100 protein-coding genes and 1 riboswitch are annotated in these 115,343 nt (G+C 61.9%); of the genes, 53 read left to right on the forward strand and 47 right to left on the reverse strand.

Going from position 1 to position 115,343, the window contains the following annotated elements:
* The first annotated feature begins 498 nt into the window (after positions 1–498).
* From mdcA to madM, 9 genes are all read left to right on the forward strand, one after another.
* Complete coding sequence (mdcA, locus tag F7R20_RS24500) at positions 499–2,169, forward strand: malonate decarboxylase subunit alpha (RefSeq protein ID WP_003206457.1); 1,671 nt, start codon at positions 499–501, stop codon at positions 2,167–2,169.
* Positions 2,170–3,045, forward strand: a complete 876-nt coding sequence (locus tag F7R20_RS24505; RefSeq protein ID WP_003206455.1) for a triphosphoribosyl-dephospho-CoA synthase — start codon at positions 2,170–2,172, stop codon at positions 3,043–3,045. It begins immediately after the preceding gene.
* Entirely contained in the window at positions 3,045–3,344 is a 300-nt protein-coding gene (locus F7R20_RS24510) for a malonate decarboxylase subunit delta (RefSeq protein ID WP_003206454.1), read from the forward strand. Before F7R20_RS24505 ends, F7R20_RS24510 begins: the two co-directional genes overlap by 1 nt.
* The gene (locus tag F7R20_RS24515) at positions 3,337–4,188 is read left to right on the forward strand and encodes a biotin-independent malonate decarboxylase subunit beta (RefSeq protein WP_003206452.1); all 852 of its coding nucleotides are present in this window, start codon (positions 3,337–3,339) and stop codon (positions 4,186–4,188) included. The genes F7R20_RS24510 and F7R20_RS24515 overlap by 8 nt, the downstream gene beginning before the upstream one ends.
* Entirely contained in the window at positions 4,185–4,988 is an 804-nt protein-coding gene (mdcE, locus tag F7R20_RS24520) for a biotin-independent malonate decarboxylase subunit gamma (protein ID WP_003206451.1), read from the forward strand. The genes F7R20_RS24515 and mdcE overlap by 4 nt, the downstream gene beginning before the upstream one ends.
* Positions 4,982–5,605 (forward strand): malonate decarboxylase holo-ACP synthase, encoded by a 624-nt coding sequence (locus F7R20_RS24525; protein ID WP_027912922.1) that lies wholly within the window; start codon positions 4,982–4,984, stop codon positions 5,603–5,605. The genes mdcE and F7R20_RS24525 overlap by 7 nt, the downstream gene beginning before the upstream one ends.
* A complete protein-coding gene (mdcH, locus tag F7R20_RS24530; RefSeq protein WP_003206448.1) occupies positions 5,602–6,522 on the forward strand; it encodes a malonate decarboxylase subunit epsilon in 921 nt (306 codons plus the stop codon). Before F7R20_RS24525 ends, mdcH begins: the two co-directional genes overlap by 4 nt.
* Positions 6,523–6,589: 67 nt before the next feature.
* Positions 6,590–6,982 carry a malonate transporter subunit MadL gene (gene madL, locus F7R20_RS24535; RefSeq protein ID WP_013694456.1) on the forward strand — a complete coding sequence of 131 codons (393 nt, stop codon included), beginning with the start codon at positions 6,590–6,592 and terminating at the stop codon, positions 6,980–6,982.
* Between the two features lie 5 nt (positions 6,983–6,987).
* Positions 6,988–7,752, forward strand: coding sequence for a malonate transporter subunit MadM (gene madM / locus F7R20_RS24540; RefSeq protein ID WP_003206444.1), 765 nt, complete (start codon positions 6,988–6,990; stop codon positions 7,750–7,752).
* A 119-nt stretch (positions 7,753–7,871) separates the two neighbouring features.
* On the opposite strand, the gene F7R20_RS24545 is transcribed toward madM, so the two are convergent.
* Complete coding sequence (locus tag F7R20_RS24545) at positions 7,872–8,786, reverse strand: LysR family transcriptional regulator (RefSeq protein WP_003206443.1); 915 nt, start codon at positions 8,784–8,786, stop codon at positions 7,872–7,874.
* 254 nt (positions 8,787–9,040) lie between these two features.
* On the opposite strand from F7R20_RS24545, the gene trhA reads away from it, so the two are divergent.
* On the forward strand, positions 9,041–9,658 hold the full coding sequence (trhA, locus tag F7R20_RS24550) for a PAQR family membrane homeostasis protein TrhA (protein ID WP_003206441.1): 618 nt from the start codon (positions 9,041–9,043) through the stop codon (positions 9,656–9,658).
* On the opposite strand, the gene F7R20_RS24555 is transcribed toward trhA, so the two are convergent.
* A complete protein-coding gene (locus tag F7R20_RS24555; RefSeq protein ID WP_003206440.1) occupies positions 9,655–10,578 on the reverse strand; it encodes a LysR family transcriptional regulator in 924 nt (307 codons plus the stop codon). The genes trhA and F7R20_RS24555 overlap by 4 nt on opposite strands.
* A gap of 105 nt (positions 10,579–10,683) precedes the next feature.
* Between F7R20_RS24555 and F7R20_RS24560 the strand changes: the two genes are divergently transcribed.
* Positions 10,684–11,925 carry a D-amino acid dehydrogenase gene (locus F7R20_RS24560; RefSeq protein ID WP_003206438.1) on the forward strand — a complete coding sequence of 414 codons (1,242 nt, stop codon included), beginning with the start codon at positions 10,684–10,686 and terminating at the stop codon, positions 11,923–11,925.
* 21 nt (positions 11,926–11,946) lie between these two features.
* Positions 11,947–12,849, forward strand: coding sequence for a transporter substrate-binding domain-containing protein (locus F7R20_RS24565; RefSeq protein ID WP_003206437.1), 903 nt, complete (start codon positions 11,947–11,949; stop codon positions 12,847–12,849).
* 111 nt (positions 12,850–12,960) lie between these two features.
* Here the strand turns inward: F7R20_RS24565 and F7R20_RS24570 are convergent, their stop codons facing one another.
* Positions 12,961–13,680, reverse strand: a complete 720-nt coding sequence (locus F7R20_RS24570; protein WP_003206435.1) for a 16S rRNA (uracil(1498)-N(3))-methyltransferase — start codon at positions 13,678–13,680, stop codon at positions 12,961–12,963.
* A 133-nt stretch (positions 13,681–13,813) separates the two neighbouring features.
* The gene (locus F7R20_RS24575) at positions 13,814–15,220 is read right to left on the reverse strand and encodes an adenosylmethionine--8-amino-7-oxononanoate transaminase (RefSeq protein WP_003206433.1); all 1,407 of its coding nucleotides are present in this window, start codon (positions 15,218–15,220) and stop codon (positions 13,814–13,816) included.
* Positions 15,221–15,467: 247 nt separating this feature from the next.
* On the opposite strand from F7R20_RS24575, the gene F7R20_RS24580 reads away from it, so the two are divergent.
* The 3 genes from F7R20_RS24580 (at position 15,468) to F7R20_RS24590 (ending at position 18,697) form a co-directional block, all read left to right on the forward strand.
* The gene (locus F7R20_RS24580; RefSeq protein ID WP_081352592.1) at positions 15,468–17,225 is read left to right on the forward strand and encodes a flavin monoamine oxidase family protein; all 1,758 of its coding nucleotides are present in this window, start codon (positions 15,468–15,470) and stop codon (positions 17,223–17,225) included.
* A 291-nt stretch (positions 17,226–17,516) separates the two neighbouring features.
* The gene (locus tag F7R20_RS24585; RefSeq protein ID WP_003206429.1) at positions 17,517–18,068 is read left to right on the forward strand and encodes a cytochrome b; all 552 of its coding nucleotides are present in this window, start codon (positions 17,517–17,519) and stop codon (positions 18,066–18,068) included.
* Positions 18,069–18,100: 32 nt separating this feature from the next.
* Positions 18,101–18,697: a YceI family protein gene (locus F7R20_RS24590; RefSeq protein ID WP_003206427.1), complete on the forward strand. Its 597-nt coding sequence runs from the start codon at positions 18,101–18,103 to the stop codon at positions 18,695–18,697.
* A 245-nt stretch (positions 18,698–18,942) separates the two neighbouring features.
* On the opposite strand, the gene F7R20_RS24595 is transcribed toward F7R20_RS24590, so the two are convergent.
* The 4 genes from F7R20_RS24595 to ahcY form a co-directional block, all read right to left on the reverse strand.
* Positions 18,943–20,811, reverse strand: a complete 1,869-nt coding sequence (locus tag F7R20_RS24595; RefSeq protein ID WP_003206426.1) for a DEAD/DEAH box helicase — start codon at positions 20,809–20,811, stop codon at positions 18,943–18,945.
* A 266-nt stretch (positions 20,812–21,077) separates the two neighbouring features.
* Positions 21,078–21,854, reverse strand: coding sequence for a substrate-binding periplasmic protein (locus F7R20_RS24600; protein ID WP_003206424.1), 777 nt, complete (start codon positions 21,852–21,854; stop codon positions 21,078–21,080).
* A 198-nt stretch (positions 21,855–22,052) separates the two neighbouring features.
* On the reverse strand, positions 22,053–22,898 hold the full coding sequence (gene metF / locus F7R20_RS24605) for a methylenetetrahydrofolate reductase [NAD(P)H] (RefSeq protein ID WP_003206422.1): 846 nt from the start codon (positions 22,896–22,898) through the stop codon (positions 22,053–22,055).
* Positions 22,899–23,078: 180 nt separating this feature from the next.
* Positions 23,079–24,488 carry an adenosylhomocysteinase gene (ahcY, locus tag F7R20_RS24610; RefSeq protein WP_003206421.1) on the reverse strand — a complete coding sequence of 470 codons (1,410 nt, stop codon included), beginning with the start codon at positions 24,486–24,488 and terminating at the stop codon, positions 23,079–23,081.
* 23 nt (positions 24,489–24,511) lie between these two features.
* Positions 24,512–24,619: riboswitch (S-adenosyl-L-homocysteine riboswitch) on the reverse strand.
* A gap of 192 nt (positions 24,620–24,811) precedes the next feature.
* On the opposite strand from ahcY, the gene F7R20_RS24615 reads away from it, so the two are divergent.
* Both F7R20_RS24615 and F7R20_RS24620 read left to right on the forward strand, forming a co-directional pair.
* Positions 24,812–25,213 carry an acyl-CoA thioesterase gene (locus F7R20_RS24615; RefSeq protein WP_003206420.1) on the forward strand — a complete coding sequence of 134 codons (402 nt, stop codon included), beginning with the start codon at positions 24,812–24,814 and terminating at the stop codon, positions 25,211–25,213.
* A gap of 189 nt (positions 25,214–25,402) precedes the next feature.
* Positions 25,403–26,287, forward strand: a complete 885-nt coding sequence (locus F7R20_RS24620; protein ID WP_003206418.1) for a formate/nitrite transporter family protein — start codon at positions 25,403–25,405, stop codon at positions 26,285–26,287.
* Here F7R20_RS24620 and F7R20_RS24625 read toward each other — a convergent pair.
* Complete coding sequence (locus tag F7R20_RS24625) at positions 26,238–27,407, reverse strand: MFS transporter (RefSeq protein WP_003206416.1); 1,170 nt, start codon at positions 27,405–27,407, stop codon at positions 26,238–26,240. The genes F7R20_RS24620 and F7R20_RS24625 overlap by 50 nt on opposite strands.
* A 301-nt stretch (positions 27,408–27,708) precedes the next feature.
* On the opposite strand from F7R20_RS24625, the gene F7R20_RS24630 reads away from it, so the two are divergent.
* Together F7R20_RS24630 and F7R20_RS24635 are read left to right on the forward strand one after the other, a co-directional pair.
* Entirely contained in the window at positions 27,709–28,542 is an 834-nt protein-coding gene (locus tag F7R20_RS24630) for an EamA family transporter (protein ID WP_003206414.1), read from the forward strand.
* Between the two features lie 51 nt (positions 28,543–28,593).
* The gene (locus F7R20_RS24635; RefSeq protein WP_003206412.1) at positions 28,594–28,977 is read left to right on the forward strand and encodes an MAPEG family protein; all 384 of its coding nucleotides are present in this window, start codon (positions 28,594–28,596) and stop codon (positions 28,975–28,977) included.
* Between the two features lie 135 nt (positions 28,978–29,112).
* Here F7R20_RS24635 and mltA read toward each other — a convergent pair whose 3' ends face one another.
* The gene (gene mltA, locus F7R20_RS24640) at positions 29,113–30,300 is read right to left on the reverse strand and encodes a murein transglycosylase A (RefSeq protein ID WP_003206411.1); all 1,188 of its coding nucleotides are present in this window, start codon (positions 30,298–30,300) and stop codon (positions 29,113–29,115) included.
* A 125-nt stretch (positions 30,301–30,425) separates the two neighbouring features.
* Here mltA and F7R20_RS24645 point away from each other — a divergent pair, with 125 nt between their 5' ends.
* A complete protein-coding gene (locus tag F7R20_RS24645; RefSeq protein ID WP_003206409.1) occupies positions 30,426–30,875 on the forward strand; it encodes a c-type cytochrome in 450 nt (149 codons plus the stop codon).
* A gap of 73 nt (positions 30,876–30,948) precedes the next feature.
* Here F7R20_RS24645 and F7R20_RS24650 read toward each other — a convergent pair whose 3' ends face one another.
* Both F7R20_RS24650 and ligB read right to left on the reverse strand, forming a co-directional pair.
* Positions 30,949–31,344, reverse strand: coding sequence for a DUF1090 domain-containing protein (locus tag F7R20_RS24650; RefSeq protein ID WP_003206407.1), 396 nt, complete (start codon positions 31,342–31,344; stop codon positions 30,949–30,951).
* A gap of 90 nt (positions 31,345–31,434) precedes the next feature.
* Positions 31,435–33,108, reverse strand: a complete 1,674-nt coding sequence (ligB, locus tag F7R20_RS24655; protein WP_003206405.1) for an NAD-dependent DNA ligase LigB — start codon at positions 33,106–33,108, stop codon at positions 31,435–31,437.
* Between the two features lie 206 nt (positions 33,109–33,314).
* Here ligB and F7R20_RS24660 point away from each other — a divergent pair, with 206 nt between their 5' ends.
* Positions 33,315–33,935 carry a LysE family translocator gene (locus tag F7R20_RS24660; RefSeq protein WP_003206403.1) on the forward strand — a complete coding sequence of 207 codons (621 nt, stop codon included), beginning with the start codon at positions 33,315–33,317 and terminating at the stop codon, positions 33,933–33,935.
* Between the two features lie 190 nt (positions 33,936–34,125).
* Here F7R20_RS24660 and metK read toward each other — a convergent pair whose 3' ends face one another.
* The 3 genes from metK to F7R20_RS24675 are packed head-to-tail and all read right to left on the reverse strand — an operon-like array spanning position 34,126 to position 36,564.
* Positions 34,126–35,316: a methionine adenosyltransferase gene (metK, locus tag F7R20_RS24665; RefSeq protein ID WP_003206401.1), complete on the reverse strand. Its 1,191-nt coding sequence runs from the start codon at positions 35,314–35,316 to the stop codon at positions 34,126–34,128.
* Between the two features lie 19 nt (positions 35,317–35,335).
* Positions 35,336–36,331, reverse strand: coding sequence for an ArsR/SmtB family transcription factor (locus F7R20_RS24670; RefSeq protein ID WP_003206398.1), 996 nt, complete (start codon positions 36,329–36,331; stop codon positions 35,336–35,338).
* A gap of 11 nt (positions 36,332–36,342) precedes the next feature.
* Entirely contained in the window at positions 36,343–36,564 is a 222-nt protein-coding gene (locus F7R20_RS24675) for a hypothetical protein (protein WP_013694442.1), read from the reverse strand.
* Positions 36,565–36,604: 40 nt separating this feature from the next.
* Here F7R20_RS24675 and tkt point away from each other — a divergent pair, with 40 nt between their 5' ends.
* From tkt to fba, 6 genes are all read left to right on the forward strand, one after another.
* A complete protein-coding gene (gene tkt, locus F7R20_RS24680) occupies positions 36,605–38,602 on the forward strand; it encodes a transketolase (RefSeq protein ID WP_013694441.1) in 1,998 nt (665 codons plus the stop codon).
* A gap of 171 nt (positions 38,603–38,773) precedes the next feature.
* Positions 38,774–39,829: an erythrose-4-phosphate dehydrogenase gene (gene epd / locus F7R20_RS24685; RefSeq protein WP_003206392.1), complete on the forward strand. Its 1,056-nt coding sequence runs from the start codon at positions 38,774–38,776 to the stop codon at positions 39,827–39,829.
* A gap of 24 nt (positions 39,830–39,853) precedes the next feature.
* Positions 39,854–41,017, forward strand: a complete 1,164-nt coding sequence (locus tag F7R20_RS24690; RefSeq protein ID WP_003206391.1) for a phosphoglycerate kinase — start codon at positions 39,854–39,856, stop codon at positions 41,015–41,017.
* Between the two features lie 31 nt (positions 41,018–41,048).
* Positions 41,049–41,273, forward strand: a complete 225-nt coding sequence (locus F7R20_RS24695; protein WP_003206389.1) for a flagellar basal body L-ring protein FlgH — start codon at positions 41,049–41,051, stop codon at positions 41,271–41,273.
* Between the two features lie 56 nt (positions 41,274–41,329).
* The gene (locus F7R20_RS24700) at positions 41,330–41,662 is read left to right on the forward strand and encodes an MliC family protein (protein ID WP_003206388.1); all 333 of its coding nucleotides are present in this window, start codon (positions 41,330–41,332) and stop codon (positions 41,660–41,662) included.
* Between the two features lie 269 nt (positions 41,663–41,931).
* Entirely contained in the window at positions 41,932–42,996 is a 1,065-nt protein-coding gene (fba, locus tag F7R20_RS24710) for a class II fructose-bisphosphate aldolase (RefSeq protein ID WP_003177554.1), read from the forward strand.
* 965 nt (positions 42,997–43,961) lie between these two features.
* On the opposite strand, the gene F7R20_RS24725 is transcribed toward fba, so the two are convergent.
* From F7R20_RS24725 to F7R20_RS24740, 4 genes are all read right to left on the reverse strand, one after another.
* Positions 43,962–44,246 carry a hypothetical protein gene (locus F7R20_RS24725; protein ID WP_003206386.1) on the reverse strand — a complete coding sequence of 95 codons (285 nt, stop codon included), beginning with the start codon at positions 44,244–44,246 and terminating at the stop codon, positions 43,962–43,964.
* 459 nt (positions 44,247–44,705) lie between these two features.
* Positions 44,706–45,374: a polysaccharide lyase family 7 protein gene (locus F7R20_RS24730; protein ID WP_003206385.1), complete on the reverse strand. Its 669-nt coding sequence runs from the start codon at positions 45,372–45,374 to the stop codon at positions 44,706–44,708.
* Positions 45,375–45,703: 329 nt separating this feature from the next.
* On the reverse strand, positions 45,704–46,375 hold the full coding sequence (locus tag F7R20_RS24735; protein ID WP_033028157.1) for a polysaccharide lyase family 7 protein: 672 nt from the start codon (positions 46,373–46,375) through the stop codon (positions 45,704–45,706).
* 282 nt (positions 46,376–46,657) lie between these two features.
* The gene (locus F7R20_RS24740) at positions 46,658–47,323 is read right to left on the reverse strand and encodes a polysaccharide lyase family 7 protein (RefSeq protein ID WP_003206381.1); all 666 of its coding nucleotides are present in this window, start codon (positions 47,321–47,323) and stop codon (positions 46,658–46,660) included.
* 324 nt (positions 47,324–47,647) lie between these two features.
* On the opposite strand from F7R20_RS24740, the gene F7R20_RS24745 reads away from it, so the two are divergent.
* From F7R20_RS24745 to F7R20_RS24755, 3 genes are read left to right on the forward strand one after another with little or no spacing between them, the layout of a single operon-like run.
* Positions 47,648–49,771: a putative bifunctional diguanylate cyclase/phosphodiesterase gene (locus F7R20_RS24745; RefSeq protein WP_003206379.1), complete on the forward strand. Its 2,124-nt coding sequence runs from the start codon at positions 47,648–47,650 to the stop codon at positions 49,769–49,771.
* Positions 49,772–49,813: 42 nt separating this feature from the next.
* Positions 49,814–50,317: a M48 metallopeptidase family protein gene (locus F7R20_RS24750; RefSeq protein WP_003206376.1), complete on the forward strand. Its 504-nt coding sequence runs from the start codon at positions 49,814–49,816 to the stop codon at positions 50,315–50,317.
* A gap of 4 nt (positions 50,318–50,321) precedes the next feature.
* Positions 50,322–50,618 carry a winged helix-turn-helix domain-containing protein gene (locus F7R20_RS24755; RefSeq protein ID WP_003206375.1) on the forward strand — a complete coding sequence of 99 codons (297 nt, stop codon included), beginning with the start codon at positions 50,322–50,324 and terminating at the stop codon, positions 50,616–50,618.
* 107 nt (positions 50,619–50,725) lie between these two features.
* Here F7R20_RS24755 and F7R20_RS24760 read toward each other — a convergent pair whose 3' ends face one another.
* Complete coding sequence (locus tag F7R20_RS24760) at positions 50,726–51,178, reverse strand: GNAT family N-acetyltransferase (RefSeq protein WP_003206373.1); 453 nt, start codon at positions 51,176–51,178, stop codon at positions 50,726–50,728.
* A gap of 261 nt (positions 51,179–51,439) precedes the next feature.
* Between F7R20_RS24760 and F7R20_RS24765 the strand changes: the two genes are divergently transcribed.
* Positions 51,440–52,177 carry a substrate-binding periplasmic protein gene (locus F7R20_RS24765; RefSeq protein ID WP_003206372.1) on the forward strand — a complete coding sequence of 246 codons (738 nt, stop codon included), beginning with the start codon at positions 51,440–51,442 and terminating at the stop codon, positions 52,175–52,177.
* 63 nt (positions 52,178–52,240) lie between these two features.
* Here F7R20_RS24765 and yccS read toward each other — a convergent pair whose 3' ends face one another.
* From yccS to F7R20_RS24830, 12 genes are all read right to left on the reverse strand, one after another.
* Entirely contained in the window at positions 52,241–54,424 is a 2,184-nt protein-coding gene (gene yccS, locus F7R20_RS24770; protein WP_003206370.1) for a YccS family putative transporter, read from the reverse strand.
* A 234-nt stretch (positions 54,425–54,658) separates the two neighbouring features.
* Positions 54,659–55,837, reverse strand: a complete 1,179-nt coding sequence (locus tag F7R20_RS24775; protein ID WP_003206369.1) for a BaiN/RdsA family NAD(P)/FAD-dependent oxidoreductase — start codon at positions 55,835–55,837, stop codon at positions 54,659–54,661.
* 179 nt (positions 55,838–56,016) lie between these two features.
* Positions 56,017–57,354: an ATP-dependent RNA helicase DbpA gene (gene dbpA, locus F7R20_RS24785; RefSeq protein ID WP_230494465.1), complete on the reverse strand. Its 1,338-nt coding sequence runs from the start codon at positions 57,352–57,354 to the stop codon at positions 56,017–56,019.
* Positions 57,355–57,691: 337 nt separating this feature from the next.
* Positions 57,692–59,158: a multidrug transporter subunit MdtD gene (mdtD, locus tag F7R20_RS24790; RefSeq protein ID WP_114731509.1), complete on the reverse strand. Its 1,467-nt coding sequence runs from the start codon at positions 59,156–59,158 to the stop codon at positions 57,692–57,694.
* Between the two features lie 70 nt (positions 59,159–59,228).
* Complete coding sequence (locus tag F7R20_RS24795) at positions 59,229–60,566, reverse strand: TldD/PmbA family protein (protein ID WP_003206366.1); 1,338 nt, start codon at positions 60,564–60,566, stop codon at positions 59,229–59,231.
* Position 60,567: 1 nt separating this feature from the next.
* Positions 60,568–62,010 carry a TldD/PmbA family protein gene (locus F7R20_RS24800; protein ID WP_003206365.1) on the reverse strand — a complete coding sequence of 481 codons (1,443 nt, stop codon included), beginning with the start codon at positions 62,008–62,010 and terminating at the stop codon, positions 60,568–60,570.
* A 231-nt stretch (positions 62,011–62,241) separates the two neighbouring features.
* A complete protein-coding gene (gene betA, locus F7R20_RS24805) occupies positions 62,242–63,945 on the reverse strand; it encodes a choline dehydrogenase (RefSeq protein ID WP_003206363.1) in 1,704 nt (567 codons plus the stop codon).
* Positions 63,946–64,092: 147 nt separating this feature from the next.
* Positions 64,093–65,565 (reverse strand): betaine-aldehyde dehydrogenase, encoded by a 1,473-nt coding sequence (betB, locus tag F7R20_RS24810; protein ID WP_003206360.1) that lies wholly within the window; start codon positions 65,563–65,565, stop codon positions 64,093–64,095.
* A gap of 79 nt (positions 65,566–65,644) precedes the next feature.
* On the reverse strand, positions 65,645–66,265 hold the full coding sequence (gene betI, locus F7R20_RS24815) for a transcriptional regulator BetI (RefSeq protein ID WP_003206359.1): 621 nt from the start codon (positions 66,263–66,265) through the stop codon (positions 65,645–65,647).
* Between the two features lie 328 nt (positions 66,266–66,593).
* The gene (gene choV / locus F7R20_RS24820; protein ID WP_003206357.1) at positions 66,594–67,772 is read right to left on the reverse strand and encodes a choline ABC transporter ATP-binding protein; all 1,179 of its coding nucleotides are present in this window, start codon (positions 67,770–67,772) and stop codon (positions 66,594–66,596) included.
* On the reverse strand, positions 67,769–68,614 hold the full coding sequence (gene choW / locus F7R20_RS24825; protein WP_003206355.1) for a choline ABC transporter permease subunit: 846 nt from the start codon (positions 68,612–68,614) through the stop codon (positions 67,769–67,771). The genes choV and choW overlap by 4 nt, the downstream gene beginning before the upstream one ends.
* A 71-nt stretch (positions 68,615–68,685) precedes the next feature.
* Entirely contained in the window at positions 68,686–69,633 is a 948-nt protein-coding gene (locus F7R20_RS24830; RefSeq protein ID WP_003206353.1) for a choline ABC transporter substrate-binding protein, read from the reverse strand.
* A gap of 424 nt (positions 69,634–70,057) precedes the next feature.
* Here F7R20_RS24830 and F7R20_RS24835 point away from each other — a divergent pair, with 424 nt between their 5' ends.
* Both F7R20_RS24835 and gbdR read left to right on the forward strand, forming a co-directional pair.
* Complete coding sequence (locus tag F7R20_RS24835) at positions 70,058–71,434, forward strand: L-serine ammonia-lyase (RefSeq protein WP_003206352.1); 1,377 nt, start codon at positions 70,058–70,060, stop codon at positions 71,432–71,434.
* A gap of 581 nt (positions 71,435–72,015) precedes the next feature.
* Complete coding sequence (gbdR, locus tag F7R20_RS24840) at positions 72,016–73,119, forward strand: choline metabolism transcriptional regulator GbdR (protein WP_003177576.1); 1,104 nt, start codon at positions 72,016–72,018, stop codon at positions 73,117–73,119.
* A 348-nt stretch (positions 73,120–73,467) separates the two neighbouring features.
* On the opposite strand, the gene F7R20_RS24845 is transcribed toward gbdR, so the two are convergent.
* The 6 genes from F7R20_RS24845 to F7R20_RS24875 form a co-directional block, all read right to left on the reverse strand.
* Positions 73,468–73,731 (reverse strand): hypothetical protein, encoded by a 264-nt coding sequence (locus F7R20_RS24845; protein WP_003206350.1) that lies wholly within the window; start codon positions 73,729–73,731, stop codon positions 73,468–73,470.
* Positions 73,732–74,110: 379 nt separating this feature from the next.
* The gene (locus F7R20_RS24855; protein ID WP_003206347.1) at positions 74,111–75,274 is read right to left on the reverse strand and encodes a gamma-butyrobetaine dioxygenase; all 1,164 of its coding nucleotides are present in this window, start codon (positions 75,272–75,274) and stop codon (positions 74,111–74,113) included.
* A 20-nt stretch (positions 75,275–75,294) separates the two neighbouring features.
* Entirely contained in the window at positions 75,295–75,771 is a 477-nt protein-coding gene (locus F7R20_RS24860) for a thioesterase family protein (RefSeq protein ID WP_003206346.1), read from the reverse strand.
* A 129-nt stretch (positions 75,772–75,900) separates the two neighbouring features.
* Positions 75,901–76,866: an L-carnitine dehydrogenase gene (locus F7R20_RS24865; RefSeq protein ID WP_003206344.1), complete on the reverse strand. Its 966-nt coding sequence runs from the start codon at positions 76,864–76,866 to the stop codon at positions 75,901–75,903.
* A gap of 158 nt (positions 76,867–77,024) precedes the next feature.
* Entirely contained in the window at positions 77,025–77,912 is an 888-nt protein-coding gene (locus F7R20_RS24870; RefSeq protein WP_003206342.1) for a BKACE family enzyme, read from the reverse strand.
* A gap of 71 nt (positions 77,913–77,983) precedes the next feature.
* On the reverse strand, positions 77,984–78,928 hold the full coding sequence (locus tag F7R20_RS24875; protein ID WP_003206341.1) for a choline ABC transporter substrate-binding protein: 945 nt from the start codon (positions 78,926–78,928) through the stop codon (positions 77,984–77,986).
* A 186-nt stretch (positions 78,929–79,114) separates the two neighbouring features.
* Here F7R20_RS24875 and F7R20_RS24880 point away from each other — a divergent pair, with 186 nt between their 5' ends.
* Both F7R20_RS24880 and F7R20_RS24885 read left to right on the forward strand, forming a co-directional pair.
* Complete coding sequence (locus F7R20_RS24880; RefSeq protein WP_003206339.1) at positions 79,115–80,074, forward strand: GlxA family transcriptional regulator; 960 nt, start codon at positions 79,115–79,117, stop codon at positions 80,072–80,074.
* A gap of 68 nt (positions 80,075–80,142) precedes the next feature.
* Positions 80,143–81,327, forward strand: a complete 1,185-nt coding sequence (locus F7R20_RS24885) for an ATP-binding protein (RefSeq protein WP_003206338.1) — start codon at positions 80,143–80,145, stop codon at positions 81,325–81,327.
* A 175-nt stretch (positions 81,328–81,502) separates the two neighbouring features.
* Here the strand turns inward: F7R20_RS24885 and F7R20_RS24890 are convergent, their stop codons facing one another.
* The 4 genes from F7R20_RS24890 to F7R20_RS24905 form a co-directional block, all read right to left on the reverse strand.
* Positions 81,503–81,919 carry a DUF3010 family protein gene (locus tag F7R20_RS24890; protein ID WP_003206337.1) on the reverse strand — a complete coding sequence of 139 codons (417 nt, stop codon included), beginning with the start codon at positions 81,917–81,919 and terminating at the stop codon, positions 81,503–81,505.
* 32 nt (positions 81,920–81,951) lie between these two features.
* Positions 81,952–82,275, reverse strand: a complete 324-nt coding sequence (locus F7R20_RS24895; RefSeq protein WP_003206335.1) for a helix-turn-helix domain-containing protein — start codon at positions 82,273–82,275, stop codon at positions 81,952–81,954.
* Entirely contained in the window at positions 82,259–82,513 is a 255-nt protein-coding gene (locus tag F7R20_RS24900; RefSeq protein WP_003206334.1) for a type II toxin-antitoxin system RelE family toxin, read from the reverse strand. The genes F7R20_RS24895 and F7R20_RS24900 overlap by 17 nt, the downstream gene beginning before the upstream one ends.
* Positions 82,514–82,601: 88 nt before the next feature.
* Positions 82,602–83,003, reverse strand: coding sequence for a lysozyme inhibitor LprI family protein (locus F7R20_RS24905; RefSeq protein WP_003206332.1), 402 nt, complete (start codon positions 83,001–83,003; stop codon positions 82,602–82,604).
* Positions 83,004–83,238: 235 nt separating this feature from the next.
* On the opposite strand from F7R20_RS24905, the gene F7R20_RS24910 reads away from it, so the two are divergent.
* The 9 genes from F7R20_RS24910 to F7R20_RS24950 all read left to right on the forward strand — a co-directional run bounded on the left by F7R20_RS24910 (position 83,239) and on the right by F7R20_RS24950 (position 98,888).
* Positions 83,239–84,216: a dipeptidase gene (locus tag F7R20_RS24910; RefSeq protein WP_003206328.1), complete on the forward strand. Its 978-nt coding sequence runs from the start codon at positions 83,239–83,241 to the stop codon at positions 84,214–84,216.
* Between the two features lie 80 nt (positions 84,217–84,296).
* Positions 84,297–84,827, forward strand: a complete 531-nt coding sequence (locus tag F7R20_RS24915; RefSeq protein ID WP_003177589.1) for a 4-vinyl reductase — start codon at positions 84,297–84,299, stop codon at positions 84,825–84,827.
* Between the two features lie 15 nt (positions 84,828–84,842).
* The gene (dgcA, locus tag F7R20_RS24920) at positions 84,843–86,903 is read left to right on the forward strand and encodes a dimethylglycine demethylation protein DgcA (RefSeq protein ID WP_003206325.1); all 2,061 of its coding nucleotides are present in this window, start codon (positions 84,843–84,845) and stop codon (positions 86,901–86,903) included.
* A gap of 170 nt (positions 86,904–87,073) precedes the next feature.
* Positions 87,074–89,023, forward strand: a complete 1,950-nt coding sequence (gene dgcB / locus F7R20_RS24925; RefSeq protein ID WP_003206324.1) for a dimethylglycine demethylation protein DgcB — start codon at positions 87,074–87,076, stop codon at positions 89,021–89,023.
* The gene (gene etfA, locus F7R20_RS24930; RefSeq protein WP_003206323.1) at positions 89,023–90,243 is read left to right on the forward strand and encodes an electron transfer flavoprotein subunit alpha; all 1,221 of its coding nucleotides are present in this window, start codon (positions 89,023–89,025) and stop codon (positions 90,241–90,243) included. The genes dgcB and etfA overlap by 1 nt, the downstream gene beginning before the upstream one ends.
* A gap of 13 nt (positions 90,244–90,256) precedes the next feature.
* Positions 90,257–91,027 (forward strand): electron transfer flavoprotein subunit beta, encoded by a 771-nt coding sequence (etfB, locus tag F7R20_RS24935; RefSeq protein WP_003206321.1) that lies wholly within the window; start codon positions 90,257–90,259, stop codon positions 91,025–91,027.
* 1,121 nt (positions 91,028–92,148) lie between these two features.
* Complete coding sequence (locus F7R20_RS24940) at positions 92,149–95,601, forward strand: GMC oxidoreductase (protein WP_003206320.1); 3,453 nt, start codon at positions 92,149–92,151, stop codon at positions 95,599–95,601.
* Positions 95,602–95,747: 146 nt separating this feature from the next.
* Entirely contained in the window at positions 95,748–97,616 is a 1,869-nt protein-coding gene (locus F7R20_RS24945) for a c-type cytochrome (protein ID WP_003206319.1), read from the forward strand.
* A 27-nt stretch (positions 97,617–97,643) separates the two neighbouring features.
* Complete coding sequence (locus F7R20_RS24950; RefSeq protein ID WP_003206318.1) at positions 97,644–98,888, forward strand: metallophosphoesterase; 1,245 nt, start codon at positions 97,644–97,646, stop codon at positions 98,886–98,888.
* 128 nt (positions 98,889–99,016) lie between these two features.
* On the opposite strand, the gene gbcA is transcribed toward F7R20_RS24950, so the two are convergent.
* Complete coding sequence (gbcA, locus tag F7R20_RS24960) at positions 99,017–100,312, reverse strand: glycine-betaine demethylase subunit GbcA (RefSeq protein ID WP_003206316.1); 1,296 nt, start codon at positions 100,310–100,312, stop codon at positions 99,017–99,019.
* 283 nt (positions 100,313–100,595) lie between these two features.
* Here gbcA and gbcB point away from each other — a divergent pair, with 283 nt between their 5' ends.
* On the forward strand, positions 100,596–101,696 hold the full coding sequence (gbcB, locus tag F7R20_RS24970; protein ID WP_003206314.1) for a glycine-betaine demethylase subunit GbcB: 1,101 nt from the start codon (positions 100,596–100,598) through the stop codon (positions 101,694–101,696).
* A gap of 214 nt (positions 101,697–101,910) precedes the next feature.
* Here the strand turns inward: gbcB and F7R20_RS24975 are convergent, their stop codons facing one another.
* Entirely contained in the window at positions 101,911–102,951 is a 1,041-nt protein-coding gene (locus tag F7R20_RS24975) for a threonine aldolase family protein (RefSeq protein ID WP_003206313.1), read from the reverse strand.
* A 234-nt stretch (positions 102,952–103,185) separates the two neighbouring features.
* Here F7R20_RS24975 and F7R20_RS24980 point away from each other — a divergent pair, with 234 nt between their 5' ends.
* From F7R20_RS24980 to fdhA, 8 genes are all read left to right on the forward strand, one after another.
* Entirely contained in the window at positions 103,186–103,890 is a 705-nt protein-coding gene (locus F7R20_RS24980; RefSeq protein ID WP_003206311.1) for a TraX family protein, read from the forward strand.
* A gap of 315 nt (positions 103,891–104,205) precedes the next feature.
* Complete coding sequence (glyA, locus tag F7R20_RS24990; RefSeq protein ID WP_003206308.1) at positions 104,206–105,459, forward strand: serine hydroxymethyltransferase; 1,254 nt, start codon at positions 104,206–104,208, stop codon at positions 105,457–105,459.
* Between the two features lie 21 nt (positions 105,460–105,480).
* Positions 105,481–106,731, forward strand: coding sequence for a sarcosine oxidase subunit beta (locus tag F7R20_RS24995; protein WP_003206307.1), 1,251 nt, complete (start codon positions 105,481–105,483; stop codon positions 106,729–106,731).
* Between the two features lie 14 nt (positions 106,732–106,745).
* Positions 106,746–107,075, forward strand: coding sequence for a sarcosine oxidase subunit delta (locus F7R20_RS25000; protein ID WP_003206305.1), 330 nt, complete (start codon positions 106,746–106,748; stop codon positions 107,073–107,075).
* Entirely contained in the window at positions 107,072–110,089 is a 3,018-nt protein-coding gene (locus F7R20_RS25005) for a sarcosine oxidase subunit alpha (protein ID WP_081352591.1), read from the forward strand. Before F7R20_RS25000 ends, F7R20_RS25005 begins: the two co-directional genes overlap by 4 nt.
* A gap of 160 nt (positions 110,090–110,249) precedes the next feature.
* A complete protein-coding gene (locus tag F7R20_RS25010; RefSeq protein ID WP_003206301.1) occupies positions 110,250–110,882 on the forward strand; it encodes a sarcosine oxidase subunit gamma in 633 nt (210 codons plus the stop codon).
* A 182-nt stretch (positions 110,883–111,064) separates the two neighbouring features.
* Positions 111,065–111,922 (forward strand): formyltetrahydrofolate deformylase, encoded by an 858-nt coding sequence (purU, locus tag F7R20_RS25015; protein ID WP_003206299.1) that lies wholly within the window; start codon positions 111,065–111,067, stop codon positions 111,920–111,922.
* A 181-nt stretch (positions 111,923–112,103) separates the two neighbouring features.
* Positions 112,104–113,303: a formaldehyde dehydrogenase, glutathione-independent gene (gene fdhA / locus F7R20_RS25020; RefSeq protein ID WP_003206297.1), complete on the forward strand. Its 1,200-nt coding sequence runs from the start codon at positions 112,104–112,106 to the stop codon at positions 113,301–113,303.
* A gap of 103 nt (positions 113,304–113,406) precedes the next feature.
* Here fdhA and F7R20_RS25025 read toward each other — a convergent pair whose 3' ends face one another.
* From F7R20_RS25025 to F7R20_RS25035, 3 genes are all read right to left on the reverse strand, one after another.
* Positions 113,407–113,619, reverse strand: coding sequence for a cold-shock protein (locus F7R20_RS25025; protein ID WP_003206294.1), 213 nt, complete (start codon positions 113,617–113,619; stop codon positions 113,407–113,409).
* Positions 113,620–113,978: 359 nt separating this feature from the next.
* Positions 113,979–114,551: a hypothetical protein gene (locus tag F7R20_RS25030; RefSeq protein ID WP_027912940.1), complete on the reverse strand. Its 573-nt coding sequence runs from the start codon at positions 114,549–114,551 to the stop codon at positions 113,979–113,981.
* A 105-nt stretch (positions 114,552–114,656) separates the two neighbouring features.
* On the reverse strand, positions 114,657–115,079 hold the full coding sequence (locus F7R20_RS25035) for a DUF3757 domain-containing protein (RefSeq protein ID WP_003206290.1): 423 nt from the start codon (positions 115,077–115,079) through the stop codon (positions 114,657–114,659).
* Positions 115,080–115,343 lie beyond the last annotated feature (264 nt).

Raw genomic sequence — 115,343 nt, forward strand, 5'->3', positions numbered from 1 at the left:
ACGCCAAAAAAGTAACCAAAAAGGCTTTGCCCCACCACTCGGTGCCTCGCCTAGGCTCGGCATGCCCGAACGAAGGCATTGCTCCGTGGGCCCGCCGCGAAGGGCCATCCATGGCCCAGCGCGGCTATCCCGGCATCCATGCCGGGATGCCCACTCCACAATGCCTGCGTTCGGCCAGCGTGGTTAACGGGGCGCCGAGATCAACGTCCATCGCGAGGCGGCCTGACAGCCGACCTGGCTCTTGCGGGTGTACCCCAACCAGATTTGTGTGAGCAGGACCTGTGGGAGCAAAGCTTGCTCGCGAGGCGGCCTGACAGCCGACCTGCGATTGCAGGTGTACCCCAATCCAATTGTGTGCGGGCTTGCTCGCTACCACAAAGGTTCGTACCAATCCGGCAACCATTACTCCAACCGTAACGATCCGCCGTCGAGCTTGATTGATGCCCGCGCCACAACACTCCTAAGGTGAGCCCACGACAGCGAACCCGTGGAGTGGTCATGACAACAACAATATCCCCCGACTCGCGCTGGACGCGGCGGCGCAGCGAAAAGCAGCGGCGTCTCGGGCTGGTGAAGGGGCTTGCCGACGGTGTGGTGCTGCCCACCGACAAGATCGTCGCGGCGCTGGAGGCGTTGATTCTGCCCGGCGACCGTGTGGTGCTGGAGGGCAATAACCAGAAGCAGGCGGACTTCCTTTCCCGCTCCCTGGCGAAAGTCGACCCTTCGAAGCTGCACGATTTACACATGATCATGCCCAGCGTCGGGCGGTCCGAACACCTGGATCTGTTCGAGCGCGGCATTGCCCGTAAGCTCGATTTTTCCTTTGCTGGCACCCAGAGCCTGCGCATCAGCCAGTTGCTCGAAGATGGCCTGCTGGAAATCGGCGCGATCCATACCTACATCGAACTCTATGCCCGGCTGGTGGTGGACCTGATTCCCAACGTGGTGCTCTCGGCCGGTTTCATGGCCGACCGCGCTGGCAATATCTACACCGGCCCCAGCACCGAAGACACACCGGCGCTGATCGAGCCGGCGGCCTTCAGCGACGGTATCGTCATTGTTCAGGTCAACCAGTTGGTGGATGACGTCAGCGACCTGCCGCGAGTCGACATCCCGGCGTCCTGGGTCGATTTCGTGGTGGTGGCCGACAAGCCGTTCTACATCGAGCCGCTGTTCACCCGCGACCCGCGCCATATCAAGCCTGTGCATGTGCTGATGGCGATGATGGCGATCCGCGGGATCTACGAAAAACACAACGTCCAGTCCCTCAATCACGGCATCGGTTTCAACACCGCCGCGATTGAATTGATCCTGCCGACCTACGGCGAATCCCTTGGCCTGAAGGGCAAGATCTGCCGCAACTGGACGCTTAATCCGCACCCGACCCTGATCCCGGCCATCGAAAGCGGCTGGGTCGAAAGTGTGCATTGCTTTGGCACCGAGCTGGGCATGGAGAACTATATTGCCGCCCGGCCGGACGTGTTCTTCACCGGCCACGACGGCTCGCTGCGCTCCAACCGCATGGTCTGCCAACTGGCTGGGCAATACGCGGTGGACCTGTTCATCGGCGCCACCCTGCAAGTGGACGGCGACGGCCATTCCTCCACCGTGACCCGTGGCCGCTTGGCCGGCTTTGGCGGTGCGCCGAACATGGGCCATGACCCGCGCGGTCGTCGTCACGGCACGCCAGCCTGGCTCGATATGCGCCACGGCGATGGCGAGGCGCCGTTGCTCGAGCGCGGCAAGAAGCTGGTGGTGCAGATGGTCGAGACGTTCCAGGAGGGCGGTAAACCGACCTTCGTCGAAACCCTCGACGCGGTGGACGTGGCGAAGAAAGCCGGCATGCCCCTGGCGCCGATCATGATCTACGGCGACGACGTCACCCATTTGCTCACCGAAGAGGGCATCGCCTACCTGTACAAGGCCCGCTCCCTGGAAGAGCGCCAGGCAATGATTGCTGCGGTGGCCGGCGTTACTGCCATTGGCCTGCGCCATGACCCGAAAGACACCGCGCGCATGCGCCGCGAAGGGCTGATCGCCTTGCCCGAAGACCTCGGTATTCGCCGCACCGACGCCACCCGCGAGTTGCTCGCGGCCAAGAGCGTGGCCGACCTGGTGGAGTGGTCCGGTGGCCTCTACAACCCGCCCGCCAAGTTCAGGAGCTGGTAAATGCACGCCTTCAACCTGCAACCGAAAAAACTGTCCTTGACCGAGCACCTGGCGGATATGGCGGTGGACGCGCTGATCGACGAAGCCGACCTCTCGCCTAAACCGGCCTTGGTGGATCGTCGTGGCAATGGCGCCCACACCGACCTGCACCTGGGCCTGATGCACGCCTCGGCACTGTCGCTGTGGCCGGCGTTCAGGGAAATGGCCGAAGCCGCCCTCGACTGTGGCGAGATCGGCTTGCCGCTACGCGAAGCCCTCGGGCGCATCGGCCGTGAGGGGGAAGCCTCGATGCTCGCTACCACTGGCGGCGTCAACACACACCGGGGTGCGATCTGGGCCTTGGGCCTGTTGGTCGCTGCAACGGCGCTGGAACCTGAATCCAGTGCTGCCAGCGCCGTCGCTCTACGCGCTGCCCGCCTGGCCTTGCTCAACGACCGCTATGCGCCCCAACCCTTGAGCCACGGCGCCCAGGTAGCCCAACGCTACGGCGTACGCGGTGCCCGGGAAGAAGCGCAACTGGCGTTCCCGGCGGTGACTGGCCTGGGCCTGCCGCAACTCAAGCGCAGTCGCGCGGCGGGCGCGGGAGAGCAGAACGCCCGGCTCGATGCCTTGCTGGCGATCATGACCACCCTGGCCGATACCTGCGTGCTCTATCGCGCCGGCGAGCCGGGTTTGCAGGCCATGCAACAGGGCGCCAAGGCGGTGCTCGATGCCGGTGGCAGTGCGAGCCTGGGCGGTCGTCGCCAATTGCACGCGCTGGACCAACAACTGATTGCCTTGAACGCCTCGCCCGGCGGCGCTGCCGACCTGCTCGCCGCCTGCCTGTTCCTCGATCGTATCGAGCGCGGCGATGGCCTCTTCCCAGGAGTGTGCTGATGGAAACCTTATCCTTTGAATTCCCTGCCGGGCAGCCGCCACGGGGGCGGGCGCTGGTGGGCTGCGTCGGCTCGGGCGACCTGGAAGTGCTGATCGAACCCGGCCTGGCAGGCAAGCTGACCATCCAGGTGCAGACCTCGGTCAACGGCAGTGAACAACGCTGGCAGCACCTGTTCGCCCGCATGTTCGACGGCCAGACACCGCCGGCCTTGTCTATCGACATCCACGATTTCGGCGCCACCCCCGGCGTGGTGCGTTTGCGCCTGGAGCAAGGTTTCGAGGAGATCGGCCATGACTGACAGTGCAGCGTTGCTCAACAAGCACAGCTTCGTCGAACTCGGTGCCCGGCAACGGGCCAAGGCCTTGCTCGATGACGGCACTTTTCGCGAATTGCTCGACCCGTTCCAGCGGATCATGTCGCCATGGCTGTTGCGCCAGGGCGTGGTGCCGCAAAGCGATGACGGCGTGATGATCGCCAAGGGTACGCTCGATGGCCTGCCCGTGGTGATCGCCGCCATCGAAGGCGCGTTCCAGGGCGGCAGCCTCGGCGAAGTCGGCGGGGCGAAGATTGCCGGTGCGCTGGAACTGGCCGCGGAGGACAACCGCAAGGGCATCCCGACCCGTGCCGTATTGCTGCTGGAAACCGGCGGCGTGCGTTTGCAGGAGGCCAATCTCGGGTTGGCGGCGATCGCCGAGATTCATTCGGCGATTGTCGACCTGCGCCAATACCAACCGGTGGTCGGCGTGGTGGCCGGCAGCGTCGGCTGTTTTGGTGGCATGTCCATCGCCGCCGGGCTGTGCAGTTATCTGCTGGTGACCCAGGAAGCGCGGCTGGGCCTGAACGGCCCACAAGTGATCGAACAGGAGGCCGGGATCGACGAATACGACTCCCGCGACCGGCCGTTCATCTGGAGCCTGACCGGCGGCGAGCAACGGTTCGCCAGTGGGTTGGTGGATCGTTACGTCGCCGATGATGTGGCGCAGATCCGTCAACAGGTCGGCCAGTTGCTGCACCTGGGCGTTCCCGCGCAACACCGCAGCGGCCAGGCCGAGCTGTTCCTGCAACGCCTGGCCCGCTTGGACACTGAAGTGCAAATCGAACCGGCCACGGTTCGCCAGTTGTATCAGGGAGAACGCCCATGAGTGCCTATTCATTGAGAGGCTTGCGCTGGTTCGAGGCCTTGGCTGGCGACGCCAAACCGCTGGAAGGCCTGCCGGCTTCGTTGAAAGTCGCTGACGTCAGGCTGGGCGAGCAAACCGTGCGCCTGCTGGCGGTGGTAGCTGATCCCGACAGTCGTTTTCCCCGTGCTCGCAATGGCGAAGTCGGTTTGCTGGAGGGCTGGGGTTTGGCTAAAGCGGTGGATGACGCCATCGACGCCGACCGCGATGCAGTCAACAAGCGTCCGCTGATCGCCGTTGTCGATGTACCGAGCCAGGCCTATGGGCGGCGTGAAGAAGCCCTGGGCATTCATCAGGCCTTGGCCGGTGCGGCGGACAGCTATGCCCGTGCGCGACTGGCCGGGCATCCGGTGATCGGTTTGCTGGTGGGCAAGGCCATGTCCGGGGCGTTCCTGGCCCACGGCTACCAGGCCAACCGCCTGATTGCGCTGCGCGACCCGGGGGTGATGGTCCACGCCATGGGCAAGGCCTCGGCGGCGCGAGTCACCCTGCGCAGTGTCGAAGAGCTTGAGGCCTTGGCCGCCAGCGTGCCACCGATGGCCTATGACATCGACAGTTTTGCCAGCCTGGGTCTGCTGTGGGAAACCTTGTCGGCGGAGCAGATCGAGCAACCGACGGCGGCTGATCTGGCCCGGGTGACGGATTGCCTGCAACAGGTGATCAACGATGTGGCCGCTGCGCCTCGCGACTTGAGCAGTCGCCTCGGTGCGACCCATCGCGCGGCTTCCAGCACCGTACGCCAGTTGCTGAGAGCACAGTGGTGAATACATATCTGGCCCATGACCTGCTCTGGGGGATGACCCCGGAACAGGTGCCTGCGGGTGCGCCGGCATGGGTGCTCGAATCGATTGCCGCCGGTCAACCGGTGGTGGTCCGGCGCTCGCTGACGGCTCCGGGTCAAATCGCGGTCGGCGTGCGCGGGCGTTCGCGCGAGCAGCGTTATGCAACGTCGATGGCGATTGCTGCGATTTCCCGTCGCGTCAGGCCGGAAGACCTTTGTCACGTTGCGTCGACTCGCGACTTGCCAGCCCTGCAAGCGCTGTCCCGCCTGCGTCCGCAGCTCGATGCCAGTGGCTGGGCCTGGGGGGTGAGTGGCAGCGCCGGGTTCGAGCTCGCCACGAGTATCGAGGCGTTGCATGAACGCAGCGACCTGGATCTGATTCTGCGGGTGCCGCATTTTCTCGATCGTCTCCACGCCAGGGAATTGCTGGCGCAACTGGATGCCTCGGTTTGCGCCGTGGATATGCAATTGCAAACGCCCTGCGGTGCCGTCGCCTTGCGCGAGTGGGCGGGTTCGTCGCGGCGTGTCCTGCTCAAGGATGATGTGCAGGCACGGCTGGTGAACGATCCTTGGCAGCCTTCATTGGAGCAAGTCGCGTGAGCAGCCTCTTCGTCTTTCCCGGCCAGGGTGCGCAGCGCGTGGGCATGCTCCACGGCCTGGCGCCGCAAGTCCTCGACGAGGCGGGTGACGTGCTTGGTGAGGACGTCTTGCAGTTGGACAGTGCCGAGGCGCTGCAATCGACCCGCGCCGTGCAACTGTGCCTGTTGATTGCCGGCGTGGCAGCGTCGCGGCGATTGCTGGAACAGGCGCCTGCGCCGGACTACGTGGCGGGACTGTCCATCGGCGCTTATCCGGCGGCGGTGGTGGCCGGGGCGCTGGGGTTCGAGGATGCGTTGCGACTGGTCAGCCTGCGGGGCGAATTGATGCAGCGGGCGTATCCGCAAGGCTATGGCATGACCGCGATCATCGGCCTGGACCTCGCGGCAGTGGAAGCGTTGCTGGCGCAGGTGCACAGCGACCGCACCCCGGTCTACCTGGCCAACATCAACGCGGATAATCAGGTGGTCATCGCCGGCAGTGACGAGGCCATGAACAACGTTGCCAGGCAGGCGCGAAGCCTGGGTGCCGGGAAGGCCTGTCGGCTGGCGGTGAGCGTGCCGTCCCATTGCCCGTTGCTGGAAGCACCGGCCCGGGCATTGGCCCAGGCATTTGCCGACGTACCGTTGAAAGCACCAGCCTTGGGTTATCTCAGCGGTAGCCGCGCGCGACCGGTGATCAACACCGAGGCCTTGCGCGACGACCTGGCGCTCAACATGTGCCGCGTGGTGGATTGGCGCGGTACCGTGCAAAGCGCTTACGAACGCGGTGTGCGGCTACAGATCGAACTGCCGCCCGGTGCGGTGCTGACCGCCCTGGCGCGCCGGGTGTTCGAGCAGGGCACTGTCATGGCTTTCGACGGCGCCCGGCTCGACACCTTGCAGGCGCTGTTGCGTGAGGAGGGAAACCGCCAACCCTAAACCACCGACTCAAGCTGGCGAAGCACAAAAACAACAACTTCGACGATGCACTTTGAGGACTACAACAATGATTATCTACGGTGTGGCATTTTTGGCCTTTTGTACCCTGGCGGGTATTTTTATCGGTGAGCTGCTGGGCAAATTGATCGGCGTGCCGGCCAACGTCGGCGGCGTCGGCATTGCGATGCTGTTGTTGATCGGCCTGGGCAGCTACCTGAGCAAGCGCGGCCTGTTCAAGGGCAAATCCGAGGCCGGCGTGGAATTCTGGAGCGCGGTCTACATCCCCATTGTGGTCGCGATGGCGGCGCAGCAAAACGTCTACGGCGCGCTCAAGGGCGGGCCGATGGCGATCCTGGCCGGAACCCTGGCGGTGGTGATTGCCTTTGCGTTGGTGCCGGTGCTGGTGCGCATTGGCAACAAAGGGCCTCAGGCCGACGTTTCCGTTAAGACGGTCGGGTGATTGCCATGTACGAATCCATGATGAAAGTGATCACCGGCTACGGCCTGATCAGCGGTTTCGCCATTGTCGGCATCACCATGTGGGTGTCCTACTGGATCAGCAACACGTTCACCAAAGGTCGCCTGCATGGTTCGGCCATCGCCATTCTCCTGGGGCTGGTGCTTTCCTACATTGGCGGGGCAATGACCGGCGGGCAGAAGGGCGTGGTGGACATTCCGCTGCTGTCCGGGATTGGTTTGCTCGGCGGCGCGATGCTGCGGGACTTTGCCATCGTCGCCACGGCGTTCGGCGTGAGTATCGAAGAACTCAAGCGCGCCGGTTTCGTTGGGGTGCTGGCGCTGTTTGTCGGAGTCGGTACGTCGTTCATTGCTGGCGTCGGGGTCGCGATGGCTTTCGGTTACACCGATGCGGTGAGCCTGACCACCATTGGCGCCGGGGCGGTGACCTACATCGTCGGGCCGGTGACCGGGGCGGCGATTGGTGCCAGTTCCGAAGTGATGGCGCTGTCCATTGCCGCCGGGTTGATCAAGGCGATCCTGGTGATGGTGGCGACGCCGTTCGTGGCACCGATGATTGGCCTGAATAATCCACGCAGTGCGGTGATTTTCGGTGGCTTGATGGGCACCTCTAGCGGCGTGGCCGGCGGGCTGGCGGCCACCGATCCGAAGCTGGTGCCGTATGGCTGCCTGACGGCGGCGTTCTATACGGCGCTTGGGTGCTTGTTGGGGCCTTCGTTGTTGTTTCTGATCATGCGGGGGTTGATGGGGTAGGGCTTTGAATTTGCGCTGAACGGGCTGTCCTCATCGCGAGCAGGCTCGTTCCCACAGGGGATTTGTGAACACCGATCCAATGTGGGAGCGAGCCTGCTCGCGATGAAGGCAACACGGTGTCAAACCTGGCGATTGGCATACATCCGACACTCGGCCAACAGCGCCAGCAAATTCGGATCACGCTCCTTGGCTTTCAGGAACACCACGCCAATGCGCTGTTGTAGCCGATACCTTTCCTGCAACGGGATCAATTTCACCCGGTTTTCATACACCGCCGCAATTCGCCCCGGCAACAACGCATAGCCCACCCCGGAGCTGACCATGCTCAGCAGGGTGAAGATGTCGTTGACCTGCATCGCCACCTTCGGTTCGAACCCCGCCTGCTTGAACACCCGGATACCGTCCTGGTGCGTGGCAAAACCCTGGGTCAGGGTGATGAACGTCTCGTCGCGCACCTCGGCCAGATCGACTTCAGTGCGTTGGGCAAAGGGTGAGTCGGCCGGTGTGGCGAGGAAGATGTCGTCGCAAAACAGCTCGATATGCTCGCAGTCGGGGTCGTTCACGCTGTCGTCCAGGGAGATCAGGATCGCGTCCACCTCCATGTTCTTGAGCTTGTACAGCAGGTCGATGTTCGAACCCAGGATCAGGTCGATATTGAGCTCGCTGCGGCGGATTTTCAGGCCCATGATCAGTTGCGGCACGGTCTTGACCGTCAACGAATACAGCGAGCCGAGCTTGAAGCGTTCGGCGGAGAAGCCGGCGGCTTCGCGGGTCAGGCGCACGCTTTCGACCACGTCCTGGATCAGCTTCTGCGCCCGTTCTTCCAGCACATAAGCGCTTTCCAGCGGCGTGAGGTTGCGGCCTTCGTGCTTGAACAACGGGCAACGCAGGGCGCTCTCCAGCGAGTGAATGGCCCGGTGCACACTGACGTTGCTGGTCTGCAACTCGGCCGCCGCCCGCGCCAGGTTGCCGGTGCGCATGAAGGCCAGGAACACCTCGAGTTTCTTCAGGGTCAATTCTTCGTCGATCAGCATGGGGCGGACTCTTATTCGTATTGCCCGATTGTGCCCCAATCGGTCTTGGGATGTAGATCGTTCCCACGCTCTGCGTGGAAATGCCTCAAGGGACGCTCTGCGTCCGCTTCGGGACGCGGAGCGTCCCCGGCTGCATTCCCCACGCGGAGCGTGGGAACGATCATTAGCCTTGCTTCCACAGCAAGCAAAGCATTGCACTTTGACGCGCCAGGCCTGAGCCTTGGCGTCTGTTCTGGAATGTGAGGTGGGACTGGATGTATCACGGGGAACGACTCAACGCCTGGACGCACTTGGTCGGGGCGGTGGCGGCTTTTATCGGGGCGGTGTGGTTGCTGGTGATTGCCGGGATGGCGGGCGATCCGTGGAAGATCGTCAGCGTGGCGATCTACGGGTTCACCCTGCTGGTGCTGTACAGCGCTTCGACGGTTTACCACAGCGTGCGCGGTCGCAAAAAAGCCATCATGCAGAAGGTCGATCACTTTTCGATCTACCTGCTGATCGCCGGCAGCTATACGCCGTTTTGCCTGGTGACCCTGCGCGGGCCGTGGGGCTGGACCTTGTTCGGGATCGTCTGGGGGCTGGCGCTGATCGGGATCCTGCAGGAGATCAAGCCGCGTTCCGAAGCGCGGATCCTGTCGATCGTCATCTACGCCGTGATGGGCTGGATCGTGCTGGTGGCGGTCAAGCCGCTGCTGGCGGCCCTGGGCAGCACCGGATTTGCCTGGCTGGCCTCGGGCGGCGTGTTGTACACCGTGGGCATCATATTTTTCGCCCTCGACCACCGGCTGCGCCACGCCCACGGGATCTGGCACCTGTTTGTGATCGCCGGCAGCTTGCTGCACTTCGTGGCGATCCTGCTCTACGTGCTCTAACGACGTTCCGCCACCGCGAACAGGCGATCCAGTTGCGCCTGGGCCTGGCTGGCGAAAATGTCCAGCAACGCGCCGAGGGTGTGCACCGGCGCCTCGTTGGCCCGGGTCACGGCATACAGGGAAATGGGCAGCGGTGGCGACAACGGCCGGATGGCCGTGCGGGTGTTCGAGGCACCGAGGGCCGTGAACGGGTCGATCACCGCCAGCCCGGCACCGGACTCGACCATGGCCCGGGCCAATGAATACGTCTGTACGGCGATGCTGATACGCGGCGGCGGTTCCACGGCCTTGAGATAGCCGTCCAGCCTGGCCGACAGCGGGTCGGCGCTGGACAGGCCGATCAACGGTGCACCGGCCAGTGCCTGCAAGGGCATCGGCCGGCCCACCTGTGCGTCGGTCCAATGCCCGCTCGGCGCCAGGGCCACCAGCACACCGCTGGCCAGGGCCTGGGCCTTGAGTCCCGGATGATCGGGCGGTTGCAGGGTCAGGGCGACGTCGATTTCGCGCATCAGCAGGTTCTGCACCAGTTCGCGGCTGTGGGCGCTGGACAATTCGCAGGCGATGTCCGGATAACGCTGTGTCCATTGATGAACCGCCGCAGGCAGCAGCGACAGGGCCAGGGCCGGTGTCGCGCCGATCCGCAGGCTGTGGCCCGGCTCGCGCCGCAGGCTCTGGGCAAGGCGCCGGACACCTTGCAGGCTCTCGCTGACCTTATCGACTTCGCGCTCAAGCTCCAGCGCCTCAGGCGTGGCCTGCAACTTGCCACGCACCCGCAGAAACAACGCAAACCCCAATTGCTGCTCGGCATGCTGCAACACTTTGGTCACCGCCGGTTGCGAAACATGCAGCAGTTGGGCCGCACCGCTGATGGAGCCGGCCTGGCGGATGGCCTGGAATATCTCGATATGGCGAAGACGCATGGCGAGCCCATAACCTTTGTTTATAGGGAGTCCATCTTTATTCATTGTTCGAGGCCTGTCACCTGGCCCTAACCTCAAGCCACTGAAAACGGATGTGAGATGGACATGGCACAGCGGGTTTGCATCATCGGTGGTGGCGTGGTCGGGCTGGCGACGGCTTATGCGCTGGTGCGCGACGGCGTCGACGTGACGCTGGTGGAGGCCCGGGAGACCTTGGGCAGCGAGACCAGTTTCGCCAACGGTGGCCAGTTGTCCTATCGCTACGTCACCCCGCTGGCGGACGCCGGGGTGCCCTGGCAGGCGCTGGGATGGATGCTGCGCGGTGATTCGCCGCTCAAATTGCGACCGCGCCTGGACCCGGCGCAGTGGCGCTGGATGGCCGCGTTCATCGGCGCCTGCCGGACCTCGGTCAACCGGCGTAACGGCGCCCACCTGTTGCGCCTGGCGCTGTTGAGCCAGGCGACTTTGCAGGACTGGCGCGAGCAAGACCGCCTCGACGGTTTCAACTGGCGGCGCAACGGCAAGCTAGTGACGTTTCGCGACGCGAGGCATTTCCAGCGTGCGCGGCAGGGGTTGCTGGACAGTGCCCACCAGCAGGTGCTTGGCCCCATCGAGTGCGCGAACCTGGAACCGGCCCTGGCCGGCGTGCCGTACGTGGGCGGGGTCTACACGCCGGCTGAGGAGGTCGCCGATTGCCATGCCTTCTGCCAGCAATTGGCGGCACGTTTGCGAGCTTCGGGGCGCTGCGAGTTCCTGTTGGGGCTCCCGGTCAGCGGCATCGAACACGTCGACGGTGCGGTGCAGGCCATTGTGCTGGGCGGTCAGCGGCTGCCGGTGGAGCAACTGGTGATTGCCGCCGGCCATCGCAGCGCGGCGCTTGCATTGCCCGGGGTGCGGATGCCGCTGTATCCGCTCAAGGGCTACAGCTTGACCGTGCCCATTGGCCCACAGCATCGGGCACCGCAGTTGAGCATCACCGACTATGACCGCAAGGTCGTCTACGCGCGCATCGGCGAACAGCTGCGCGTTGCGGCGATGGTGGACATCGTCGGTTTCGACCCGACGCCGGACCCCAAGCGCCTGGCCCTGATCAAGCGCCAGGCCCTGGAAACCTTCCCCCAAGGTGGGGATTACTCGCGCGCCGTCGAATGGGCCGGCATGCGCCCGGCGACCCCCAGCGGCGTGCCGCTGATCGGCGCCACCGGCTACCGTAACCTGTGGCTCAACCTCGGCCATGGGGCCTTGGGCTTTACCCTGGCGTGTGGCAGCGCTCGCTTGCTCAGCGAGCTGATCGGCCAGCACACGCCTTCCATCGACTTGCAGGGCCTGACGCCCCGCGCCGCCTGACCCACCCAACGGAGAATAACAATGCAAAAAATCACGTTGATCGGCTGCACCCTGAGCCTGTTGTTAAGCGTCCAGGCCCATGCCAATGAAGCACCCCCAGCCGGCACACTGGGCAAGATCGCCAGCACCCGCAGCATTACCCTGGGCTATCGCGACGCTTCGGTACCGTTTTCCTACGTCGGTGACAGCAGCGGCCAGCCGATGGGTTACTCGGTGGAACTGGCGGGCAAGATTGTCGAGCGGATCAAGACCCAGCTGGCGTTGCCGCAACTGGACGTGAAGTACAACCTGGTCACGTCCCAGACCCGCATTCCACTGGTGCAGAACGGCACCGTGGACCTGGAGTGCGGCTCTACCGGGGTGACGGCCGAGCGGCAGAAGCAAGTGGCGTTTTCCTACGGTTTCATCTATGTGAAGGGCCAGTTGCTGACGGCCAAGGACAGTGGCATCCACAGCTTCGCCGACCTGCGCGGCAAGAACGTGGTCACCACCGCCGGCACCACCAACGAACGCTTCCTGAAAAGCTACAACCAGGACAACAACGCCGAGATGTTCATCATCAGCGCCAAGGACCACGGCGAATCCTTCCAGATGCTCGAGACAGGTCGGGCGGCGGCGTTCTACATGGACGATGCGTTGCTATACGGTGAACGGGCCAAGGCCCGCGACCCGCACAAATGGGTGGTGGTGGGGCAAGAGCAATCACGGGAAATCTACAGCTGCATGGTGCGCAAGGACGACCCGCAATTCCTGGCGCTGGTCAATGCGACCCTGGCTGATTTGTACAAGTCGGGGGAGATCAACGACATTTACGACCGTTGGTTCCAGAAACCGATTCCACCCAAGGGCCTGAACCTGGAATTCCCGATGACCAGCGAGTTGAAGGCGATCATTGCCAAGCCGACCAGCGAGCCGGTGCAGTAGGCCTGTGGGAGCGAGCGTGCTCGCGATAGCGCCGGATCAGTCAGCATCGATGTTGAATGACCCACTGCTATCGCGAGCAAGCTCGTTCCCACATGGGTTCTATATTCGACTCTAGAAATCCCCCCACAACTGCTGCGCCACTGCCAGCGCCACTACTGGCGCGGTTTCAGTGCGCAGCACGCGAGGGCCGAGGCGGGCGGCGTGGTAGCCGGCGGTCTTGGCCTGTTCGACTTCGGCGTCCGACAAACCGCCTTCAGGACCAATCAGGAACGCCAATGTCGACGGTTTGTCATGGCTGACCAGCGGCTCGGCCACCGGATGCAGCACCAGCCTCAGCTCGGCCTCGGTCTGTTTCAGCCAGTCAGCCAGCAGCAGGGGCGGGTGGATGACCGGCACGCTCGAGCGCCCGCATTGCTCGCAGGCGCTGATTGCCACCTGGCGCCAGTGCAGCAGGCGCTTGTCGGCGCGCTCGTCCTTGAGGCGCACTTCGCAGCGCTCGCTGAAAATCGGCGTGATCTCACTGACCCCCAGCTCCGTGGCTTTCTGGATCGCCCAATCCATGCGCTCGCCTCGGGACAGGCCTTGGCCGAGGTGAATGCGCAGTGGTGATTCAGGTTGTCCGGCGAACTGCTCGTCCAATTGCACCCGCACGCGTTTCTTGCCGACCTCGGCCAGGGTGCCGCGAAACTCCTGGCCCGAGCCATCGAACACCTGCACCGCATCGCCCTCGGCCATGCGCAGCACACGGCCGATGTAGTGGGCCTGGGCTTCAGGCAGTTCGTGGTCGCCGAGGCTCAGGGGCGCGTCGATGAAGAAGCGGGACAGTCTCATGTTTTGTTCTCTCGATCGTTCCCACGCTCTGCGTGGGAATGCCGCCATGGACGCTCTGCGTCCGCTGTGGATGTGACGCGGAGCGTCACGGGATGCATTCCCACGCAGAGCGTGGGAACGAGAAGTTCAGGGCTCAGCCCGGGTCGCGATAACCCGGGTGGAAGTCCTTCGGCACCGCCACGCTGACCTTGTCCCGGGTGGCGATGTCGATGCCTTCGCTGGCCACTTCGGCCAGGAAGTCGATCTGCTCCGGGGTGATGACGTACGGCGGCAGGAAATACACCACGCTGCCCAGCGGCCGCAGCAAGGCACCACGCTCCAAGGCATGCTGGAACACACTCAGGCCGCGCCGTTCCTGCCACGGATAAGCGGTTTTGCTGGCTTTGTCCTTGACCATCTCGATCGCCAGCACCATGCCGGTCTGGCGCACTTCGGCGACGTTCGGGTGGTCGGCCAGGTGCGCGGTGGCGCTCGCCATGCGTTGGGCCAGGGCCTTGTTGTTTTCGATGACGTTGTCTTCTTCGAAGATGTCCAGCGTCGCCAGGGCCGCCGCGCAGGCCAGTGGGTTGCCGGTGTAGCTGTGGGAATGCAGGAAGGCGCGCAGGGTCGGGTAGTCGTCGTAGAACGCGCTGTAGACCTCGTCGGTGGTCACGCACGCGGCCAGCGGCAGGTAACCGCCGGTCAGGGCCTTGGACAGGCAGAGGAAATCCGGCGTGATGCCGGCCTGCTCACAGGCGAACATCGTCCCGGTACGGCCAAAGCCGACGGCGATTTCGTCGTGGATCAGGTGCACGCCATAGCGGTCGCAGGCCTCGCGCAACAACTTCAGGTACACCGGATGGTACATGCGCATGCCGCCGGCGCCCTGGATCAGCGGTTCGACGATCACTGCCGCCACCGTGTCGTGGTGCTCGGCCAGGGTCTGTTCCATGGCTGCGAACATGTTGCGTGAATGTTCTTCCCAGCCCATGCCTTCGGGGCGGTGGTAGCAGTCGGGGCTCGGCACCTTGATCGTGTCCAGCAACAAGGCCTTGTAGGTTTCAGTGAACAACGGCACATCGCCCACCGACATCGCCGCGATGGTTTCGCCGTGGTAACTGTTGCTCAGGGTGACGAAGCGCTTCTTGTCCGGCCGGCCGCGATTGATCCAGTAATGGAAGCTCATCTTCATCGCCACTTCGATGCAGGACGAGCCGTTATCGGCGTAGAAGCACCGGGTCAGGCCTTCGGGCGTCATCTTCACCAGGCGCTCGGACAGCTCGATCACCGGCTGGTGACTGAAGCCGGCGAGAATCACATGCTCCAACTGATCGACCTGGTCCTTGATGCGCTGGTTGATGCGCGGGTTGGCGTGGCCGAACACGTTGACCCACCAGGAGCTGACGGCATCGAGATAGCGCTTGCCTTCGAAATCTTCCAGCCACACGCCTTCACCGCGCTTGATGGGGATCAGCGGCAGCTGTTCGTGGTCTTTCATCTGGGTGCAGGGATGCCATAGCACCGCGAGGTCGCGTTGCATCCACTGGTTATTCAGGCCCATTTACAGTCTCCTCGAGGCGGCTCGCGGCGGGCGCGGGCAAAACAATCGCGCAAGCCTATGCAATGGCGGCCCCGCGGACAACCCATTGTGTCATTCCCACTACTTTGAACGAGGCGATAGACGTCGCTGGCGGCGTTTTGATGGCTGACGTATTCTTCGCCGTTCCCTGAGCCGACTGGCTCGAAAAACCGAGAGCCGCCTGGCTCGAAAACTGAAATTTCCTACGTTTTAATCCGGAGTTCGTTGAATGTCTGCTGGTTGGCTGCGCGCCTGTGCGCTGGTGATGATAGGGCTGTTCAGCGTTTCGGCGCTGGCCAAGGACAAACAACCGACGGCCATCGTCATCGGCGGCGGCCTGGCGGGGCTCACGGCGGCCTATGAGTTGCAGAACAAAGGCTGGCTCGTGACGTTGCTGGAAGCCAAGCCGGACCTGGGCGGTCGTTCGGGCATGGCCACCAGCGAGTGGATCGGCAACGAGAAGACCCAGCCGGTGCTGAACAAGTACGTCTCCACCTTCAAGCTGAGCACCACGCCGGCGCCGGAGTTCGTGCGTACCCCCAGCTATCTGATCGACGGCACTTACTTCACCACCGCGGACCTGGCGACCAAACAGCCGGCCACCGCCGAAGCCCTCAAGCGCTACGAAACCACCCTGGACGACCTGGCGCGCTCCATCGAAGACCCGCAGAACCCGGCGGCGACCAGCACACTGCACGCGCTGGACCAGATCACTGTGTCCAACTGGCTCGACCGTCTGCAACTGCCGGCCACGGCGCGGCAGTTGGTGAACCAGGAGATTCGCACCCGTTATGACGAACCTTCGCGTCTGTCGCTGCTGTATTTCGCCCAGCAGAATCGCGTCTATCGCGGCGTGTCCGACCGCGACCTGCGGGCCTCGCGCCTGCTCGGCGGTAGCCCGGTCCTGGCCCAGGCGTTCGTCAAGCAACTGAAAACCATCAAGACCAATTCGCCCGTGTCGGCCATCTCCCAGGACAAGGACGGGGTGACTGTCAAGGTTGGCGCCGTTGGCTATCAGGCTGACTACGTGGTGCTGGCGGTGCCGCTGCGGGCGCTGAACAAGATCCAGTTGACCCCGGCCCTGGACGCCCAGCACCAAGGCGCGATCAAGGGCACCAACTACGGCTGGCGCGACCAGATCATGCTCAAGTTCAAGACCCCGGTCTGGGACAGCAAGGCGCGCATGTCGGGTGAGATCTACAGCAATGCCGGCCTGGGCATGATGTGGATCGAACCGGCCTTGAAGGGCGGTGCCAACGTAGTCATCAACCTGTCCGGCGACAACGCCCGGGTGATGCAGGCCTTCGGCGACAAGCAGATGGTCGATCAGGTGCTGATCCGTCTGCACGCGTTTTATCCACAGGCCCGTGGCGCGTTCACCGGCTACGAAATCCGCCGCTACAGCACCGACCCGTCCATGGGCGGTGCGTACCTGGCCTTTGGCCCGGGCCAGATCAGCAAGTACTGGCGCCTGTGGGAAAAGCCATTGCAGCGCGTAGCCTTTGCCGGTGAACACACCGACACCCTGTATCCCGGCACCCTTGAAGGCGCGCTGCGCAGCGGTCAACGGGCCGCCAGCCAGGTTGAAGACCTGGCGGCGGGCAAGTCGTTCGAGCCGGCCAAGGTCGCACCAGTTGCAACGGCAGCAGCGGCGGGTGCGGTAGCGGCGAAGAAGGGCAACTTCTTCACCAACCTGTTTGGTGGCTCGGATGATGACAAGAAGCCAGAGCCGGTCAAGGCACCGGAACCGGTAGCGCCTGCTCCAGTGCCTGCACCCGCTCCTGCGCCGGCACCGGTGGAACCACCTGCACCAGCCCCGGCGAAGGTTGAGCCAGCCAAGAAAGCAGCGGCCAAACCAGCGGCGAAAAAACCAGCCGCCAAGGCTCCGGCTAAAAAAGCGCCAGTGAAGAAAGCCACTCCGGCGAAGAAACCGGCGGCCAAGCCGGCAGCGACAACACCGGCGGCGACTGAGACCAAGGCTCAGTAAGGCTTGGTGATAGAAAAAAGCGCGGCGTGTCAGCCGCGCTTTTTTTTGCCTGTAGAACCGCTATCGCGAGCAAGCTCGCTCCCGCAGGGATTGCGCTCGGCCAGTGTGGGAGCGCGCTTGCTCGCGATGAGGCCCTTCCTGATATAACGCCTTGTATCGGTTTTAATCTTTCCTTAACCCACCCCTTCCAGACTGATGATCGTATTTCTCGATATTTCAAAGCGAAATTTTCCGCTTTAAATCGATAGATAACTCGCTAGTCTTGATCGCAGTTTTTACAGGAAATGAGCAATGCAGCTACGCAACTCTTCTTCTCGCTATGGCTGGGTCAGTATCGCTGTGCACTGGGGCGTTGCGCTGGTGGTGTACGGGTTGTTCGCCCTGGGCCTGTGGATGGTTGGCCTGGATTACTACAGCACCTGGCGCAAAGACGCACCGGACCTGCACAAGAGCATTGGCCTGATGCTGCTGGCGGTCATGTTGCTGCGGGTGATCTGGCGCGTTGTCAGCCCGCCGCCACCGACCCTGCCGACCTATGGCCGCCTGACCCGCGCCGGTGCCAAGCTCGGTCATAGCGCACTGTATCTCGGGTTGTTCGCCGTGATGATTGCCGGTTACCTGATTTCCACCGCAGACGGTGTCGGGATCCCGGTGTTTGGTTTGTTTGAAGTACCCGCGCTGGTGTCCGGACTGCCCGATCAGGCAGACGTCGCTGGCCAGATTCACCTCTACCTGGCGTGGGCGTTGGTAATTTTCTCCGGCCTTCATGCGTTGGCAGCATTGAAACACCACTTTATCGACCGTGACGCGACCCTCAAGCGAATGCTGGGGCGCCAAGCCTGATGTTCAACCTCGACTCCAAAGGAATAGAAAGCATGTTGAAAAAGACGCTCGCCGCCCTGGCAATCGGTTCTGCCCTGCTGTCGGCCGGCCAGGCCATGGCTGCTGACTACGTAGTTGACAAGGAAGGCCAGCACGCCTTCGTCGACTTCAAGATCAGCCACCTGGGCTATAGCTACATTACCGGTACCTTCAAGGACATCGACGGCAAGTTCAGCTTTGACGCCGCCAAGCCTGAGGCCAGCAAGATCGAGTTCAACGTACGTACCGCCAGCGTGTTCACCAACCACGCCGAGCGCGACAAGCACATCGCCAGCAAGGACTTCCTGGACGTAGGCAAGTTTGCCGATGCCAAGTTCGTGTCCACCAGCGTCAAGTCCACCGGCAAGAACGCTGATGGCAAAGACACTGCAGACGTGACGGGTGACCTGACGCTGCACGGCGTGACCAAGCCAATCGTGGTCAAGGCCACGTTCCTGGGCGAAGGCAAGGATCCATGGGGCGGCTACCGTGCTGGCTTCGAGGGCACCACCAGCATCAAGCGTTCCGACTTCGGCAAGATGATGGACCTGGGGCCACAATCCGACGCCGTTGAGCTGTACATCTCGTTTGAAGGTGTCAAAGCGAAGTAACCTTCGCGCCTGACAAAAAACGCCTCTGGTCTTGCGATCAGGGGCGTTTTTTATTACCCGGATTCGGGCAACACGGAGAACCCTGTGGGAGCGAGCTTGCTCGCGATGGCGTCTTACCGGTCGACTTGATGTTGACTGACATACCGCTATCGCGAGCAAGCTCGCTCCCACATTTGGAATTGTGTTGGGCCAAAAAAATGCCCCAGGTCGCGAGACCTGGGGCATTTTTCAAGGCTTGGAAAAACTCAGCGATTGCGTGTCAGCAATGCCGGTTTTTCGCCCCGTGGGCGGCTTGGCAGTTGATCCAGCTGTTCAGGCGTCGGGAAGCGATCGGCTTTCGATTCCTTGTGCACGATCTTCGGCTGGTTGCTGCGCGGGTTCTGCACGGCGGGTTCCTGGCGAGGCTGGTCGTCACGGGCCGGACGGCGCGGGCGGGTGTCGTCGCGACGGGCCTGACCGTCACGCGGGGCACCGTTGCGTGGGCCGCTGCGCTTGGCCGGTGGCGTACCGGTGGACGAGCCGTTGCTGTTGCGCGGCCCATTCTGGCGACCTTGTGGCTGGCCGCTGCGCGGCGCGCCTGCAGCTGCACCCTGTGCCGGGGCACCCGGGCGGCGACCACGGCCCTGGGCCGGTTTCTGCTGTGGCACGTAGTCGACGCGGTTACCGAAGTTATCGATATCGTCGTCCAGGAACTCGTCCGGGGCACGATCGGCTGCGGCGCGTGGGGCTGGACGCTGCTGTTCACGAGCTGGCGTGCCTTCGCGAGGCTTCTGCTCGCGGGCTGGGCGTTCGCCACGGCCATTGCTATTGCTGGCCGGTTTTTCCTTGCCCTTGTCCTTGCCTTTGTCCTTGCGGCCACCGCCACCACCGCCGCCATTCGGACCGTCGCCGCGTGGGCCACGGGCATTGCGCGGATTGCGCACGTCCGGACGTTCGCGCACTTCAGGCTTCTCGGCCTCGATGGTGCTGGCATCGAAGCCCATCAGGTCGCCGTCGGCAATTTTCTGCTTGGTCATGCGCTCGATGCTTTTGAGCAGCTTTTCTTCGTCCGGTGCGACCAACGAGATCGCTTCGCCCGAACGACCGGCCCGGCCGGTACGGCCGATACGGTGCACGTAGTCTTCATCGACGTTTGGCAGCTCGAAGTTGACCACGTGAGGCAACTGGTCGATGTCCAGGCCACGGGCCGCGATGTCGGTGGCCACCAGGATGCGCACTTCGCCGGCCTTGAAGTCGGCGAGGGCCTTGGTGCGGGCGTTCTGGCTCTTGTTACCGTGGATTGCCACAGCCGGCAGGCCGTGCTTGTCCAGGTACTCGGCCAGGCGGTTGGCGCCGTGCTTGGTGCGGGTGAACACCAGGACCTGTTCCCAGGCACCGGCGGTAATCAGGTGCGCCAGCAGGGCACGCTTGTGGCTGGCCGGCAGGCGGAAAACCCGTTGCTCGATGCGCTCGACCGTGGTGTTCGGAGGCGTGACTTCGATGCGCTCCGGGTTGTGCAGCAGCTTGCCAGCCAGGTCGGTGATGTCCTTGGAGAACGTCGCCGAAAACAGCAGGTTCTGACGCTTGGCGGGCAGGCGAGCGAGGACTTTCTTCACGTCATGGACAAAGCCCATGTCGAGCATGCGGTCGGCTTCGTCCAGCACGAGGATTTCCACGTGGGACAAATCGACGCTGCCCTGGCCGGCCAGGTCCAGCAGGCGACCGGGGCAGGCAACCAGTACATCGACGCCACGGGACATGGCCTGGACCTGGGGGTTCATACCGACACCGCCAAAAATGCAGGCGCTGACGAACTTCAGGTCGCGAGCGTAGACCTTGAAGCTCTCGTGTACCTGGGCTGCCAGTTCGCGGGTTGGGGTCAGGACCAGTACGCGCGGTTGGCGCGGGCCATGACGCTGGGATTTGTCTGGGTGACCGTTGGGGAACAACCGCTCCAGGATCGGAAGGGCGAAACCGCCGGTTTTACCAGTACCTGTCTGCGCCGCGACCATCAGGTCGCGACCTTGCAACACGGCGGGAATGGCCCGCTGTTGCACCGGGGTAGGCTGGGTATAGCCGGCGGCTTCGATGGCGCCGACTAAAGCCTCGGAGAGACCGAGGGAAGCAAAGGACATGAGTAATCCTGTTTTAGTGAGGGCCTGGCCCAATGGGATAGTCTTGCCTGGCGCGAATGACGTTCAACAAGAAGACGTCATCCCGTCCGGTCCTGCCGGGCCAAGAAGGCGGCTCCGGACAAGGCTCGCGCGGGCCGTAGGCGGCGCTGTAGCGGTGTCGGGATGCCTTTTGCAAGGCCGGGCGTCCGGGCGTGAGCCTGGCGGGAAGGCCGGAGTATAACAGAGCAAACGCCGTGCGCCGCTTTCCTGCTGCTCAACGGTTTATTTCAACGTTGACCCGGCCCGGGCGAGATGACCTCGGCCACTGGGCCGGCGCCGTAGCGGGCGCTCAGTTCGGCATAGGCGGGTTCGCGCTTGAAACGCTTGAGTTCGGCACTGAAGCGTTGCACCAGCAAATCCATCCCGGCGTTGCGCCGCACCGCCAGGTATTGGCTTTGACGGCTCACGACCATCGGGTTTTCGGTGATCTGGTCGCCCAACTGCATTTGTTCGAGCACATGTCGGCCCACCCTGCGGTCGGTGATGAGCAGGTCGATGCGTCCCAGCTGCAGCTTTCCGAAATTGGCTTCGTGGGTCGGCGCTGTTTCCCGGGTGAACAGGGTCGACTCACTGAAGGCCTGGCTGTAGAGATAACCGGGTGAGGTGCCGATGGTCAGGCCGCCCAGGTCATCGAGCGTGCGAAACGGATGGGGCCGGGCATTGGCGTAGAACATCACAAACTCCACGTCCGACAGCGGTTCGCTGGGGTAAAGCAGCATGGCATCGCGCTCATCGCTGTGGAAAATGTCCAGCGCACCGTCCGCCAACCCCTGCTCCAGCATCACCAGGCAGCGCTTCCACGGCAGGAACTGCCATTCCACGTCGATACCCAGGCGCTTGAACACGATGGCCGTGGTTTCGTAGTCCAGGCCCAGCATCTTGCCGTTCTCTTCGTAGACATACGGCGCCCAGGGTTCGGTGACAATGCGCAACTTCTCGGCCCGGGCAGTCATGCTCAGGCACAAGAGAAGAAGGGTGGTCAGCAGCTGGACAATGACGGGCATGGCCTGAGGTTACGACGAGAGCTCATCAAATAGCTAGAGCGCTCTGGCCTGCGCCCTGGTGGCCCGCCTCCAGTGTTCATGGATGGCTCGGCGCGCTCACCGATGCGGCGCATTGCAGGGGGCGGGCCGTTGCGATCACTGAATGAAAAAGGCCTTGGTGTTTGCCAAGGCCTTTTTTTGTGCCACCACATGCATCATTCAGCGTGGCAGCTTGAGGTTGTTCCATACCGCGAGGCTGGGTTCGGCCTGGTTAAGGGTATAGAAATGCAGCCCCGGTGCACCGCCTTGCAGCAAACGCTCACACATTTGCGTGATGACTTCCTCGCCAAAGCTTTGGATGCTGGAGGCGTCGTCGCCGTAGGCTTCCAGCTGCTTACGGATCCAGCGTGGAATTTCTGCACCGCACGCGTCGGAGAAGCGCGCCAGCTTGCTGTAGTTGGTGATCGGCATGATTCCCGGCACCACAGGAATGTCGACGCCCAACTTGCGTATGCGCTCGACGAAGTAGAAGTAACTGTCGGCGTTGAAGAAGTACTGGGTGATCGCGCTGTTGGCGCCAGCATTGGCCTTGCGCACGAAGTTGCGCAGATCGTCTTCGAAATTGCGCGCCTGGGGGTGCATTTCCGGATACGCAGCCACTTCGATGTGGAAGTGATCGCCGGTTTCTTCACGAATGAAGCTCACCAGTTCGTTGGCATGGCGCAGCTCGCCGCTGGCCATGCCCATGCCTGACGGCAGGTCGCCGCGCAGGGCAACGATGCGCTTGATGCCAGCGGCCTTGTACTGGGTCAGCAGGCTGCGCAGGTCGTCCTTGCTGTCACCCACGCAAGACAGGTGAGGGGCGGCTGGGACTTTGACTTCGCTTTCGAGCTGCAACACGGTGTTCATGGTGCGGTCACGGGTCGAACCGCCGGCGCCATAGGTGCAGGAGAAGAAGTCGGGGTTGTAGCTGGCCAGCTGACGGGCAGTGGCGATCAGTTTTTCATGCCCAGCATCGGTCTTCGTCGGGAAGAACTCGAAGCTGTAGCGACGGTCTTGGGACATGGTCATATCCTTGGAAGCTCGTAAGCCGGAGAGGCTCGCACATCCCTTGTGGGAGCGGGTTTATGTGGGAGCGAGCCTGCTCGCGATTGGCATCGCCTCGGTCCGATAGCTGGATCGAGGTGTCTGCATCGCGAGCAAGCTTTGCTCCCACAGGCCTGCCCCCAAAGGGAAGGGCGCCTATTAGTAGCGGTAAGCGTGCGGCTTGAACGGGCCTTCGACGGTGACGCCGATGTAGTCAGCCTGTTGCTTGGTCAGTTTGGTGACCACGCCGCCGAAACCGCGGACCATTTCCAGGGCCACTTCTTCGTCGAGTTTCTTGGGCAGTACTTCCACGGTCAGGCGCTCGGCTTTCTGGGCCGGCGACAGGTCGGCGTATTTCTGGCCGAACAGGAAGATCTGGGCCAGGACCTGGTTGGCGAACGAGCCGTCCATGATGCGGCTTGGGTGGCCGGTGGCGTTGCCCAGGTTAACCAGGCGGCCTTCAGCCAGCAGGATCAGGTAGTCGTCGTTCTGTGGGTCAAAGCTGCCGGTGCCAGTGCGGTGCACCTTGTGGACCTGCGGCTTCACTTCTTCCCATGCCCAGTTCTTGCGCATGAAAGCGGTGTCGATTTCATTGTCGAAGTGACCGATGTTGCAGACCACGGCGCGCTTCTTCAGGGCCTTGAGCATGTTGGCATCGCAGACGTTGACGTTGCCGGTGGTGGTCACGATCAGATCGATCTTGCCCAGCAGGGCCTTGTCGACGCTGGCTTCGGTGCCGTCGTTGATCCCGTCGATGAACGGCGAAACCAGCTCGAAACCGTCCATGCAGGCCTGCATGGCGCAGATCGGATCGACTTCGGACACCTTAACGATCATGCCTTCCTGACGCAGGGACTGGGCCGAACCCTTGCCCACGTCACCGTAGCCGATCACCAGCGCCTGCTTGCCCGACAACAGGTGGTCGGTGCCGCGCTTGATGGCGTCGTTGAGGCTGTGACGGCAGCCGTACTTGTTGTCGTTCTTGCTCTTGGTTACCGAGTCGTTGACGTTGATGGCCGGGATCTTCAGTTCGCCCTTGGCCAGCATGTCCAGCAGGCGGTGCACGCCAGTGGTGGTTTCTTCGGTCACGCCGTGGACGTTTTCCAGCACGGCTGCGTACTTCTTGTGCAGCAGTTCGGTCAGGTCGCCGCCGTCGTCGAGGATCATGTTGGTGTCCCACGGCTGGCCATCCTTGAGGATGGTCTGCTCCAGGCACCACTCGTACTCTTGCTCGGTCTCGCCTTTCCAGGCGAATACCGGGATACCGGCGGCGGCGATGGCGGCAGCGGCCTGGTCCTGGGTCGAGAAGATGTTGCAGGACGACCAGCGCACTTCGGCACCCAGGGCAACCAGGGTTTCGATCAGCACGGCGGTCTGGATGGTCATGTGGATGCAGCCGAGGATCTTCGCGCCCTTCAATGGCTGTTCGCCAGAGTACTTGCGGCGCAGGCCCATCAGGGCTGGCATTTCGGATTCGGCGATGATGATTTCGCGACGGCCCCAGGCAGCCAGGGACATGTCGGCGACTTTGTAGTCGGTAAAATCGGCAGGCGTGATAACAGCGCTCATGAAGAGCCTCCATTCGTAATGTATGCGAATGGGCGCCGTTGTGCGTTTAGTGTCCGTGCGGGGAGCCCCCGTACAAACAACGCCCCATCCGAGCCTGACAGGTCGAGCCTGCTGCAGCGCCCCTCGGACAGGTGGCGGGAACGGTCCAAAGGGTGGACCGAGGTAAAGCGGTGGCGATTATAACGGGCTAATCGGATCTTCCAAAAGGGTTTCTGTCGGCAAATCAAAAATGCCGATGACTGTCATAGGGCCCGCGACGTAGAGCCTGACCGTGCGGTCTGCCATGATGCAGCAATCCAACGGCCAGACACTCAGGAGTGATCATGAATTTCCACACCCGCAAATGGGTCAAGCCCGAAGACCTCAACCCCAACGGAACGCTGTTCGGCGGCAGCCTGTTGCGCTGGATCGACGAGGAGGCGGCGATCTACGCCATCGTCCAGCTCGGTAACCAGCGCGTGGTCACCAAGTACATCTCGGAAATCAATTTCGTCAGCGCTTCGCGCCAGGGCGACATCATCGAGCTGGGCATCACCGCCACCGAGTTTGGCCGTACTTCCATCACCCTGACCTGCGAGGTGCGCAACAAAATCACCCGCAAGAGCATCCTGACCGTGGAGAAGATGGTCTTCGTCAATCTCGGCGAAGACGGCCTGCCCGCGCCTCACGGGCGGACCGAGATCAAGTACGTCAAGGATCAGTTCAAGGATGCTGTCGTCGAGTGAAATCGACGGCGCTGCTATCGCGAGCAAGCTCGCTCCCACATTGATTTCGGTGTGTTCACGGGATTTGTGCTCACCGCCGTCTCCCTGTGGGAGCGAGCTTGCTCGCGATAGCGGTTTCAGGCTGAGGTAACTGAACAGCGCTGATCGCCACGTGTCGTAGGTACATCACGCCACCGGTTCAGGAGCTGTATGGACACCCATGAAGAAGGCAAGACCCCTGACCTTTCGGCTCAGGAGCAGCATGAAGTCGACCTCAACCAGCCGCCGCGGGCTGCGGTGCTGCACGAAATCATCCGCACCCAGGGCAACCAGGAGCTGGAGCGCAGTATCGCCGCGCTCTGGTGGTCGGCCCTGGCGGCGGGGTTGACCATGGGCCTGTCGCTGATGGCAATGGGATTGCTCAACTCCCGGCTGCCGGACCACGAAGGCTTCAAGGTGATCGCCAGTTTCGGTTACTGCGCCGGCTTTCTCGCGGTGATCCTGGCCCGCCAGCAACTGTTCACCGAAAATACCCTGACCGCCGTGCTGCCGATCATGAGCAAACCCACGCTGGGCAACTTCGGCCGGCTGTTGCGGCTCTGGGGCGTGGTGCTGGTGGGCAACCTGTGCGGCACCTTGCTGGTGGCGTATGTGATGCTGCACTTGCCGATCTTCGATCAGCGCACCGACCAGGCTTTCCTGGAGATCGGGCGCAAGGTCATGGAGAACGACACTGGCCAGATGTTCGCCAAGGGCATCATCTCCGGCTGGATGATCGCCACCATGGTCTGGATGATCCCGTCCATGGAAAGCGCCAAGATGTGGATCATCATCCTGATCACCTACCTCATGGCGCTCGGGGATTTCACTCACATCGTCGTCGGCTCGGCCGAAGTGTCGTACCTGGTGTTCGCCGGCCAGTTGTCATGGGCGGATTTCTGGATGGTGTTTGCCGGGCCGACGTTGGCGGGGAATATCATCGGCGGCAGTTTCATCTTTGCGCTGATCAGCCACGCACAGGTGCGCAGCGAGACCAATACGCCCCTCAGTCGGCAAGGCCTGCCGCAGCGCCGAGATGACGCTGGCGATAAATAAAATATAGCGCGGCCAGTACGGTTAGCCCGCCCATCAGGGCCCCGGTCCACGGCAAGTCCGCCAGGTCGGCACCACTGGCGACGACCAACCCACCAATCCATGCTCCCGCCGCGTTGCCGAGGTTGAAGGCACTCTGGTTCAGGGTCGAGCCGAGGTTCGGCGCCTCAAAGGCCTGGTCGATGATCAGCAGTTGCAGGATCGGGCACAGGGCGAAGGCGAAGATCCCCCACAGCACCAGGGTGATCGCCGCCGGAATCACCGATTGGCTGGTCTGGCTGAACGCGGCCAACACCAGCACCACGGCCAGGGCCATGGCCACCAGTGAAGGCAGCAGGCGCCGGTCCGCCAGACGCCCGCCGAGGAAGCTACCCGCTGTCAGGCCGACACCGAACAACAGCAACATGATGGTGATGCCGTGTGGGCTGACACCGGTGATGTCCTGCAGGATCGGCGCGATGTAGGTGAACACGCTGAACAAACTGGTGGAGGCCAGCACGCTCATGCCCAGGGCGAGCAACACGTTGACCTTGCCCAGCACCTTGAACTCGCTGGCCAGGTTGGCTTTGTCCATGGGGATTTCCCTGGGCAGCCAGACCCATTGGGCGATGGCGGCGATCACGCCGATCACCGATACCGCCCAGAACGTCGAACGCCAACCGGCGTATTGCCCCAAAGCCGTGCCCAACGGCACGCCCAGCACGTTAGCCAGGGTCAGGCCGGTGAACATCATGGCAATTGCCTGGGCCCGTTTGTTCGGCGCCACCAGCCCGGCCGCCACTACCGAACCGATGCCAAAGAACGCTCCGTGGCACAGCGCAGTAATGACCCGGGCGGCCATCAGCGTGGCGTAGTTCGGCGCCAGGGCGCAGAGCACGTTGCCGAGGATGAACATCAGGGTCATGCCCAGCAGCGTGGCCTTGCGTGGCATGTTGGCGGTGCCAATCGCCAGGATCGGCGCGCCGAACACCACGCCCAGGGCATAGCCCGTAATCAGTAGCCCGGCCTGGGGAATGCTCACGGCCAAGTCCCGGGCGACATCGGGCAACAGGCCCATGATGACGAATTCAGTCGTGCCGATGCCGAAAGCGGCGACGGCCAAAGCAAGCAAGGCGAGTGGCATGCGCAAGGTCTCTGTCTGTAGTCTTGACGCTCTGATCAGGCATACGCATGCCGGCGCCCCCATTCGAATGAGCGGGGCAACAGCGAGATTATTGGAATAGGTGTATGCGCAACTGAGTGCGGCGTGGTCGGCTTGCAGTATAAACGATAGCGAATCAATTTATGAGCCCGATGATCGTAGGAGCTGTCGAGTGCAACGAGGCTGCGATCTTTCCACTGACAATTGAGTCTGAAGTGAAAGATCAAAAAGATCGCAGCCTTCGGCAGCTCCTACGGGCGGGGGACAAGACAAGGAGCGTGCCGTGCTTGCAACGGCCCTGGTGTTGGTCGCGGCACTGTTGCATGCGGCGTGGAATACGCTGATCAAGTTCAGTGGCGAGCGTTTGCTGGTGGTGGCGTACATGGACAGCGTCGCCTTGCTGTTCGTCGCGTTGGCACTGGGTTTCGTGGCCTTGCCGCCGTTGGAGATCTGGCCGTGGATCCTGGCGTCGGCGGCGTTCGAGCTGCTCTACCGCTATTTGCTGATCCAGGCTTATCGGGTCGGTGACCTGGGGCTGGTCTATCCGCTGATGCGCGGCCTGTCGCCGCTGGTGGTGCTGGCCCTGACATTTATGTTCGCTGGTGAAACCCTGGCGACCCAGCAGGTCATCGGCATTTTGCTGATCCCGTTCGGCATGCTTTGCCTGTTGTGGCAGGGCGGTGGTGGCGAGCGGCTGCCCTGGTCGATGCTGCCGGTGGTGGCGCTGATCGGCCTGTGCATCGGTTGCTACACCTTTATCGACGGTCACGCTTTGCGGCGCTGGTCCCATCCGCTGGATTACCTGGTCTGGGTCACGCTGTTCAGTGCCTGGCCGTTCCCGTTGCTGGCGCTGGTGAGCAAGCGGCCGGCCTTCATGCGGTTCTGGCGTGAGCAGTGGCGGTTGGGGTTGGCAGTCGGATTCTGCGTATTGTTCAGCTACGCTCTGGTGCTGTGGGCCATGCAACTGGGCTCGATCGCCGAAGCGGCGGCGCTGCGGGAGATCAGCGTGATCCTGGTGGTGCTGTTCGGCATGCGTTACTTGAAAGAACCTTTCGGCTTGCCGCGGCTCTTAGCCTGCGGGCTGGTGTTGGTTGGCATGCTGGTGATGAAGTCCTGACCGGCGCTGGACTTGCGATATTCTATAAAACTCAAAGAAGGAACTGCGTCAATGACGGTTGCCCTGTGGTGTATTTTGATTGCCTTTCTCCTGCCTTACCTGTGCGTCGCCATTGCCAAGATCGGTGGACGATACAGGCTGGCAGATAACCACGACCCTCGGGACTTTCTGGACTCACTCGAAGGTGCGCCTCGGCGGGCATACGCCGCGCAACTGAACAGCTTTGAAATCAGCCCGTTTTTTGCCGCCGCCGTGATCGTCGCGCACCAGGCCGGCAATGCCGAGCTGGTGACCATCAATGTGCTGGCAGTGCTGTTCATCACCAGTCGCCTGCTCTACATCATTTGCTACCTGGCTGACTGGGCGATTCTACGTTCGCTGATGTGGTTCGTGGGGGTGGGGTTGGTCTTGAGTTTCTTCTTCGTTTCGGTCTGAGCCTGATTTCGGATTTTTGGCGTTTTGGCTGGCCTCTTCGCGAGCAAGCTCGCTCCAACAGTTGATCTTGGTGAATACATATTTTGTGTACACAACCGATCCAATGTGGGAGCGAGCTTGCTCGCGATCGGGGCCCTAGGGATTGGCGGTCACCGCATTCGCCACCTGCGGCACTTGCGGCAACGCCATGCCCTTGGGCCAGAGCATCCAGATCTGGCCCTGTTGCTTCATGTCCCCGGCCAGTTGTCCGGCCGCCTCGCCCGTGCCCCAGAACAGGTCCGCCCGCACTTCGCCGGCAATTGCACCGCCAGTGTCCTGGGCGGCGACGGGCCGGTTCAAGGTGCTGCCGTCGGGGCGCGTGGTGGATAGCCACAGCAGGCTGCCCAGCGGAATCACCTTGCGGTCCACCGCCACACTGTAGCCGGCTGTCAGCGGTACATTCAGCGAGCCTCGCGGGCCTTCGTTGCTGTCGGGGTTACGGTTGAAGAACACGTAGCTGGGGTTGCTGCCCAGCAATTCGGGAATACGGTTCGGGTTGGCCTTGGCCCAGGCACTGATGGCGCCCATGGTCACGTCTTCTTTCTTCAGCTCGCCCTGTTCAACCAGCCAGCGCCCGATGGGGCGGTAAGGATGGCCGTTCTGGTCGGCATAACCGATGCGCAGTTGGCGGCCATCGGCGAGTCGAATGCGTCCCGAACCCTGGATTTGCAGGAATTGCAGGTTCATGGGGTCGGTCAGCCAGGCGATGACCGGCGCCTTTACTCCGTTGGTTTCGATGGTGGCCGCGTCGTCGTATGGCTTGAGCACGCGGCCTTCGAGGCGGCCACGCAGGCGTTTGCCCTTGAGTTCAGGGTAAATGCTGTCCAGCGACACAATGATCATGTCCTCCGGCACACCGTAGACCGGGATATTCGCCGTAGCGGTCTGGGTGAGGCTGCCGGGGTAGACCGGCTCGTAGTAGCCGGTAATCAGGCCGTTGGGGCTGTTGTCTCCCGAGCGCAGGCCATAGACGTCCAGGTTCTGTTTCAGGAAATTGCGTACATCCTGTGGGGTTTGCGGCACATTGGCCGCTGCCGCGCAGGTCGGGCCCCAGGTCGCATCGGCCTTGAGTCGGGTGCAGGCACTGCGCCAGGAGCCGAAACCGGCCAGCAGGTCTGCATCGGACACCGACGGCAACGCCTCCCACGGTGCGCTGACATAGGTGGCGAGGGCGTGGGTCTGAGGTTCTTCGACCTTTTCGCCGCGATTACAACCGGCCAACAGTGCGATCAGCGGTAGGGTCAATGCCAGGCCTTTGTGCCAGGTCTTGATGCGGCTGTTCATGAAGATTTCCTTTGCAGTCATTCGAACGCTGTCAGGCGCTCGAACAACCCGTATTGTTGATAGGGCCATTGGTCTTTACCGATGACCCGAGGATACTAACTGCCGTTTCCTGCCCCGAGGCCAAGATGTTTGTAAAACGATTTTCCATGGCCGTACTGGCCTGCCTGATGTTATCCGCCTGTGGCGGCGTCGATCCCAATTCTCCCCTTGGCCAGCGCAAGGCGATCTTCAAGCAGATGCTCAAGACCAACGAAGAGTTGGGCGGCATGTTGCGTGGACGAGTCCCGTTCGATGGCCCACGATTTGCCGAAGGCGCGGCGCAACTGGATCAACTCTCCCATGAGCCGTGGAAGCACTTCCCGCAAGTGCGCGAGCAAGACCACACCAGCGCCCGGGATGAGGTCTGGCAAAAGCAGGCGCGTTTCCAGGAAATGGCCCGCAACCTTGAAGCCGCCACCGGTGAGTTGGTGACCGCCAGCAACGTCCAACCCTACAAGGCCAGTTACTTGGGGCCGGCGGTGCAAAAGGTCGAGGATGCGTGCAGTGCCTGTCATAAGGAGTTTCGGGATCATTGACATATCTTGAAAGATCGCAGGCTCCTACAGGGGATCGCATTCATCCTGCAGGAGCCTGCGATCTTTTCAATGTTCACTTGTCCAGCTCGTCCACCGCTTCCTGCAGTTCCTTGCGGGAGGTTGCCAGCTTGTCCTTGCGTTTGTTGATCCGCTCGGCGTCGCCTTTTTTCATGGCCTTTTCCAGGTCGGCCTGACGCCGGCTGACCTCGTGCTTGGCATCGAGCACCTTGTTTTCACGCTCCTTGCGCAAGGACGCATCGGTGCAATGGCTGGTGACTTCGTCCAACGCGGTTTCCAGGCCTGCCTGCTGGTCCTGGTTGCCACGGGACTTGGCCAGTTCGATCTGGTTGATGATGCCCTGGCGCTTGGCCGCGCAACCGGTGAGCTCCGGGGCTTGCTCGTCCGCCATCAAGGGGGCGGCCATGGCACTGCATAAGACCAGCAGGGCAACGGGGGACAGGAAATTCATAGCAACTCCGTAAAAAATCGCGAGCGGTCGGTACAGATGCGCTGTTGGAACGCATGCTTGCCCCTTGGGTTCAACCGCACAGGGCCCGGATTAAAAACCGTCGACCCCGGCAGTGCGTAATACGTCACTCAAGGCCAGCACCTGCGGGTCGCGAAAAAATGCGCTCAGTTGCGCGGCGCGTCCCGGTCCGATGCCGGCCTCGGCTTGCCATTGTTCGGTGCTGCGCTCGGCCAGCGCCTGCCACGGCCCCTCCAGCCGGGCCTCACCAGCGGGCGGCAGGCCCAGGGCCTTGAGCCATTGCTCGAACGGGCGTTGTCGGGCGCTGTGCAGGCTGGCGAGCAGGCGGGTGCTGCTGTGTTCGCCGAAGCCGGCAATGTTAGCAAGCTCGGCGGCATCGAGGGTCATCCAATCCAGCAATCCGTCGAGTCGTCCGGCGGCCAGCAGCTTTTCCCAGGTGCCGGGGCCGACGTGGGGCAGGGCAAGCCCTTGTTTGCCGCTGAGCCAGCCCAGTCGCGCGAGGAACTGGCTTTCACAGCCGGGTGTCGGTTGCCAGCAACTCAAGAAGTGATGATCGGTTTCCGCAGGGACGTTGAGGTTCTGCCGCTCGACGCTGCGCAGCACGACGCTGTCGAGCCGTGGGATGGTCAGCCCGGCCAGGCTGATAGCGACACGGTCGCCGGGGCGAATGTCCATCTCTTCCCAACGCTTGAGGGAACTGACACTTACCCGGCGAATCCACCGGTCGTCGAGTCGGATGCGTTCAAGCTCCAGTACGGGGGTGATGCGTCCGGTGCGACCGACCTTGAAGTGCACCTTGCGCACTTCGGCCAGCGCCTGGGCATACGGGTATTTCCAGGCCACGCTCCAGAACGGCGCCCTGGCCTGCCAGCGGTCGGCGGGTGGGCGGCGGCTCTGGTGCAGGACGATTCCGTCGCTGGCGAATGGCAGCGGCGTGCGGTACCAGTGATCGCGCCACTGCTCGGCATCGGCCAATGTCCGCACAGGTTGGTTGTAGTCGAGGGTGTCAGCGAAGCCCAAGGCGTTCAGCGCGGCCATTCGCTCGGGCAGGGTGTCCGGCCCTTCCGGCCAGTCCCAGACAAACAGGTCGATATACACCCCATCGTGTACCGTCAAATTGCTGCGTGCCATCAAGCCTGCCATGGTCCCGCGGGCGTTCACGCTGCCGCTGCTGGCTTGGACATGGGCCTCCAGGCGCCAGTACAACTCGCCCTGGACGACCAGGTCTACGGACTGGTGCAGTCGCTGGGGGATGGCGCCGATCTTGCGCGCATTCGTGGTCCAGTCATGTCCTTGGACGCCATCGCCACGGCTGATTGCCTGATGCAGGCGACCCTTGCGATAGACCAGGGTTACCGCCACACCGTCGACTTTCGGCTGGGCCCAGACGTCCTCCCGACCGCGCAGCCAGGCCCCCACGGCGTCGGCGTCCTTCAGCTTTTCCAGGCCGGTATGGACCACGGGGTGCGGAACCTTTCCGCCCGTTGAGCGCAGCGGATCGTCGGGTGCCGCGAGGTTGAAGCAGCGGCGCCATTGGCTCAACTGTGCGCGGGACTGGTCATACAGTTCGTCGGCCACCGGCGATTGACCGAGGCGGTGATAGCCGTCGTCCCAGGTGTCGATTTGCTGTTGCAGCGCGGCGATCTCGGCCCGGGCGCGTTCAGTGGGCCAGTCGGGACAGGGCGCGGCGAGCGCAGGAATGGCAATGAAGACAAGACAGGCGAGTGCATACAAAAACGGTGGCATCGAAGCATCCTTGCTTGGTTGAGTACTGAAGGCTAGCCACCGTCCCGGAAGTTGCGAGGCCCGGAGCGTTACCGGATTTTGCGGGGCCTGGTGGCAAAATCGCGGCGGTACAGTGCGAGGCGATTTAGCCGTGCAACTGTGTCTTGCCCTCATCAACGGCCGGCGCAGAATGGGCTTTCGATTCGCCGCTGCCTGGAATGCTCCCGATGGAACTGTCGACGCTCGCTGTTTTCATCCCGGCCTGCTTTGCGCTGAACATGGCGCCGGGGCCGAACAACCTGCTGTCCATCAGTAACGCCTCGCGTTATGGCTTCGTCCGGGCGTGCAGTGGCGGCATTGGTCGATTGCTGGCGTTTGCGATCATGATCGCCCTGGCAGCGGTGGGGCTCACCGCCGTGCTGCACACCTCGGAGTTGCTGTTCCTGGGGATCAAGCTCGTCGGTGCCGGCTACCTGTTCTATTTGGCCGTGCAATTGTGGCGGGCCCAGCCTGAGGCCGGCAGTGAAGCCGCGGTCGCGTCGATGAGCCGGGCCGGCCTGGCGCGTCAGGAGTTCCTGGTGGCGATCGGCAATCCGAAGGCGATCCTGTTGTTTACCGCGTTCCTGCCGCAATTTGTCGACCGTACAGGCACCGTCACCCAACAATTTGCCGTGCTGGGAGGTTTGTTCCTGGCACTGGAGTGCATCGCCATCGGCCTGTATTGCTACATGGGCATTTACGCGCGACGGCTGTTCGCCCGGCCTAGTGGCAAGCGCCTGTTCAATCGGATGTGTGCGGGACTGCTGGCCAGTGCGGCTTCGTTTTTGCTGGTGGCGCGGCGGACTTGAGCGCCATGACGAGGGGATTTTGTGGGAGCAAGGCTTGCCCGCGATACAGGCACCTCGTTACCGCAGGGACCGCGTTGTCCTCATCGCGGGCAAGCCTTGCTCCCACAGATAAATTCTCTCGCCTCAAGAGCCTGGCATGAAAAAGCCCCTGGCGACCCGGTCGCCAGGGGCTTTTCTTTACACGCGGGTATTACAGGCCGGCAGCGGCGCGCAGGGAGTCGGCGCGGTCGGTTTTTTCCCAGGTGAACGTGGTGAAGGTATCGTCACCCACGGTCTTGGTCTGCGGCGTACGACCGAAGTGGCCATAGGCTGCAGTGTCCTGGTACATCGGGTGCAGCAGGTCGAGCATGGTAGTGATGGCGTACGGACGCAGGTCGAACACTTCACGGACCAGGTTGATGATCTTGTCATCGCTGATCTTGCCGGTGCCGAAGGTATTCAGCGAGATCGACGTAGGCTGGGCCACGCCAATGGCGTAGGAAACCTGGATCTCGCAGCGCTCGGCCAGGCCGGCGGCGACGATGTTCTTGGCGACATAACGGCCGGCGTAGGCCGCCGAACGGTCAACCTTCGATGGGTCCTTGCCGGAGAACGCGCCGCCGCCGTGACGAGCCATGCCGCCGTAGCTGTCGACGATGATCTTGCGACCGGTCAGGCCGCAGTCGCCCACCGGGCCGCCGATGATGAATTGGCCAGTCGGGTTGATGTGAAACTGGGTGTCCTTGGACAGCAGCTCGGCAGGCAGCACGTGCTTGACGATCAGTTCCATCACGCCTTCGCGCAGGTCTTTGTAGGACACTTCTGGGTTGTGCTGGGTCGACAGGACAACGGCATCGATACCCACCACCTTGCCGCCTTCGTAACGGCAGGTCACCTGGGACTTGGCGTCCGGGCGCAGCCAAGGCAGCAGTCCGGATTTACGGGCCTCGGCCTGGCGTTGAACCAACTGGTGCGAGAAGGTGATCGGGGCCGGCATCAGCACGTCGGTCTCGTTGCTGGCGTAGCCGAACATCAGGCCCTGGTCGCCGGCACCCTGGTCTTCAGGCTTGGCCCGATCAACGCCTTGGTTGATGTCGGGGGACTGCTTGCCAATGATGTTCATCACGCCACAGGTCGCGCCGTCGAAGCCGACGTCGGAGCTGTTGTAGCCAATGCCCAGGATCACGTCGCGGACGATCTGCTCCAGGTCGACCCAGGCCGACGTGGTGACTTCGCCGGCGATGATCGCCACGCCCGTTTTCACCAGAGTCTCGCACGCCACGCGGGCGAACTTGTCTTCAGCAATGATGGCGTCCAGCACCGCATCAGAAATCTGGTCGGCGATTTTGTCCGGATGCCCTTCAGACACGGACTCGGAGGTGAAAAGGGAGTATTCGCTCATCTCGATGTTTTCCTACAAGTTACCGTTGGTGAGTGTCGCCAGTCGGCCGCTGAAAGTGGCGAACCTGGATCTGGAAACCATTACGTAAGCCTACATAGAGGCTTTCCCCGGGCACGAGACCCGCAGCGGTGGCCCAGCGGGCCAGGTCGTCCTGTTCAAATCCGAGCCAGAGATCGCCGCAGGCCTCCCTGGCCCAGCTCTGGTTGTGGCTGCATAACTCCGTCACCAGCAGGCTGCCGCCCGGTTGCAGCATGCCGGCCATGTGTCTGAGTGCATCGGCCGGCGCGGCGAAATGATGCAGCACCATGTTCAAGACAACGCAGTCGGCCTGCAGGCTCATGCCATCCAGAGCATCGGCCAGTTGCAGGCTGACGTTAGCCAGGGCCTCGCGTTCACACACCTGGCGCGCCAGTTCGAGCATGGCCGGGCTGTTGTCCAACGCCGTCACCTGGCTGAAACGCCGCGCCAGCTCCGGCAGGAAAGCACCATCACCGGGGCCGACTTCAATCGCCGTGGCCGTGGCTTCGAAGCTTAGTTTGTCGAGCAGCGCCACGACGCTTTCGCGGTATTGCGGCAGCCCGGCGATCAGGTCTTGCTGGGCGCGAAATTTCTCGGCGACCCGTGCGAAAAAATCCTGGCTGGCGGCGGCCCGTTGCCCGTGTACCTGGGCGATGCGAGCCTGTACGTCCGTCGGAAGGTTCAGCGCGTCCACTTCGTCCAGCAGCGCCGTGTGCAGCTTGCCGCCCAACAGGTCGGTGTGGGGCAGGGCGCGGCGATAGAAAATGGCGTTGCCTTCGCGGCGGGTCGCCACCAGGTCAGCCTGGGCCAGGACCTTGAGGTGGTGGCTCATGCCGGACTGGCCGATGCCGAAGATCTGCGCCAGCTCCAGCACGCCGAACGAGTCGTTGGCCAGGGCGCGCAATACATTGAGCCGCAACGGATCGCCGCCGGCCTTGCAAAGGGCCGCCAGCTCATCGCAGTCGTCATGGCGAATGGAAGGCGCAGGTAAGTTCATAGTGCGGCAGTCTAGTGAGGGGTTTCGATCATCGCAAGTTCAATATCAAAAAGTTTTGATATTGCTGGATAAATGGCACTTCCCAACCTGTGCTTGACTCTACAAGCCATCAGCGGAAAGGTTTCACCTGGCGAATGCGACTTTATCCACCGGAAAAACGCCCAAGGATGACTATCTGTCATTGCCCCGGGGTGGGTGGGTGAGGGAAAATGCTCGCCTTTTTTCAGTTCCATTTTTATTCATTCTCGATTCAATACCCGCAGGAGAACAGCGATGCCCAGCCGTCGTGAGCGTGCCAATGCCATTCGTGCCCTCAGCATGGATGCCGTGCAGAAAGCCAACAGCGGCCATCCCGGTGCCCCCATGGGTATGGCGGATATCGCCGAGGTGCTTTGGCGCGACTACCTCAAGCACAGCCCGAGCAACCCAGCTTTCGCCGACCGTGACCGTTTCGTACTGTCCAACGGTCACGGCTCGATGTTGATCTACTCGCTGCTGCACCTGACCGGCTACGACCTGTCGATCGATGACCTGAAAAACTTCCGCCAACTGCACAGCCGCACCCCGGGCCACCCGGAATACGGCTACACCCCAGGCGTGGAAACCACCACCGGTCCATTGGGCCAAGGCCTGGCCAACGCCGTGGGTTTTGCCCTGGCGGAAAAAGTCCTGGCAGCGCAATTCAACCGCCCAGGTCATAACGTCGTCGACCACCACACCTACGTATTCCTGGGTGATGGCTGCATGATGGAAGGCATTTCCCATGAAGTCGCCTCCCTGGCCGGCACTCTGGGCCTGGACAAGCTGATCGCTTTCTATGACGACAACGGCATCTCCATCGATGGCGAAGTCGAAGGCTGGTTCACCGACGACACCCCCAAGCGCTTCGAAGCCTACAACTGGCTGGTGATCCGCAATGTCGACGGCCACGATCCGGAAGAGATCAAGACCGCCATCGAGACCGCCCGCAAAAGCGCCCAGCCGACCCTGATCTGCTGCAAGACCACCATCGGTTTTGGCTCGCCGAACAAGCAAGGCAAGGAAGACTGCCACGGCGCGCCGCTGGGTGCCGAGGAAATCGCCCTGACCCGCGCCGCGTTGAAGTGGAACCATGGCCCGTTCGAAATCCCGGCCGACATTTATGCCGAGTGGGATGCCAAGGAAAAAGGCCGCGCGCTCGAAGCCGAATGGGACCAGCGTTTTGCCGCGTATTCCGCCGAATTCCCTGAACTGGCAAACGAGCTGGTGCGTCGCCTCAGCGGCGAGCTGCCGGCCGACTTCGCCGAAAAAGCCTCGGCGTACATCGCTGAAGTCGCCGCCAAGGGCGAAACCATCGCCAGCCGCAAGGCCAGCCAGAACACCCTGAACGCCTTCGGCCCATTGCTGCCGGAGCTGCTGGGCGGTTCGGCCGACCTGGCCGGTTCCAACCTGACCCTGTGGAAAGGCTGCAAAGGCGTCAGCGCTGAAGATGCCAGCGGCAACTACATGTACTACGGCGTTCGCGAGTTCGGCATGAGCGCGATCATGAACGGCGTGGCGCTGCACGGCGGCCTGGTGCCTTACGGCGCGACCTTCCTGATGTTCATGGAATACGCCCGCAATGCCGTGCGCATGTCGGCGCTGATGAAAAAACGCATCCTGTATGTGTTCACCCACGACTCCATCGGCCTGGGCGAAGACGGCCCGACTCACCAGCCGATCGAGCAACTGGCGAGCCTGCGTTGCACGCCGAACCTGGACACCTGGCGCCCATGCGATGCCGTGGAATCGGCAGTGGCGTGGAAGTACGCCATCGAGCGTAACGACGGCCCGTCGGCGCTGATCTTCTCCCGCCAGAACCTGCAGCACCAGAACCGCGATGCCGACCAGATCGGTGACATCACTCGCGGCGGCTACGTGCTCAAGGACTGCATCGGCGAGCCTGAACTGATCCTGATCGCCACCGGTTCCGAAGTCGGCCTGGCCGTCCAGGCCTACGACAAGCTGACCGAGCAGGGCCGCAACGTACGCGTAGTGTCCATGCCTTGCACCAGCGTGTTCGACGCCCAGGATGCTGGCTACAAGCAAGCGGTGTTGCCGCTGCAGGTCAGTGCGCGGATCGCCATCGAGGCTGCTCACGCTGATTACTGGTACAAGTACGTGGGCCTGGAAGGCCGCGTGATCGGCATGACCACCTACGGCGAATCGGCACCTGCGCCGGCGCTGTTCGAGGAATTCGGCTTCACCCTGGAAAACATCCTGGGTCAGGCTGAAGAGCTGCTGGAAGACTAAGTCCAGGCATGTATTGCCTGTTCTGACGCTATCGCGGGCAAGCCTTGCTCCCACAGGATGTGCATACCCCCACTGGGAAAGTGCCAGTCTGTGGGAGCAAGGCTTGCCCGCGATGACTGCGGAACATTCAGCGCTGTACTCCATGGATTCACTCTGGTCAGAGAACCCCCCATGCCCCAACCGCGTCCCTACAAAGTTGCACTCAACGGCTACGGCCGGATAGGTCGTTGCGTCTTGCGTGCGTTGTTCGAGCGAGGGGCCAAGGCTGGTTTCGAAATTGTGGCGATCAATGATCTGGCCGACATGGCCAGCATCGAATACCTGACACGCTTTGACTCCACCCACGGCCGGTTCCCCGGCGAAGTGCGGGTCGAGGGCGATTGTCTGCATATCAATGGCGACTGCGTGAAGGTCCTGCGCAGTGCCACCCCCGAAGGCATCGACTGGGCGTCCCTGGACGTCGATCTGGTGCTCGAATGCTCCGGCGCCTACCACACCCGCGAAGACGGCCAGCGTTTTCTCGCTGCCGGCGCGCCACGGGTGCTGTTCTCCCAGCCAATGGCCAGTGAAGTGGACGTGGACGCCACTATCGTCTATGGCGTGAACCAGGATTGCCTGACCGGCGAAGAGCTGCTGGTGTCCAACGCGTCCTGCACCACCAACTGCGGCGTGCCGCTGTTGCGCCTGCTGGACCAAGCCATTGGCCTGGAATATGTGTCGATCACCACCATTCACTCGGCGATGAACGACCAGCCGGTGATCGACGCCTACCATCATGAGGACTTGCGCCGCACCCGTTCGGCGTTCCAATCGGTGATTCCGGTGTCCACTGGTCTGGCGCGCGGCATCGAACGGCTGTTGCCGGAACTTGCGGGGCGAATTCAGGCCAAAGCCGTGCGGGTGCCGACGGTCAACGTGTCCTGCCTCGACATTACGATGCAGACCGTGAGCGATACCGACGCCACCGAGGTCAACCGGATCCTGCGCGAAGCCGCCACCAACGGTCCGCTCAAAGGCCTTCTGGCCTACACCGAGTTGCCTCATGCCAGTTGTGATTTTAACCATGACCCACATTCGGCCATCGTCGATGCCAGCCAGACCCGTGTTTCCGGGCCGCGGCTTGTGAACATCCTGGCCTGGTTCGACAACGAATGGGGGTTTGCCAACCGAATGCTGGACGTTGCCGAGCATTACCTGCAAACCGCTTCTAAAAAACCTGCTCTCTAAACAGTTACCCAGGAATTGCGACCCATGACCGTGTTGAAGATGTCCGACCTCGATCTGCAAGGTAAGCGCGTACTGATCCGCGAAGACCTCAACGTCCCCGTCAAGGACGGTGTTGTCACCAGCGACGCGCGTATCCTGGCTTCGCTGCCGACCATCAAGCTGGCCCTGGAAAAAGGTGCGGCCGTGATGGTCTGCTCCCACCTGGGCCGTCCGACCGAAGGCGAGTTCTCGGCGGAAAACAGCCTCAAGCCTGTGGCCGATTACCTGAGCCGTGCCCTGGGCCGCGAAGTGCCATTGGTCGCTGACTACCTGGGCGGCGTGGACGTGAAGGCCGGCGATGTCGTGCTGTTCGAAAACGTGCGCTTCAACAAGGGCGAGAAAAAGAACGCTGACGAACTGGCCCAGCAATACGCCGCCCTGTGCGACGTGTTCGTGATGGACGCTTTCGGCACCGCCCACCGCGCCGAGGGTTCGACCCATGGCGTGGCGAAGTTCGCCAAAGTCGCTGCCGCAGGCCCGTTGCTGGCTGCCGAGCTGGACGCACTGGGCAAGGCCCTGGGCTCCCCGGCCCAGCCGATGGCTGCCATCGTCGCCGGCTCCAAGGTCTCCACCAAGCTGGACGTGCTCAACAGTCTGAGCCAGGTCTGCAACCAGTTGATCGTCGGTGGCGGCATCGCCAACACGTTCCTCGCCGCTGCGGGTCACCCGGTCGGCAAATCCCTGTACGAACCGGATCTGCTGGATACCGCCCGGGAAATCGCCGCCAAGGTCAGCGTACCGTTGCCGGTGGACGTGGTCGTGGCCAAGGAATTCGCTGAAAGCGCCACCGCCACCGTCAAGCTGATCGATGACGTAGCCGAGGACGACATGATCCTCGACATCGGCCCGCAAACCGCAGCCAACTTCGCCGAACTGCTGAAATCTTCCAAGACCATACTGTGGAATGGCCCGGTCGGCGTGTTCGAGTTCGACCAGTTCGGCAACGGCACCAAGGTGCTGGCCCAGGCCATCGCCGACAGCGCTGCGTTCTCCATCGCCGGTGGTGGCGACACCCTGGCCGCGATCGACAAATATGGCGTGGCCGAGCAGATATCCTACATTTCTACCGGTGGCGGCGCATTTCTCGAGTTCGTCGAAGGCAAGGTGTTGCCTGCCGTGGAAGTCCTGGAAAGCCGGGCCAAGGCCTGAAGCTGCATTGACCAGGCAAAGGAGTGTTCTGATGGTCAAGACGATCCCGTTGCTGTTGGCGGCGACTATGCTGGTGGCCTGCTCAAGCGGCCCGCAGGCTCCGGCCCCGCAACCCGGCACGTCGGCGCCTGAAGACGGCTGTTATCAGGCCGACTGGCAGGCCGAGACCAACCCGGTGCTGAACAAGCGTTCCGGACCGGACGGCCTGGACAAATACGAGACGCAAACCCCGACCAAGGAACATGGTTGTCCTTGACGGGTCTGACTCTTAACTCATGGCTGGCGGCGTGTGCCGTCAGTCGAGGAACACGGATGAAAGGCTTGATCGCCGTCGTGGCGTTGGCATTGCTGGGCGGTTGTGCGCAGTTGGACTTTTTGCACACGTCCGAACCTGTTGAAGGTTGGACGACCTGGACCTGTGACAGCGAGGCCAAAGTGCTCTGGCGCTACACCGACACCGCCCACAAGGAAGTCGATGTTCGCCTGGGCGGCGCCGATAAGGTTTATCGCCTCAAGCTTGAGCCGGGTGCTGAAGGTTCACTGTACAGCGATGACATGCTGGCGTTTCACGTCAAGGGTGAGGAAGGCCTGGTGTATTGGGTCGCCACCAATGATTTGATTGGGCGTGGCTGCAAGGCCGAGTGACAAGATTGATCCACACGGATCCAGAGGCTGGAACAGAACCAATGTGGGAGCGAGCTTGCTCGCGATAGCGGTGTATCAGGCGACAGTGATGTTGCATGTGCCGCCCTCATCGCGAGCAAGCTCGCGCCCACAGGGATTGCGTCAGTATCTGGGTTTAGCGATACCGAACACGCAGCTCGGGCCGACCCCCGATCCGCAATGACTTGAATAGCCGCCGCCGCTCCGGCAGGCTGGCACGATTAACGACCCTCGACCGGGAGAGAGACACAATGGCACTTATCAGCATGCGTCAGATGCTGGACCACGCAGCCGAGTTCGGCTACGGCGTTCCAGCCTTTAACGTCAACAACCTTGAGCAGATGCGCGCCATCATGGAAGCCGCTGACAAGACTGACTCTCCGGTGATCGTCCAGGCTTCGGCCGGTGCCCGCAAATACGCCGGCGCGCCGTTCCTGCGTCACCTGATCCTGGCTGCGATCGAAGAGTTCCCGCACATCCCGGTGTGCATGCACCAGGACCACGGCACCAGCCCGGACGTCTGCCAGCGCTCCATCCAGCTGGGTTTCAGCTCGGTGATGATGGACGGTTCCCTCGGCGAAGACGGCAAGACCCCGACCGACTACGAATACAACGTACGCGTCACCCAACAGACCGTCGCCATGGCCCACGCCTGCGGCGTGTCGGTGGAAGGCGAACTGGGTTGCCTGGGTTCGTTGGAAACCGGCATGGCTGGTGAAGAAGACGGTATCGGCGCCGAAGGCGTGCTGGACCACAGCCAGATGCTGACCGATCCGGAAGAAGCCGCGGACTTCGTCAAGAAGACCCAGGTCGACGCCCTGGCCATCGCCATCGGCACCAGCCACGGCGCCTACAAGTTCACCAAGCCGCCAACCGGCGACGTGCTGGCGATCGACCGCATCAAGGAAATCCACAAGCGCATCCCCAACACCCACTTGGTGATGCACGGTTCTTCCTCGGTTCCACAAGAGTGGCTGGCGATCATCAACCAGTACGGTGGCGACATCAAAGAGACCTACGGCGTGCCGGTTGAAGAAATCGTCGAAGGTATCAAGTACGGCGTGCGCAAGGTCAACATCGATACCGATCTGCGCCTGGCTTCTACTGGTGCGATGCGTCGTTTGATGGCGACCAATCCGAGCGAGTTTGATCCGCGTAAGTTCTTCGGTGCGACCGTGACTGCGATGCGTGATGTGTGTATTGCGCGTTATGAGGCGTTTGGTACTGCGGGTAATGCTTCCAAGATCAAGCCGATCTCTCTGGAGGCTATGTATCAGCGGTATCTGAAAGGTGAGTTGAACGCTAAGGTCAACTGAGGCTTTAGCGTTGTGAGAAAACCCGCAGTGATGCGGGTTTTTTTATGTTTGGGATTTGGGTGTATATCCGTTTTTTGGGTGACGGCGGCTTATGGTTCCGCCCTTACAGCGGTTCACTTTTGGAAGAGCGCTGTACGGACCGGACACATGGTTGACGGGGCGCCTGAGATCAACGTCCATCGCGAGGCGGCCTGACAGCCGACCTGGCTCTTGCGGTTGTACACCTGTCAGATCTGTGGGAGCAAAGCTTGCTCGCGAAGACAGTGGCACATCCAGCGCTGATGCAAGCTGATCGATCGCTATCGCGAGCAAGCTTTGCTCCCACAGGTCCTGCTCAAACAGATCTGATGGGTGTACGACCGGGAGAGCCAGGTCGGCTGTGAGGCCGCCTCGCGAGCAAGCTTTGCTCCCACAGGTCCTGCTCAAACAGATCTGATTGATGTACGACCGGGAGAACCAGGTCGGCTGTCAGGCCGCCTCGCGAGCAAGCTTTGCTCCCACAGGTCCTGCTCAAACAGATCTGATGGGTGTGCGACCGGGAGAGCCAGGTCGGCTACTAGGCCGCCTCGGAAAGGTTCTTGAACTCGGCGCCCCGTTAACCACGCTGGCCGAACGCAGGCATTGTGGAGTGGGCAACCCGGCATGGATGCCGGGTTAGCCGCGCTGGGCCATGGATGGCCCTTCGCGGCGGGCCCACGGAGCAATGCCTTCGTTCAGGCATGACGAGCCTGGGCGAGGCACCAAGTGGTGGGGCAGGAGCGTTTTGGTTACTTTCGACTGGGCCGGCTTCCGGGCTTTTCGAAAGTGACTCGCCGTAAGGGCGAAACCATAAGCGGCCGTTGCAAAGAAAACGGATATACACACAGATCCTGATAGCGCTGTGTCAGCCAACATCCCTATCACTGACCCAGCGCTATCGCGAGCAAGCTCGCTCCCACAGGGGATCATCTCCCACCGGGAGGGCTTTATTGGTCTTCGAGCCCACGCTGTTCAATGACGCCGAACACGTCGGTGACATCCTGAACCAGGATCCGAGCAACATTGGTGAGGGTATTGAAGTCGCTGGCGGCCGAATCGCGCAGGGTGGCGCAGGCCATGAGCGTCAGGTAATCGAGGGTCGCATGCAGGCGTTCGCTGGCGCAGGCGTGAAGCTCTGTTAGCGGGGCAGTCTTGTCAATGAACGGCACAGGTTGTGTGGTGGCGATCGGGGTCAAGGGCGTAAAGCGGTTAATCGATTGATGCGTGGTCATAGATGAAATTCCCTATAGAAAAAGAATTGCCACCTTTTTTGCTGCGAAACAAAGTGGGTGGCAGCTACGCGCGGGTTCGCAGACCGAGAATGACCAAACCCGGCAGACCCAAAGGCCTCCCACGCGCAACCGCCATAAAATGAATGTCGGCAATTTTGCCTGAGTTTTCATTTTGCGGTGCAAAGTCATTGTTCTCTGTCGGGCTGCGAAACCCTTGCCCACTGACCAAAGCCAGCAGACAAGCCGAACTATAGAGGAGATTTTCGAAGCCAAAATCGACCTGTAGGACGCCCACAACCCCCTGTGGCGAGGGAGCTTGCTCCCGCTCGGGGGCGTAGCCGCCGTAAAGTCGGCACATGCGGTGGGACTGACGGAAAGAGGGGGCTGCTTCACGCCCAACGGGGATAAATCCCCTCGCCACAAGAGGGGGTTTCCTACGAGATTATCGGAAGTGAAATTTCAGGTGTTGTGATCGATATCCAGCACGCTGAACGTCACTTTCCCGCCTTCACTGGTGTAGCCAGTGTTGTCCTGCACGTACACCCCAGCCTTGAAGTACAACGGCTTGACCCGCCAGGTGGAGCTGATGGTGGTGTACCAACTGCGGCCCGCCGCAGTAATGCCCAGGTCGCCGGTACGATCAAGGTGGATCCGGTAACTGAAGGACTGATTGAGTTTCACGCCGGAGGCGACGGTGATGACCCGGCCTTCGTCGTCATCGGGACGCATGCGCACCTTGGCGACGATGTCCCCGGTGCTGGTGGCATCCTTGTATTGGTATTCCAACTTCACCAAGGGTTTGCTGCTGTCCTTGGCATGAATCTGACCGATCACGATCTTGCCGCTACTGGGTACCTGGCTGACGACCAGCTTTGCACGCAATTGGTTGTCGGCATCGGGGTACAGCCAGTTGCGCAAGGTGCCGTCTTTGTAGGTCTCACGCAATTCGCTGCGCGGGTAGATCGCGTTTTCAGTCTTGGTGCCGGTCACCGGTGACCAGAAATACACCGTGCTGCCTTCGGAGTTGAAATATTTGTCCTGGAACCCATCCACCAGCCGAGGGGTTTCGATGGTTTTCGGCGGACTGCCTTCGGGGATGCTCAGGTTCCAGGTTGCAAGATCGACCATGTTCGGATCCTTTCTGAGAAGAAGAAATGATTTACGCCACAGCCGGAGGCTCTAAGACGCGCTTTTGCTGAGGCCAGAAGGGGGTGCAGGCGAATGTTTGGCACGTTCGTCTGGCGGAGGGTTGGCGTCAACAGTCCGTCAGAGTTGCGTTTGTCGCTTTTGTGCCCGAGACAAACGACCGTTGGTCGACTATTCCGATTTTTTTCGGAACCTTGTGCGATGGCTATTTGACTCTTTCGCCACGCGCGGACAAAAAAACACCCTGAATGGGTGCTTCGAAGGTGGGTCGATAGCAGCGTTCCATGCTGCTAATGCGGGCGGGGGAGCGCTCAAAGGGTGGCGTGTTTGATTTCCAGCAGGCTGAACGTCACTTTGCCGCCTTCGGTGGTGTAGCCGGTGTTGTCCTGAACGTAGACGCCCGCTTTGAAATACAGCGGTTTGACCTTCCAGGTAGGGTCGACAGTGGTTCTCCAGTTGTAGCCTGCCGCACTGATGCCCAGTGCGCCCTTCGGGCTGAGGTGGATCATGTAGGTAAAGCTCTGGTTGAGCTTAACGCCGGTGGCGATGGTGATGACTTGACCGGTTTCGTCGTCGGGGCGGATGCGCACCTTGGCGACGATGTTGCCGGTGGAGCTGTAGGTTTTGTACTGGTACTCCAGTTTCACCATGGGGCTGGTGCTGTCTTTGGTGTGGATCTGACCGATCACGATCTTGCCGGAGCTGGGCACCTGGTTGACGCTGACGGCGGCACGCAGGGTGTTGTCCGCCGCCGGGTACAACCAGTTGCGCAGGGTGCCGTCGCTGTAGGTTTCGCGCAGTTCGCTGCGTGGGTAGATCGCGTTTGCGGTCTTGGTGCCGGTCACCGGCGCCCAGAAGAACAGCGTGCCGGTGTCGGAGTGGAAATATTCATCCTTGAACCCTTGGGTCAGCCGAGGCGTTTCGATGGTGGTGGCGGGGCTGCCTTCGGGAATGCTCAAGTTCCAAGTGTTGAGATCGATCATGGTCGGATCCTGCGTAACGGGCGTAAAAGTGCTGAGTACCAAAGCGGGAGGCTCTACTCCGAGCATTTGGAATGTGTTGATCACGCAGGAAGGGGTCTTTTTGAGTAACCATCCGGCGGATGTTTGACGTCAATTGACCGTCGAATATGTCAATTGCAGCATCTATGCCTGGATGGGTGACCGTTAGTCGGCAGTTTTGAGCTAGATCTGAACTATGGCGCATCGATAGTGTCGCGTTGGGCGGGCAGCATTCCGTTGCTGCCCTGGCGTCACGCAAAGCGCCTAGATGTGATCGATATCCAGCAGGCTGAACGTCACGGTTCCGCCTTCGGTGGGATAACCGGTGTTGTCCTGCACGTACACGCCCGCCTTGAAGTACAGCGGCTTGTCGCTCCAAGTGGAGCTGATGGGGGAGCTCCACTGGTAACCCGCGCCATTGATGGTCAGGACGCCTGCGGGGCTGAGATGGATCAGGTAAGAGAAGGATTGATTCAGTTTGATGCCCGTGGCGATGGTGATGACCTGGCCTGTTTCATCGTCCGGGCGCATGCGTACCTTGGCGACAATGTTGCCGGTGGAGCTGTAGGTTTTATATTGGTATTCCAGCTTCACCATGGGGCTGGTGCTGTCCTTGGCATGGATCTGACCAATCACGACCTTGCCGGTGCTGGGCACCTGGCTGACGGCCAGGGTGGCAGCCAGCTTGTTGTCCGCCGCTGGGTACAGCCAATTGCGCAAGGTGCCGTTGCTATAGGTTTCACGAAGTTCACTGCGCGGATAAATAGCATTAGTGGTCGTGGCGCCGGTTACCGGTGCCCAGAAAAAAACCGTGCCGGAATCGGAGTGGAAATACTGGTCCTGGAACCCTTGCACGAGTTGAGAGGTTTCGATGGTGGCCGGAGGGCTGCCTTCGGGGATGCTCAGGTTCCAGGTTGAGAGATCGATCATGGCGGGGATCCTATGTCACTCGATGAAAAAGCTGCACACCACAAAGCAAGGCTCTAGGCCGGTCTTTTCGGGGCGTACGGGTGAGCGACGGAAGAAACTGGCTGGCAACCCTTCGGCGGATGGCTGACGTCAATTGTCCGTCGAAGTTGTCTGTGCAGCTTTTGTGCCCGAGGAGGGTGACCGTTAGTCGGCTATTTCGGGCTTTGCCTGGATGATGGCGCGTTGACACCTACTGCTTTTCACAATCCCGGTCTAGAGTGAGGGGACAGTATTTGTCCGCTTTGCTACGTAAAAACGGACGTGGCGCCCGATAAGAGAAGCAGCATGGAATGCGCGCAACCACCGCTCGGCGAAGACAGCTCTGTCCTTTTGATTGTTGATGATTACCCTGAAAACCTGCTCAGCATGCGAGCCTTGTTGCAGCGTCAGGATTGGCAAGTCATGACCGCGTCCTCGGGGGTCGAGGCGCTTAACCTGCTGCTTGAACACGACATCGACCTGGTTCTGCTGGATGTGCAGATGCCGGACATGGACGGTTTCGAAGTGGCGCGCCTGATGCGCGGTAGCCAGCGCACGCGGCTCACGCCGATCATTTTCCTGACGGCCAACGAGCAATCCCAGGACGCGGTCATCAAGGGCTACGCCAGTGGCGCCGTGGATTACCTGTTCAAACCCTTCGATCCGCAAATCCTCAAGCCCAAGGTCCAGGCGCTGCTCGAGCACCAGCGCAATCGCCGGGCCTTGCAGCGCCTGAGCCAGGATCTCGAAGCGGCCAGGGCCTTCAATGCCTCGGTGCTGGACAACGCCGCCGAAGGCATCCTGGTGGTGGACGAGAATGGCTGTATCCGCTTCGCCAACCCCTCTACCTGCCGCTTGCTCAATGCCACCGCCGAGCAATTGCAGGGCATGCCGTTCCTGGATTTCCTGCAGAAACCGCATATCCCCGAGTGGCTCGATTCCGATATCCACAACGCCTATCGTCGGGGTGAAACCTGGCGATTGCATGACGCGGTCCTGCGCACGGCGCCCGGCCAGCAGGTGTCGGTGGCCTTGTCCTGTGCGCCGTTGCCGTCGGAGCAGAAGGCGATGGTGGTGACACTCCAGGACATGTCCGTGGTTCGCCACTTGCATCAGCAACTCGAATACCAGGCTGTCACGGACCCGCTGACCGGTTTGCTCAACCGCCGGGGGTTCTACCAGACCGCCGAAAACCTGTTGATGCGCAGCGAGCGCCTGGAAAGCAACTGGGTGTTGCTGTACCTGGACCTCGATGGCTTCAAGCGGGTCAATGACTCGCTGGGGCACGATGCCGGGGACCGGGTATTGCGCTGGGTGTCGGAACAGTTGAAGGCGTGCCTGCGTCCGTTCGATATCCTGGCGCGGCTGGGCGGGGACGAGTTCACCGCGCTGCTGGACCTGGAGTTCCCCGAGCAAGCGGCCAAGATCGCCGAGAAACTCATCGAGCGAGTCGCAATCTGCCAGCAGATCGAAGGCATGGATGTCGCACTGGGGGCCAGCATCGGCATCGCGACGTACCCGGATTGCGGCGCCAATCTCGATGGGTTGCTGCGGGCGTCCGACATCGCCATGTACGAAGCCAAGCGTGCCGGCCGCCAGCAATACCGTTTTTACGATCATGAAATGAACGGTCGAGCCCGTTCACGGCTGATGCTGGAAGAGAGCGTGCGCTCGGCCATCGAGAACCGCGATTTCAATATGGTCTACCAGCCGCAGGTAAGCATCATCGATGGGCGGATCCGCGGGTTCGAGGCGCTGTTGCGCTGGCAGCACCCCAGCGTCGGTGATGTTCCGCCGGGCCTGTTCCTGCCCTTGCTGGAAGAGGCGCGGTTGATCAGCCGGCTGGGCAGCTGGATTTATCATCGCAGCGCCGCCCAGCGCAAAGTCTGGGAACGCTTGTTCGCTGACGACCTGGTGTTGGGGGTGAGCCTGAGTAGCACCCAGTTCGGCATGCCCAACCTGGTGACCGAGTTGCGCCAGGTCTTGGAACGCCATGCCTTGAAGCCCCGGCAACTGGAGGTGGAGGTGACCGAGGATGCGCTGATGCGCAATCCCGATGAAACCCACAAGCAACTGCGACTGCTGCGTCACCTCGGAGTGCGGGTTGCATTGGATGACTTTGGTTCGGGGCCCTGTTCGCTGACGCATCTGCGTGACCTTGAGCTCGATACCCTCAAGCTCGACCGGCACTTGATCGCCCGCGTACCGGGATCGCCCCGGGATGCCGCGTTGGCCGCCTCGGTGATCGACCTGTGTGGACAATTGGGCTTGCGGGTGATCGCCGAAGGGGTGGAAACCCGCGAGCAATATGAGTGGCTGCAGGCCCATGGCTGTGAGTACGTGCAGGGGTTCCTCGTGGCGCGGCCCTTGATGGCCGAAGACACCGATGCCTTCGCCACGCCGTTCGACTGGAGCGCGGTGCAGGCTTGAATTCGCTACACTGGCGGCCTCTTGTGACTGTGTTGCCCCTTGATGACCGCGCTCAAATACCTCCAGGCCTACCCCGCCGCCCTGCAAGCCCAAGTGCAGCAATTGATCGCCCAGGACCGACTGGGCGATTACCTGCAACAGCGCTATCCGGGCCGACATCCGATCCAGAGCGACAAGGCCCTGTACGGTTATGCGCTGGACCTCAAGCAGCAGTACTTGCGTAACGCGCCAGCCATCGACAAGGTGCTGTTCGACAGTCGCCTGGACCTGACCCACCGCGCCCTCGGCCTGCATACCGCGGTGTCGCGGGTGCAGGGCGGCAAGCTCAAGGCCAAGAAGGAAATCCGCATCGCTGCGTTGTTCAAGGACGCGGCGCCCGAGTTCCTGAAGATGATCGTGGTGCACGAGTTGGCGCACTTCAAGGAGTCGGACCACAACAAGGCGTTCTACCAACTCTGCGAGCACATGCTGCCGGGGTATCACCAGTTGGAATTCGACCTGCGGGTGTACCTGACCTGGCGGGACCTGCAACCCCACAAGGAATGACCGAATGGATGTCAGCAAGACCAAGACCAGCTTCTACCGTCGCTTGTACGTGGCTTACCTGATCGACAGCGGTGTCGCCAGCAACGTCCCGGCCCTCACCGAGGCCACCGGCATGCCACGGCGCACTGCCCAGGACACCATCGCCGCGCTGGCTGACCTGGATATCGTTTGTGAGTTCGAGCAAGAGGACGGCGCTCGCAACCATGCCGGGCGGTATCGGATTCGCGATTGGGGGGCGATCGATCGGGGGTGGATCGAGGGGAATTTGCCGCGGATCAAGGCGGTGCTTGAGTATCCCTGAATATTGGCTTTGCCTGGGCTGACGCTGTCGCGAGCAAGCTCGCTCCCACATTTGATCGTTGTTCACTGAAGATCCCTGTGGGAGCGAGCTTGCTCGCGATGGCGCCCTCAGGGCCGATGCATGCCGATGTGCGGAATCCCATCCTCCATATACTCCACACCCACCACTTCAAACCCGTACCGCCCGTAATACCCCTGCAAATGCGCCTGGGCCGACAATGAGATCGACGTACCGGGCCAATATTTCTCGGCCTGCTTGAGCGCCTGTTCCATCAACGTGTGGCCCAGCCCCTGGCCGCGCGCTTGCGGCGCGATGATCACGCGCCCGATCACCACGTCACTGTTTTGCGAGTGCGGGTCGAGCAGGCGCAGGTAGGCCACCAGGTGGTTGTCCTGCCAGGCCATCAAATGGCACGTGTCGCCTTCAAGGTCCAGGCCGTCAACATCCGGGTAGGCGCAGTTCTGCTCGACAACGAACACTTCGGCACGCAATTTGAGGATGGCATACAGCTGTTCCTTGCTCAGGTCACTGTGATGTTTACAGACCCACTCGATATCCATTTTTTTGAATTTCCTGAAGAACCTGATGCCGATATTAAGCGTGCTTGGCCCGGAAGTCTCTTTCTCGGTCGACCGGAAAATCTGTGATAAATACCAAAATGCCATCATTCCTCTGTCGCGGCGTTGTCGTCTTTGTGTAATCTTCGTGACAGCGCTGCGCAGCGGTTCCAATGAGCTAATGTTAGGACCGGGTGTCTGAGGATGCCTGTTGAGTTTCGGCTAAAAACAAACCGGGCTTTGAACCCGTCAAGGACGTTTGGCATGCCGCGATTGCATCGAGCTCTTGCATTGATCGGGTTGTTGTTACTGAGCTACGAGGCCTGCGCGCAAAAGCTGCGTCTGGTCGCCGATGGCTGGCCACCCTTTACCGACTCCACGTTGATCAATGGTGGCCTGGCGACCGATATCGTCAGCACGGCCCTGGCACGGGCCGGCTATGCCTCGGACTTCGAACAGGTGCCCTGGGCCCGGGCGATGCTGGGCATCGGCGAGGGCCGCTATGACGTGCTGGTCAACGCCTGGTACAGCGAGGAGCGCACTCACATCGGCCAGTTCTCGGCCGAGTATCTGCTCAACCGTGTGCGCTTCATCAAGCGCAAGGACGAAGCGATCCAGTTTGACAGCCTGCAACAGCTGCGTGCCTATCCCATCGCCGTGGTTCGCGGCTACGCCTATTCCAAGGACTTCGACGAAGACCCGCAAATGCAAAAAGTCCCGGTGCATAACTTCGCGATGGCGGTGCGCATGCTGGCTGCCGATCGCGTGAAGTTGACCCTGGAAGACGAGTACGTCGCCCGCTATTACCTGGCCCGCGAATCCGCCAAGGTGCGTAACGCCGTGGAATTTTTGCCCAAGGCATTGAGTGAAAACAGCCTGCACATCCTGGTCAGCTTGAAGAACCCGGAGCATGAGCAGATCGTGGCGGGGTTTGACCGGGAGATCGCGGCGATGAAGGCGGATGGGAGTTACGCGCGGTTATTGAAAGCTCACGGGATGTAGGGTGCCCGGGCTGGCCTCATCGCGAGCTTGCTCGCGATGGCGACAGTGTAAACACCACAGCCCTCAAGCCTCGCTGGTGTCCTTGACCAAATGCGCCGCCAAGGTTCGCAACGGACCGAGCTGACGGCAGATCAACCCCAACTGTGTCTGCACCAACCGCTGGCCTTCGTCGATCTCATCGGGCATCTGCTCAAGCTCATTGGCCAGGGCCTCCTCCTCGTCGCTTTGGACCACAATCGGCGTTTTACTCGCCAGGCCCTGGGCGATTTCGTCGATGCTCGTCGCCAGCTTCACCCCCGCGCCATCGATCAGTTGCTCGCGTACCTGCGCCGGCAGTTCGGTGCCCCGGTGGGCGCCCAGGCCCGACAGGTAGCTGAGCAGGGTGTGGGACAACACCAGGAAGCGGAACCCAACATCGGCTTCCTTGCGGAAATGCCCCGGCTCCATCAGCATGTTGGCCAGCGTGGTGGACAACGCGGCATCGGCGTTGTGGGCGTTGCGTCGGGCCAGGCGATAGGCCAGGTCGTCGCTTTTGCCGGCGGCGTACTGCTGCATGATCTGCCGCAGGTAGATGCTGTTGCAGGTCAGCGTGTTGGCCAGCACCTTGTTCAGCCGTCGGCCCTGCCAGTCGGGCAAGAACAGGAAGACCGCAAGCCCGGCAATCAGGCTGCCGAGCAAGGTATCGAACAGCCGCGGCAACAGCAGCCCGTAGCCGTCGCCCACCTGGTTGAAGCAGAACAGCACCATGATGGTGATCGCCGCCGTCGCCAGGGTGTAGCGGGTCGTGCGGTTGGTAAAGAACACCACCCCGGCGGCAATGGCGAAGCTCGATTGCACCAGCGGGTTGGGAAACAGATCGAACAGCGCCCAGGCCACTGTCAGGCCGATGGCGGTGCCGATGATCCGCTGGCCGAGCTTGCGCCGGGTGGCGCCGTAGTTGGGTTGGCAGACGAACAGCGTGGTGAGGATGATCCAATAACCCTGGGACGGGTGGATCAGATGCACCATGGCGTAGCCCACGCTCAGTGCCAGGGGCAAGCGCAGGGCATGCCGGAACAGCAACGAAGTGGGCGTCAGCTGCGTGCGCAAGCGCAGCCAGACATCCTTGAGGTTGCGCGGCGAGCGGTCGAGCAGGCTGCTGTCGGTGGCGTCGGCCAGGGCGTCGGGGTTGCTGGCATCGCTGAGCAGGCGGTCCATGGTGGCAAGGTTCACCGACAGTGCCCGCAACGAACGCAGCAGGCCGCGCCAGGCCGGGTTGCTCTGGATACGCAGGTGTTCCAGGGACGCGTGCAGGTCGTTGAGGGCCTCGGCAAAGGTGGCGTCGTAGACGAACGGCTGGCGCAGTTGGATCGACTCGGCCAGTGCCTGGCAGGCCTTGCCTTGTTGACGCAGCAGGCGCTGGCAGCGGAACAGCACGTCGCTGTGGAAGAAGGCCTCGGCCAGGGCATTGTAGGGATAGTGAGAAGAGCTGGCGCGTTCGTGGATGTCCTGGGCCAGGAAGTACAGTTTCAGGTACCGGCTGACTTTCGAGCCGGGGCGGCCATTGCCCACGCGGTGCAGGATGATTTCCTTGGCACTGTTGAGCGCAGCGACCACCCGGCCGTTTTGCTGGGCCAGTTCCAGGCGGCGGGCTTCGACGTCCAGTTGGCGGATCGGCTCCAGGAGCGACGATTTGAGTTTCAGGTAGCGCCCCAGTTCGCGAAACAGCCGCGCCAGGCTTTGTTGCACCGGTTGGTTGGAAAACAACGCCTGCCACAACACCGACAGCAAGCCGTACCACGCGGCACCGGCGACCAGCAGCAGGGGTTCATGCCAGAAATCGTTGACTGCGCCGCCGCGCTGGTCCACGCCGATCATGGTGTAGACCGAAAGAATCAGCGTGCCCGAGGCGATGGCGCCATAGCGCTCACCCAGGGCGCCAAGCATGGTCAGGCCAAAGGCCGCCAGTGCCAGGGCGATGATGAACAGGATGGGGTAGGGGAACAGCAACTCCACCGACAACGCCGCGACGGTGAAGCACACCAGGGTCACGGCCAGCGCGTTGAGGCGGCCCTGCCAACTGTCGTCCGTCTCGGCCAGGGCGCTGGCGATGATGCCCAGGAACAAGGGAATCAGCAGCACCATTTCGTCCAGGTACCAGCACAGCCCCATGCTGCCGGTCAGGGCGATGAAGACCCGCACGCTATAACTGAACTTATCCAACGCCCAAAGGCGACGCAAAGACTGGCTAAACGAATTCGCTGACATGAAGTGCACGGGCCTGACGGGCAATGACGCTAAATTGAGGCAGTAATGACGCCGACGCAATGGCGGCGATCACATCTGACAGCAAAAAGTGTTCCGGGGTATACCCCGAACCCCTGTGGGAGCGAGCTTGCTCGCGATAGCGGTGTATCAGGCAATTCAATAGTGGCTGACACACCGCTTTCGCGAGCAAGCTCGCTCCCACAGGGTTATTGCCCGCATTCGAGTCGTGTCGGGTCAGACGTATTGCGCCGCCGCATACCCCGACGCCCACGCCCACTGGAAGTTGAACCCGCCCAGGTGCCCGGTGACGTCCAGCACTTCGCCGATGAAATACAGCCCGGGGCTTTTCAGCGATTCCATGGTCTTGGACGAGACTTCCCGAGTGTCGACGCCGCCCAGGGTGACTTCAGCGGTGCGGTAGCCTTCGGTGCCGGCGGGGACGACGTTCCAGCTCGCCAGTTTTTCGGCGATGTCTGCCAGCTCCGCATGGGTGTATTGCTTCATGGGTTTGGACACGAACCAGGTGTCCGCCAACAGGTTGGCCATTTTCTTGGTGAACAACTCGCCCAGCAACGTCTTGAGTTCGCTGTTGGGGCGTTCGGCCTGCTGCTGTTGCAGCCATTGCGGCACGTCGTGGTCGGGCAACAGGTTGATCTGCACCGTGTCCCCCGATTCCCAGAACGAGGAAATCTGCAGGATCGCCGGACCGCTCAGGCCGCGGTGGGTGAACAGGATGTTCTCGCGAAAGCTCTGGTCGTTGCAGCTCACCAGGCAATCCACCGACGTGCCCGAGAGTTCAGTACAGAGGGTCTTGAGCTGATCGGTGATGGTGAACGGCACCAGGCCGGCGCGGGTTGGCAGCAGTTCATGGCCAAACTGTTTTGCCACCTGATAGCCGAAACCGGTCGCCCCCAGGGTCGGGATCGACAGCCCGCCCGTGGCGATCACCAGGGACTGGCAGGCGAGGGCGCCGAGGGTGGTTTGCAGCAGGTAGCCGCTGTCGGTTCTTTCGATCTGCGTGATCGAGGTATCCAGGTGCAGGCTGACGCCGGCCTGGTCGCACTCATCCAACAGCAGGCCGAGGATGTCGCTGGACTTGTTATCGCAGAACAACTGGCCGAGCTTTTTCTCGTGATAGGGCACGCCGTGCTTGGCCACCAGGGCAATGAAATCCCACTGGGTGTAGCGGGCCAGGGCCGACTTGCAGAAGTGCGGGTTCTGCGAGAGGAAATTGCCTGGCTCGGTGTACATGTTGGTGAAATTGCAGCGCCCACCGCCCGACATGAGGATTTTCTTGCCGGCCTTGTTGGCGTGGTCCAGCAACATCACCTGCCGTCCGCGCGCGGCCGCGGTCAGCGCGCACATCAACCCCGCGGCGCCAGCGCCAATGATCACGACTTCGGTAGAGCGCAAAACGGTGTCCTCTCAGCTTTCCCACATAACTGAATGTGGGAGCGAGCTGTGTGGGAGCAAAGCTTGCTCGCGATCCAGGCGCTGCGGTCCTCAAGAGGCCGCGGCGTTTTCATCGCGGGCAAGCCTTGCTCCCACACAGCTCGCTCCCACAGTTTGATCTCTGTTCTTCAGGCGATCGGTTACAGGATCCGCACCCGCAACGAGCGGCCCTTGATCTTGCCATCGTTCAGGCGTTGCAGGGCCTGTTTGGCGATGCCGCGTTCCACTGCCACGTAGGCCTGGAAATCGAAGATCGCGATTTTGCCGACCTGGGTGCCGGGGATGCCGGCCTCGCCAGTCAGGGCGCCGAGGATGTCGCCGGGGCGGACTTTGTCCTTGCGCCCGGCACCGATGCACAGGGTGCTCATGGCCGGCAACAGCGGGCCACCACCTTGAGACTTGAGGTTGTCCAGTTGGTCCCAGCTCAGCGGCGACTTCTGCAGTTGCTCGATGGCCTGGGCGCGGTGGGCTTCGGATGGCGCCACCAGGCTGATGGCGATGCCTTTCTCCCCGGCGCGGCCAGTGCGGCCGACGCGGTGGATGTGGATTTCAGAGTCCCGGGCCAGTTCGACGTTGATCACCATGTCCAGGGCATCGATGTCCAGGCCGCGGGCCGCCACGTCGGTGGCCACCAGCACCGAGGTGCTGCGGTTGGCGAACATCGCCAGAACCTGGTCGCGGTCGCGCTGTTCCAGGTCACCGTGCAGGCCGACGGCCGAGATGCCCTTGGACGTCAGGTGATCGACGGTTTCCTGGACCTGCTGCTTGGTGAAGCAGAACGCCACGCAGGAGGCCGGGCGGAAATGCGCCAGGACCTTGACCACTGCGTCCATGCGTTCCTCGGGAGAGATCTCGTAGAAGCGCTGCTCGATCTGCGCGTCGGAGTGGAACGCCTCGGCCTTCACTTGCTGCGGGTTACGCATGAACTTGGACGACAGTTGCTTGATGCCCACCGGGTAGGTGGCGGAGAACAGCAGCGTCTGGCGGCGTTCCGGGGTCTGCTGGATGATGTCTTCGATGGCGTCGTAGAAACCCATGTCGAGCATGCGGTCGGCTTCGTCGAGGATCAGCGTGTTGAGGCCGTCCAGGACCAGCGAACCCTTGCGCAGGTGCTGCTGGATGCGTCCTGGCGTGCCGACGATGATGTGGGCGCCGTGTTCCAGGGAGGCGATCTGCGGGCCGAAGGACACACCGCCGCACAGGGTCAGGACCTTGATGTTGTCTTCGGCGCGGGCCAGGCGACGGATTTCCTTGGCGACCTGGTCGGCCAGCTCGCGGGTCGGGCACATCACCAGGGCCTGGCAGCCGAAGAAACGCGGGTTGATCGGGTTCAGCAGGCCGATGCCAAAGGCGGCGGTCTTGCCACTGCCGGTCTTGGCCTGGGCGATCAGGTCCATGCCCTTGAGGATCACCGGCAAGCTTTGCGCCTGGATCGGCGTCATCTGGGCATAACCGAGTGATTCGAGGTTAGCCAGCATGGCGGCGGACAGCGGCAAAGTATTAAAAGCGGTGGCAATGGTGGTCACGGGACTGGCCTGCAAAACAAAATGTCGCGCAGTGTAGCAGCCTCGTGCCACTTTCTTCGAAAGTTCTGGACGAGCTGTGAGGGCAGGGCCTGCCCTGGGGGGCTGGCAATTCCAGAAACTGTGGGAGCTCTGGAACTGTGGAACTGTGGAACTGTGGAACTGTGAAACGGTGAAACTGTGGGAGCAAAGCTTGCTCGCGATGCAGGCGACGCATTTCCCCCAGGAAAACCGAGTCGCCTGTATCGCGGGCAAGCCTTGCTCCCACAAAATCTCCAAGCCACGAAGCGACTTAGTGTTCGATATGCTCATCCGGGCGTTTCACCCGTCGCCCGTCTTCGCGTGACAACTGGGAAAAAATCGTCGCCGCCAGCATCGCCATGATCCCCACCGTGACGAACGTCAGTTGGAACGCCCCCAGTACGGTCTCCACCCCATCGTTACCCACCTGGGCGGTAAAGCCGCCGAGCAGGGCGCCGGCGCAGGCCACGCCGAGGCTCAGGGACAGTTGCGCCACCACCGACAGCAGGCTGTTGCCGCTGCTGGCGCTGGCGTCGTCCAGGTCGATCAGGGTCACGGTGTTCATCGCGGTGAATTGCAGCGAGTTGATCGCCCCCAGCACCGCCAGTTGCGCCAGCAGCAGCCAGTACGGCGTCTGTTCACTGACCAGGCCCATGCTCGCCAGCATCAGGCCCAGGGCCAGGGTGTTGCCGGTCAGGACGATGCGATAGCCCAGGCGTTCGATCAGCGGCCGGGCCACGGACTTGGCGACCATGGCCGCCGCCGCCAGGGGCAGCATGCTCATCCCGGCCTGGGACGGTGAATAGCCCAGGGCGACTTGCAGCAGCAACGGCACCAGGAATGGCAGCGCACCGCTGCCCAGGCGCGCGAACAGGTTGCCAAGAATGCCCACGGCGAAGGTCCGGGTCTTGAACAGTGACGGCGGGAACAGCGCGTTCTCGACGTGCCCGGCCCGCAGCCAATAGGCCGCCAGGCAGGCCATGCCGCCGAACAGCAGCAACATCACGCGCAGGTGCGGCAGGTGCAGTTCACCCAGACCTTCCATGGCGATGGTGATCAGCACCATCGCCGCGCCGAACAGCAGGAACCCCAACCCATCGAACCGCGTGCGCTCGCTGCCCCGCAGGTCGGGGATGAACTTCCACACGGCATAACAGCCGAGCACGCCCACCGGCAGGTTGATGATGAAGATCCAGTGCCAGGTCAGGTACTCGACCATCCAGCCGCCCATGGTCGGCCCGATCAGTGGGCCGAGCAGGCCTGGGATGGTGATGAAGCCCATGATCCGCACCAGTTCCGAGCGCGGATACGCCCGCAGCACCACCAGCCTGCCCACCGGCAGCATCAGCGCTCCACCGAGGCCCTGGATGACCCGGGCGCCGATCAGCATGCTCAACGAACTGGACAAGGCGCACAGCAACGAGCCGAAGCTGAACAGCAGGATTGCCCCGAAGAAAATCTTCTTGGTGCCGAAGCGGTCGGCGATCCAGCCCGAGGCCGGGATCAGCAACGCCACGGTGAGCATGTAGGCAATGATCACGCCCTGCATGCGCAGCGGGTTTTCCGCCAGATCACCGGCCATGGCGGGCAGGGCCGTGTTGAGGATGGTCCCGTCCAGGGACTGCATGAAGAAGGCAATCGCCACCACCCACGGAAGCCAGCGGGCGGTGACGGCGTCGAGCGGTGCACGGTTGGGCATGGGACCTCTTGTTTGTGTTCGGGTGTCTGTTGGCTTCATCGCGGGCAAGCCTTGCTCCCACATGTACGGCGTACATCCTGTGGGAGCAAGGCTTGCCTGCGATGCTTTTTTACAGCGTCAAGGTCAACCGCTTGACCAGCGCCCCCGGCAGCAACATCGAGGCCGTGGCCCGCTGGCTGTAGGTGCTGGCCGAGAGCAGCAGTTCCCGCTCTCGGGTCAAGCCTTCGAGTTGCGAGCCGAGCAGGCTGTAGACGCTGTCGTCGAAGCGCATGGTACTGACCGGCGCTACGATCTGGCCGTTCTCGACCCAGAACGTGGCGAAGCGGGTCATGCCGGTCAGGCGGGCGGCCGGTTGGTCCGAGTAGTTCAGGTACCAGAGGTTGCTGATGTATAGCCCGGTGCCAAGTTGTTCGAGGATGTATTTGTGCTCCAGTTGCCCGCCCTGCATGTCCAGCGCCGTGGGGTATTCGTAGCTGCTGGCGCCGTTGGCGGTGAGGCCGTATTCGGCGGCGCTGCGGGAGTTGACCAACTGCGCATTGGCCGTGCCCTTGGCGATCAGCCCCAGGTCATCGCGGGGATAACCTTCGTCGGAAAACGCCGGGCTCAAGGAACCGCTGACCTGCTCGCTCAGCCACACGTTGGGGCTCAAGCTTGCTTCGTTGGCGTAGAACTTCTGTAACGGGCTCTGCTTGCTGGCAATCGCCCGGGCCGAGAACCCGCCCCAACTGAGCATGCCCATGATCTCTTCCAGGGCGGCCGGTGCCAGGTAGGCGCGGTATTCGCCGGGCGGCAACGTGCGCAGCGGCAGGCCGAGAAATGCCAGCTGCTCGCGGGCCTGCTCGAAGCGCCGGGCAAACCCTTCGCTGCTCCACGCATGCCCGGCATAGCTGGCTTTTACCGCCTGGCCGTTTTCATGGAACAGGCTGAAATCGAAGTTGAAGCTGTTGGCCTGATGCCAGCCGAACGCTCCCGACGAACTGGCGAAACCGCGGCTGATGGGCCCGGCTGCATAGAACCCCACCAGGTCCAGGCCTTCGGCGGCGCGGGTGATTTGCGCCACGACCTGCTCGGTGTCCGGCAGCGGATGGTCCTGCACGTTATGGCTCTGCCAGTGGTTGTGGTTGAGCAACAGGTATGGATCGCGGGGCAGCAGCGGCAAGGTTTCGCGCAGTTGTTGCAGGCCATCGGACAGGCGTTGCAGATCGGTCTCGGTGTCGCCGGACAAGGTGATCTGCAAGTCGGCGTGACGCCCGTCGTCGATCAATTTGAAACTGACATTGGCCTGCTGCACCTGCCCGGCCTGACGCACCTTGGCGTGGTTGAAACGCACGAAGGCCGAGGACTCGGCGGCGTAACCCAAGGTGAACTGTTCCTGCTCATGCAGGGCATCGCGCAGCCAGTCGACCAATACCTTGAATGCCTCGGCCTGATTATTGACGGTGCTCATATCAGGCATCCCCTCCAAACACATCAACGTTGCTGAACACACAGGCCGGCGACGCATGGCCGACACGGATGACCTGGTTCGGTTCGCCCTTGCCACAGTTCGGCGTGCCCAGGACCCGGGAGGTACTGGCATCGCCCACGGCGCGCAGGCTCTTCCAGAATTGTGCGGAAATGCCGCGGTAATTGGGGTTCTTCACCACGCCCTTGAGCTCGCCGTTCTCGATCAACTGGCCCCACTCGCAGCCGAACTGGAATTTGTTGCGGGCGTCGTCGATGGACCAGGAGCGGTTGGTGCGCATCAGCACGCCGCGCTCGGTGCCCTGGATCAGTTGTTCCAGCGTCTGGTCGCCGGGTTCGATGTTCAGGTTCGCCATGCGGTCGATGGGCGGACGATTCCAGCCGCAGGCCCGGCTGTTGGCGACACCGTCCAGGCCAGCCCGGAACTGTGACAGCGCGCCGCCCAGTGGACGCAGCAACAGGCCTTCACGAATCAGGAACTGCTTGCTGGCGGCGCTGCCGTCATCGTCATGGCTGTAGCTCGCCAGCTCCTCGGGAATGTTCGGGTCGAAGGTCACGTTCAACAGGCTGGAGCCGTATTGCAGGTGGCCGAAATCGCTGGCCTTGACGAAGCTGGTGCCGGCGTAATTGCGTTCGTCCCCGAGGATGCGGTCCAGTTCCAGCGGGTGACCGATGGATTCGTGGATCTGCAACATCATCTGGTCGGGCATCAGCAGCAGGTCGCGGGGGCCTTGCGGGGTGTTCGGTGCCAGCAGCAATTGCAGGGCCTGGTCGGCGATTTTCAGCCCGGCGCCGATCAGGCCGCTGCGGCTGATCACATCGAAGCCGCCTTGCTGGCCGAAGTTTTCCCGGCCCAGGGTGCGGGTCTGGCTGTCGTTGCCGTCGAAGGCGGTGACTTCCAGGGCCGGGTAGATGAAGCGTTGGGCCTGGCGCAGTTCAGCGCCGGCACTGTTGAGGTAGATCTGCTCGACCTGGGTCAGGCCGATGCTGGCTTGCCAGTTCACCAGGCGCTCGTCCTGGGGCACTGCGGCTGACTCGTCGCCGAGCAATTGGTAACAATCGCTCAGTGGCGGGAAGGCCTGGTCGAAATTCGGCGAGAAGTAATCGGCGCGGTCGCTGGACACCGCTTGCTCACGCAGGTCCAGCAGGGCATGGGGCTTGAGCCCGCGAGCATGTTTCTCGGCGCGTTCCAGTGCCGCTTGCAGGCCGGCCTGGGACAGGTCGTTGGTAGCGGCATACGCCTCGACCCCGTTGACCCGCACGGTGAGCATCGCCCCTTCATCACGGCCCAGACTGGGCGGTTCGGCGACATTCTTGCGCACCGACAGGTGCTGGCCGGACTCGCGCACGTAACGCAGGGAAAAGAATTCAGCGCCCGTGCGCAAGGCAGCAAAACGCTGCTTGAGCTGGGGGTGGAAGTCGAACATGGAACCTCCTTGTCTGGAGTGGCGGTGCAGCGAGGTGCGGCGCGTTGACGCGGCGGCTCTAGATTAGGCCTGGGCGGGGGAGGGATCAAGGCAGATAGGCATTTGGGGTGTCAGGGTGGACGCTATCGCGAGCAGGCTCGCTCCCACAGTGGAACTTTGGTGGGCACAAAATCTGCGTCCACCACCAATCCCCTGTGGGGGTGAGCTTGCTCGCGATTGCGGTGCAGCGCCTTACTGGGCGGTAGGCCCCACTTCACGCATTGGCCTGCCACGCACCGGCGCATCGCCGGCCACGAAGTACGGTGCGGTGCTGCGTGGCAGAGGCTTGCGGCCGCGGATCTTGTCGGCGATTTTCTCTGCGATCATGATCGTCGGCGCGTTCAGGTTGCCGGTGGTGATGATCGGCATGATCGAGGCATCCACCACGCGCAACCCTTGCATGCCATGCACGCGGCCTTCGCCGTCCACCACCGCCATGTCGTCGGTGCCCATCTTGCACGAGCAGGACGGGTGGAACGCGGTTTCGGCATGTTCGCGAATGAACTGGTCCAACTGCTCGTCCGTCTGCACCTCGATGCCCGGGCTGATCTCGCGGCCACGGAACGGATCGAGCGCCGGCTGCTGCATGATCTCGCGGGTCAGGCGGATGCCATCGCGAAATTCCTGCCAGTCCTGCTCGGTCGCCATGTAGTTGAACAGGATGCTCGGGTGCTGGCGTGGGTCCTTGGACTTGGCCTGGATCCGGCCGCGGCTTGGCGAGCGCATGGAGCCCATGTGCGCCTGGAAACCGTGTTCCTTCACCCCGTTGCTGCCGTTGTAGTTAATCGCCACTGGCAGGAAGTGGTACTGGATGTTCGGCCAATCGAATTCTGGACGGGTGCGGATGAAACCACCGGCCTCGAACTGGTTGCTGGCGCCAATCCCGGTGCCGTTGAACAGCCACTCGGCACCGATGGCCGGCTGGTTGTACCAGAGCAGCGACGGATACAGGGAAACCGGTTGGGTGCAGGCGTATTGCAGGTACAGCTCCAAGTGGTCCTGCAGGTTTTCACCGACGCCTGGCAGATCGTGAACCACCGGGATGTCGAGGCTTTCCAGCAGCTTGGCTGGGCCGACACCGGAACGCTGGAGGATCTGCGGCGAGGCGATGGCGCCGGAGCACAGCAGCACTTCCTTGCGCGCCCGGGCTTCGACGCGCTCTTCGGCGGCGCCCACCAGGTAACGCACGCCGACCGCGCGTTTGCCTTCGAAGATGATCTTGTCGGTCAGGGCGTGAGTGACGATGGTCAGGGTCGAGCGCTTCTTGGCGATGTCCAGGTAACCGCGTGCGGTACTGGCCCGGCGGCCATTGGGCGTGACGGTACGGTCCATCGGGCCGAAACCTTCCTGCTGGTAGCCATTGAGGTCTTCGGTACGCGGGTAACCGGCCTGTACGCCGGCTTCGACCATGGCGTGGAACAGCGGGTTGTTGCCGGCCTTGGGCGTGGTCACGCTGACCGGGCCGTCGCCTCCGTGGTAGTCGTTCGGGCCGATGTCGCGGGTTTCGGCTTTACGGAAATACGGCAGGCAATCGAGGTAGGTCCAGTCTTCCAGGCCCGGCAGCTTGGCCCAGTTGTCATAGTCCAGGGCGTTGCCGCGGATGTAGCACATGCCGTTGATCAGCGAAGAACCGCCCAGGCCCTTGCCGCGACCGCATTCCATGCGGCGGCCATCCATGTGTGGCTCCGGGTCGGTCTCGTAGGCCCAGTTGTAGCGCCGGCCTTGCAGCGGGAACGCCAGGGCGGCGGGCATTTGCGTGCGGAAGTCCAAGCGATAGTCCGGGCCGCCGGCTTCGAGCAGCAGGACGGTGACGCCTTCGTCTTCGGTCAGGCGGGTAGCCAGGGTGTTACCGGCCGAACCGGCACCGATGATGATGTAATCGAATGTTTGGGACATGAAATGCACCCTCTTCTGGAATTGGGTTCAGGGTTGGCGAGTGCTTTGCACTCGATCGCGAGCAAGCTCGCTCCCACAGGAGATTTCATCCCAATGTGGGAGCGAGCTTGCTCGCGATGGCGGCCTGGCCGGCGAAGCAATGCCAGATCAGAACACCGACGTGTAATCGCCCAACTCGACCTGTACCGATTTGATGCGTGTGAAGTTGTTCAGCGAGCTGATGCCGTTCTCCCGGCCCACGCCCGATTGCTTGTAGCCACCGACCGGCATTTCAGCGGCCGACTCACCCCAGGCGTTGATCCAGCAGATACCGGCTTCGAGCTGGTGGATCACACGGTGGGCGCGGTTCAGGTCGCGAGTGACGACGCCAGCGGCCAGGCCGAAGTCGGTGTCGTTGGCGCGGCGGATCACTTCTTCTTCGGTGTCATAGGTGAGGATGCTCATCACCGGGCCGAAGATTTCTTCACGCACAATGGTCATCTCGTCGGTGCAATCGGTGAACACGGTCGGGGCGACGAACGCGCCCTTGGCCAATTCGCCGTCGGTCAGGCGACTGCCGCCGCACAGCAGGCGAGCGCCTTCGGCTTTGCCTTTCTCGATGTAGCCCAGCACGCTTTCCATGTGGGCGAAGCTCACCAGTGGGCCGAAGTTGGTATTTTCGTCCTCAGGATTACCGATGCGGATGCGTGCCACGCGCTCGGCGATCTTGGCTTCGAAGGCGGCCTTGAGGTGGCTCGGCACGAACACGCGGGTGCCGTTGGTGCAGACCTGACCGGAGCTGTAGAAGTTGGCCATCATCGCGGTGTCGGCGGCGCGATCCAGGTCGGCGTCGTCGAAGATGATCAGCGGCGACTTGCCGCCCAGTTCCATGGTCACGTCCTTGAGCGAAGAGCTCGAGGCGCTGGCCATGACTTTCTTGCCGGTGTCGGTGCCGCCGGTGAAGGAGATTTTTTCGATGCGCGGGTGCTCGGTCAGCCAGGTGCCGACTTCACGGCCGCTGCCGGTCAGGACGTTGAACACACCCGCTGGAACGCCGGCTTCGGTGTAGATCTCGGCCAGTTTCAGGGTGGTCAGCGAGGTGACTTCGCTCGGTTTGAAGATCATCGCGTTACCGGCTGCCAGGGCCGGGGCGGATTTCCACAGGGCGATCTGGATCGGGTAGTTCCACGCGCCGATACCGGCCACTACGCCCAGGGGCTCGCGACGGGTATAGACGAATGAAGTGGTGCGCAGCGGAACCTGCTCGCCTTCGATGGCAGGCACCAGGCCGGCGTAGTATTCCAGCACGTCGGCGCCAGTGACGATGTCGACGTAGCGGGTTTCGGAGTAGGCCTTGCCGGTGTCCAGGGTTTCCAGGGCGGCCAACTCATCGTTGCGCTCGCGCAGGATGTCGACGGCGCGACGCAGGATGCGCGAACGCTGCATGGCGGTCATGGCGGCCCAGACTTTCTGGCCCTTTTCGGCGCTGACCACGGCGCGCTCGACGTCCTCGAACGTCGCACGCTGCACTTGGGCAAGGACTTCACCGTTGGCAGGGTTGATGGCTTCGAAAGTGGCGTCGCCGCTGGCATCGCTGTACGCGCCATCGATGTAGAGTTTTTGCAGTTCGAAACGGGCCATAAAGTCCTCGCAAGTGCATAAGTGGTTGGCTGACCACCGGGCGTGTCGTTTATAGCTGACTACGCGGTTCGGCGGCGGTTCAGGAGTCGAGCGGTTCTGTGTGCTCTGGTGCCCCTGCTTTGGCCAGTTGGAAATCCATGTATTCGTAAGCGATCTGGTGCGCCTGGGCGGTATCGAACGCGTCTCCCGACAGCGCTCCGCGCAGCCACAAACCGTCAATCAGCGCGGCCAGGCCCCTTGCTGCGCTGCGCGCCTGATCGACGGGCAACACGCGGCGGAACTGGCTACACAGGTTGGAATACAGACGGTGATCGTTGATCCGCTGCAACCTGTGCAAAGACGGGTGGTGCATGCTGGTGGCCCAGAAGGCCAGCCAGGTTTTCATTGCCGGACCATTGACCTGGCTGGCGTCGAAGTTGCCTTCGATGATCACCTTGAGGTGAGCCCGGGGGCTTGTGTCCTCCAGCGCCTGGCGGCGTGCGGTGACGTTCTCGCTCAGGACAGTCATCAGGTACTGGGCCGTGGCCGCGATCAGGCCATTCTTGTCCTGAAAGTAGTGACTGATGATGCCGTTGGAGACACCGGCCAAACGGGCGATCAGCGCAATGCTGGCGTCCCCCATGCCGACTTGATCGACCGCTTGCAACGTGGCTTCGATCAGTTGTTGGCGGCGGATGGGTTGCATACCGACCTTGGGCATCTAGCACATCTCCTTAGGCCATCCGGCGCACGAATGTCGTCTGCCGGAACGAAAGCCAGTCTATTTTGTTTTGATTGAACGTTCAATCAACAAAAAATAAGTTCTATGACAAGTCGTCGCTATTTGCCGGGGCGAGGACTTTTGGGGATGTCTTTATAACACTCGTCGGTTGGCATGTAGGCCAAATGCGCTTGATCGCTTGATCGCTTGATCGCTGGAATGCTGTTGTGGCGAGGAGATTTGCATTCCAGGTCAAGCTAGTCAGCAGTTCAGAACCACCCAAACAAAAACGCCGCGTTCATCTCGCGGCGTTTTTGCTGGCGTTGGCTCAGCCCAGGTTCTTGCCCAGCAGCGCGTGGTACAGCTCGCTGTCGCCCAGGATCCCGACGACTTGCTGGTTATCGTGGAGCACCAGTTTGTTGCCGGTCTGGTAGCGAATCTGCAACGCGTCGCGCATGCCGATGTTGGAGTCCACCAGGGTCGGACGCCGACCCAGCTCTTCGACGGCTTGGCCCGGTACCCAGTTTTGCAGGTCCAGTGCCGCGCCGTTCTGCCGGGCGCCCTTGATGGTGTTGCCTTCGGCGAGGTCGAGCCAGGAGTCGCCGCCCGGGTCCAGGCACACCGAACCGTTGATGCGCTTGCAGTTGTCCAGGGTGCGCATCAGGCTGCGACCGCACAGGACGTTGAGCGGGTTGGTGTGGGCGACGAAAGTGCGCACGTAGTCGTCCGCCGGGTTCAGCACGATTTCTTCCGGCTTGCTGTACTGGATGATCCGGCCGTCTTTCATGATCGCGATACGGCTGCCCAGCTTCAGGGCTTCGTCGAGGTCGTGGCTGACGAATACGATGGTCTTGCTCAGCTTGCGTTGCAGCTCCAGCAGTTCGTCCTGCAGACCCTGGCGGATCAGCGGGTCGAGGGCCGAGAAGGGTTCGTCCATCAGCAGGATGTCGGCGTCCATCGCCAGGGCGCGGGCCAGGCCGACCCGTTGCTGCATGCCGCCGGACAATTCGTCGGGCTTCTTGTTGCGCCATTGGGTCAGGCCCACCAGCTCGAGCTTCTCATCCACCAGCTTGCGGCGTTCTTTCTCAGGACGGCCCTGCATTTCCAGACCGAAGCTGATGTTCTCGCGCACCGTCAGCCAAGGCATCAGGGCGAACTTCTGGAACACCATGGCGATGCGCTTGGTGCGCATCATCTTCAGTTCAGCGGGGGTGCAGGAGGCGATGTCGATCTGCCGGCCTTCGTGTTCGACGAACAGCTTGCCGCGGCTGACGGTGTTCAAGCCGTTGATGCAGCGCAGCAGGCTGGATTTGCCGGAGCCGGACAGGCCCATCAAGACACAGATTTCGCCTTTCTCGATGTCCAGGCTGGCTTTTTCCACGCCGACGATTTGCCCGGTTTTCTTCAGGATTTCGTTGCGGGTCATGCCCTGGTCGAGCAGCTTGAGGGCTTCGCGTGGATCCCTGGAGAAGATCACGTCAACGTCTTCAAAACGGATTATGCTCATGCGTCACCCCCTACTTTGGCGTCGGGTTGTTTGCAGATTCGGTCGAGCATGATCGCCAGCAGCACGATCGCCAGGCCGGCTTCGAAGCCCAGGGCGATATCGGCGGTGTTCAGTGCGTTGACCACGGGTTTGCCCAGGCCATCGGCGCCCACCAGTGCGGCGATCACCACCATCGACAACGACAGCATGATGCACTGGGTGATACCGGCCGCGATGCTTGGCATCGCATGGGGCAGTTCAATGCGCGACAGGAGCTGGCGTCGGGAGCAGCCGAAGGCCTTGCCGGCGTCCATCAGTTCGTCCGGTACGTCGCGGATGCCCAGGTAGGTCAGGCGGATAGGCGCGGCAATCGCGAACACCACCGTGGAGATCAGGCCTGGGACCACACCCAGCCCGAAGAGGGTCAGGGTAGGAATGAGGTAAACGAAGGTCGGTACGGTCTGCATCAGATCGAGCACCGGACGCATCAGGGTGTAGAACATCGGCTTGTGCGCGGCAACAATGCCCAGCGGCACGCCGATCAGTACGCAAACCAGGGTCGCGAACAGCACCTGGGCGAGGGTTTCCATGGTCTCTTGCCAGTAACCCAGGTTGAGGATCAGCAGGAAGGACGCGATGACGAATACGGTCAGGCCCCATTTGCGCTGGATGAAGTGCGCCAATAGCGCAATGAGGCCGATCAGGGCCAGGGGATTGAACCAGGTCAGCGCAAACGTCACGCCGTGAATCATCGTTTCCAGGAACAGTGCGATTGCGTCGAAGGTGCTGGCGCCGTGTTGCGTCAACCATTCGACGAAGCCGGCAATGTACTGGCCTAAGGGTATTTTCTGATCAATGAGCATGGTAGTGAACGTCCGCATGCAAGGGAATAAACAGCCCGGGCGAGCGAACCCGCCCGGCATAACATAAGCAGTTACTGCGCAAGCTTGGCTTTCACGGCGTCCAGGCCAGGTTTACCGTCAATGGTGGTCACGCCAGCCAACCAGGTATCGAGTACCTGTGGGTTTTTCTTCAGCCAGGCCTTGGCGGCAGCCTCCGGCTTCATCTTGTCGTCGAGCACGTTGCCCATCAGCGTGCTTTCCATGTCGACGGTGAACTCCAGGTTTTTCAACAGCTGGCCAACGTTGCTGCATTCCTGGCTGTAGCCCTTGCGGGTGTTGGTCGCCACGGTTGCGGCACCGAAGTCGGGGCCGAAGAAGTCGTCGCCGCCGGTCAGGTACTGGATCTTGAAGCGGGTGTTCATCGGGTGTGGCGCCCAGCCGAGGAACACCACGTCGGTGCCACGCTTGGCGGCGCGGTCGACCTGCGAAAGCATGCCGGCTTCACTCGACTCGACGACTTTGAAGCCCGCGTCCTTCAGGCCGAAGGCGTTCTTTTCGATCATGCTCTGGATCAGGCGGTTGCCGTCGTTGCCGGGTTCGATCCCGTAGATCTTGCCGTCCAGCTCTTTCTTGAATTTGGGGATGTCGGCGAAGTCGTGCAGGCCTTTGTCATACAAAGCCTGAGGCACGGCGAGGGTGTACTTGGCGCCCTTGAGGTTGGTGCGCACGGTTTCCACGGTGCCGGCTTCGCGGTAGGCCTTGATGTCGTTTTCCATGGTCGGCATCCAGTTGCCGAGGAACACGTCCATGTTCTTGCCGTCGGCCAGGGACTTATAGGTCACCGGCACGGAAATCATGGTGGTCTTGGTCTTGTAGCCGAGGGCGTCGAGCACCACGCTGGTGGTGGCGGTGGTCACGGTGATGTCGGTCCAGCCGACGTCGGAGAAGTTGACGGTGCTGCACTGTTGGGGTTCAGCAGCGTTGGCCAGCATCGGAAGACTCAGCATGGCGGCCAACAACAACGATGTGGAACCTTTCATGGGTGGACTCCTGGTGTTTTATCGGCGGTGTCCGGTCAGGACAACCGCGCTTATTGGATGTTGCGGTTGGTGGCGCGTGGGCACTCTCTGACACGCGGCCTTGCAAACGAGCCGTAACCGATCATGTACCAGTGCAAATCTGACGCCTACAGGGTGGGTCGTATCCAGTACAGGGAGGGTCGCATCCAGTGTTGGTGACGTCGTTTACAGATTTTTTCCGCCCCTGGCGGGGCCCTGATACGCAGAAAAACGGCGCAAAACCGGGGCCAGGACGGGGCGGCGTTGCTGGGCATGATTGCGTCGGTGTCAGACGTCGGACCCCAAGGCAAAAACCGGATGATGCGGCCATCCCGGCGTTGAGCGTAGCAGCTCCGTCACCGGACGCTCCTGCGCCCGGATGTGCCTGTTCTGGAGGTTTTCGGCAATGGCAATCAGCGTGTTCGACCTGTTCAAAATCGGTATCGGCCCGTCCAGCTCACACACCGTGGGCCCGATGCGGGCCGCCGCCTTGTTCGTGCAAGGTTTGCGTGAGCGAGGACTTTTGGAACAAGTAGCGCGGGTGGAAGTTCAGCTCTACGGTTCGCTTTCAGCCACAGGCATCGGCCATGGCAGCGATAACGCGGTGATCATGGGCTTGATGGGCGAGTGGCCGGACGCGATCGATCCGTCGCAGATTGGTGTGCGCGTCGAGCGACTGCGCGACACCCAGACCCTGCTGCTGGACGGTCGCCTGTCGGTGCCGTTCATCTGGTCCCGGGACATGCGCCTGATCGACGAAAACCTGCCATTCCATCCCAACGCCATGACGCTGGTGGCCGAGGCCGCCAACGGCGAGCTGCACCGTGACACCTATTACTCGGTCGGCGGTGGTTTTGTCGTTGATCAGGCCCAGGCCGCCAGCGGTGTGGTGGACCTGGATCGCACCGAACTGCCTTACGATTTTTCCAGCGCCGAAGAGTTGCTCCAGTTGTGCCGCAGCCACAACCTGCGGGTGGCCGACTTGATGATGGCCAACGAAAAGGTCTGGCGTTCGGAAGACGAGATCCGTAGCGGCCTGATGAAGCTCTGGCGGGCCATGCAGGATTGCGTCGAGCAGGGTCTCAAGCATGAAGGCATCCTGCCGGGCGGCTTGAATGTGCGTCGAAGGGCGGCCAAGTTGCATCGCAGCCTGCAAGAGCTGAACAAACCCAATGTCATCGGCTCGACCCTCAGCGCCATGGAGTGGGTCAACCTGTTCGCCCTGGCGGTCAATGAAGAGAACGCCGCCGGTGGGCGCATGGTCACGGCGCCGACCAATGGCGCGGCGGGGATCATTCCGGCGGTGCTGCATTACTTCATGAAGTTCAGCGAAGCGGTCACCGACGCCAACGTCGTGGATTATTTCCTCGGTGCGGCGGCGGTCGGGATCCTGTGCAAGAAGAACGCATCGATTTCTGGCGCCGAAGTCGGTTGCCAGGGCGAAGTGGGATCGGCCTGCGCCATGGCGGCGGCGGGCCTGGCGGAAATTCTCGGGGCCACGCCGGAGCAACTGTGCAACGCGGCGGAAATCGGCCTGGAACACAACCTCGGCCTGACGTGCGACCCAGTGGGCGGCCTGGTGCAGGTGCCGTGCATCGAGCGCAATGCGATCGCCGCGGTCAAGGCCATCAACGCCGCCCAAATGGCCCTGCGCGGGGATGGCCAGCATTTCATCTCCCTGGACCGGGTGATCCGCACCATGCGTGATACCGGTGCCGACATGCATGACAAATACAAAGAGACCTCGCGCGGTGGTTTGGCGGTCAGTGCGGTGGAGTGCTGAATCGCGTTCTCGCATCCTCTGTAGCAAGGGGATTCTCTGTGGGAGCAAGGCTTGCCCGCGATGGCGGCAGTAGATTCAACATGGATGTCGACTGGCATACCGCCATCGCGAGCAAGCTTTGCTCCCACAGATGATTCCCTTTATCCACAAGAGCGAAAACCGCTCACAAAATGAACACCAATCTGCAAACGCGCCACCTTTTAGCGCGTCGCAAACAGACAAGCCCCCTGTTGTCGAGCCAGCCACTGAATCGCGCTCGACCGTCCGTCATCCGCACCTGTGGTGATACTCGTTGCGCAAGCGGCGCAGCCCAGTACCCACAAGTGCTACCGAACTGCTCACGGTCCGCTGTGGCAGGTGCCTGCCGCCATTGATGGCGCTCATAACCCGTACTCGATGTACGCCTTATTTAGACAGGTCGTGATGTCGTTTTCAGGATTTATTGAACGCGTATTCAATTTTAGGCATGGCAATTGCTCTATTGCTGTAAAGCCCAGCTCCTTTGTGAGAACGAGGGCAATAACCAATAAAAAGAGCCTCCGCCTGAGGCCATCACCCGCTTTGTGTGAGGAGATACCGCGATGACGACGTCCAACTCCGGGGCCCAACCCCAGAACCGTGCGCCTCAATCCATCGGCTTTTTGCTGCTGGACAATTTCACGCTGATTTCCCTGGCGTCCGCGGTAGAACCGCTACGCATGGCCAACCAACTGTCCGGTCGCGAGCTGTATCGCTGGACCACCCTTACGGTCGATGGCGGCCAGGTCTGGGCCAGCGACGGCTTGCAGATCACCCCCGACGCCTCGATGCACAAGGCGCCAGCCCTGGATACTGTCATCGTCTGTGGCGGCATCGGCATCCAGCGCACCGTGACCCGTGAACACGTGTCGTGGCTGCAGAGCCAGGCCCGCCAATCCCGTCGCCTCGGCGCGGTTTGTACCGGCAGTTGGGCCCTGGCCTGCGCCGGCCTGCTGGACGGCTTCGATTGCAGCGTGCACTGGGAATGCCTGGCGGCAATGCAGGAAGCTTTCCCACGGGTGTCGATGAGCACCCGTTTGTTCACCCTTGATCGCAACCGCTTCACCAGCTCCGGTGGCACCGCGCCGCTGGACATGATGCTGCACCTGATCAGCCGCGATCACGGTCGTGAACTGTCGGCAGCGATCTCGGAAATGTTTGTCTACGAGCGTATCCGCAACGAACAGGATCACCAGCGTGTGCCGCTCAAGCACATGCTCGGCACCAACCAGCCGAAGTTGCAGGAAATCGTCGCGCTGATGGAGGCCAACCTCGAAGAGCCGATCGACCTGGACGAGCTGGCGGTGTACGTCGCCGTGTCCCGGCGTCAGCTGGAGCGGTTATTCCAGAAATACCTGCACTGCTCGCCATCGCGCTATTACCTCAAGCTGCGGCTGATCCGTGCACGGCAACTGCTCAAGCAGACGCCGATGTCGATCATCGAAGTGGCCTCGGTGTGCGGCTTCGTCTCCACTCCGCACTTCTCCAAGTGCTACCGCGAATACTTCGGCATTCCGCCACGGGACGAGCGTGTCGGTTCCAACACCACGCAACAGGTGGCGATGATGCCGCTGCCGCAGGCGCTGGTACTGTCGCCATTGTCCGGCCCGCTGTCGGCGCTGAGCCAGGCGCGTAATGAATCGACGTTTGCCAGCGTGAGGCTCTAAGACCGCAGCGCCTTTATCGCGAGCAAGCTGGGGGGTATGGCTGGAGAGATAGGCCGGCTGTAAGGCCGTCTCGCGAGCAAGCTTTGCTCCCACAGATCTGATGGGTGTACGACGGGGAGAGCCAGGTCGGCTACTAGGCCGCCTTGCGGCGGCCCACGGACCAATGCTTGCGTTCGGGCATGCCGAGCCTAGGCGAGGCACCGAGTGGTGGGGCATAAGCGCTTTGGTTACTTTCGCCTGGGCCGGCATTCCGGCTTTTCGAAAGTGACCCGCCGTCAGGGCGGAACCCTAAGTGGCCGTTACCGCAGCAATGGATATGTACCCGGTCAACAAAATCCACAGGTTTTGTCAGGCGCTATGGTTTTGCTGGTAGTCCGTCAGAGCCGGCAACAGCTGCTTATCGATCGCCTGGCGCACCGCCGGCAGGATAGTGGCGCTGCTGGTGTACATCTCCTTGACCATCCGCCGCAATTCATTGGCACGGACAGTGTCCAGCCCCCGCACGGCGCACTCGCATGCCTGCTCGGCGGTGGAGCCACTGGGTATTTGCAGGCCCAGGGCCTTGAGATGGCCCAGCAGGTCTTCCTGGTCGATCAAATCGGCGTACATCATGACGCTTTTCCTTGTTCAGGGATTGGGGTCGTGTCTCGATTCTGGTAGCGACCCGAAGCGGCGGCAAGGGCAAATGGTCGCAATGTCATGAATGACTATGGAGGCGTCGTTTTCGGCTAACTTGCACGGGGCTGGACTGGGCACACTGACCTCAAGCTGAATCACGATGGTTTGGTCACCCTCGCGCGACAGCTCCTCCAGTAACGCAACCTGCCCCGATCCTGTCACGGCTTGATCGGGGATTTTTTTGCCTGTGAATCAGGGCAAGCTTGGGTGTCTGGTGGATTGTCATCGCGAGCAAGCTCGCTCACATTAGATTTTGTGAACGACGCAGAACCCCTGTGGGAGCGAGCTTGCTCGCGATGAACGATGACGCGGTCTAGCGCTGCAACACCAGAATCCGCGACAACAACTCATCCCGATCCACATAGCACCCCTGGAAATGCCGGGCCCCGGAAGCCGGGTCGAAGGCATTGCGGGCGTGGAGCGTGCGGCGGTTGTCGAAGCACCAGAGCTGGCCGGGCTCGAGACGCTGTATCAGGCGAAATTGTGGCTCGCGGGTCAGGGCAATGAGGCGGCGGTAGGCGCGGTAAAGCTTGGGCATCTGCTCGACCGTGGTGTCGAACGGCCCACGCAGGAAGTTCGCCATGCGGATTTCCGAAACCTGGCCGAGGGCGTCCAGGGCGATGATGGGCGCCAGGCAGCGGTAGTCGCTGCGACGGTCCTTGTTGCGAAACTCCACCGGGATCCGGCACAGCGCGTCGAAGGCCTCGGGGTCTTCATGGCGCAGCGCTTCAGCAATGGAAAACCCGTCGACAAAAATGCTCTCGCCGCCGTCGGCGTCATTCACCAGGCAATGCAGGAATTGCAGCCCCGGCTGCAATTCCCGGGTCGGCAAATCACTGTGCAGCGGCAGGTTGAAAGCGGTGTAGGCGTTGCTGTCGGCATCGGCCTTGGACTGCACATTGAACAGCACACCGAAGTTGCTCTCGCGAATAAAGGAAATGCGCTGGGCAATCCGTTTCAGCGAGCCGGGTTCGGTGGGTACGCCGCGCACCTGGGTCAGGCCGATGTCGCGCACCGCCAGCAACCATTGCAACAACGCATCGGTGTCGTCCATCAGCGCCGGGTAGTCGAACACTGGCAATTGCAGGTCGTGCCGCCACAGTTGGCGTCGGGGCTTGTTCGCCAGGCGCTCGGCTCGGGACTGATCATCGTAGGCGTGGGCGCGCAACCAGCCCGGATCGAAACGGCTCTGGTGGCCGTCCTGCCAGTCCACGCACAGGCAGCCTTCGTCATCGAGGTAGGTTGCGCGGGGGGTGATGTCTTCAGGGACGTCGACGATTTCCAGCACCTGCTCGCGGGTGACGCTGTAGACGCATTGAGGGCAAGGGCAGTTGTCCCGCAGCCACTGGTGATGAAAGGGGCTGGCCCGGCCATCGGCCCACGTCACTTGCACCCGGTCGGTCAACGGTGTGGCGGCGGTCAATGGGGAGATCAGGGGGTAACGGCGGAAGTCGGCAAAGGCGGCGGCGGTGTTCATGGCGATCTCCTGTTCGCGGCCTATCGGGGGAGAGGCAGGGCGATGATCCGGCCGATGTACAGCGGCGGCGGCAGGTCGGATTGTTCGTCGAGCAGGGCGCTGAGCCGGCCCAGGGCCTGTTCGGTGAAAGGCGCCGAGCGCGGGCCGGCCAGGTCGACGTGCAGCAGCATCTGTTCATTGCCGGCCAGCTCTTTATCACCGCCGACCAGATGCAGGCTGTGGTAGAGGTGCAGGCGTTTGGCGTCGTGGCCGATGATGTGCGTATGCACCTCGACCTGGGCGTCGAGCTTCACTTCGTGCAGGTAGTTCAGGTGCAGTTCGAGGGTGAACAACGAGTGGCCGCTGGCTTCGCGGTTCTGGCTGTCCAGGCCGAGCCGGTCCATCAGCGCGTCGGTGGCGTAGCTGAAAATCAGCAGGTAGAAGGCATCGCGCAGGTGGCCGTTGTAATCGACCCATTCGGGGAGGATGCGGGTTTGGTAGGTGGTGAGGGTGGGCATGGCTGTCTCCGAGCATGATCGTTCCCACGCTCTGCGTGGGAACGCCTCTTGTGACGCTCTGCGTCACGCTTCATTCGGAACGCGGAGCGTCCCGGGCTGCATTCCCACGCAGAGCATGGGAACGATCAGTTACTCGGCAAAGGTCATCCCATGCTTTTCTTTGGTGGTCTTCACCGCCTCCAGCACCGCCAGCAGGCAATCATCACGATAGCGCTCCAGGGCCGAGATGCTGTGGCTGCCCAATTGCGCGCTCGTGCCATCCACCACGTCGTCGATCAGCTTCTCGGTCAACTCAGGCGCTGGCAGGTAAGTCCACGGCAGTTGCAGCGCCGGGCCGAACTGGGCCATGAAGTGCCGCATGCCGGCATCGCCGCCGGCTAGGGTGTAGGTCAGGAACGTGCCCATGAACGACCAGCGCAAGCCGGCACCGAAACGGATCGCATCGTCGATTTCTCCGGTGGTCGCTACCCCGTCGTTGACCAGGTGCAGGGCTTCGCGCCACAGCGCTTCGAGCAGGCGGTCGGCAATGAAACCGGGCACTTCCTTGCGCACATGTAGTGGCCGCATGCCGAGGGATTCGTACACCTGCATCGCCGCCTGCACGGCTTCGGGCGCGGTGTTTTTGCCGCCGACCACTTCCACCAGCGGCAACAGGTAGACCGGGTTGAACGGGTGCCCGACCACGCAGCGCTCCGGATGGGTGGCGCCTTCGTAGAATTCGCTCGGCAGCAGCCCCGAGGTACTGGAACCGATCAACGCGTTCGGCTTGGCGGCGGCACTGATCTGGCCGTGCAATTCGAGTTTCAACTCCAGGCGCTCGGGGGCGCTTTCCTGAATGAAGTCGGCGTCGCGCACGCATTCTTCGATGGTTGCGACAAAGCGCAGCCGATCTTGCGAAGCGCCGGGTGCCAGGCCTTGTTTTTCCAGGGCGCCCCAGGCGTTGGCGACGCGCTTGCGCAACGCCGCTTCGGCACCTGGTGCCGGATCCCAGGCGACAACGTCCAGGCCATGGGCCAGGGCCCGGCTGACCCAGCCGCTGCCGATCACACCGCTGCCCAGGGCGGCGAAGGTCTTGATGTCGGTGATAAAGCTCATGGTGATTTCCTGAAAAATAGTTCGGTGATCTCCTGTGGGAGCAGGGCTTGCCCGCGATGGCGGCAGTAGGTTCAACGGGGATGTCGACTGACATACCGTTATCGCGGGCAAGCCTTGCTCCCACAGGTTGTGCCCCATAGGGGGAGATGGGTGTTGGCTCAGCCGCGCTGGGTCAGCCCCATTTTCTTGCGACCTTCAGCCGGGGTCAGCACGCGGGCGCCGAGGCGGCTGAGGATCTCGCCAGCGCGCTCCACCAGTTGGCCGTTGGTAGCGAGTACGCCTTTGTCCAGCCAGAGGTTGTCTTCCAGCCCAACCCGCACGTTGCCGCCCAACAGCACCGCCTGGGCGGCCATCGGCATTTGCATGCGGCCGATGCCGAAGCCGGCCCACACCGCGTCCGCCGGCAGGTTGTCGACCATGGCTTTCATGGTGGTGGTGTCGGCCGGTGCGCCCCACGGGATGCCCAGGCAGAGTTGGAACAGCGGGTTTTCCAGCAGGCCTTCCTTGATCAGTTGCTTGGCGAACCACAGATGACCGGTGTCGAAGATCTCCAGCTCGGCCTTGACCCCCAGCTCAGTGATGCGCTTGGCGCCGGCCCGCAGTTGCGCCGGGGTGGAGACGTAAATGGTGTCGCCGTCGCCGAAGTTCAGGGTGCCGCAATCCAGCGTGCAGATTTCCGGCAACAGCTCTTCGACGTGGGCCAGGCGGGTCAGCGGACCGACCAGGTCGGTGTTGGGACCGAACTCCATCGGCCGTTCGCCCGCACCGATCTCCAGGTCGCCGCCCATGCCGGCGGTGAGGTTGACGATGATGTCCACGTCCGCTTCACGGATGCGCTCCATCACCTCGCGGTACAGCGCCACGTCGCGGCTGAACTTGCCGGTCTGCGGATCGCGGACGTGGCAATGGACCACCGTGGCCCCGGCCTTCGCCGCCTCGACGGCAGCGGCGGCGATCTGTTTCGGGGTGACCGGTACGTGAGGGCTCTTGGCGGTCGTGTCGCCAGCACCGGTGAGTGCGCAGGTGATGATGACGTCGTGGTTCATGGTGCGGATTCCTTCAGGCGTGGTGAGTCACTGCACAGCCCTTTGGTGCTGCGCAGATGGATAGCGGTTGCTCAGTTACTGGTCAGTTTCAGGTTGTCGGCGGCGGGCTTGCCGTCGAAGGTGGTGACGCCTTCGAGCCAACGCTGCTTGTCTTGCGGATGATCCTTGAGCCATTGCCGGGCCGATTCGAGCGGGTCCTTGTGATCGAGCAACGGCTGCATCATCCGGCTCTCATCTTCGGCGCTGAACGTCAGGTTGCTCAGCAAGCGACCGACGTTCGGGCATTGTTGGGCGTAGTCCGGCGCGGTGACGGTCCACACGGTGGCCATGCCTTCGTTCGGACCGAGGGCGTCGTCGCTGCCGGTGAGGTAGGTCATTTGCACGTTGACGTTCATCGGGTGCGGTGCCCAGCCGAAGAACACCACGGCTTCCTTGCGGCGCACGGCGCGGTCCACGGCGGCGAGCATGCCGGCTTCGCTGGACTCCACCAGCTGGAACTTACCCAGGCCGAACTGGTTCTTGGCGATCATTGCCTTGATCTGGGTATTGGCGCCGGAGCCGGGCTCGATGCCGTAGATCTTGCCGCCCAACTCTTTTTCGAATTTGGCGATGTCGGCGAAGGTTTTCAGGCCCTTGTCGGCCAGGTAGGTCGGCACGGCCAGGGTCGCGCGGGCGTCCTTGAGGCTTGGCTGCTCCAGCACCTTGACCTGCTTGGCCTCGACGAACGGGGTGATGGTCTGGGTCATCAACGGGTTCCAGTAGCCCAGGAACAGGTCCAGGCGCTGGTCGCGGATGCCGGCGAAGATGATTTGCTGGGAGGCGCTGGTTTGCTTGGTCTTGTAGCCGAGGCCGTCGAGCATCACTTGGGTCAGGGCGCTGGTGGCAATGACGTCGGTCCAGTTGACCACGCCCAGGCGCACGTTCTGGCATGCGGCAGGGTCGGCTGCCATGGCGGCGCCATTGAGCAAAGTGGTGCCGCAAAGTGCAAGTACACAGGAGCTGATCAGTCGTTTCATGTCGGGTTCCTCGGCAGCTTATTGTTATGGGTTCCGGCATCTGCGCACCGGTGATGCCAAGTTACGCAGCCCGGCGCCTGGCAAAACGCACAGCGGCGACGTGCTCTTGCACTGCAGCGACTCTTGAACGGCCGTTGCAACTGGCGTATCAAGGTCCGCACGCTACCCGCCAACCGAGTGCGCTCCATGTCCCAGGATTTCTACTTTTTGTTGCTGCCGGGTTTTTCGGCCATCGGTTTCATTTCGGCCATCGAGCCTTTGCGGGTCGCCAATCGGTTTCGTGGCGAGCTATACCGCTGGCATGTGCTGAGTGTCGATGGCGGGCCGGTGCTGGCGAGCAATGGCATGTCGGTCAACGCCGATGCCGCACTGGAGCCCTTGAAGAAAGGCGCGACCCTCTGGGTGGTGGCCGGGTTCGAGCCGCTGAAATTCGCCACCCCGGCGCTGGAGCGCTGGCTGCATCGGCTGGACAACGAAGGCGTGACCTTGGGCGGCATCGACACCGGCAGTGTGGTGCTGGCCGAGGCGGGGCTGTTGGAAGGGCACCGCGTGACCTTGCATTGGGAAGCGATCGAGGCGTTCAAGGAGTCCTATCCGCAACTCAGCGTGACCCAGGAACTGTTCGAGATCGACCGTCGCCGGATCACTTGCGCGGGCGGCACTGCTTCCATCGACCTGATGCTGGACCTGATCGGCCAGGCCCACGGTTCGGAATTGGCGATCCAGGTCAGCGAGCAGTTCGTGCTCGGCCGCATCCGCCCGCGCAAAGACCACCAGCGCATGGAAATCGCCAACCGCTATGGCATTCGCAACAAGAAGCTGGTGCACGTCATAGGCGAGATGGAAACCCACAGCGAACCGCCCCTGAGCACCTTGGCGCTGGCCGAATCGATCAACGTCACCCGTCGCCAGCTCGAACGCCTGTTCCGCCTGCACCTGAACGACACCCCGAGCAACTTCTACCTGCGCCTGCGCCTGGAGAAGGCCCGGCAGCTGCTGCGCCAGACCGACATGAGTGTGTTGGAAGTGAGCATCGCCTGCGGCTTTGAGTCGCCGTCGTACTTCACCCGCAGCTATCGGGCACGGTTCGAGCGCTGCCCGCGGGAGGATCGACGACGGCAGGGGGATGGGCGGGAACTGGTTTGACAGGCTTTTATACTCAATTATACTCGCGACTATAAATTATACCTGTCGCCATAATTGAGTATAAAACCATGTCCAAGCATCCCGGTTTTGTCTTCAGGCGCCCCGATCTGGCCCGCAATATTGTCGATGGGCTGGCCGGCGCCGGGATCCAGGATTACACCTCAGGCCTGTTCCTGGCCGCGCCAAGGCGTACCGGAAAAAGTACGTTCCTGCGCGAAGACTTGATTCCCGAATGCGAGACGCGAGGTTGGCTTGCGGTCTACGTCGACCTTTGGGCAAACAAGGAGAAGGACCCTGCCGACCTGATCGCCTCGGCCATCGCCGGCGCACTGGTGCCTTATGAAAAGGGCATCCGCAAGCTCGCCAAATCCATGGGTATCGACAAACTCAGCTTCTTGCGCACGTTGTCCTGGGATTTCAGCCAGCCGCAACTGCCCGAAGGGGCGACGCTGACCCAGGCGCTGGAGCTGTTGCACCGTGCCGCGGGTAAAACCGTGGTGCTGGTGATCGACGAAGCCCAGCATGCATTGACCACCGAGGCCGGGGTCAACGCGATGTTCGGCCTCAAGGCTGCCCGTGACCAGCTCAACCAGGGACGTGAGGGGGATGCCAGCGGCCTGCGGCTGGTGTTCACCGGCTCCAATCGCGACAAGCTCGCCCACTTGGTATTGAGCCGCAACCAACCGTTCTACGGGTCCAGCATCACGCCGTTTCCGTTGTTGGGCAAAGCTTTCACCCAGGCCTACACCGCCCATTTGAACGCACACCTGGCTCAAACCAACCAGTTCAACGCCGATGACCTCGACCAGGCTTTTGAGTTGGTTGGGCGCCGTCCCGAGATGTTGCGCAGCGTCATCGGCGAAATTGCCCTGGAGCTGGGTGAGGCGAGCCAGTTGGGTGAATTGCTGCGCAGCAGCGCCGAAATGCTGCGCGCCGGCGTCTGGACCGAGTTCGAGAGCGCCTGGAACGCCCTGACGGTGCCACAACGCGCGGTGCTGCAGGTCATGGCCGAGCGCTCGCAGAACAACGAACCCTTCGCGCCCTTCACCGATTCAACGCTGGAGGCGGTGGGCAAGGCGCTGAGGACTATGGGAAGCGAAGTCGTGCCCGGTACCCAGACCATCCAATCCTGTATTGATGCGCTGCGTGAAAAGGAATTGGTGTGGAAGTCCAACCGGGGTGGTTATGCGCTGGAGGACAAGGCGTTTGCCGATTGGTTGAAGGGGTATCGCAAGCAACAGAATCGGTCCTGACCCGATTGGCGGTCGAGCATAGTGACCTGTGTGGAGAGGGGATTTTGTGGGAGCAAAGCTTGCTCGCGAAACAGTCGACTCGGTTTCTGAAGGACCGCATCGCCTCCATCGCGGGCAAGCCTTGCTCCCACAAAAAATTCCATGACTATAGGTACGGTGTTCGGCTGGAAAAGGTCTATTTCTTCATCAGCGCCGAACACGCCGCCTTGTACGCCTCATGCTGGTACTTGTTCAGCGTCGCCGGCAGGGCGAAGTCATGTTTCTTGCTTTGTGCATTGATGGTCTGCGGCGACAGCAGCGTCACCTCGCAACCGTCCAGCAACTGGAAGACCCCTTCGATCTTGAACGTCGTCGGCCCACCGGCGAACTCGCCTTTCTTGCTGCGCTTTTTGATGGCGATGCGTTCGATACCGTTATCCGTCACGAACGCTCGGACCTGAGCAGCAAACGCCTTGACGTTGGCGGCTTCGTCATCGTCGTCCAGGGCGATTTTCTTGGTGTTCAGCGGGACGTGGCTCAACGCCTGTTGATCCAGCGAGGCAACGGCGATGATCGCTTCGCTGCCTTTGATTTCGATGCCGCACGTTTTCATGTGAATCCTTTTGCTGGAGGGTGGCGTGCAGCTTACAGCTCCAACTGGTCAGCATGGATACCAAAGGCCGCAGCAATTTTTTCGCGGGTGGCTCGGCGAGGCTTGGCGACCGACTCTTGCTGGGCAAACGCCGGTTGAGAAATACCCAGGCGCCTGGCGACTTCATCTTGAGTCAGGTTCAGGTGTTCGCGCCAGGCACGAATGGGCGTGGCGCCATCGACGATGCGGCTGACGACTTCATGGGGAATCAGATCGGGTTCCAGTTTCTGCGCGACGTATTGGGCATATGGAATGACCACAAATGCCGGATGCCCGTCTGCGTCATTGATGATCTGAATATCAGTAGGTACGTTCATCGCGTTTCCTGACCTCTTGAATGCTGACGATCTTGATCGCCCCGTCCCAATCGAACATGACTCGATAGCGGCCTACCCGAAGGCGATAGGCGTAGTCATGGCCGACAAGCGCTTTGACGTTCGCCGCGTCGGGCATCTGGGCGAGCGCCGTAACGGCGTCCCGAACCTGGGCCTGATGGGCAGAATGCAATTTCAGAAGCTGCTTAACGGCTTTTCTGGTCCAGTGGATGGTGTTCATGAAAGGATATAAGTCTTTTATAAGTTTTGCGAATCCTGACTTATATCCCCTCCAGGGCCAACGCATGAAAGGTGTCTGAATATTGCCCTCAGTCTTGCCCAATCGACTCCAAAAACTCCGACCGATCATCGCTCACCTGGGCCATGCAGTCGTTTTCGGCGATTTTGTAGGTTTCGCTGCCGGGTTTGGCCGGGAAGGCGGCGATGGCGCAGTCGGCGTCGCGCTGTTTTTGCCACAGTTGCTGGGCGGTCTTGACCTTGGTGGTGATGTCGTTGAGCTGGGCCTTGTCGCTGGCGTAGCGGGTTTGCAGGCGCTCAAAGAGGCTTTGCAGGTTTTCGCCCAGCAATTGTTCGGCAGCGGTTTTGCCGTAGACCGAGCAGGCCAGGGTCTGGACGTCGTTTTCAACTTCGTCGCAGGGGTTGGGTTCGGTGTCTTCGGTCGCATGTGCGACGGTGCTGATCAGTGCCAAAGCCAGGAAGAGTGATTTCATCGCGTTGCCGCTCGAGTCCAGTGAAAACCAGTGATGCGGCGGATTCTGGCGCAAGCGTCGGCTAAAGAACAGACGGGTAGGGTGGGCCTGTTGTAGTCCATTGTCGTGGATTGACGCTTTCGGCAATTCCCCTGTCGTTTTTGCACCGGGTCGCCACGGCCCTCAGGCATATGCTGGCCCCAAAGCGCCGGCACACGATTCGGCGCATGAATCGCTGACAAAAGGGGACTGCCTGATGAGCCCAGCCGAATTGCACGCCGACAGCATCGTTATCGACGGGCTGATCATTGCCAAGTGGAACCGCGACCTGTTCGAAGACATGCGCAAGGGCGGCCTGACCGCAGCCAACTGCACCGTGTCGGTGTGGGAAGGTTTCCAGGCCACCATCAACAACATCGCCGCGAGCCAGAAACTGATCCGCGAGAACAGCGACCTGGTGATCCCGGTGAAAACCACCGCCGACATCCGTCGCGCCAAGGAACAGGGCAAGACCGGCATCATCTTCGGTTTCCAGAACGCCCATGCCTTCGAAGACCAACTCGGCTACGTCGAGATCTTCAAGCAACTGGGCGTGGGTGTGGTGCAGATGTGCTACAACACCCAGAACCTGGTCGGCACCGGTTGCTATGAACGCGACGGCGGCCTGTCGGGCTTCGGTCGCGAAATCGTCGCCGAGATGAACCGGGTCGGCATCATGTGCGACCTGTCCCACGTCGGTTCCAAGACCTCCGAAGAGGTCATCCTCGAATCGAAGAAGCCAGTGTGCTACTCCCACTGCCTGCCGTCCGGCCTGAAAGAACACCCGCGCAACAAGTCCGATGAAGAGCTGAAGTTCATTGCCGATCACGGCGGTTTCGTCGGCGTGACCATGTTCGCGCCGTTCCTGGCCAAGGGCATCGATTCGACCATCGACGACTACGCCGAAGCTATCGAATACACCATGAACATCGTTGGTGAAGACGCCATCGGCATCGGCACCGATTTCACCCAGGGCCACGGCCAGGACTTCTTCGAAATGCTGACCCACGACAAGGGCTACGCCCGTCGTCTGACCAGCTTCGGCAAGATCATCAACCCTCTGGGCATCCGCACCGTGGGCGAGTTCCCGAACCTCACCGAGACGCTGCTCAAGCGCGGCCATCCTGAGCGGGTAGTGCGCAAGATCATGGGCGAAAACTGGGTCAGCGTCTTGAAAGACGTCTGGGGCGAATAAAACGCCGCCGTACCGCCAATCCTCTACCTGCGGCCCTCTGCGCCGCAGGCAATACCACGAATTTCCGGAGTCAAGTTTTCATGGCCAAGATCGCCCCGCAACTGCCTATCGAAGTCGACAGCGAAACCGGTGTCTGGACCTCCGACGCCCTGCCGATGCTGTACGTGCCACGGCACTTTTTCGTCAACAACCACATGGGCATCGAAGAAGTATTGGGCGCCGACGCCTACGCCGAGATTCTCTACAAGGCCGGCTACAAATCCGCCTGGCACTGGTGTGAAAAAGAAGCCGAATGCCATGGCCTGGAAGGCGTCGCGGTGTTCGAGCACTACATGAAGCGCCTGTCGCAGCGTGGCTGGGGCCTGTTCAAGATCCAGGACATCGACCTGGACAAAGGCACCGCCAGCGTCAAGCTCGAACACTCGGCATTCGTCTATGTGTACGGCAAGGTCGGGCGCAAGGTCGACTACATGTTCACTGGCTGGTTCGCCGGTGCCATGGACCAGATCCTCGCCGCTCGCGGCAGCAAGATCCGCACCGTGGCCGAGCAGGTCTACGGCGGTTCCGAAGAAGGCCACGACGACGGCCTGTTCATCGTCAAGCCGTTGTAAGTCGAGGATCGCACCATGGCTTTTGAAGCAATGTTCCAGCCGATCCAGATCGGCAAGCTGACCATCCGCAACCGCGTGCTCAGCACCGCGCACGCCGAGGTCTACGCCACCGACGGCGGCATGACCACCGACCGGTACGTGAAGTATTACGAAGAGAAGGCCAAGGGCGGCATCGGCCTGGCGATCTGCGGTGGCTCGTCCGTGGTCGCCATCGACAGCCCGCAGGAATGGTGGAGTTCGGTGAACCTGTCCACCGACCGCATCATTCCGCACTTCCAGAACCTGGCCGACGCCATGCACAAGCATGGCGCCAAGATCATGATCCAGATTACCCACATGGGCCGTCGCTCGCGTTGGGACGGTTTCAACTGGCCGACCCTGATGTCGCCGTCCGGTGTGCGTGAGCCGGTGCACCGCGCCACCTGCAAGACCATCGAGCCGGAAGAGATCTGGCGGGTGATCGGCAACTACGCCCAGGCCGCACGGCGCGCCAAGGCCGGTGGCCTGGACGGCGTCGAGCTGTCCGCCGTACACCAGCACATGATCGACCAGTTCTGGAGCCCGCGGGTCAACAAGCGTACCGACGAATGGGGCGGCACCTTCGAAGGCCGCATGAAGTTCGGCCTGGAAGTGTTGAAAGCCGTGCGCGCCGAGGTCGGTGACGACTTCTGCGTGGGCATGCGCCTGTGCGGCGACGAGTTCCACCCGGACGGCTTGTCCCACGAGGACATGAAGCAGATCGCCAAGTATTACGATGACACCGGCATGCTGGATTTCATCGGCGTGGTGGGCTCGGGTTGCGACACTCACAACACCCTGGCTAACGTCATCCCGAATATGAGTTATCCACCGGAGCCGTTCCTGCACCTGGCCGCCGGTATCAAGGAAGTGGTCAAGGTTCCGGTTTTGCACGCGCAGAACATCAAGGACCCGAACCAGGCCACGCGGATCCTGGAGGGCGGTTACGTCGACATGGTCGGCATGACCCGCGCCCACATCGCCGACCCGCACCTGATCGCCAAGATCAAGATGGGCCAGATCGACCAGATCAAGCAGTGCGTCGGCGCCAACTACTGCATCGACCGCCAGTACCAGGGCCTGGACGTGCTGTGCATCCAGAACGCCGCGACGTCCCGTGAATACATGGGAGTGCCGCACATCATCGAGAAGTCCACCGGGCCGAAACGCAAGGTGGTCGTCGTGGGTGCCGGCCCGGCTGGGATGGAAGCGGCGCGTGTGGCCGCCGAACGTGGGCACGACGTGACCCTGTTCGAGAAAAAAGAATTCATCGGCGGGCAGATCACCACCGCCTCGAAAGCCCCGCAACGGGACCAGATCGCCGGTATTACCCGCTGGTTCCAACTGGAGCTGGCGCGGTTGAAAGTCGACCTGCGTCTGGGCGTGGCGGCTGATGCGGCAACCATCATGGACTTGCGTCCGGACGTGGTGGTGCTGGCCGTCGGCGGGCATCCGTACCTGGAGCAGAACGAGCACTGGGGCGCCGCCGAAGGGCTGGTGGTCAGCAGCTGGGACGTGCTCGACGGCAAGGTTGCACCGGGCAAGAACGTACTGGTCTACGACACCATTTGCGAGTTCACCGGCATGTCGGTGGCCGACTTCCTCGCCGACAAGGGCAGCCAGGTCGAGATCGTCACCGACGACATCAAGCCGGGCGTGGCGATTGGCGGGACGTCGTTCCCCACCTACTACCGCAGCATGTACCCCAAGGAAGTGATCATGACCGGGGACATGATGCTGGAGAAGGTCTACCGCGAAGGCGACAAGCTGGTGGCGGTGCTGGAGAACGAATACACCGGTGCCAAGGAAGAGCGCGTGGTGGACCAGGTGGTGGTGGAAAACGGCGTGCGGCCGGACGAGGAAATCTACTACGCGCTCAAGGAAGGTTCGCGCAACAAGGGCCAGATCGACGTTGAAGCCCTGTTCGCGATCAAGCCCCAGCCGTGCCTGGAGCAGAGTGGCGAAGGCTACCTGCTGTTCCGCATCGGCGACTGCGTGGCCCAGCGTAATACCCACGCGGCCATCTACGACGCCCTGCGGTTGTGCAAGGATTTCTAACGGCTTGTGGATAACCCTGTGGGAGCGAGCTTGCTCGCGATAGCGGTGGATCAGTCGACATTTATGTTGGATCTGAGTCCGTCTTCGCGAGCAAGCTCGCTCCCACAGGGATCGAGCAAGACATCCAGGTTTCTGTGCCTGCAAGACCTGAGGTCTTTGGGAGCTTCACCATGTTGAACACCCTTCTTCCCATCCTGCTGTTTGCTGCCCTGGGCCTCGCGGTCCTTGGCGCCTTGCGGCGGGTGAACATGTGGCGCCGTGGACGACCGGCCAAGGTCGACCTGATCGGTGGTCTCTTCGCCATGCCCAAGCGCTATATGGTGGATTTGCACCATGTGGTGGCGCGGGACAAATACATTGCCAATACCCACGTGGCCACGGCTGGTGGTGCGGTGGCGTCGGTGGTGCTGGCGATCCTGGTCCACGGTTTTGGCCTGCATAATCGCTTCCTCGGCTATGCGTTGCTGTTGATGTCGGCCGTGATGTTCGTCGGTGCGATCTTCGTCTACCTGCGTCGGCGCAATCCGCCGGCCCGTTTGTCCAAGGGCCCCTGGATGCGCCTGCCGAAAAGCCTGCTGGCCTTCTCGGCGTCGTTCTTCCTGGTGACCCTGCCGGTGGCGGGCATCCTCCCGGAAAACTTCGGCGGTTGGCTGGTGGCGGCGGTCCTGGGTGTCGGCGTGCTGTGGGGCGTGTCGGAATTGTTCTTCGGCATGACCTGGGGCGGGCCAATGAAACATGCCTTCGCCGGTGCCCTGCACCTGGCCTGGCACCGCCGAGCCGAGCGCTTTGGTGGCGGTCGTTCCACCGGTCTGAAGCCGTTGGACTTGAACGACCCTAGCGCACCGCTGGGCGTTGAGAAACCCAAGGATTTCACCTGGAACCAACTGCTGGGCTTCGATGCCTGCGTGCAGTGCGGCAAGTGTGAAGCTGCCTGCCCGGCGTTCGCTGCCGGCCAGCCGCTGAACCCGAAAAAGCTCATCCAGGACATGGTCGTCGGCCTGGCCGGCGGCACCGATGCGAAATTCGCCGGCAGCCCCTATCCAGGTAAACCGGTGGGCGAGCACAGCGGCAACCCACATCAGCCGATCGTCAACGGCCTGGTGGACGCCGAGACCCTGTGGTCCTGCACCACCTGCCGGGCGTGCGTCGAGGAATGCCCGATGATGATCGAGCACGTCGACGCCATCGTCGACATGCGCCGCCACCTGACCCTGGAAAAAGGCGCGACGCCGAACAAGGGCGCCGAGGTGCTGGAAAACCTCATCGCCACCGACAACCCTGGCGGCTTCGCCCCGGGCGGGCGGATGAACTGGGCGGCGGACTTGAACCTCAATCTGCTCAGCGAGAAGAAATCCACCGACGTGTTGTTCTGGGTCGGCGACGGTGCTTTCGACATGCGCAACCAGCGCACCTTGCGCGCCTTCGTCAAAGTGCTCAAGGCGGCGAAAATCGACTTCGCCGTGCTCGGCCTCGAAGAGCGCGACAGCGGCGACGTGGCCCGGCGCCTGGGTGATGAGGCGACGTTCCAGCTGTTGGCCAAGCGCAATATCCAGACCCTGGCCAAATACAGCTTCAACCGCATCGTCACCTGCGACCCCCACAGTTTCCACGTGCTGAAAAACGAATACGGCGCCTTCGATGGCAACTACCTGGTGCAGCACCACAGCACCTACATGGCGGAAATCATCGATGCCGGTGCCCTCAACCTCGGCCAGCACAAGGGCGACAGCGTGACCTATCACGACCCGTGCTACCTGGGCCGCTACAACGGCGAATACGAGGCGCCGCGCCAGGTGTTGCGTGCGCTGGGTATCGAGGTCAAGGAGATGCAACGTTCCGGTTTCCGTTCGCGTTGCTGCGGCGGTGGCGGCGGTGCGCCGATCACCGACATTCCGGGCAAGCAGCGGATCCCTGACATGCGCATGGACGACATCCGCGAAACCGGCGCCGAACTGGTGGCCGTGGGTTGTCCACAGTGCACCGCGATGCTGGAAGGCGTGGTCGAACCGCGGCCAATGATCAAGGACATCGCCGAACTGGTGGCCGACGCGCTGCTGGAAGACGCGGCCCCGAGCAAACCGGTAACCCCGGCCAAACGTGAACCCGCGGAGGTGCATTAATGAGTGACATCATCCGCCGCGACCCCCGCGCCGAGTGGATCGCCCGCAACCGCCTGCACCCGCTGCACGCGGCCATGCAACCGGTGCAGCACAGCTGGATGGGGCCCAACGGCATCATCCGCAAGAATGTCCATGGCGTCGGTTTCATCGGCCCCAATGGCATCAAGCGCATCGACCGCAGCGGCGCCCAGCAGGGTGGCGCGACCAAGCGTACCGCCGCCGCTGAAGTGCAACTGCCGCTGCATCAGGTGCCGCAACCTGCGTTCTACATCAGTGTGGTGCCGGACATGGTCGGTGGCCGCTTGAGCAGCCACGACCGCGATCTGCTGGGCCTGGCCCATCAGCTTGCCGGCAGCGAAGGCGCGGTGCTGGCGGTGGTCTTCGGCGAACACAAGGAAAACGCCTTCGCCACGGCCGGTGTCGACCGCTTGCTGGTGCTCGATGGCGAAGAATTCAGCGGTTATGCACCGGAACAACGGGTGCAAGGCCTGCGGGCTGTGGATAACCAATTCAGCCCGCGCCATTGGCTATTGCCTGACAGCCGTACTGGTGGCGGCGAACTGGGCCGGCGTTTGGCTGCGACCCTGGGCGAACGCCCGGCCACGCGGGTCTGGCAGGTCAAGGGTGAAGAGTGCATCGGCCGCGCCGGTGCCGGCTTGCAAGACCTGGCCCGACCATTGGCGCGCTTGATCCTGGCGGCGGCCGAATGCGCCGAACCGGTCAGCGAAACCCGCCACGAAGCCTTACCGGTGGAGTTATCCACAAGCGTGGTTCGCAGCTTGTCGCGTATCGAAGACCTCGGCGCGGTGGCGGTGGACCCGGGTGCGATCCCGATGGCCGAAGCCGAATTCATTTTCTCCGGCGGCAATGGGGTCAAGGACTGGGCGCTGTTCCACCAGACCGCTGCGGCCCTGGGCGCCACTGAAGGCGCTTCGCGGGTGGCGGTGGACGACGGCTTTATGGCTCGCGATCGCCAGGTCGGTGCGTCCGGCACCTGGGTTACGGCGCGGGTCTACGTGGCCGTGGGGATTTCCGGGGCGATCCAGCACCTGCAGGGCATTGGCGCCTGCGACAAGGTGGTGGCAATCAACCTCGATCCGGGTTGCGACATGATCAAACGGGCGGACCTGTCGGTGATCGGTGACAGCGCGGCGATTCTCCAGGCCTTGATCGCGGCGGTAGAGGCTTACCGCAACGAAGCCAAGCGCGATGCGGCTTAAGAAGGATAAGTTGATGAGTACCCAAGTGATCAGCCTCGTGTCCATCGGCGCCCACCCCACTTCCGGGCGACCCCGGCGCGCCGAACAGGACGCCCGGGCCGTGGAGCTGGGCCTGCAACTGGCCGGCAGCGACCTGCAAGTGCTGCACGCCGGCGATGTGGCCGAACCGGCCCTGCGCGCCTACCTGGGCATGGGCCTGGATGAATTGCACGTGCTGGAAAACCCTGTCGGCGCGGACGCTCTGCCGGCCCTGACCGATTACCTGCGTGACGCTGGAGCCCAAGTGGTGCTCACCGGCAGCCAGGCCGAAACCGGTGAAGGTTCGGGCATGTTGCCGTTCCTGCTGGCCGAGAATCTTGGTTGGCCGTTGGTGGTGGGGCTGGCCCAGGTCGAGTCCATCGACGGCGGCGTGGCCCTGGTACTGCAAGCCTTGCCTCGAGGCCAACGACGCCGTCTCAAAGTGCGCCTGCCGTTCCTGGCCACTGTGGATAACGCTGCGCCAAAACCTCGGCAAAGCGCCTACGGCCCGGCCCGGCGCGGGGCGTTGCATGGCGAGGAAGTCGAGGTAATCGACGACACCTTGCTGGCGGTGGCAACCCTGCAACCGGCCAAGCCACGCCCCAAACGCTTGAAAGTGATCAAGGCCAAGAGCGGCGCCGACCGCATGAAAGCCGCCACGGCCAAGGCCAGCGGCGGAGGCGGGCAAGTGCTCAAGGGCGTGAGCGCGGAGGCGGGGGCGGAGGCGATTCTCAAGCTGTTGGTGGAGGAAGGGGTGGTTCGCTGACCTCAAGTACCCCCTGACCCCTTGTGGGAGCAAAGCTTGCTCGCGATCCAGGCGCCTCGGCACTTAAGAGATCAAGGCGTTTTCATCGCGAGCAAGCTTTGCTCCCACAGGGCTAGCTCCCACAAAAAATAGGCATGGTGGGTTACCCACAATCCCTGTGCGCGCTTCTGTGGATAACCTGTTCGCCCCTCGCTGCACCCTATGCAAAACAGGCCCTCCAGGCCTGCGCTCAAAAAATAGTCAGCCTAACCCACGGTTTTTATTGGCTTTTGCCTGTGAGTAGTTATTCGCTCCAGCCGAAACTTGCCCCCAATCTCTGTTGGCGCTTCTGTGGATAAGATGTTCGCTCTACGCTGCAAGCCATACGAACCGGGGTCTTCATTAAGTTGATCACAAAATGATCAATCAGCCATTTTTATCAGGAAAACCTCCGGAAAACCTCGATTTACAAGTCGTCCGAAGGGTTTTCCACAGAATCGTCAGAATTACCCCCAAACGCTGTTGGCGCTTCTGTGGATAAGGTGTTCACTTACCGCCACACGCCTTGCCAGGCATGGCTTGCAGCTCTTTGATCAAAAAACAACCGATAGGCCGGTAAAACCGTCATTGTTCATAAGTCACGGTTTTTATTCACTTTGCCGGTGGAAAAATGCCGGACATACGCACACTTGTCCCCATTTGCTGTGGGTGGTCATGTGGATAACTTGTTCGCCAAATGCTGCAAGCCACGGCGGGCATAGCGCAAATCGCGATAGATCAAATTTCATACAGTTCTAAGTCACACCCTTGACGAGGGTCTGTGGGCTGTCTTCACTCCATCGCACAAGGACATCGCCACTTTATCCACATCAGGTTCAGGGAGAACACATGATGGATAGCAAGGACCCCCGCTCACACCCGCAATCATCGGTGACCTGCGTCCCGACACCTCCCACCTCGTTGCACAAACGCATTCATCGCCGCGCCGTCAATCAGCGTGCGCGTCTATAGCGCCCGGGTTTTTCCCCTGTAGCACCGCTGACTGTCGCCGGACCCTGCAAGGGACGGTGGCCAGGCGTTCGTGCGCCTGTCGATTTGCAGGCAACCGCAGAGTTGCCCCTTCTGCCTGAGAGGACTTGAACATGACACGGATCTCGACCCCCATCAGTGATATCCAGGAGCACTACGACGTGATCGTCATCGGTTCCGGCTACGGGGGCGGCATTGCTGCCTCACGCCTGTCCCGGGCCGGGCGCAAGGTGTGCCTGCTGGAGCGTGGCCGGGAAATCCAGCCCGGCGAATACCCCAATACCCTGCTCGCGGCCACCGAGGAACTGCAAGTCCATGACCCGGATGGCCACATCGGTTCGCGCACCGGGCTGTTCGACCTGCATGTCAACGCCCAGCAGAACGTGGTGGTCGGTTGTGGCCTGGGCGGCACGTCGCTGATCAATGCCAACGTTTCGCTGGAGCCGGAGCCTGGCGTGTTCGAGGACCCGCGCTGGCCCCAGGCGGTCCGTGAGCACCAGGACACGCTGCTCAAGGACGGCTACGCCCGGGCCCGGGAGATGCTCAAGCCCAATTCGTATCCGGCCTCGGAGCCGAACCTGCCCAAGCTTGACGCGCACAAAAAATCGGCCGATTACCTCAAGCAAGGCGCGCATTTCTACAAGCCGCCGATCAACGTGACTTTCGACAAGCTGCCCAACAACCTCAACCACGTCGGTGTCGAACAGCTGCCGTGCAATGGTTGTGGCGATTGCGTTTCGGGCTGTAACAACAAGGCCAAGAACACCACGCTGATGAACTACCTGCCGGATGCCTGGAACCACGGCGCGGAGATTTTCTGCCAGGCCGAGGTGCGGCACCTGGAGCGCGACGGCAATGGTTGGATCGTGCACTTCCAATACCTGGACAGCGGTCGCGAGATGTTCTCGGCGCCGACCCTGTTCGTGCGCGCCGACATCGTGGTGGTGTCTGCCGGCACCCTGGGCTCCACCGAAATCATGTTGCGCTCGCGGGACAAGGGCCTGTCGATGTCCAGCCAATTGGGCGAGAACATGAGCGGCAACGGCGACATTCTCGGCTTCGGCCACAACTGCGACCAGGTCATCAATGGCATCGGCTTCGGTGCCCATTCGGCCAAGGAACTGGAACCGGTGGGGCCATGCATCACCTCGGTCATCGACATGCGCACCGAGGGTGACTGGCGCAGCCGCATGGTCATCGAGGAAGGTTCTATTCCCGGCGCCCTCGGCCGGGCCATGGTGCCGAGCATGGCGGCGTTTGCCGAAATGATCGGCGTGCCCACCGACACCGGCTTCGGCGCCAGCCTCAAGTACAAGGGGCGCGAAGCCGAGAGCTTTTTGCGCGGCCCCTACTACGGCGCGCTGCATAACATGCAGACCTATCTGATCATGAGCCATGACAACGGCAAGGGCCGCATGCTGCTCGACAACAAGGACCAGTTGCGCATCGACTGGCCCGGCGTCGGCGAACAGGAAAACGTCACCCTTGGCAACGAGCGGCTGCACCAGAGCACCAAGGCCCTGGGTGGGATCTGGGTCGAGAACCCGATCTGGACCAAGCTGCTCAAGCACAGCATCGTCTCGGTCCATCCCCTGGGCGGTTGCGTGATGGGCGAGGATGCGACTCAAGGCGTGGTCAACCACAAGGGCCAGGTGTTTAGTGGCGCCAGTGGCACCGATGTCTACCCGGGCCTGTACGTGACCGACGGTTCGGTGATCCCGACGTCGTTGGCGGTCAACCCGCTGCTGACCATCTCGGCGGTGAGCGAGCGCAACGTGGGCCTGCTGGCGGCTGATCGGGGTTGGATCATCGACTACACGCTGCCTTCGGCCCCGCGTAAAGCGGTGGCGGCGCCGACACTTGGCGTGCAGTTCACCGAAACCATGAAGGGCTATTTTTCCACCGCCTTCACTCAGCCCCAGGGCACCGATCTCAGCCTGTACGAAGCGGCGGCCAAGCGCGGCAAGACCGACAACTCGCCCATCGAATTCACGCTGACCATCACCGCCGCCGACCTCAACCGGATGATCAAGGAACCGGAACACGCCGCGACCCTGGTGGGCACCCTCGACGCACCGTCGCTCTCGTCGCAGCCGCTGGTCGCCAGCAATGGGGTATTCAACCTGTTCGAGCAGTACCAGGAACAGGTTGGCGTGCGGCACATGAACTACGACATGAAGCTAACCGCCGAAGACGGCAGCGACTATTACTTCAGCGCCTTCAAGACGGTGCCCGAGGATAACGGTGTGCTGAACATCTGGCACGACACCAGTACCTTGTACGTCACCCTCTATCGTGGGCCGGACAAGACCGGCGCGGTGATCGGTTCGGGGGTGATGCACATTCTGCCGGCCGACTTCGCCAAGCAAATGACCACCATGAAAGTGCTCAATGCCCGCAATGAACGTGAACGCGTGGAGGCGCTGGCGCGGTTCGGCAAGTTCTTTGCCGGCATCTTGTGGGAGAGCTATGGCGGTGTCTTCGCCGGCGACGTCTACTTCAACCCGGACGCGCCGCCCCGGTTGAAACGGCCGTTGGATGCGCCGCCACCGGTGGTGCATTTCTTCCAGACCGAAGACAACGTCGAGCTGCGCCTGACCCGTTACCAGGCCGGCACCAAAGGTCCGGTGATGTTGGTCCATGGCCTGGGCGTGGGCTCTAATATTTTCTCCACCGACACCATCCACACCAACTTGCTGGAATACCTCTGCAAGCACGAATACGACGTCTGGCTGTTGGATTTGCGGGTGAGCATCCTGCTGCCGGCCAGCAAAAATGAATGGAACGGCGACCAGGTGGCCCAGTACGATTTCAAGGCCGCCATCGAGCAGATCCAGCAGGCGACCCTGGCCAGTGACGTGCAGTGCGTAGTGCATTGCTACGGTGCGACGACGTTCTTCATGTCGATGCTGGCGGGTTTGCAGGGCGTGCGTTCGGTGGTCTGCTCACAGATCGCCGCCGACACGGTGGTCGCCACTGCTACTGGGCTGAAGGCCGGTTTGCATTTGCCGGGGATGCTCGATGCCATCGGCATCAAGTCCCTCACGGCCTACGCCGACACCAAGGAAAGCTGGTTCAACAAACTCTACGACAAGGCCCTCAACGGCTATGCCCGGATCGAGGCCCAGGGCTACTGCACCAACCCGGTCTGCCATCGCATCACGTTCATGTATGCCTCGCTGTACCGCCACGACACCCTCAACGAAACCCTGCACGACAACCTGCATGAATTGTTCGGCGAGTCGAACATCCAGACCTTCGAGCACTTGGCGCTGATCGTGCGCAAGGGGCACCTGGTGGACTTCAAGGGCAACGACGTCTACATGCCGCATTTCGATCGGTTGAAATTGCCGATCTGCTTCATCAGCGGTGCCGACAACCAGTGCTACTTGCCGCAAAGCACCCTCAAGACCTACGAGCGACTGTGCGAGATGCACGGCCCGCAGTTGTTCAGCCGTCACGAGATACCGGGTTACGGCCACATCGACTGCATGTTCGGCAAGGATGCGGTGGTGGATGTGTATCCGATCATCCTCGAGCACCTGGAGAAGACGGCGCTCGGTTGACTCAAGACCGAGTCGACTGCATCGCGAGCAAGCTCGCTCCCACAAGGGGGCTATGTACCGCTGATCCAGTGTGGGAGCGAGCTTGCTCGCGATGGCGATCACCAGAGCGCCGCATCTCGTGAGTCAGGAATAAGGAAAAGGATGCCATGAACACTTACATCCGCTGGTTCCAACGCATCATCTGGGTCGGGATCGTCATGAACATGTTCTTCGCGATTCCGGCGCTGTTTGCGCCGGCGTTGCTGACGTCCATGCTCGGCCTGCCGCCCGTGTTATCCGATCCCTGGCTGGAAAACGCCGGCATGTTGCTGGTGGGGATCAGCCTGTTCTACATGCCCTCGGGGTTCAACGCGCCGCGTTTCGTCGTGCATTCGTGGTTGTGCGTGCTGTCGCGGCTGGTGGCTGTGGTGTTCTGGATCTACCTGATCAACACCAACAACCAGGGCCAGGTGTTCGTGCCGATGTTGATGGGCGACCTGAGCATGTTCCTGATCCTGGGCGTGCTGCTGTACCTCGGCTGCCCAGCGGCCAATCGCCCGCTGGCCTTGCTCTGCGCCGGCTGGCGGGAATGGCGTGCCGGCTGGGCGCTGCGCTGGCAGAGCCACGCTTTCAAGGTCGGCACGCTGGTGGTGCTGCTGGTGCTGGGCTTCATCGGCTACCAGACCTGGTACCAGATGATCCGGGAAGTGCCGCAACCGGACTTCGCCTCCGATGAAGACCATTACAAATACGCCGCCATTGGCCTCGGCATCGAGGCGCGGATTCCGTACTACCTGTTCGCCGTGCTGCCACAGATGTGCCCGGAAAAACTGCCCAAGCCGGGCGGCTACGAGGTGTTCGGTTTTCTCTACGAAAACGGCAACGATCTGCCCATTGGCATGGCCAAGCGGCAGCTCGGCTACCCCACGGTGGAACCGAACTGCGCCCTGTGCCACACCGGTTCCTACCGGGCCAACGCCAGTGACGTAGCGGTTCCGGTCGCCACCGCACCGGCCAATACCCTGCAACTGCAAGCCTTCCAGTGGTTTGCCTACGATTGCGCCAGCGACCCGAAATTCACCCCGGATGCTGTCATGGCGGCGATCAACAGCAAGTTCCAACTGGGTTTTTTCGAGAAGCTGTACAACCGTTACCTGATCATCCCGATGGCCAAGAGTGCGCTGCTCAAGCAGAAGCAGGCCTACGCCTGGCAGAAGCTGCGTCCGGCCCAGGGGCCAGGGCGGACCGACACCTTCAATCCGACCAAAATGGTGGTGTTCGGCTTCCCGGATGACTCCACCATCGGCACCGTGGATCTGCCGCAGGTCTGGAACCAGAAACCGCGCGAGTCCATGTACCTGCATTGGGATGGCAATAACAACAAGATCCACGAACGCAACTACGCAGCGGCGATGGCCGTGGGGGCGACGCCGCAATCGGTGTTGCCGCCGAGTTTCAATCGCGTGACCAACTGGCTGTTGGGCCACAAGGCACCGGCCTGGCCGTTCGCCCTGGACCAGGCGAAAGTCGCCCAGGGCAAACCGATCTGGGAGAAAAACTGCGCCGGCTGCCACGATTTTGGCCGCAGCGACACCGGCCAGGTCACCACCAACATCGACCAGTTGGGCACCGATCCCCATCGCCTGAATTCCTTCACCACCGGCCTGGTGACGGCGTTCCACGGCTTCAAGAAACCGCCATTCGACTTCAACGCCTACCGCAAGACCCAGAGCTACAGCAACACGCCCACCGACGGCATCTGGCTGCGCGCGCCGTACCTGCACAACGGTTCGGTGCCGACCCTGTGGGATTTGCTGCAAGCGCCGGAGCAGCGTCCGCAGGTGTTCTACACCGGCTCCGACATCTACGACCCGCAGAAAGTCGGCTTCATCACCAGTGGCGCGCAGATGAAGGCGTCGGCGGATTTCAAATACGACACCCGTCTGGAAGGCAACCACAACGGCGGCCACCTGTATGGCACGCAGCTGTCGGACGTCGACAAACGGGCCCTGATCGAATTCATGAAGACCCTGTAGCCCAGGGCATTGCGAAGGAGCGTTCACATGTCATTACTGCACCATTGGGAACATGAGTTCGACAAGGTCAAGGTCCGCCTGCACGGGTTGGTCACGCGGTTGGAAATGTCCTGGAAAAAACTCGTCAACGACCTGGAGCCCGAGGAGTTCCAGGCCATCGTCAAGCTGCTGCAGCGAGGCCACGACCAGGCCCAGCATGTCATCGAGCATGGCGACCTGCCGGACGACGAACCGGCCGTGCCGTGGGAGTTGTCCCACGGCTTGTCGATCCTCAAGATCGGCAACGCCACGCCCCTGCCGCAAAGCGAGGACGAGTTGCCGACCCGGGTACTCAAGGACGGCACCTTGCTCGGCTGCCGCAAATGGGAGCTGCTGGACCTGTTGTGGAGCGAGGCGCTGCTCAAGTGGATCGAGAACCTGCGCCACCACGCGCCGTTCGCCACCAACCCGGCGCTGGTGAAAATGGACAGCGACGTGGTGCTGGCCATCGCTGGCGACTGGGGCACCGGGCCGTTCGACAGTCATGCCCCGGCGGTGGCGGTGGCCAACCAGATGCAACTCGCCCTGGCCGATTTCACCATCCATCTGGGCGACGTGTATTACGCCGGCACCCATTCCCAGGAAGACGTCGACATGGTCGGCTGGCCCCAGGGCAAGCATGGCGCGTTTACTCTCAATTCCAACCATGAGATGTACAGCGGTGCCCACGGCTATTTCAAGGAACTGTCCAAGCGTTTCCCTGTGCAGCAAGGCACCAGTTACTTTGCCTTGTATAACGACGACTGGCTGGTGGTCGGCCTCGACAGTGCTTACGCCTCGGACGCCATGAACCTGTACATGGACGGCACCCTCAACACCCAGCAGATCGAGTGGATGAAGACCCTGCCCAAGCGCAAGAAACTCATGGTGCTCAGTCATCACCAGGGTTTTGATATTTCCGGGCACAACAAGACGGCGCTTTACCAACCGGTGTGCGATGCCTTGGGGCGCGAGCCGGATTATTGGTATTGGGGGCATCTGCACAACGGTATCTGCTACGCGCCGCAAGGCGGGCTGCATGCGCGCTGCGCCGGGCACGGAGCGATTCCCTACGGTACTACCAGCGAGTTGAATGGGCATGCCCGGGTGCTGTGGTCGGAAACGCAGCTGGCGGGAGACGAGGCGTATCCGCAGCGGGTGTTGAACGGGTATGTGAAGGTGCGGCTGAAGGGGGAGGAGATTGTCGAGACGTTTTATGGGGAGGATGGCAGTGTGCGGTGGTCTTCCCACTGAAGATCGTTCCCACGCTCTGCGTGGGAATGCCTCTACGGACGCTCCGCGTTCGCTTTTGGGACGCAGAGCGTCCCGGGCTGCATCCCCACGCAGAGCGTGGGGACGATCATCAACCGAAGCTTTGGATTTTAGCCCTGGACCGGAACGCCCTTGAGGTACGGCGCCGGTTCGGCCCCCAGGTTGTTGAGCATGCGCTCGCTGTACCAGTCGACGAAGTTCACCACGCCGAACTCATAGGTCTTGGAGTACGGGCCTGGCTGGTAGGCGGTGGAGTTGATGCCGCGCTGGTTTTCTTCTGCCAGGCGACGGTCCTGGTCGTTGGTGGCGTCCCAGACCTGGCGCATGCGCGCGACGTCGTAGTCCACGCCTTCGACCGCGTCCTTGTGCACCAGCCACTTGGTGGTGACCATGGTTTCCTGGGCGCTGATCGGCCACACGGTGAACACGATGATGTGGTCGCCCATGCAGTGGTTCCACGAGTGCGGCAAGTGCAGGATGCGCATCGAGCCCAGGTCCGGGTTCTTGATGCGGCCCATCAGCTTGGCGCAGCCTTGCTTGCCGTCCATGGTCATCGACACGGTGCCCTTGAGCAGCGGCATGCGCACGATGCGGTTGCGCAGGCCGAAACTGGCGTGGGCGTAAGGGATCTTCTCGGCGTCCCAGGCGGCGGCGGAGGCGGCCACGTGGTCCTTGAACGCCTGGTCGGCGCGTGGGTCGGTGACGTCGTCCCATTCCAGCAGGGTCTTGAGCAGTTCCGGGTGCGCGCCGCCGCAGTGGTAGCACTCACGGTTGTTTTCCAGCACCAGTTTCCAGTTGGCTTTTTCCATCAAGGTGGTTTGCACCGCCACCTTGGTGTTCTCCATGTCGTACGGTTCCATGTAATGGTTCAGCGTCGACAGGAAGTCATCGATGGCCGGCGGGTTCTCGGCCAGGCTGATGAAGATGTAGCCACCAGCGGTCTTCACGTTCACAGGCTTGAGGCCGTACTGCTTCATGTCGAAGTCGGCGCCCATCTCGGTGCCAGCGAACAGCAGGCGTCCGTCCAGCTCGTAGGTCCACTGGTGGTAGTGGCAGACCAGTTTGGCGACCTTGCCCTTGTCGCTGGTGCACAGCCGCGAACCGCGGTGGCGGCAGACGTTATGGAACGCATGCACCACGCCCTCGGCACCACGAATCACGATGATCGGGTTCTTGCCGACTTGCAGGGTCAGGTAGTTGCCCTTGGCCGGGATTTCGCAGGTCATGCCGGCGATCAACCATTCTTTCTGGAAGATTTCCTGCATATCGATATCAAACAGGCGCTCATCGGAGTAGAACGGCTGCGGCAGCGAAAAGGTGCGCTCACGCTCTTGCAGCATTTGCGCGGTGGCCTTGCGTGCGGGTTCCAGCGGATCGCCCAGGCTAAGGGTAGTGGTGACGTCCATCGTTTTATCCTCATGGCCCTCTATGTGGCCGGCGAAAAATGACTAATCGGTTGTGCTACGCAAGGCAGAAAACTTTGTTTATCTGTTGGGGCGAGTGTGGGGCCGCGCAGGGGCCGAACCTTATCCATGGGCGACATGGCCCAATCTGTTCCCGACGCGCAAGCCCCGGTAGTTGGGGGCTGGTCGCGATAAGTATGTGAATGTCGCAGATAGGTAAATGGTCACCCAGGCGCCTGCGCACAATCGCCCTCATGAAGGCCGACAGTCGGCCGTGGAGATCAGCATGTCCAATAACTTCCTGAACCCGGTCACGACCCAGACCTGGGCCAATGGCCGACATATCGTACGTTGCGTCAAAGTCATCCAGGAAACCTGGGATGTGCGCACCTTCTGCTTCATGGCTGACCAGCCGATCCTGTTCTTTTTCAAGCCTGGGCAATTCGTCACCCTGGAGCTGGAAATCGAAGGCCAGCCGGTCATGCGCTCCTACACCATCTCCAGCTCGCCGTCGGTGCCCTACAGTTTCTCGGTGACCATCAAGCGCGTACCGGGGGGCAAGGTTTCCAACTGGTTGCACGACACTCTGCATGAAGGCCAAGAGCTGGCGGTGCACGGGCCGGTGGGGTTGTTCAACGCCATCGATTTCCCGAGCCCGAAAGTCCTGTACCTGAGCGGTGGCGTGGGGATCACGCCATGCATGTCCATGGCGCGCTGGTTCTACGACACCAACGCCAATGTCGACATGACCTTTATCCACAGTGCCCGCTCGCCCAAGGACATCATCTACCACCGCGAGCTGGAACACATGGCGTCGCGGATCGACAACTTCAGCTTGCACCTGATCTGCGAAAAACATGGCCTGGGCGAGCCCTGGGCCGGCTATCGCGGTTATCTGAACCACAAGATGCTGGAATTGATGGTGCCCGACTTCCTCGATCGCGAGGTGTTCTGTTGTGGCCCGACCCCGTACATGACCGCAGTCAAGCGCCTGCTGGAAGCGGCCGGCTACGACATGAAGCGTTATCACGAGGAATCCTTCGGCGCCACGCCACCGGAAGCCCGCGCCGACGCAGTGGAGCAGGCCGAACAGGCCGCCGACGCCCCTGAAGTCGACGCGGCGGACTTGCACCTGGTGGAGTTCACCTCCTCGGGCAAGAGCATCCGCGTGGGACCGGGAGAAACCGTACACGCCGCCGCCGCCAAGCTCGGCATGATGATCCCCAAGGCCTGCGGCATGGGCATCTGCGGCACCTGCAAGGTGCTGAAACTGGGCGGGGAAGTGGAAATGGACCACAACGGCGGGATCACCGAGGACGACGAGGCCGAGGGCTACATCCTGTCGTGCTGCAGCGTGCCGAAGGGGGATGTGCGGATCGAGTTCTGATCTGCCCATCCAAGTAGCGGTGAGCACCTCCCGTGGGATTAAGGTCTGTGGGAGCAAAGCTTGCTGTGGGAGCAAAGCCCTGTGGGAGCAAGGCTTGCCCGCGATGAAAGCGACGCGGTCTCCCATGGGCCGAGCCGTCTGCATCGCGAGCAAGCTTTGCTCCCACAGTAAGCCTCTTTCACCACGGCGGGCATGACAGGCCGGGGCGGCTTTCCTAGCCTGCCATCACTTCCCGAATATCCGCCGCCAATTCCCGCACCCGTGCTTCTTCGGTATCCCACGAGCACATGAAGCGTGCGCCGCCTTTGCCAATGAACGTGTAGAAACGCCAGCCCTTGGCGGTCAGCGCGGCGATGGCCGGTTCCGAGAGTTGCAGGAACACGCCGTTGGCCTGAACCGGGAACATCAGTTCCACGCCGGGAATGTCGCTGACCAGCTCTGCCAGCAATTGGGCGCAGTGGTTGGCGTGGCGGGCGTGCTTGAGCCAGGCCTGGTTTTGCAGCAGGCCGACCCAGGGCGCGGAGAGGAAGCGCATCTTCGAGGCCAGTTGCCCGGCCTGTTTGCAGCGATAGTCGAAGTCTTCGGCCAGGTCATGGTTGAAGAACAGGATCGCCTCACCTACCGCCATGCCGTTTTTCGTGCCGCCGAAGCACAGCACGTCCACGCCGGCCTTCCAGGTCAGGTCGGCCGGGGAGCAGCCGAGGAAGGCGCAGGCGTTGGAAAAACGCGCGCCGTCCATGTGCAGGTTCAGCCCCAGTTCCTTGCAGGTGACGCTGATGGCGCGGATTTCTTCCGGGGTGTAGACACTGCCGACTTCCGTGGCCTGGGTCAGGGTCACGACCCGGGGCTTGGGGTAGTGGATGTCCTGGCGCTTGAGGGCGATCTCACGGATCGACTCGGGGGTCAGCTTGCCGTTTTCGGTGCGCGCCACCAGCAGCTTGGAGCCGTTGGAGAAGAACTCCGGCGCGCCGCATTCGTCGGTTTCGACGTGGGCGGTTTCCGAGCAGATCACGCTGTGGTAACTCTGGCACAGTGAGGACAACGCCAAGGAGTTGGCCGCCGTGCCGTTGAACGCGAAGAACACTTCGCAGTCGGTTTCGAACAAGGCCCGGAAATCGTCCGCCGCGCGGTGGGTCCACTCGTCGTCGCCGTAGGCGCGTTGGTGACCCTGGTTGGCTTCTTCCATGGCCGCCCAGGCTTCGGGGCAAATGCCGGAATAGTTGTCGCTGGCAAACTGTTGACTCTTGTCGGTCATGGCCTTGCTCCTTGAATAGAGAGTCCTGGATAAAGAGATCCCTGGCGGAATGCCCGGGTGGGGCGTTCCATGGTGCGGCGTGTTTGGGTCCACAGCGCCGTGTCGATCATGGTTCGGTGCGCTTGAGTGCGCAACGCCGTGATCTATGTTGGTGCGCACTTTACCCAAGATTAGCGGGGGAACACACCGGATGTTTCTGTCGGAAAGTATCAATCTCGTCGCGCGGCTTTATACATGAGCCGGCGCGACGGAGCGCTGGACCTGCTCAAGTGGCTGGCTCTGTTGGCGATGGTGCTCGATCATCTGCGATATGTCGGTTTCTCCGTCGATTGGCTCTATGTGCCGGGCCGGTTGGCATTTCCGTGGTTCTGCCTGGCGATGGCGGCGAACCTGGCGCGCAACGACACCAGTACCGCCTCATGGCGTTACCTGGGCTGGCTGTTGTTATTCAGTGCCGTCAGCGAAATCCCCTACCGCTTGTTCATCCCTGATCCCGTCACCCTGAATGTGATGCCAACCCTGGTCCTGGGCTTGCTGGTGGCGCGCAGTTGGCGGGTGCCGACGCTGGAGGCGCGCGGCCTGGCCGCGGTGGCGTTGTTGTTGGCGGCACTGTTTTCATCGCAACTGATGTTCGGGTTCTTCGGTGTGTTGCTGCCGCTGGCGATGCTGCTGGTGTTTCGCCGGCCCTGGTATTTCGCCTTGTTGCCGGGGTTGGTCTGCGTGGCGGCCAATCAATGGCGGGTGTTGTATGGCGCGGCATGGCTGGGGGATGGGGTGGCGTTGTGGGGGCTGGTGGCTTGCCTGATCGCGCCATGGCTTGGGCTGATGCTTTTGCGACAGGCTGGTCGTTTTCATCCACCGGCGATGCGGCGCTGGGCGTATGGCCTTTATCCCGCGCATTTCCTGTTACTGCTCGCGGTTCGCCATATCGTCGAGTAACCCTATGGGAGCAGCATCTTGGGAACTAAGGCGCGGGAGCAAAGCCAGTGGGAGCAAGGCTTGCCCGCGATGAAAGCGCCGCGCGCTCCCATGGACCGAGGCGCCTGGATCGCGAGCAAGCTTTGCTCCCACAGTGCTATCGCGCAGGCCTTGCTCTCCGACTCTTTGATCCCATGTCGTAAACGCACCTTTGCGTGGCGTCCATAGGCATTTGACATGCCTGCGCCAGCCATACCATCGCATCCAAAGGGCACGACCGAACGGTCCGTGCCTCACCGAGACGAAAGGCGCACCGCCGCCGCTGGGAGAGACGCGATGTTCAGCAAGCAAGACCAAATCCAAGGCTACGATGATGCACTGCTGGCGGCGATGAACGCCGAAGAGCAACGCCAGGAAGATCACATCGAACTGATCGCGTCAGAAAACTACACCAGCAAGCGCGTGATGGAGGCCCAGGGCAGCGGCCTGACCAACAAGTACGCCGAAGGCTATCCGGGCAAGCGCTACTACGGTGGCTGCGAGCACGTCGACAAAGTCGAAGCCCTGGCCATCGAGCGCGCCAAGCAACTGTTCGGTGCCGATTACGCCAACGTCCAGCCGCACTCCGGCTCTTCGGCCAACAGCGCCGTATACCTGGCCCTGCTGCAGGCTGGCGACACCATCCTGGGCATGAGCCTGGCCCACGGCGGTCACCTGACCCACGGTGCCAAGGTGTCGTCCTCGGGCAAGCTCTATAACGCGGTGCAATACGGCATCGACACCACCACCGGCCTGATCGACTACGACGAAGTCGAGCGCCTGGCGGTCGAGCACAAGCCGAAGATGATCGTTGCCGGTTTCTCCGCTTACTCCAAGACCCTGGATTTCCCACGTTTCCGCCAGATCGCCGACAAGGTCGGTGCCCTGTTGTTCGTCGACATGGCCCACGTTGCCGGTCTGGTCGCCGCCGGTCTGTACCCTAATCCACTGCCTTACGCCGACGTGGTCACCACCACCACCCACAAGACCCTGCGCGGTCCACGTGGCGGCCTGATCCTGGCCAAGGCCAACGAAGAGATCGAGAAGAAGCTCAACGCCGCGGTATTCCCCGGCGCCCAGGGTGGCCCGCTGATGCACGTGATCGCCGGCAAGGCGGTGTGCTTCAAGGAAGCGGCGGAGCCTGGCTTCAAGGCTTACCAGCAGCAAGTGATCGATAACGCCCAGGCCATGGCTGGCGTGTTCATCAAGCGCGGCTACGATGTAGTGTCCGGTGGTACCGATAACCACCTGTTCCTGGTCAGCCTGATCCGTCAGGGCCTGACCGGCAAGGACGCCGATGCTGCCCTGGGCCGTGCCCACATCACCGTCAACAAGAACGCCGTGCCGAACGACCCGCAATCACCGTTCGTGACCTCGGGCCTGCGCATTGGCACCCCGGCGGTGACCACGCGTGGCTTCAAGGTGACCCAGTGCGTCACGCTGGCCGGCTGGATCTGCGACATTCTCGACAACCTCGGCGATGCCGATGTCGAGGCCAATGTCGCGCAGCAAGTGGCGGCCCTGTGCGCGGACTTCCCGGTTTATCGCTGAGTCGGTTTTGGAGTAATGACTATGCAACGCTATTCGGGCTTCGGCCTCTTCAAACACTCTCTCAGCCATCACGAAAACTGGCAGCGGATGTGGCGCACGCCGACCCCGAAAAAGGTCTATGACGTGGTCATCGTCGGCGGTGGCGGGCATGGCCTGGCGACCGCCTACTACTTGGCCAAGGAACACGGCATCACCAACGTGGCCGTGGTCGAGAAGGGCTGGTTGGGCGGCGGTAACACCGCGCGCAACACCACCATCGTGCGCTCCAACTATCTGTGGGACGAATCGGCCCACCTGTACGAACACGCGATGAAACTCTGGGAAGGCCTGTCCCAGGACCTGAACTACAACGTGATGTTCTCCCAGCGTGGCGTCTACAACCTGTGCCACACCCTGCAGGACATCCGTGATTCCGAGCGTCGCGTCAGCGCCAACCGCCTCAACGGCGTGGACGGCGAGCTGCTCAACGCCAAGCAAGTGGCCGACGAGATCCCATACTTGGATTGCTCGAAGAACACCCGTTACCCGGTGATGGGCGCCACCGTCCAGCGTCGCGGCGGCGTGGCCCGTCACGATGCCGTGGCCTGGGGCTTTGCCCGGGCGGCGGACGCGTTGGGCGTGGACCTGATCCAGCAGACCGAAGTGATCGGTTTCCGCAAGGAAAACGGCGTGTGCATCGGCGTGGAAACCAACAAGGGCTTCATCGGCGCCAAGCGTGTCGGCGTGGTGACCGCTGGTAACTCCGGACACATGGCCAAGCTCGCGGGCTTCCGCCTGCCGATCGAATCCCACCCGCTGCAAGCGCTGGTGTCGGAGCCGATCAAGCCGATTATCGACAGCGTGATCATGTCCAACGCCGTGCACGGCTACATCAGCCAGTCCGACAAGGGCGACCTGGTGATCGGCGCCGGTATCGACGGCTACAACGGCTACGGCCAGCGTGGTTCGTACCCGGTGATCGAACACACCATCCAGGCCATCGTCGAAATGTTCCCGGTGCTCTCGCGGGTGCGCATGAACCGTCAGTGGGGCGGCATCGTCGACACCACGCCGGACGCCTGCCCGATCATCTCCAAGACCCCGGTGCCGAACATGTTCTTCAACTGCGGTTGGGGCACCGGCGGCTTCAAGGCAACACCGGGCTCGGGCAACGTCTTCGCTGCAAGCCTGGCCAAGGGTGAAATGCATCCGCTGGCCGCGCCGTTTTCCATCGACCGTTTCCACAACGGCGCACTGATCGACGAACACGGCGCTGCTGCCGTCGCCCACTAACAGGAGAAATCCCTATGTTGCACATCTTCTGTCCTCACTGCGGCGAACTGCGCTCCGAAGAGGAATTCCATGCATCCGGCCAGGCGCATATCCCGCGTCCACTGGATCCGAACGCCTGCACCGACGAACAGTGGGGCGACTACATGTTCTTCCGTGACAACCCGCGCGGGTTGCACCATGAGCTGTGGGATCACGTCGCCGGTTGCCGCCAGTACTTCAACGTGACCCGCGACACCGTGACCTACGAGATTCTCGAAACCTACAAGATCGGCCAAAAGCCGCAATTCACCGACAAGGCTGACAGTCCGAAAGCGGCCGCACAGGCTCTGGGAGAGAAGGTATGAGCCAGATCAATCGCCTGTCCAACGGTGGACGGATCGACCGCAACAAAGCGCTGAGCTTCACCTTCAACGGCCAGACCTACAAAGGCTTCGAGGGCGATTCCCTGGCCGCTGCGCTGCTGGCCAACGGTGTCGACATCATTGGCCGCAGCTTCAAGTATTCGCGTCCTCGCGGCATCTTCGCCGCCGGTGCCGAAGAGCCGAACGCCGTGCTGCAGATCGGTGCCACCGAAGCCACACAAATCCCTAACGTGCGCGCCACGCAACAGGCGCTGTACCAGGGTCTGGTCGCCACCAGCACCAACGGCTGGCCGAACGTGAACAACGACATGATGGGCATTCTCGGCAAGGTCGGCGGCAAACTGATGCCGCCGGGCTTCTACTACAAAACCTTCATGTACCCGCAATCGTTCTGGATGACCTACGAGAAGTACATCCGCAAGGCTGCCGGCCTGGGTCGCTCGCCGACCGAGAACGATCCGGACACCTACGACTACATGAACCGCCACTGCGACGTGCTGATCGTCGGCGCTGGCCCTGCCGGCCTGGCCGCCGCACTGGCCGCGGCCCGCAGCGGTGCGCGCGTCATCCTGGCCGATGAGCAGGAAGAGTTCGGCGGCAGCCTGCTCGACTCCCGCGAGAGCCTGGACGGCAAGCCTGCGATCGAATGGGTCGCTGCGGCGGTGGCTGAACTGCGCTCGATGCCAGAAGTGGTGTTGCTGCCTCGCGCCACGGTGAACGGTTACCACGACCATAACTTCTTGACCATCCATGAGCGCCTTACCGACCACCTCGGTGATCGAGCGCCCATCGGCCAGGTCCGCCAGCGCATCAACCGCGTCCGCGCCAAGCGCGTGGTCCTGGCGACCGGCACCTGCGAGCGTCCGCTGGTCTACGGCAACAACGACGTGCCGGGCAACATGCTGGCCGGTGCGGTGTCCACCTACGTGCGTCGCTACGGCGTGGCACCGGGCAAGAAACTGGTGCTGAGCACCAACAACGACCATGCCTATCGCGTGGCCCTGGACTGGTTCGACGCCGGCCTGCAAGTGGTGGCCGTTGCCGATGCGCGCAGCAACCCGCGTGGTGCGCTGGTGGAAGAAGCCCGCGCCAAGGGCATTCGCATCCTCACCGGCAGCGCCGTGATCGAGGCCCGCGGCAGCAAGCGCGTCACCGGGGCACGTGTTGCCGCGATCGACGTCCGTGCCCACAAAGTCACCAGCCCCGGCGAATGGCTGGACTGTGACCTGGTGGCCAGTTCCGGCGGCTACAGCCCGGTGGTTCACCTGGCTTCGCACCTGGGTGGCAAGCCGATCTGGCGTGAAGATATCCTCGGTTTCGTACCGGGCGAAGCACCGCAAAAGCGCGTGTGCGTCGGTGGTGTGAACGGTGTCTACAGCCTTGGCGATAGCTTGGCCGATGGCTTCGAGGGCGGCGTGCGCGCGGCCAACGAAGCCGGCTTCAAGGCAGTGGAGGGCGTGTTGCCCAAAGCCCTGAGTCGTCACGAAGAGCCAACCCTGGCGCTGTTCCAGGTGCCCCACGAAAAATCCACTGCACGGGCGCCGAAGCAATTCGTCGACCTGCAGAACGACGTCACCGCCGCCGCCATCGAGCTCGCCACCCGCGAAGGCTTCGAGTCGGTGGAGCACGTCAAGCGCTACACCGCACTGGGCTTCGGTACCGACCAGGGCAAGCTGGGCAACGTCAACGGCCTGGCCATCGCGGCCCGCTCGCTGAACGTGAGCATCCCGCAGATGGGCACCACCATGTTCCGTCCGAACTACACGCCGGTAACCTTCGGCGCGGTGGCTGGTCGGCACTGTGGGCACATCTTCGAGCCGGTGCGCTTCACTGCGCTGCATGCCTGGCATGTGAAAAACGGCGCCGAGTTCGAAGACGTCGGCCAGTGGAAGCGCCCTTGGTACTTCCCGAAGAACGGTGAAGATCTGCATGCCGCGGTCAAGCGCGAATGCAAGGCCGTGCGCGACAGCGTTGGCCTGCTGGATGCCTCCACCCTGGGCAAGATCGACATCCAGGGCCCGGACGCCCGCGAGTTCCTCAACCGCGTCTACACCAACGCCTGGACCAAGCTCGACGTGGGCAAGGCCCGCTACGGTCTGATGTGCAAGGAAGACGGCATGGTCTTCGACGACGGCGTGACAGCCTGTCTGGCGGACAACCACTTCCTGATGACCACCACCACGGGTGGCGCGGCGCGCGTGCTGCAATGGCTGGAGATCTATCACCAGACCGAATGGCCGGACCTGAAGGTGTACTTCACCTCGGTCACCGACCACTGGGCGACCATGACCCTGTCGGGCCCCAACAGCCGCAAGCTGCTGAGCGACGTCACCGACATCGACCTGGACAAGGACGCTTTCCCGTTCATGACCTGGAAGGAAGGCCTGGTGGGCGGCGTGCCGGCGCGGGTGTTCCGGATCTCGTTTACCGGTGAGCTGTCGTACGAAATCAACGTGCAGGCCGACTACGCCATGGGCGTGCTCGAGCAGATCGTCGAGGCCGGCAAGAAGTACAACCTGACCCCGTATGGCACCGAGACCATGCACGTATTGCGGGCCGAGAAGGGCTTCATCATCGTCGGTCAGGACACTGACAGCTCGATGACCCCGGACGACCTGAACATGGGCTGGTGTGTAGGGCGGACCAAGCCGTTCTCGTGGATCGGCTGGCGCGGCATGAATCGCGAAGATTGCGTGCGTGAAGACCGCAAGCAACTGGTGGGTCTCAAGCCGATCGACCCGAATGTCTGGCTGCCGGAAGGCGCACAACTGGTGTTCAACACCAAGCAGGCGATTCCGATGACCATGGTTGGCCACGTGACCTCCAGCTATGCCCACAACTCCCTGGGTTATTCATTTGCCATGGGTGTGGTCAGGGGCGGCCTCAAGCGGATGGGCGAGCGGGTGTTCGCGCCATTGGCCGACGGCAGCGTGATCGAGGCAGAGATCGTTTCTTCGGTGTTCTTCGATCCGAAGGGGGATCGGCAGAACATTTAACACTTGAGCCCTGTGGTGAGGGGCGTGTGGGAGCAAAGCTTGCTCGCGATGCAGGCGACACGGTAGCCATCAGACCGAGTTATCGTTCATCGCGGGCAAGCCTTGCTCCCACAGCGTCAAGCACCGGCAGGTCGAGCAAGCATTCAGACAGGTGCTCCACATGACCGCAGTCAACGTGTACCAACAACGCCCAACCACCGGGGCCAAGGCCGAGTCGTCGCTGCACCATGCCGACCTCGCCAGCCTGGTGGGCAAGGGCCGCAAGAACGCCGGTGTGACCGTGCGCGAGAAAAAACTCCTGGGCCACCTGACCCTTCGTGGCGACGGTCACGACCCGGCGTTCGCCGCCGGTGTGCACAAGGCCCTGGGCCTGGAATTGCCAGGTGCGCTGACCGTCATCGTCAAGGGTGAAACCAGCCTGCAATGGCTTGGCCCGGATGAATGGCTGTTGGTGGTGCCCACTGGCGAAGAGTTCACCGCCGAGCAGAAACTGCGCGAAGCCCTGGGCGAGCTGCACATCCAGATCGTCAACGTCAGCGGCGGCCAGCAGATCCTCGAACTGTCCGGCCCGAACGTGCGCGACGTGCTGATGAAGTCCACCAGCTATGACGTTCACCCAAGCAACTTCCCGGTGGGCAAGGCCGTGGGCACGGTGTTCGCCAAGTCGCAACTGGTGATCCGCCACACGGGCGAAGACACCTGGGAACTGGTGATCCGCCGCAGCTTCTCGGATTACTGGTGGCTGTGGTTGCAGGATGCCGCGGCTGAGTATGGCTTGAGCGTGCAGGGCTGAAACACTGCAGTCCTTGTGGAAGCAAAACTGTGGGAGCAAAGCTTGCTCGCGATGCGGGCGCTTGAGTTCCAGATAGACCGCGTTGTTTTTATCGCGAGCAAGCTTTGCTCCCACAGATAAATCCTCCGCCACAGGTTCTGTGTCCGGCGGGGGGTTATCCATAACAAACAGGAGTCACCGCAATGAGCCGCGCCCCAGACACATGGATCTTGACTGCCGACTGCCCCAGCGTGCTCGGCACGGTGGACGCGGTGACCCGCTTTCTGTTCGAGCAGGGCTGCTACGTCACCGAGCACCACTCCTTCGACGACCGGCTCTCGGGACGCTTCTTCATTCGCGTGGAGTTTCGCCAACCGGAAGGTTTTGACGAACAGAATTTCCGTTCCGGCCTGGCCGAGCGTGCCGAAGCCTTCGGCATGGTTTTCGAACTGACGCCGCCCAACTACCGGCCCAAAGTGGTGATCATGGTCTCCAAGGCCGATCACTGCCTCAACGACTTGCTCTACCGCCAGCGCATCGGCCAGTTGTCCATGGACGTGGTGGCCGTGGTGTCCAACCACCCCGACCTCAAGCCGCTGGCCGACTGGCACCAGATTCCCTACTACCATTTCCCCCTGGACCCGAACGACAAGCCTTCCCAGGAGCGGCAGGTGTGGCAGGTGATCGAAGACACCGGCGCCGAGCTGGTAATCCTTGCGCGCTACATGCAAGTGCTGTCGCCGGAGCTGTGTCGCAAGCTCGACGGCAAGGCGATCAACATCCACCACTCGCTGCTGCCGGGTTTCAAGGGCGCCAAGCCGTATCACCAGGCCTACAACAAAGGCGTGAAGCTGGTGGGCGCCACGGCGCACTACATCAACAACGACCTGGATGAAGGTCCGATCATCGCCCAGGGCGTGGAAGTGGTGGACCACAGCCACTATCCCGAAGACCTGATCGCCAAGGGCCGGGACATCGAAGGGCTCACCCTGGCCCGGGCCGTGGGGTATCACATCGAACGAAGGGTGTTCTTGAACGCCAATCGCACTGTCGTTCTTTAGACCGACATCGCGAGCAAGCTCGCTCCCACAGGGAGTACGCGATCAACTGTGGGAGCGAGCTTGCTCGCGATGAGGCCCTTACAGACAACAAAGAAACAAAGACACAAGCACTAACCCGAGCAATCAACGCGCTGCCTGCCTGGGCAACGCAGTTCCACAAAAACAACAGCGAGGTGAAAGCATGTCTGGTAATCGTGGTGTCGTGTATCTCGGCAACGGCAAGGTCGAAGTACAGAAAATCGACTATCCAAAAATGCAGGACCCGCGCGGCAGGAAGATTGAGCACGGTGTCATCCTGCGCGTGGTCTCCACCAACATCTGCGGCTCCGACCAGCACATGGTGCGCGGCCGTACCACTGCCCAGACCGGTCTGGTCCTGGGTCACGAAATCACCGGTGAAGTGATCGAAAAGGGCAGCGACGTCGAGAACCTGAAAATCGGTGATCTGGTGTCGGTGCCGTTCAACGTGGCTTGCGGGCGCTGCCGTTCCTGCAAAGAGCAACACACTGGCGTCTGCCTGACCGTCAACCCGGCCCGTGCCGGCGGTGCCTATGGTTACGTGGACATGGGCGACTGGACCGGCGGCCAGGCCGAATACGTGCTGGTGCCGTACGCCGACTTCAACCTGCTGAAACTGCCGGACCGCGACAAGGCCATGGAGAAAATCCGCGACCTGACCTGCCTGTCCGACATCCTGCCGACCGGCTACCACGGCGCTGTCACCGCCGGCGTTGGCCCTGGCAGCACCGTCTACATCGCCGGTGCTGGCCCGGTTGGCCTGGCGGCCGCTGCTTCCGCTCGCCTGCTGGGGGCAGCAGTGGTGATCATTGGCGACGTCAACCCGGTCCGCCTGGCGCACGCCAAGGCCCAGGGTTTCGAAATCGCCGACCTGTCCCAGGACACCCCGTTGCACGAACAGATCGCCGCGTTGCTGGGCGAGCCTGAAGTCGATTGCGCCGTCGATGCGGTAGGCTTTGAAGCCCGCGGCCATGGCCATGACGGCGTCAAGCACGAAGCCCCGGCCACCGTACTCAACTCGCTGATGGGCGTGGTCCGTGTAGCCGGCAAGATCGGCATCCCTGGCCTCTACGTCACCGAAGACCCGGGCGCTGTCGATGCGGCGGCGAAAATGGGCAGCCTGAGCATTCGCTTCGGCTTGGGCTGGGCTAAATCCCACAGCTTCCACACCGGCCAGACCCCGGTGATGAAGTACAACCGCCAACTGATGCAGGCGATCATGTGGGACCGTATCAACATTGCTGAAATCGTCGGCGTGCAGGTCATCAGCCTGGACGACGCGCCGAAAGGCTACGGCGAGTTCGATGCGGGCGTGCCGAAGAAGTTTGTGATTGACCCGCACAAGTTGTTCAGTGCGGCGTAAGCGGTAAAGGGCAAGACGGAAAAAAGGGCGACAGTGATGTCGCCCTTTTTTATTGGTTTGAAAACCTCATCCTGGCACTGATAGTGATAGCCCTGACCGATCGTTATTCCGGCGTCACTTTCGCGGCCTGCATGCCTTTGCCTCCCTTTTCGACTTCAAACGAAACGGTCTGCCGCTGTTTCAACGTTTTATAACCTTCGCCAGCTATTGCCGAATAATGAACGAACAATTCCTCGCCTCCTTTGCCGCAGGTAATGAAGCCATAGCCCTTTGCATCGTTAAACCATTTAACGGTTCCTTTGATTCGGTCGTTCATTTTTTATTGTCCTGCTTGCCCGAATGAAGAAAGGCACAGGGACTGTGGTTTGCCCAGAGCCTTGTTTTTCGCTGTCTCGGCTGGAGCTTAGAATCGGCACCCACAGTTGCCTACTGTCAGAGTTGACAGTAGGCAATACCGAGAAGAAATAACGGATTGTGCATTGATAGTTGGATGACTGCCGCAGCTGTCATGCCATGGCTTGTGCCTGCAAGCGTCGACCGATCACGTCCAGCACATCGCAGCCACCGCGCAACGGAATCGTCCGTAGGAGCTGTCGAGTGAAACGAGGTTGCGATCTTTTCCCAGACACTTGAGTCTCAAGCGAAAGATCAAGAGATCGCAGGCTTCGCCAGCTCCTACAGGGCAGATGCGGTCCCGACCCGTTCGCAGAATTCAGGGTAAAAACCTTTGGCGCTAGGGCCTTGGCAATAGGCTTGCGCCTGGGCCAGGACGTCGGCGCTGAAACTCAGGCTGCGAGGCATGCCGGCAAAGGTTTCATAGCCGCCTTGTTGGGTCTTGATGGCGTCGAACCCCCGCATGTCGTAGACCAGTTCCACGTCATCGTCGGCAAGCAGTCGCGCCTTGACCGTCACTTGCGTGTATTGCTTGCCCCCTGGTGAGCCATTGAGCGCTGCCAGGCCATGGCCGACAACGCGCAGCATGTGCGGGACCCAGGGCTCGCAGTCATCCGCGCAAGCACCTGGACGGTAAAGCACGGTCAGCGTTTGCTGGTCGCGGGTCACATCGGTGAGAGTCGGGTCGGAGCGCTTGATACGGTGCTCGATGGTCAGCCAGGTCTTTTGTTCTTCGCTGGTGCCGTCGGCCAGTTCCGGATTCAATGGGCCACGCTGGCACTCGGTGACGCCGAGTGCAATGAGCATGCCCGTCAGGATGACGGCGAGGGTCGCGCCGCCGATTTTTACGTTCATAGGCAAGCTCTGCTGGAGGAGGTCGCACTGTACGGTAACGGTGCAGGTGATGGCAGGGCGCAATGAGCCGCTGTGCAGGAACAGTGACGCGGTTGCCATTCGCGATCAATAAATCAGGTTGAAGTAGTCACCGTCCATTAGCCTGCACATTCTGGTATCCGGGCTTTCGCAGCGATTATTCACCCATCCTGAAAAGGCCGGTTCCAGGATCTGCTGATACTCCAGATTCAGATTCATGTCCCCGTACCGGCACGTGATGGTCGCCCTTGTGGCTGCCTGTGTGTCCTCGTCGGCTTCATGGATAACGTACTTGGCGCCTTTGAATTGCAACGATGCCGGGTCGACCACGTCCACCAGGCTTTCGCTCTCCCATTCGTGGCCGTCCTGTATATCGACGAAGAAAACATCTTCCACCGTTTCAATGTTTCTACGGATGTCAGTGACGGCAGGGCAGGTTATTTCACCGGCATGGGCGTGGCCGATGATCAGCCAAAGCAACACCGCGCCTCCTGCCAGTATTTTTTTCATGTGCCGGGCTCCAGGGCTCAGTTCAACGATTCACGGCTTTGGTCGGGCGGGCTACTGTCAATGTTGGCAGTTATTTATGTCAATTTAGAACTGTATGCGAATATTTGGTAACTTTTAGCTATATAAAAACGGGATCTTCTTCAAAATCAGTCGCTTCTGACGGCCTTGTAAGACTTCTCTGTAATAGCTATCGGCCATTAATGCAATAGGTATAGGAACAATCTCCGACCGCGCCGGTCCAAAACATGTTTTACGCCGCCCTGA

The organism is Pseudomonas brassicacearum subsp. brassicacearum, from assembly GCF_008801605.1.
Lineage (GTDB): Bacteria > Pseudomonadota > Gammaproteobacteria > Pseudomonadales > Pseudomonadaceae > Aquipseudomonas > Aquipseudomonas brassicacearum.

Bases quoted from the DNA above. Each gene is read 5' to 3' on its own strand.
- F7R20_RS24905 (WP_003206332.1), bottom strand. From the start codon at position 83,003: ATGAAATCACTCTTCCTGGCTTTGGCACTGATCAGCACCGTCGCACAT.
- F7R20_RS24615 (WP_003206420.1), top strand. From the start codon at position 24,812: ATGAATTTCCACACCCGCAAATGGGTCAAGCCCGAAGACCTCAACCCC.
- mltA (WP_003206411.1), bottom strand. From the start codon at position 30,300: ATGAACAGCCGCATCAAGACCTGGCACAAAGGCCTGGCATTGACCCTA.
- etfA (WP_003206323.1), top strand. From the start codon at position 89,023: ATGAGTGACATCATCCGCCGCGACCCCCGCGCCGAGTGGATCGCCCGC.
- choW (WP_003206355.1), bottom strand. From the start codon at position 68,614: ATGCTCATTGATCAGAAAATACCCTTAGGCCAGTACATTGCCGGCTTC.
- F7R20_RS24800 (WP_003206365.1), bottom strand. From the start codon at position 62,010: ATGTTCGACTTCCACCCCCAGCTCAAGCAGCGTTTTGCTGCCTTGCGC.
- betA (WP_003206363.1), bottom strand. From the start codon at position 63,945: ATGTCCCAAACATTCGATTACATCATCATCGGTGCCGGTTCGGCCGGT.
- F7R20_RS24595 (WP_003206426.1), bottom strand. From the start codon at position 20,811: ATGTCCTTTGCTTCCCTCGGTCTCTCCGAGGCTTTAGTCGGCGCCATC.
- F7R20_RS24900 (WP_003206334.1), bottom strand. From the start codon at position 82,513: ATGAACACCATCCACTGGACCAGAAAAGCCGTTAAGCAGCTTCTGAAA.
- purU (WP_003206299.1), top strand. From the start codon at position 111,065: ATGAGCCGCGCCCCAGACACATGGATCTTGACTGCCGACTGCCCCAGC.
- mdcE (WP_003206451.1), top strand. From the start codon at position 4,185: ATGAGTGCCTATTCATTGAGAGGCTTGCGCTGGTTCGAGGCCTTGGCT.
- epd (WP_003206392.1), top strand. From the start codon at position 38,774: ATGCCCCAACCGCGTCCCTACAAAGTTGCACTCAACGGCTACGGCCGG.
- F7R20_RS24570 (WP_003206435.1), bottom strand. From the start codon at position 13,680: ATGAGACTGTCCCGCTTCTTCATCGACGCGCCCCTGAGCCTCGGCGAC.
- F7R20_RS24760 (WP_003206373.1), bottom strand. From the start codon at position 51,178: ATGGATATCGAGTGGGTCTGTAAACATCACAGTGACCTGAGCAAGGAA.
- fdhA (WP_003206297.1), top strand. From the start codon at position 112,104: ATGTCTGGTAATCGTGGTGTCGTGTATCTCGGCAACGGCAAGGTCGAA.
- F7R20_RS24565 (WP_003206437.1), top strand. From the start codon at position 11,947: ATGCAAAAAATCACGTTGATCGGCTGCACCCTGAGCCTGTTGTTAAGC.
- F7R20_RS24695 (WP_003206389.1), top strand. From the start codon at position 41,049: ATGGTCAAGACGATCCCGTTGCTGTTGGCGGCGACTATGCTGGTGGCC.
- F7R20_RS24980 (WP_003206311.1), top strand. From the start codon at position 103,186: ATGAGCCGGCGCGACGGAGCGCTGGACCTGCTCAAGTGGCTGGCTCTG.
- F7R20_RS24625 (WP_003206416.1), bottom strand. From the start codon at position 27,407: ATGCCACTCGCCTTGCTTGCTTTGGCCGTCGCCGCTTTCGGCATCGGC.
- F7R20_RS25000 (WP_003206305.1), top strand. From the start codon at position 106,746: ATGTTGCACATCTTCTGTCCTCACTGCGGCGAACTGCGCTCCGAAGAG.
- trhA (WP_003206441.1), top strand. From the start codon at position 9,041: ATGTATCACGGGGAACGACTCAACGCCTGGACGCACTTGGTCGGGGCG.
- betI (WP_003206359.1), bottom strand. From the start codon at position 66,265: ATGCCCAAGGTCGGTATGCAACCCATCCGCCGCCAACAACTGATCGAA.
- F7R20_RS24505 (WP_003206455.1), top strand. From the start codon at position 2,170: ATGCACGCCTTCAACCTGCAACCGAAAAAACTGTCCTTGACCGAGCAC.
- F7R20_RS24515 (WP_003206452.1), top strand. From the start codon at position 3,337: ATGACTGACAGTGCAGCGTTGCTCAACAAGCACAGCTTCGTCGAACTC.
- F7R20_RS24855 (WP_003206347.1), bottom strand. From the start codon at position 75,274: ATGAACACCGCCGCCGCCTTTGCCGACTTCCGCCGTTACCCCCTGATC.
- F7R20_RS24885 (WP_003206338.1), top strand. From the start codon at position 80,143: ATGTCCAAGCATCCCGGTTTTGTCTTCAGGCGCCCCGATCTGGCCCGC.
- F7R20_RS24700 (WP_003206388.1), top strand. From the start codon at position 41,330: ATGAAAGGCTTGATCGCCGTCGTGGCGTTGGCATTGCTGGGCGGTTGT.
- F7R20_RS24650 (WP_003206407.1), bottom strand. From the start codon at position 31,344: ATGAATTTCCTGTCCCCCGTTGCCCTGCTGGTCTTATGCAGTGCCATG.
- F7R20_RS25035 (WP_003206290.1), bottom strand. From the start codon at position 115,079: ATGAAAAAAATACTGGCAGGAGGCGCGGTGTTGCTTTGGCTGATCATC.
- choV (WP_003206357.1), bottom strand. From the start codon at position 67,772: ATGAGCATAATCCGTTTTGAAGACGTTGACGTGATCTTCTCCAGGGAT.
- F7R20_RS24895 (WP_003206335.1), bottom strand. From the start codon at position 82,275: ATGAACGTACCTACTGATATTCAGATCATCAATGACGCAGACGGGCAT.
- F7R20_RS25005 (WP_081352591.1), top strand. From the start codon at position 107,072: ATGAGCCAGATCAATCGCCTGTCCAACGGTGGACGGATCGACCGCAAC.
- F7R20_RS24890 (WP_003206337.1), bottom strand. From the start codon at position 81,919: ATGAAAACGTGCGGCATCGAAATCAAAGGCAGCGAAGCGATCATCGCC.
- madL (WP_013694456.1), top strand. From the start codon at position 6,590: ATGATTATCTACGGTGTGGCATTTTTGGCCTTTTGTACCCTGGCGGGT.
- F7R20_RS24600 (WP_003206424.1), bottom strand. From the start codon at position 21,854: ATGCCCGTCATTGTCCAGCTGCTGACCACCCTTCTTCTCTTGTGCCTG.
- ahcY (WP_003206421.1), bottom strand. From the start codon at position 24,488: ATGAGCGCTGTTATCACGCCTGCCGATTTTACCGACTACAAAGTCGCC.
- F7R20_RS24995 (WP_003206307.1), top strand. From the start codon at position 105,481: ATGCAACGCTATTCGGGCTTCGGCCTCTTCAAACACTCTCTCAGCCAT.
- yccS (WP_003206370.1), bottom strand. From the start codon at position 54,424: ATGTCAGCGAATTCGTTTAGCCAGTCTTTGCGTCGCCTTTGGGCGTTG.
- F7R20_RS24620 (WP_003206418.1), top strand. From the start codon at position 25,403: ATGGACACCCATGAAGAAGGCAAGACCCCTGACCTTTCGGCTCAGGAG.
- glyA (WP_003206308.1), top strand. From the start codon at position 104,206: ATGTTCAGCAAGCAAGACCAAATCCAAGGCTACGATGATGCACTGCTG.
- dgcB (WP_003206324.1), top strand. From the start codon at position 87,074: ATGTTGAACACCCTTCTTCCCATCCTGCTGTTTGCTGCCCTGGGCCTC.
- F7R20_RS25010 (WP_003206301.1), top strand. From the start codon at position 110,250: ATGACCGCAGTCAACGTGTACCAACAACGCCCAACCACCGGGGCCAAG.
- F7R20_RS24795 (WP_003206366.1), bottom strand. From the start codon at position 60,566: ATGAGCACCGTCAATAATCAGGCCGAGGCATTCAAGGTATTGGTCGAC.
- F7R20_RS24580 (WP_081352592.1), top strand. From the start codon at position 15,468: ATGTCTGCTGGTTGGCTGCGCGCCTGTGCGCTGGTGATGATAGGGCTG.
- F7R20_RS24690 (WP_003206391.1), top strand. From the start codon at position 39,854: ATGACCGTGTTGAAGATGTCCGACCTCGATCTGCAAGGTAAGCGCGTA.
- F7R20_RS24755 (WP_003206375.1), top strand. From the start codon at position 50,322: ATGGATGTCAGCAAGACCAAGACCAGCTTCTACCGTCGCTTGTACGTG.
- F7R20_RS24635 (WP_003206412.1), top strand. From the start codon at position 28,594: ATGACGGTTGCCCTGTGGTGTATTTTGATTGCCTTTCTCCTGCCTTAC.
- mdcA (WP_003206457.1), top strand. From the start codon at position 499: ATGACAACAACAATATCCCCCGACTCGCGCTGGACGCGGCGGCGCAGC.
- F7R20_RS24510 (WP_003206454.1), top strand. From the start codon at position 3,045: ATGGAAACCTTATCCTTTGAATTCCCTGCCGGGCAGCCGCCACGGGGG.
- F7R20_RS24915 (WP_003177589.1), top strand. From the start codon at position 84,297: ATGGCCAAGATCGCCCCGCAACTGCCTATCGAAGTCGACAGCGAAACC.
- F7R20_RS24590 (WP_003206427.1), top strand. From the start codon at position 18,101: ATGTTGAAAAAGACGCTCGCCGCCCTGGCAATCGGTTCTGCCCTGCTG.
- gbcB (WP_003206314.1), top strand. From the start codon at position 100,596: ATGTCCAATAACTTCCTGAACCCGGTCACGACCCAGACCTGGGCCAAT.
- ligB (WP_003206405.1), bottom strand. From the start codon at position 33,108: ATGCCACCGTTTTTGTATGCACTCGCCTGTCTTGTCTTCATTGCCATT.
- F7R20_RS24750 (WP_003206376.1), top strand. From the start codon at position 49,814: ATGACCGCGCTCAAATACCTCCAGGCCTACCCCGCCGCCCTGCAAGCC.
- F7R20_RS24870 (WP_003206342.1), bottom strand. From the start codon at position 77,912: ATGAACCACGACGTCATCATCACCTGCGCACTCACCGGTGCTGGCGAC.
- F7R20_RS24910 (WP_003206328.1), top strand. From the start codon at position 83,239: ATGAGCCCAGCCGAATTGCACGCCGACAGCATCGTTATCGACGGGCTG.
- F7R20_RS24645 (WP_003206409.1), top strand. From the start codon at position 30,426: ATGTTTGTAAAACGATTTTCCATGGCCGTACTGGCCTGCCTGATGTTA.
- tkt (WP_013694441.1), top strand. From the start codon at position 36,605: ATGCCCAGCCGTCGTGAGCGTGCCAATGCCATTCGTGCCCTCAGCATG.
- F7R20_RS24765 (WP_003206372.1), top strand. From the start codon at position 51,440: ATGCCGCGATTGCATCGAGCTCTTGCATTGATCGGGTTGTTGTTACTG.
- F7R20_RS24845 (WP_003206350.1), bottom strand. From the start codon at position 73,731: ATGATGTACGCCGATTTGATCGACCAGGAAGACCTGCTGGGCCATCTC.
- F7R20_RS24865 (WP_003206344.1), bottom strand. From the start codon at position 76,866: ATGAGCTTTATCACCGACATCAAGACCTTCGCCGCCCTGGGCAGCGGT.
- F7R20_RS24860 (WP_003206346.1), bottom strand. From the start codon at position 75,771: ATGCCCACCCTCACCACCTACCAAACCCGCATCCTCCCCGAATGGGTC.
- F7R20_RS24835 (WP_003206352.1), top strand. From the start codon at position 70,058: ATGGCAATCAGCGTGTTCGACCTGTTCAAAATCGGTATCGGCCCGTCC.
- betB (WP_003206360.1), bottom strand. From the start codon at position 65,565: ATGGCCCGTTTCGAACTGCAAAAACTCTACATCGATGGCGCGTACAGC.
- metK (WP_003206401.1), bottom strand. From the start codon at position 35,316: ATGAGCGAATACTCCCTTTTCACCTCCGAGTCCGTGTCTGAAGGGCAT.
- F7R20_RS24940 (WP_003206320.1), top strand. From the start codon at position 92,149: ATGACACGGATCTCGACCCCCATCAGTGATATCCAGGAGCACTACGAC.
- F7R20_RS24575 (WP_003206433.1), bottom strand. From the start codon at position 15,220: ATGGGCCTGAATAACCAGTGGATGCAACGCGACCTCGCGGTGCTATGG.
- F7R20_RS24945 (WP_003206319.1), top strand. From the start codon at position 95,748: ATGAACACTTACATCCGCTGGTTCCAACGCATCATCTGGGTCGGGATC.
- F7R20_RS24745 (WP_003206379.1), top strand. From the start codon at position 47,648: ATGGAATGCGCGCAACCACCGCTCGGCGAAGACAGCTCTGTCCTTTTG.
- F7R20_RS24660 (WP_003206403.1), top strand. From the start codon at position 33,315: ATGGAACTGTCGACGCTCGCTGTTTTCATCCCGGCCTGCTTTGCGCTG.
- fba (WP_003177554.1), top strand. From the start codon at position 41,932: ATGGCACTTATCAGCATGCGTCAGATGCTGGACCACGCAGCCGAGTTC.
- mdtD (WP_114731509.1), bottom strand. From the start codon at position 59,158: ATGAAGCCAACAGACACCCGAACACAAACAAGAGGTCCCATGCCCAAC.
- F7R20_RS24725 (WP_003206386.1), bottom strand. From the start codon at position 44,246: ATGACCACGCATCAATCGATTAACCGCTTTACGCCCTTGACCCCGATC.
- metF (WP_003206422.1), bottom strand. From the start codon at position 22,898: ATGTCCCAAGACCGTCGCTACAGCTTCGAGTTCTTCCCGACGAAGACC.
- F7R20_RS24830 (WP_003206353.1), bottom strand. From the start codon at position 69,633: ATGAAAGGTTCCACATCGTTGTTGTTGGCCGCCATGCTGAGTCTTCCG.
- F7R20_RS24880 (WP_003206339.1), top strand. From the start codon at position 79,115: ATGTCCCAGGATTTCTACTTTTTGTTGCTGCCGGGTTTTTCGGCCATC.
- F7R20_RS24560 (WP_003206438.1), top strand. From the start codon at position 10,684: ATGGCACAGCGGGTTTGCATCATCGGTGGTGGCGTGGTCGGGCTGGCG.
- F7R20_RS24670 (WP_003206398.1), bottom strand. From the start codon at position 36,331: ATGAACTTACCTGCGCCTTCCATTCGCCATGACGACTGCGATGAGCTG.
- dgcA (WP_003206325.1), top strand. From the start codon at position 84,843: ATGGCTTTTGAAGCAATGTTCCAGCCGATCCAGATCGGCAAGCTGACC.
- F7R20_RS24730 (WP_003206385.1), bottom strand. From the start codon at position 45,374: ATGGTCGATCTTGCAACCTGGAACCTGAGCATCCCCGAAGGCAGTCCG.
- gbcA (WP_003206316.1), bottom strand. From the start codon at position 100,312: ATGGACGTCACCACTACCCTTAGCCTGGGCGATCCGCTGGAACCCGCA.
- F7R20_RS24740 (WP_003206381.1), bottom strand. From the start codon at position 47,323: ATGATCGATCTCTCAACCTGGAACCTGAGCATCCCCGAAGGCAGCCCT.
- F7R20_RS24545 (WP_003206443.1), bottom strand. From the start codon at position 8,786: ATGCTGATCGACGAAGAATTGACCCTGAAGAAACTCGAGGTGTTCCTG.
- etfB (WP_003206321.1), top strand. From the start codon at position 90,257: ATGAGTACCCAAGTGATCAGCCTCGTGTCCATCGGCGCCCACCCCACT.
- F7R20_RS25025 (WP_003206294.1), bottom strand. From the start codon at position 113,619: ATGAACGACCGAATCAAAGGAACCGTTAAATGGTTTAACGATGCAAAG.
- F7R20_RS24950 (WP_003206318.1), top strand. From the start codon at position 97,644: ATGTCATTACTGCACCATTGGGAACATGAGTTCGACAAGGTCAAGGTC.
- F7R20_RS24585 (WP_003206429.1), top strand. From the start codon at position 17,517: ATGCAGCTACGCAACTCTTCTTCTCGCTATGGCTGGGTCAGTATCGCT.
- F7R20_RS24735 (WP_033028157.1), bottom strand. From the start codon at position 46,375: ATGATCGATCTCAACACTTGGAACTTGAGCATTCCCGAAGGCAGCCCC.
- gbdR (WP_003177576.1), top strand. From the start codon at position 72,016: ATGACGACGTCCAACTCCGGGGCCCAACCCCAGAACCGTGCGCCTCAA.
- dbpA (WP_230494465.1), bottom strand. From the start codon at position 57,354: ATGCTGGCTAACCTCGAATCACTCGGTTATGCCCAGATGACGCCGATC.
- F7R20_RS24555 (WP_003206440.1), bottom strand. From the start codon at position 10,578: ATGCGTCTTCGCCATATCGAGATATTCCAGGCCATCCGCCAGGCCGGC.
- madM (WP_003206444.1), top strand. From the start codon at position 6,988: ATGTACGAATCCATGATGAAAGTGATCACCGGCTACGGCCTGATCAGC.
- F7R20_RS25030 (WP_027912940.1), bottom strand. From the start codon at position 114,551: ATGAACGTAAAAATCGGCGGCGCGACCCTCGCCGTCATCCTGACGGGC.
- F7R20_RS24875 (WP_003206341.1), bottom strand. From the start codon at position 78,928: ATGAAACGACTGATCAGCTCCTGTGTACTTGCACTTTGCGGCACCACT.
- F7R20_RS24675 (WP_013694442.1), bottom strand. From the start codon at position 36,564: ATGGAACTGAAAAAAGGCGAGCATTTTCCCTCACCCACCCACCCCGGG.
- F7R20_RS24975 (WP_003206313.1), bottom strand. From the start codon at position 102,951: ATGACCGACAAGAGTCAACAGTTTGCCAGCGACAACTATTCCGGCATT.